Origin of the sequence: uncultured Brevundimonas sp. (assembly GCF_963975535.1) — a bacterium.
In the GTDB taxonomy this organism is placed as follows: Bacteria; Pseudomonadota; Alphaproteobacteria; order Caulobacterales; family Caulobacteraceae; genus Brevundimonas.
The window spans coordinates 1-112,700 of record NZ_CAXBHE010000008.1; the positions used below are offsets into that span (position 1 = coordinate 1).

Sequence of the window (112,700 nt, forward strand, 5' to 3'; positions counted from 1 at the left end):
ACCGCGAACTCGACCAGGGGCGAACCGACGGCCAGCTGGTGGCCGACCTCGCCATGGGCGGCGGTGACGGTGCCGGCGACCGGGCTGGTCAGCTCGACCGTGGCCTTGTCGGTCATGATGTCGGCGAGGATCTGGTCCTCGGCGACCGTGTCGCCGACCTTGACGTGCCAGGCGACCAGTTCGGCCTCGGCGGTGCCCTCACCCACGTCGGGCAGTTTGAAGACGAAACGACCCATCTCAGCGCGCCCCCGTGTTTTGGCCAGACATGACGGATTTCAAGGCATCGGACACCCGTTGCGGGCCGGGGAAATATTCCCATTCGAAGGCGTGCGGATAGGGGGTGTCCCAGCCGGTGACCCGGGTGATCGGGGCCTCCAGATGATAGAAGCAGCGCTCCTGGACCAGGGCCGACAGCTCACCGCCGTAGCCCGAGGTCTTGGGGGCCTCGTGGACGATGACGCAGCGGCCGGTCTTCTTGACACTGGCCTCGATGGTCTCGATGTCCAGCGGCACCAGGGTGCGCAGGTCGATGACCTCGGCGTCGACCCCGGCGTGCTCGGCCCCGGCCAGGGAGACCCAGACCATGGTGCCGTAGCAGAGGATGGTGACGTCACTGCCCTCGCGCATGATGCGGGCCTTGCCGATCGGCTCGATGTATTTGCCGGTCGGGACCTGGGCCAGGTCCTGGGTCTTCCACGGGCTGACCGGCTTCTCGTGCCAGCCGTCGAAGGGGCCGTTGTACAGGCGTTTCGGCTCGAGGAAGATGACCGGGTCGTCGTCCTCGATGGCCGCGGTCAGCAGGCCCTTGGCGTCATAGGGGTTGGACGGAATGACCACCTTGAGCCCGGCGATATGGGTGAACAGGCTCTCGGGGCTCTGGCTGTGGGTCTGGCCGCCGAAAATGCCGCCGCCATAGGGCGAACGCACCACGATCGGGGCGGTGAACTGGCCGCCCGAGCGGTAGCGCAGCTTGGCCGCCTCGGAGACGATCTGGTCATAGGCCGGGTAGATGTAGTCGGCGAACTGGATCTCGACCACCGGGCGCAGCCCGTAGCTGCCCATGCCGATGGCGGCGGCGACGATGCCGCATTCGCTGATCGGGGCGTCGAAACTGCGGGTCAGGCCGTGCTTCTGCTGCAGCTGGTCGGTGACGCGGAAGACGCCGCCGAAATAGCCGGCGTCCTCGCCGAACGACAGGACGTTGGGGTCCTCGGCCATCTTGACGTGCAGGGCCGAGTTCAGCGCCTGGATCATGTTCATCGGCTGGACGCCCGAGGTCGGAGCCTCGGACTTCGGCGCGCGGTTCTGGTCGACCATGTCGGGCTCGACGGCGTCGGTGCGGTCGGATTCGGTGAAGGTTTGCTCGCTCATCAAAATTCACCGCTCATCCCGGCGAAGGCCGGGACCCAGTTCTGTGGGCGATCGGTCTGACCGAGACCGCACACACGCACATCCGATACACTGTGCCCCGCGAAAGCACTGGGTCCCGGCTTTCGCCGGGATGAGCGGAAAAGGGAAATCACGCTCATACCCCCACCTCGCGGCGTTGTTCGACCAGACGCCAGTCCTCGGTCGCATAGACCCCCTCGAACATCGTCTTCACCGACGGGCGCGACTGGCCCAGGGTGCCGATGGCCTCGGACTCCTTGCCGGCGGCGCGAACCTGTTCGACGGCCTCCTTCTCGGCCTCTTCCTGCTGCGCGTCGGACCATTCGCCGAGGGCGATCAGGTGTTGCTTCAGGCGCATGACCGGGTCGCCGAGCGGCCATTTGTCGTGCTCGTCGGCCGGGCGGTAGCGGCTGGGATCGTCCGAGGTCGAGTGCGGCGCACCGCGGTAGGTGAACAGCTCGATCACGGTCGCGCCCTGGTTGGTGCGGGCCCGTTCCTCGGCCCACAGGGTCGCAGCCCAGACGGCGAGGAAGTCGTTGCCGTCGACGCGCAGCGCCGGCAGGCCATAGCCGATGGCCTTTGAGGCGAAGGTCGTCTCCAGCCCGCCGGCGATGCCCATGAAGGAGCTGATGGCCCACTGGTTGTTGACGATGTTGAGAATGACCGGGGCGCGATAGACCGAGGCGAAGGTCAGGGCGTTGTGGAAGTCGCCCTCGGCCGTGGCCCCGTCGCCGATCCAGCTGATGGCGATCTTGTCATCACCCTTGTAGGCGCTGGCCATGGCCCAGCCCACGGCCTGGGGCACCTGGGTGCCCAGATTGCCGCTGATGGTGAAAAAGCCGTAGTCCCTGGCCGAATACATGATCGGCAGCTGGCGACCCTTGATCGGGTCCTCGGCGTTCGAATAGATCTGGTTCATCATCGTCGCCAGCGGATAGCCGCGCGCGATCAGCAGGCCCTGCTGGCGATAGGTGGGAAAGCCCATGTCCTCGCGCGACAGGATCATGCCCTGGGCGACGGCGATGGCCTCCTCGCCGGTGCATTTCATATAGAAGCTGGTCTTGCCCTGGCGATGGGCGCGATGCATCCGGTCGTCGAAGGCCCGGGTCAGGATCATCGCCTTGAGGCCCTTGCGCAGGGTCTCGGGGTCCAGCTTCGGGTTCCACGGCCCCACGGCCTGGCCGTCGTCGTCCAGCACCCGGATCAGGCGGAAGGCGTGATCGCGCATCTCATAGGGCGTGGTCGACACGTCAGGCCGGTCGACGGCCCCCGCCGGATCCAGCTTCAGATGCGAAAAATCGGTCGGGTCCCCCGGCCGGCCCGAAGGCTCCGGCACCCGAAGCGACAATGGTTGGCTGTTCCTGGTCATGCGTCCTGCCGTCTGTTGATCCGACCGCTTTTTCCTCGAAGGCGCCCATTAGCATGGGACGCCGCCGTTGGCTCGCTCAAATTCGACCTTGCACACGGCCGTTTTCGGGTATTTTATTGCGCCAGAACATCAATAGGAGAAACGCATTGGCGGACGAACTGGATCCCGTTGACGCCCGGATTCTCGACATCCTGCAACAGGACGCCGGACTCTCGGTCGCCGACGTCGCCGAACGGGTCGGGCTCTCGGCCTCGCCGTGCTGGCGCCGGATCAAGAGACTGGAGGACAGCGGCCTGATCCGCAAGCGGGTCACCCTCCTCAACGCCGCCATGCTGGGTCTCGATTTCGAGGTCTATGCCATCGTCAAGCTGAGCCTGCCGACACGTGAGAACCTGGACGTGTTCGAGGCCGCCGTGGCCAACTGGCCCGAGGTGGTCCAGTGCGCGACCATCACCGGACGGGAGGACTATGTGCTGCGGATCATCACCTCGGACATGCACGCGTTCGACAGCTTCCTGCGCAACAAGCTGCTGACCCTGGGCATCGTCTCGGACTGCGAAAGCCATATCGTCACCCGCGGCGTGAAGAATGTGACCGCCCTGCCGCTGGGCATCGTCACGCCGCATGTGACCTGAGGGTCGACCCGCGGCGGCGATCGTCGCGGGCACAGCAGGAGACCGCGTCATGATCCCGTCCCGCCTTCGCATCGGCCTCGTGGCCCTGGTCATCGCCGGCGGTCCCGCGCCGGTCGTGGCGCAGGCGGGGGATGCGGGACCGGTCGCGGAATTCCGCACCCTGCGATCGCAGGCGGTGGCCGCGGCCAATTCCGGTGACCTTGCCCTGGCCGCCGGCCGTCTGGCCGAGGCGGATACCCTGATTTCCAACCACCCCGGCCTGATGCTGCTGCGGGCCCGGGTCGCAGCGGCCGATGACCAGCCGGCCGTCGCCGTGGCCCAGCTGGCCCGCTATGCCGCCGCCGGCCTGACCCTCGACCTCGACAATGACGCGGCCCTGTCGGCCCTGGCCGGTACGCCCGGCTATACGGCGGTCGCGGACCGGATCGCGCTCAATCGCGCGGCGGTCGGGGCCGATCGCCTGACCCCGCTGGCGACCGTGCCGGGGCGCGGGCTGGTCGAGAGCCTGGTGCGCGACGAGACCCGCAATCGCTGGCTGGTCTCGCAGGTCGCCGGGCGCACGATCGTCGCGCTCGACGACCGGGGCACGGTCACACCGTTCCTGGTGCCGGACCCGCGCGTCAGCGGCGTCCTCGGCCTGGCCCTCGACGCTGCGGGCGATACGCTGTGGGCCACCACCGCCGCCCTGCCACCGGCCGGCCACGGTCAGCCCGGACCGCCGCCCGCGACCGCCCTGCTGCGGATCGACCTGGCCAGCGGGCGGATCACGGCCACCTACCCCGTCCCGGCCGACGGTCAGGAGCGGACCCTGGGCGACCTGGTGCGCGGGCCCGACGGCAGCCTGTATGTGGCCGACGCGACGGCGGGTACGATCTTCCGCCTGTTGCCGGGCGCGACGACGCTGGAACCGCTGGTCGGCGCGGGGACGTTCGGCTCGCCCCAGGGCCTGGTGGTCGCCCCGGACGGGACGGCCCTGATCGTGGCCGACTATTCGTCCGGTGTGTGGCGTGTCGACCTTGCCAGCGGCCGCGCCCGCCCCCTCGCCGCCCCCGCCGAGGCCAGCCTGATCGGGATCGACGGCCTGACGACGGACGGGCGGGTGCTGTATGCGATTCAGAACGGTACCGCGCCGCAGCGGATCCTGGAACTGACCCCCGACGCCGGGTGGACGGCCCTGACGGCGGTCACGACCCTGGCCGCCAACCTGCCGGCCCTGGATGAGCCCACCACGGGTCTGGTCCACCAGGGCAGACTCGTGTTCGTATCCCGGTCCCAGTGGAGTGATTTCACCGACGACGGCAGCCTGCGTGCAGGCCCGCCCGAACCGGCCGTGATCGTTCAGCTGCAACGCGACTGAGATGATGCCCTGCCCATGATCGAAATGGTAATTGACGCCCGCCGCAAGGACCTCGGTGGATTCGAGGTCGGACGCATCCTGCCCTTCCATGCCCGGCGCATGGTCGGACCCTTCATCTTCCTCGACCAGATGGGGCCGGCCGCGTTCGCGCCCGGGGCCGAGGCCGTCAATGTGCGGCCGCACCCGCACATCGGTCTGTCGACCCTGACCTATCTGTTCGAGGGCGAGATCATGCACCGGGACAATACCGGCGTGACCCAGGCCATCCGTCCCGGCGAGGTCAACTGGATGACCGCGGGCAAGGGTATCGTCCATTCCGAACGCACCGATCCGCTCAAACGGTCGAGCGGCGGTCCGATGCACGGCATGCAGGCGTGGATCGCCCTGCCCGACGAGGCCGAGGACTGCGATCCGGCCTTCTATCATCACGGCGAGGCCGACCAGCCGACCTATGAGAATGACGGCCTGTTCGCGCGGCTGGTGGCCGGTGAGGCCTATGGCACACGGGCGACGGTCAAGACCTCCTCGCCGCTGTTCTATGTCCACTGGGAACTGCAGACGGGGGTTCGCACCGCGCCGCCGCCCGGACGCGGCACCGGGGGCATGAGCGAGCGCGCCCTCTATGTCGCCAGGGGCATGATCGAGGTCGGTGACCAGACCTTCCATCGCGGCCAGATGATCGTGCTGGAGCCGCAGGCCGAACCGACCATCAAGGCCCTGGTGCCCTCGACCGTCATGGTGATGGGCGGCGAGCCGGTCGGTGAGCGGCTGATCTGGTGGAATTTCGTCGCCTCGTCCCAGGCCCGCATCGATGCGGCCAGGGCCGACTGGCAGGCGGGCCGGATGAAACTGCCCCGGGACGACGACGCGGAGTATATCCCGCTGCCGGCGGACGCCGCGGTTACCCCCCGGTCGGAACCGGTCCAACCCCCGCCGACCCACCCGGTCTGATCGCGCGGCCCTAATCCGGTGCCGGGCTCACCGGCCCGTCGCCAGGCTCCAGACAGGAGATGTGGCTGACGCCGCTGGAACGCAGGGCTTCGTCATTGCTGCGTCCCGGCAAACCCAGGACCATGACGTTACGGCTGTATTTGCGTGCCGCCCGGATCAGACTGCCCAGACCCGACACGCCGGTTCCGGATCTCGGTACATTGATCGTCAGACCGCTGAACGCATGCTCCCGCATGGCCTGGCCCAGCAGGGCGGGGTTGCTGAGCCGCAACATCAGGCTGCGGAAAAACGGACGCACCATCGCGACGGTCTCGCTCAGCCGGCCCGAGGGCACGCCGGCATCCAGCCCCTCGACCTCGAGGATGACCACCTGACGCATCAGGTCGGCGACCGGGGTGCAGCGATCGAGAACGGCGATCCGGGGCCGGGCCGCCGACAGGGTGGAGAAGGACAGCGGCACCACCAGGGCGAAGATTCCACCCTCGCGTCGGTACTCCTCGAGCAGGGGCAGCAGAAAATCCAGGGTGGCGCGGTCGATCATTTCCAGTTCGGCCTGGTTGTCGACCGGGTCCGTCTGTCGCAGGTCGCGGGCAATCCTGAAGGCGCTGATGGTGCCCTGATCCAGCCGCCAGACCGGAACCACCTCCAGCTCGATATCGATCAGCCTCCCGGTTCGGCTCGCCACCTGGGCCGTATGACGCCGCCCGGCCAGCGGCGGTTTCCAGGCGCTGGGGTCGAGGGGGCGGGCGACCCGGCCGCCCGCGGCGGCGGCGGCGGTCTGCACGGGGCGCGGAGCGAACGGATCGATCCGCTCGCAGACCAGGTTCTGGCCGGACAGGGACGCGACCCGGGTCAGGACCACGTCCTCGTCAGCGCTGCGTCCGAGGAAGAAGGTCAGCAGGTCGCGCAGGACCTCGGAACACAGCACCTGCGCCTGATAGGCGTCGACCGATACGATCGCCGTCAGGAAGGTCGTCTCGTCGATGCGCAGGAAGACGTCCGGCGGGGGCAGACGGCGCGCCAGGGCCCGCTCGGCCGCATCCCATACCTGATCCCGCTTTCCGGCCCAGCGCGGACCGAGCGAGTTGCGGATGGGCTCCACCGAGAGAGCAAAGACCCGCCCCTGCTCAGGTAGCCCGGCCTCGACGACCCGGTCGAGCTGGTCCTGTCGCTTGTGGCCAAGGGCAGTCAGGGACACGAGGGTCGACACGCGGGGCATTCCCCAAAATTTGCACCCGTCCGAGTCTAGGCTTCAAGCCTTGCTCAAGACTTACTGCCACGCTGGGCGGATACAGCGTCGAGGAATGACAGCAGGGCCGCATTGACCGCGTCCGGTCGCTCCTGCTGGATCCAGTGGCCCGCGCCCGGGATGACGGTGCGGTCGCGCAGGTCGGTCAGCCAGTCGGCCATGCCCGCCTCATGCGCCCCGGAATAGTGGCGCACCGGGTCCCGCTCACCGACGATGAACAGGGCCGGCGGATGGATCATCCGGCCCTGCAGGAAGGCGGTCAGCGACCAGTTCAAATCCATGGCCCGGTACCAGTTGACCGGCCCCTCGAAACCGCCGGCGGTGAAGGCCGCGACATAGTCGGCGAAATGCTCCGGGCTCATCCACGGCGGCAGGGTGGCGCGGTCGGGCACCTGCTCCAGCATCGACACCCCCGGCGGCAGGAAGCCGGTCGACTGGTCGGCGTCCGACGTGGCCCCGTCATAGGACCAGAACATCTTGCGCAGGGCCGTGGCCGGGTCGGCGTCGAATGCCAGATGGGCATCGGGGGCCTGCAGCCGGTTGATGTAGAGGTCGCCCAGACCGGCGCGTTTGGACAGCACCGCCATGGCCGGGGTCGGGGGGCCACCGGGGCGGCGCGGCTGGAACGGCACCGACAGACCGGCCACCGCCCTGAACAGGTCGGGGCGCAACAGGGCACAGTGCCAGGCGATCGGCGCACCCCAGTCATGACCGACGACGACACACTCCGTCGCGCCCAGGGCCCGCACCAGATCGACCATGTCCCCGACCAGATGCAGGGCCGTATAGTTGTCGGCCCCCGCCGGTTTGTCGGTGCCGCCGTAGCCGCGCATGTCGGGGGCCACCGCGTGATAGCCGGCCGCCGCCAGGGCCTCGACCTGGGCCCGCCAGCTGATCCCCAGTTCCGGGAAGCCGTGGATCAGCAGCACCAGCGGGCCGGTCCCGGCCTCGAGGATCTGCTGGGTCAGGCCGTCGGTTTTCAACGGTCGCGTCTGCATGGAGTCTCCGGGGGAGTAGCGCCGGGCGCGGCATTGTGATTTGTGCCGATCATGACCCGCCTGACATCCCTGCCCGACGGTACGGCCGTTCCCATCCTTGGCCAAGGCACATGGGAGATCGGCGACCATCCCGAAACCCGCGAGGCCGAGATGCGCGCCCTGTCGCGCGGCATCGACCTGGGCCTGACCCTGGTCGACACGGCCGAGATCTACGGCAACGGACAATCCGAGAAACTGGTCGGCGAGGTCATCGCCGGACGCCGTGACGAGGTGTTTCTGGTCTCCAAGGTCAAGCCGGACAACGCCAGCGAAATGAAGATGATGCTGGCCTGCGAGAAGTCGCTGGAACGGCTGGGGACCGACCGGCTGGACCTGTATCTGCTGCACTGGGAGGGTCGCCATCCGCTGGAGGAGACCATCGCCGCCTTCGAGGAACTGGTCGACGAGGGCCTGATCCTGCGCTGGGGCGTCAGCAACATCGACCTGAAGACCCTGCGCAAGATGATGCGGATGGAGGGCGGCGACCAGTGCGCGGCCAACCAGGTGCTGTATCACCCCGGCTCGCGCGGCATCGAGTTCGACCTGCTGCCCTGGTCGCGGGCCCGCGACATGCCGGTGATGGCCTATTCCCCGCTGGGGCGCGGCAGGCTGCTGGACGCGCCGGTGCTGAAACAGATTGCCGACCGCCACGACGCCACCCCGGCCCAGATCGCCCTGGCCCTGGTGCTGCGTCAGGAGGGGGTCATCGCCATCCCCAAGGCCTCAACGATCGAGCACGTCGAGCTGAATGCCGCGGCGCTGGAGATCCGGCTGGACGACGAGGACATCGCCGCCCTGGACCGCGCCTTCCCGCCACCGACCTCGGAACAGCCGCTGGATGTGATCTAGGGCGAACAGCGGGACCGTGCGGCCCCGGTATTGAGGGCGCGGGCCGGCAAGCGGACGCGCGGGATGTTCGCGGAGGAGGAGAAGCGGTTACCTGGCCAAGCGTCAGGTTTTCTGCCGCCTTTATCTCCATGAAGACCGCCGCATGACAAAAGCTTAAGTTGTGCTGGCTGTTATGACGCCCCTATGCTGGCGTTAATGCGGAGCGTTCCTTATCGGACATTCCTCGCCTCGAGGTTCCCAATGAGATTGATCGCCGCCACAGCCGCCCTGCTGGCTTTGACGTTTGCGGCCCCTGCGCTGGCGCAGAGCGTCATGCAACGGATCCAGTTCGCCGACCCCGCCGGGAAAACCATAAGCGCCGCCGTGTGGACCCCGGAAACGCCGTCCACGGAGCCGCGCGCGCTCGTCGTCATGTCACACGGGAATGGTGGGGCATTTGGCGGGCACCAGGACACAGCCGAAGCCCTCGCCGAAGCCGGGTTTGTCGTCGCGGCCCTGACCCATCCCGGCGACAACTATCTCGACATGAGCCGTTCGTTGCAGCTGACCGATCGCCCGCCTCACGTCAGCGCGCTGATCACCTACATGACGGACCAATGGCGCGGTGCCGCAGGTGTCGACAAGACCCGGATCGGCGCTTTTGGATTTTCGGCGGGCGGGTTCACCGTCCTTACCCTGGCCGGCGGTGAGTCCGATGCCGGAGCGATTCTCGACCACTGCGCGGCGCATGCGGCGTTTTTCGTCTGCACCCTGTTCACACCGCAGACGTTGGACGTTTCTGACTGGCGGCCCCGTGGGGTCGACAACCGGATCAAGGCGATTGTGGCCGCCGCCCCGGGGTTTGGTTTCTCGTTCTCGGACGTGAGCCTGCAAGGCGTGCGTGTGCCCGTCCAGCTTTGGCAGGCCGGTGAGGACCAGATCCTGCCTGCGCCTTTCCACGTGGAGACGCTCCGCGACCGACTGCCGGGTGAGGTCGAGTATCATCTCGTCCCCGGAGCCCTTCACCATGACTTCCTCGCGCCGTGTGCGCCGGACATGAGTGCGGCCATGCCGGAACTCTGTCGCTCGAATCCCGGATTCGACCGGGCTGCATTCAAGGCCGAGTTCAATCAGGGCGTGGTGCGGTTCTTTTCACGGGAACTGCCGGTGCCCTGAGGGCCGAACGGTCCTCCGGCCTGATGGTCGATCATGGGGATCGGGCCGCCGGTCCAGGGCGCGAAGCCCCGGGCCAGGATGGCCCCGACATCGGCCTCGCGCGGGTCGGCGATGACGCCCTCGTCCCGGCACCGCGCGACCTCGACCGCCTGACGACACAGCAGGCGCGATTATCGGACTCCGACTCCAAAGCGGGCGTTCGCGCCCTGTCATGGGCCGGTTCCCTGCTGCTGGAACATGACCCGGGGGAGGCGCCGACTCCACAATCGCCCGACCGCGTGTCACGTTTCGAACGCCGGCAAGCCAGGGCGCGCCGAAATGGCCCATGACGTTCGGCGCGAACGAGATGCGGAGCAGCCAGATGAACGCGCCAGCGTGGACCCAGGGACCGCCCGAGACCATCCTTCTGGCCACGGACCTGAGCAGCCGGTGCGACCGGGCCCTGGACCGGGCCGCCGATCTGGCCAAGCGGTGGCGCGCACGGCTGGTGGTCCTCACTGTTCTTGAGCCCGATGCGGAGGGGCCAGGCTCCGGTGGCGGCCGGGACCTGCCCAGCTGGCGGCAGCCACCCGATCGGGAGGCGGTCGCCGCCGCCCAGTTGCGCCGTGATCTGGGGAAGAGCCTGAAGGCCGCAGAGGTCCGCGTTGTCGAAGGGGCACCGGCCGCCGCCATAGACGCTGTCGCCCGCGAGGTCGGAGCAGGCCTGATCGTCACCGGCATTGCGCGGGACGAAACCCTCGGCCGCTATCTTCTCGGTTCCACGGTGGAACGGCTGGCGCACCAGACTCCGGTCCCCCTCCTGGTCGTCAAGAACCGCCTCCGGCCCTATGACGAAATCCTCGTTGCGACCGACTTTTCGGCGTCCTCACAACATGCCCTCACGGCGGCCGCCCGCTTTTTCCCGCGCACGCCGCTGACCCTGCTTCACGCCTGGGAAGTCCCGTTCGCGGGCTTCCTCGACAAGCCCGACTTTCGACGTCAGTGGTCCGCGATGGAAAAACGGGGCTACGAGGCCTTCGTGTCCCAATCCCGCCTCTCTGAAGACCAGCGTCGTGATCTGCAGGTCCTGATGGAGCATGGATCGGTCGACACGATCGTCCCCGACTACATGCGGGCCAGGAACGTGGATCTCGTCGTGGTCGGCACGCATGGCCGGAGCGGCGTTTTCGACGTGCGTCTCGGCGGGACGGCCCGGCGCATTCTGAACATCGCGCCAGGCGACGTCCTGTTGATCCGGGAACCGCAATCGGTTCGGCCGTCCGGAAGCGAGCCGCGGGACGCCTCGGCGGCGATCGACTGAGGCCCCTCTACGGACGCGTCGGCCCCGCCTCGCCTCCCCGCCGCGCTGCGACGGGGAGGACGGATCGGATCAGGCGGCTTTTTTGGCCCCGGCGAACTTGCCGTAGAAGGTCTCGCCCTTGGCGGCCATGTCGCGCAGCAGCTGGGGGACCTTGAAGCGGTCGCCGTAGCGGGCGGCATAGTCGTCGGCCTGGGCGACGAATTCCTTCAGCCCGGTCTGGTCGATCATGGTGATCGGGCCGCCGGTCCAGGGCGCGAAGCCCCAGGCCAGGATGGCCCCGACATCGGCCTCGCGCGGGTCGTCGATGACGCCCTCTTCCCAGCAACGCGCGACCTCGACGGCCTGACGATACAGCAGGCGCTGCTTCTGGTCGGCGACCAGTTCCGGCGTCGAGTCATCGATGGTGACCGGGGCCAGCTCGGCCAGACCGGGCCAGATGACCTTGGGTTTTTGATCGTAGTCGTAGAAGCCCTTGCCGTTCTTGCGGCCGTAGCGGCCCAGCTCCTCGACCATCTTCTGGACGATGTGCGAGCCCGGCAACGGCTGGTATTTTTCGCCCAGATCCTCGGCCGTCTGTTTGGCGATCTTGACCGACAGGTCCAGCGCCACGTCGTCGTGCATTTCCAGCGGGCCGCGCGGCATGCCGGTCATGCGACCGATGTTGTCGATCAGGGCCGGGGCATAGCCCTCTTCCAGCATGGCCATACCCTCGGCGACATAGGTGCCGAAGCAGCGCGAGGTGTAGAAGCCGCGGCCGTCGTTGACGACGATCGGGGTCTTGCGGATCTTCATGACGTAATCGAGCGACTTGGCGATCGCCGCCTCGCCGGTCTTTTCGCCGAGAATGATCTCGACCAGCATCATCTTGTCGACGGGCGAGAAGAAGTGGATGCCGATGAAGTCCTCGGGACGGACAGACGCTTCTGCAAGGCCGGTGATCGGCAGGGTCGAGGTGTTGGAGCCGAACACCGCCCCCGGGGCCAGCTGGGCCTCAGCGCGTTTGGTCACATCGGCCTTGATCTCGCGGTTCTCGAACACCGCCTCGATGACCAGATCGGAGCCCTTGATCAGGTCATAGTCGGTGGTGGCGGTAACCGATCCCAGCAGGGCGTCGAACTTGTCCTGGGTGATCTGGCCGCGCGACAGCCGCTTCTTCAGCAGACCCTCGACATGGGCCTTGCCCTTGTCGGCGTCTTCCTGGCTGCGGTCGATCAGGATGGTTTCGATCCCGGCCAGGGCCTGCACATAGGCGATGCCCGCGCCCATCATCCCGGCCCCGATGACGGTGACCTTCTTGGGATCGGACCTGGGCTGGCCGGCCGGGCGCACGGCCCCCTTGTCCAGTTCCTGTTTCGACAGGAACAGGCTGCGGATCATGGCCTGGGCCTGGGGCGTCATCAGGGTCTTGATGAAATAGCGGGTCTCGATGCGCAGGGCCGCGTCCATCGGCACCTGGATGCCCTCATAGACGGCCTTCATCAGGTTGGTGGCCGCCGGATAGTTGCCCCAGGTCTGCTTGCGGATCATCGCATTGCCGACGATGAAATTCTGCACCCCGACCGGATGGTAGGGACCACCGCCCGGCAGTTTGAAGCTCTTGTCGTCCCACGGCTGCACGGCCTTGCCGCCACCCTTGATCCAGGCGCGCGCGGCCTCGACCTCGGTGCCCTTGGCCACGACCTCATGGATGATGCCCGCGCCTCTGGCGTCGTTGGGACGGAAGGACTTGCCCTCGGTCATGGCCATCATCGCCGCCTGCACGCCGATCAGGCGCGGCAGACGCTGGGTGCCGCCGCCGCCGGGGAACAGGCCGACCTTGATCTCGGGCAGGCCGAGCTGGATCTTGTTGTCGTCACCGGCGACCCGGTAGTGGCAGGCCAGGGTCAGTTCCAGACCGCCACCGAGCGCCAGGCCGGTGATGGCCGCGGCGACCGGCTTGCCGCAGGTTTCCAGCGCGCGCAGGGCCCCGTTTAATTTCCAACCAGCCTCGTAGGCTTCCTGCAGCGAACCGCCAGCCAGCATGCCGCCGGCCATGTCGCCGAGATCGGCCCCGGCGCAGAAGCCGGTGGTCTTGCCCGAGGTCAGCACCGCGCCCTTGATGGCGTCGTCGGTCCTGACCCGTTCGACCCACTCGGGGATCTCGGCCATGACCTTGCTGGTCAGGGTGTTCATCGACCGTCCGGGAACGTCGAAGGTGATCAGGGCGATGCCGTCGGCGTCGACGTCGATCTTGAAATTTTCCATGGTCTCTCTTCCTTATTCCTCCCCCATCGGGGGAGGGGGACCGCGAAGCGGTGGAGGGGGCTCCACCGCAGACGCTGGCATTTGGGGCCAGCCCCCTCAGTCAGCTTCGCTGACAGCTCTCCCTGTGGGGGAGCAGTGACTCAGACCCGTTCGATGACGGTGGCGACACCCATGCCGCCGCCGATGCACAGGGTGATGAGGGCGGTCGACTTGCCCGAGCGTTCCAGCTCGTCCAGCACGGTGCCGGTGATCATGGCCCCGGTGGCCCCCAGCGGGTGACCCATGGCGATGGCGCCGCCGCAGACGTTCATCTTGTCGTGGTCGACGTCGAGCGCCTGCATGAAGCGCAGCACCACGGCGGCGAAGGCCTCGTTCAGCTCATAGAGGTCGATGTCGGTCGACTGCATGCCGAGCTTGGCGAGCAGCTTTTTGGCCACGAACTCGGGGCCGGTCAGCATGATCGACGGTTCCGAGCCGATCGAGGCGGCACCGAGGATGCGGGCGCGCGGCTTGAGGCCTGCGCCCTGGCCGGCTTCCTTCGTGCCGATCAGCACCCCGGCTGACCCGTCGACGATGCCCGAGCTGTTGCCCGGCGTGTGCACGTGGTTGACGCGGGCCACCTCGGGGTAGCGCTGGTTGATCACGGAATCGAAGGCCATCTCGCCCATCATGGCGAACGACGGCTTCAGCGCGCCGAGGGTCTGCATGTCGGTGCCGGGACGGATGGTCTCGTCGCGATCCAGCTGGACCAGGCCGAGCTGGTTCCTGACCGGGATGACCGAATTCTTGAACCGGCCCTCTTCCCAGCTGCGGGCCGAACGCTTGTGGCTCTCGACCGAATAGGCGTCGACGTCGTCGCGGCTGAAGCCCCATTTCGAGGCGATCATGTCGGCCGACACGCCCTGCGGCACGAAATAGGTCGGGAAGGCGCTGGTCGGATCGACCGGCCAGGCCCCGCCGTCGCTGCCCATGGGCACGCGACTCATGGCCTCGATGCCACCGCCGACGGCAAAGTCAGCCTCGCCGGACTTCACCTTGGCCGCGGCCATGTTCACGGCCTCGAGGCCCGAGGCGCAGAAGCGATTGACCTGGACGCCCGAGGTGGTCTCGGCCCAGCCGGCGGTCAGCACGGCGGTGCGGGCGATGTCGGCCCCCTGCTCACCCACCGGGGAGACACAGCCGAGAATCACGTCATCGACCTTCGACGTGTCCAGTTCGTTGCGGTCGCGCAGGGCTTCCAGCACCTGGGTGGCCAGCGACAGGGCGGTGATCTCGTGCAGCGAGCCGTCCTTCTTGCCCTTGCCGCGCGGGGTGCGCACCGCATCGTAGATATAGGCTTCGGCCATGGGGCGTCTCTCTTGTCTGGGGTCCCCGGCCCGGCTCTCGATGCCGGGCGACGAACGGGACGAACGGTTTGGAGCGTGCCCGTCAAGAACCCTACGTTTACGTCAACGTCAAGTATTTTGTCCCCGACGCCGGACGGAGCCGGGGTCTGGCGAGAACGACTCTCAGCTAGCGTGGCCGTAGGAACGGTCATGCGGGTCCGCGTCTTATCGGGTCAGTACCCCCAACACGGACGAGGCCATGACCCAGACATATGAAGAGATGGACGCGATTGCGATGCTGAAGGCCGACCACCGCAAGGTGGAAGACCTGTTCGAACAGTTCGAAAAGGCGTCCGGCAAGGCGAAGAAGCAGTCGCTGGCCGAGACCATCTGTCTCGAGCTGAAGGTGCATACGGCGATCGAGGAAGAGGTCTTCTACCCGGCCTGCCGCGGCCAGATCGCGGATGACCTGGTCGACGAGGCCATTGTCGAGCACGACGCGGCCAAGGTGCTGATCAACGAGATCGAGGCCGGCGGCCCCGACGAGCAGTTCTACGACGCCAAGGTCAAGGTGCTGTCGGAGATGATCGAACACCACGTCGAGGAGGAGGAGAAGCGGGTCGAGGGCATGTTCAGCCAGGCCCGGTCCGCCGGCCTCGACATGGACGCCCTCGCCGACGCGATGCGGGCCCGCAAGAAGACGGCAACCACAGAGTTTGAGTCAGGCAAGCGCGCCGAGACCACCACCTTCGAGGGCGATGCCGGCGTCGCCGCCTGATCGCCCCCGATCTGCCGGACGTCAGCTACCGGGGCGGACGGCCAGCCTGACCAGCTTGCCGTCCGCCTCGTCGGTGATGGCCCAGACCGCGCCGTCGGGCCCGACGGCGACGTCGCGGACCCGTTCACCGAGGTCGGTCAGCAGCCGCTCCTCGCCGACCACCCGGTCGTCGCGGATCACCAGCCGGGCGATGTGTTTCTCTTTCAGCCCGGCGACCAGCAGGTTGCCGCGCCAGCCGGGGAACATCGGGCCGTCATAGAAGGTCATGCCGCCCGGGGCGATGACCGGGTCCCAGTAGTAGACCGGCTGTTCGGTGCCCGGGCGCGCCGTCTGCCCGGCCCCGATCGGCGTGCCCCGGTATTCGATGCCATAGGCGGCGTCGGGCCAGCCGTAGTTGGCCCCGGCCCGCTCCCGGTTGAGTTCATCGCCGCCGCGCGCGCCGTGCTCGACCGTCCAGACGGCTCCGGTACCGGGCTGCACGGCCACGCCCTGGGCGTTGCGGTGGCCCAGCGACCAGATTTCCGGCAGGGCCCCGGCCTGGCCGACATAAGGATTGTCGGCGGGTACCGAGCCGTCGGCATGGATGCGGAGGGTCTTGCCCATGTGCGAACCCAGGTCCTGGGCCTGGGGCCGCATCGGCGCGTCGGAGCGCTCGCCGACGGTGATGAACAGGGTGCCGTCCGGGGCGAAGGCCAGGGATGAGCCGAAATGCTTGTCGCCGTCATAGGCCGGCAGGGCCCGGAAGATGACCTGGACGCCCTCGACCCGCGACCCGTCGGCCGACAGCCGGCCACGCGCCACGCTGGTGGCGTTGCCGCCGTCGACCCCGGACCCCGGGCGGGCCTCGGCATAGCTCCAGTAGATCATCCGGTCGGTGGCGAAGCTCGGCCCGGTCACCACGTCCAGCAGACCGCCCTGGCCGCGCGCGGCGACCGCCGGCAGGCCCGCGACCGGCGCGCTGACGGTGCCGTCGGCGCTGATGACGCGCAGTCGTCCCGGCCGCTCGGTCACCAGCCAGCGCCCGTCCGGCATCAGGGCCAGGCCCCAGGGGTGATCGAGCCCGGACGCGATCACGGCATGGGTCATCGCCAGGTCGGTGCGCACGCCCGGGGCCCGGGTCTGGCCGGCGAAGGCCGGCTGCTGGTCCGGCGCATTGGCCGGACGGCTCTCGACCGGCGCGCCGGCCCCGGACAGGGCCCCGTCCTGGGCCCCGTCCTGGGCACTGCAGGCCGCGGCCATGGCGAGGGCGGAGACGGTGACGACAAGACCGATCAGGCGCATGATTTCCACTCTCTTCAGCGGGGCCGGACACCCCGAAACCGCCATGATACCGCGACCATGACCGCCCGTCACGGCAGGACGTCGACCTGTCCGCTCGCCGATAGGCAAGCGACGACTTGAACCCGCGCCCGCGCCTCTATATAGGCACGCCTCTCCCGCCCCGGCCCCGGCCGGTCCGGGGGGCGAGGCATAGTGGCTGGGTAGCTCAGCTGGTTAGAGCGGTGGATTCATAACCCACAGGTCGGCGGTTCAAGTCCGCCTCCAGCCACCATTTCCTCGCACACCCGGAACCGGACGGCGCAACCGTCACCGTTGAGCCGCGTTTACGGTCAAGGTTCAACCTGCTCCGGGAGCATTCCATGACCATTCGCATCACCACCCTCGCCGCCACCGCCGCCCTGGCGCTGGGCCTCGCCGCCTGCACCCCGGCCGAGCAGAACCAGGCCGAGGCCGATACCGAGGCTGCCGCCGACAACACCGCTGACGCCGCCGCGGCTGCCGGCGATCAGATCCAGGAAGGGGCCGCCGCCGCCGGGGAGATCATCGAGGGCGGGGCCATGAAGGCCGCCCAGGCCGTCGAGGCCGGCGCGGGCAAGATGGCCGACAAGCTCGAGGCCAACCAGGCCGAAGCCGCCGCCCAGGGTCGCCCCGGGGCCGCCACCCCCACGCCGCAGCCGTAAACCACCCGCGTCGGCCGGGTCGGGCGTTCAGCCCGGCTCGGCCAGCAGGGCATCGACCAGCGCCCGCGCCTCGGCACTGCTCCAGTCGGCCTCGCCGGCAAAGGCGGCACGGATACGGCCCCTGCGGTCCAGCAGGATGGTCTGGGGCATCTTGCCCTTGCCCGGAAACACGAACGGCAGGCGGAATTCCGGGTCGTTGTAGAACGGCAGCGGTTCATGCACGTCGATGAAGCTGGTGGCGTCGGCGATCGAGTCGGGCCCGGTGTCGACATTGACCGGCAGCACCACCAGATCGCGCCCGGCATAGAGCTCGGCCAGCCGGGCCAGGGTCGGCATCTCGGTCCGGCACGGGGCGCACCACATGGCCCACAGATTGACCACCACCACCTTGCCGCGGAATTCCGCGAATCCAACGGCACCGCCGTCGCGGGCCTTGAAGCCGTGATCCGGGGCCATGACCAGCACGCCCGGGGTCTCCAGCCGGGCCAGCGGCCCCCGGGCGAAACGGGCCAGATCGCTCTTCGGGGCCTCAACCGCGACCGGGCCTTTGAAGACAGCGGTCCTGTTGGCGTATAGCAGGGCTCCACCGCCGATCCCGAGGATCAGCACCGCCGCCGCCGCCAACGTCCATCCCGCCTTCTTCGAGCCGCTCATGTCCACCTCGTCCGACGCCCCGACCCCTGCGGACCGTGCCCAGGGACAGACCCTATGGGGCGGGCGCTTCAACGCCAAGCCCGCGGCGATCATGCAGGCCATCAATGTCTCGATCGGCGTCGACCAGCGCCTGTGGCAGCAGGACCTGGCCGGCTCACGCGCCCATTGCCGCATGCTGGAGAAACAGGGGATCATCGCGCCCGCCGACGCCGCCGCCATCCTGTCCGGCCTCGACACCATCGCGGGCGAGATCCGCGACGGCAGCTTCCCGTTCCGCGACGCCTATGAGGACATTCACATGAATGTCGAGGCGCGGCTGGCCGAGCTGATCGGCGAGCCGTCCGGGCGTCTGCACACGGCCCGCTCGCGCAACGACCAGGTGGCCACCGACTTCCGTCTGTGGGTGCGCGACGCCTGCGACCGCACCGTCGACCAGTTGCAGGGCCTGCAGCGGGTGCTGCTGGCCCGGGCAGACCAGCATGCCGCCGACCTGATGCCGGGCTTCACCCATCTGCAGACGGCGCAGCCGGTGACCTTCGGCCACCATCTGATGGCCTATGTCGAGATGTTCGGCCGCGACGCCTCGCGCTTCGCCGACGCCCGCAAACGCATGAACGAGAATCCGCTGGGGGCCGCCGCCCTGGCCGGATCGCCCTTCCCCGTGGACCGCCACATGACCGCCGCCGAACTGGGCTTCGACCGGCCGATGGGCAACAGCCTCGACGCGGTTTCCGATCGGGATTTCGCGCTGGAAAGCCTGGCCGCCGCCACCATCTGCGCCGGCCACCTGTCGCGCCTGGCCGAGGAGATCGTCATCTGGATGACGCCGATGTTCGGTTTCGCCACCCTGCCCGACGACCTGACCACCGGCTCGTCGATCATGCCGCAGAAGCGCAATCCCGACGCCGCCGAACTGGTCCGGGCCAAGACCGGCCGCATCCTCGGCTCGTTCGTCGCCCTCAGCACGGTGATGAAGGGGCTGCCGCTGGCCTATTCCAAGGACATGCAGGAGGACAAGCCGCCGGTTTTCGAGGCCTTTGACGCCCTCGACCTGGCCGTGGCGGCGATGACAGCCATGATCGGCGTGATCCAGCCCCACACCGAAAACATGCGCGCCGCCGCCGGGGCCGGCTTCTCGACCGCCACCGACCTGGCCGACTGGCTGGTGCGCGAACTCAACCTGCCGTTCCGCAAGGCCCACCATGTGACCGGGGCGGCGGTGAAGCGGGCCGAGGCCCTGGGCGTGGATTTGTCGCAACTGCCGCTGGCCGAACTGCAATCGCTTGAAGCGGGCGTGACAGAAGCGGTTTACAAGGTGCTCACCCCTGAGGCTTCCTGTGCCAGCCGCCAGAGTTTCGGGGGCACAGCGCCGGAACAGGTCCGTGCGCGCATCGCCGAATGGAAGACGCGCCTGTCATGACCAGACTGCTCCTGTCGGGCGCGATCGCCCTCATCGTCGTTTCCGCCGCCGGGTGCGGCCGCATGGCCGACCTCGAGGCCCCGCCGGCCCGCAAGACCGAACGGGCCCTGCCCGACGCCCGCGGTCCGACCCCGACCGAGCCGGCCACGGTCTACCGCCCGCCCAGCCAGCTGCCGATCGACGGCGGCACCACCGGCAATCCCTATGACGGACCCCGCTAGGCCTTGCATCATTTCGACCTGAAGGCCGGGAGCCTGCACGCCGAGGGCGTGTCGCTCGAAAGCGTGGCCGAGGCGGTCGGCACCCCCGTCTACGTCTATTCCAGCGCCACCCTGCGGCGGCACTACGGCCTGCTGCGGGATGCCGCCAACGCCTGGCCCGACGCCCTGGGCGAGGCCCTGATCGCCTATGCGGTCAAGGCCAACAGCAATCTGTCGGTGCTGGCCACCCTGGCCCGGCTGGGCTGCGGGGCCGACACCGTGTCCGAGGGCGAGATCCGCCGCGCCCTGGCCGCCGGCATCCCGCCCGAACGGATCATCGTCTCGGGCGTGGGCAAGACCGACGCCGAACTGGCCTTCGCCATCGACAGCGGCGTGCGCCAGATCAATATTGAGTCCGCGGTCGAGCTGGACCGGCTGATCGCCGTGGCCGCGGCCCGGTCCGCCACTCCGGCCATCGCCATCCGCGTCAATCCCCGCATCGGTGCCGGCGGTCACGCCAAGATCACCACCGGCGGCGATACGGACAAGTTTGGCGTGCCGGTCGCCGAGGCCCTGGACCTCTACGCCCGCGCCGCCGCCTCGCCCCATGTGACCCCGGTCGGCCTGGCCTGTCACATCGGCAGCCAGATCACCGACCTGGCCCCGCTGGAGGCCGCCTTCCGGGTGCTGCGCGACATGACCCTGAGCCTGCGCGGCCAGGGGCTGACGGTCAGCCGTCTCGATCTGGGCGGTGGTCTGGGCGTGCCCTATGTCGGTGGCCAGAGCGATCCGCCGTCCCCGGCCGCCTATATGGCCATGGCCGCCCGCGTGCTGGACGGCCTCGGCGTCGAGGCGGCGTTCGAGCCCGGCCGTCTGCTGGCCGCCAATGCCGGGATCCTGCTCAGCCGCGTCATCCAGATCAACCAGCGCACCGACGGCCGCCGCTTCCTGGTGCTGGATGCGGCCATGAACGACCTGATGCGCCCGGCCCTGTACGACGCCTGGCACGAGGTGGTGCCGGTGCGGCCGCGTCCGGGCGACGCCCGCCCGCACGACATCGTCGGCCCGGTCTGCGAGACGGGTGACACCTTCGCCCGCGACCGCCCCCTGCCGCCGCTCGAGGCGGGCGATCTGGTCGCCTTCATGGGGGCCGGGGCCTATGGCGCGGTGATGGCCAGCGAATACAACAGCCGGCCGCTGGTGCCCGAGGTGCTGGTCGACGACAGTCGCTGGGCCGTGGTGCGCGAACGCCCGTCCTACGAACAGATGCTGGACCGCGAGCCGAAGGCCGACTGGCTCCAGTAGCCCTGGGCGTCAGTAGCCCTGGGCTCGGGCCAACCGGTCAGCATGAAAGCCGGCGTCGCCCAGCAGTTCGTTCAGCACCCGCACCCGTTTCATGAACAGGCCGACGTCGTATTCGTCGGTCATGCCGACGCCGCCGTGCATCTGCACCGCCTCCTGCACCGCCAGTTCGGCGACGCGCCCGGCCTTGGCCTTGGCCACCGAGACGGCCAGACCGGCGTCCTCACGCCCGGCGTCGAGACGCTGCAGCGCCCCCATCACCGCGGCCCGCGCCAGTTCGATCTCGGTGAACAGATGCGCCGCCCGGTGCTGCAGGGCCTGGAACTCGCCGATCGCCTTGCCGAACTGTTTGCGGGTTTTCAGATAGGCCAGCGTGGTCTGGAAGGCCTGGTCCCCGGCCCCGGTCAGGGCGGCCGCGGCGCAGGCCCGGCCCAGGTTCATCGCCCCCTCCAGCAGGGCCTCGCCACCGTCCACGGCCCCGATCACCGCATCGGCGTCGACCATGACATCGGTCAACGTCACCCGCGCCGCATTGTGGGCGTCGACCATGACGGTGCGTTCGATCGCGACGCCCGCCGTCTTCGGATCGACCAGGAACAGGGTCAGGCCGTTTTCGGTCAGGGCCGCCACGATCAGGGCGTCGGCGACATGGCCGTCCAGCACAAAACCCTTGGCCCCGTTCAGTTTGAAGCCATTGCCCGAACGCTGGGCCGTCGTCGTCCATTTCGACGGGGCGTGTTTGCCGCCCTCGTCGATCGCCAGCGCCAGCATGGCCTCGCCCGCGGCGATGCGCGGCAGCCAGGCGGCCTGCTGCTCGGCCGAGCCGCCGTCGATCAGCACCTTCGCCGACAGCACGCCCGAGCCCATGAACGGCGACGGCGTCAGGGTCCGGCCCAGCGCCTCGGCCACCACCCCCGCCTCGACCGCGCCGAGGCCCGAGCCGCCGTGTGCCTCGGGGATGATCACCCCGGCAAAGCCCATCTCGCCAAAGGCCCGCCACAGGTCGCGCGAAACGCCGTCGGCATCCCGGGAGTCGCGCAGCTTGCGCAGGTGGGCGATCGGCGCGTGTTCACTGAGGAAGCCGTCGGCGGCGTCCTTCAGCAGGGTCTGCTCTTCGGTCAGGATCAGGGGCATTTCATCTCCTCCGGTGTCGGGGGCCCGCCCCTCCACCACTTCGTGGTCCCCCTCCCCACTGGCGTGGGGAGGAGACGTTGCTCGGTCCGTCTCCTCCCTGTCGCGACGCGATGGGGAGGTGGCGCGGCGCGCTTGCGCCGTGACGGAGGGGCCTACGCCCCCGGCAGCTGCAGCAGATGCTTGGCGATGATGTTCAGCTGCACCTCGCTGGTGCCGCCCTCGATGGAGTTGGCCTTGGTGCGCAGCCAGTCGCGCGCGGCCTTGCCGTCCTTCGAGCGCTCGCCCTCCCATTCCAGGGCGTCGGAGCCGCCGGCGGCCATGGCCAGTTCGTGGCGGCGCTTGTTCAGCTCGGAGCCGTAGTATTTCAGCATCGAGGCGATGGCCGGGCTGACCTGTCGGGCCTTCACCTGGTCCCCGACCCGCTCCATCGACAGGTGGAAGGCCGCCAGGTCGACCTCCAGCTCGGCGATGCGCGCCCGCAGCATGGGATCGTCCAGCCGGCCCTCGTCATCGGCCCCGATCGCGTCCGCGGCCACCTGGCCCATCGGCCGGCCGCCGCCGATCGCGCCCATGGCCCCGATCATGGTGCGCTCGTGCGCCAGCAGATATTTGGCCACGTCCCAGCCGCGGTTCAGCGTGCCGACGAGGTTCTCCTTCTCGACCCGCACGTCGTCGAGGAAGGTCTCGCAGAAGGGCGACTTGCCGCTGATCAGGGTGATGGGTTTGGTCGAGACGCCCGGGGTGGCCATGTCGAACAGGACAAAGGAAATGCCGAGGTGTTTGGGGGCCTCGGGATCGGTACGCACCAGACAGAAGATCCAGTCGGCCTTGTCGGCATAGGAGGTCCAGACCTTCTGGCCGTTGACGATCCAGTGGTCCCCGTGATCGACCGCGCGGGCCTGCAGCCCGGCCAGGTCAGAGCCTGCGCCCGGCTCGGAATAGCCCTGGCACCAACGGATCTCGCCGCGCACGATTTCGGGCAGGAAGCGCTTCTTCTGGGCCTCGGTGCCGAACTGCAGCAGGGCCGGACCCAGCATCCAGACGCCGAAACTGGTCAGGGCCATCTGGGCGTCGATGCGGCGCAGCTCCGAGGCCAGCACCTTGGCCTGTTCGCGCGACAGGCCGCCGCCGCCGTATTCGGACGGCCATTCCGGCGCGGTCCAGCCGCGCGCACCCATCCGCTCCATCCAGAGCTTGTGGGCCGGGGTGCGGAACACCGGGTTGCGGCCGCCCCAGACCCGGTCCTCGTCGCTCTCGACCGGCCCGCGACACTCGGCCGGGCAGTTGGCCTCCAGCCAGGCGCGTGTCTCGGCGCGGAAGGTTTCAAGATCGGTCATGGGCGCTCTCCTGTCCGTCCGGGACGATAGCAGCGATTCACAGGTGACGCTGCGTCAGCGTCTCCTCCCCGTGGCGAAGCCGTGGGGAGGGGGACCGCGAAGCGGTGGAGGGGCTGTTGAAGCCGCTCGATCGCGTGTGAAGCGGCATCCCCTCCGTCACGGCGCAAGCGCGCCGCGCCACCTCCCCATCGCTTCGCGACAGGGAGGAGACTCACTGTCCGCCGGGCAGGAAGGGCGAGAAGGTGATGACGGTGAAGGTGTCGCGGATATGCGGCCGGGTCTGAACGACCCTGGTGACGAAGGTGCCGATGTCCTCGTCCTTGTGCAGGTTGAACTTGGCCAGCAGGTCGTACTGGCCCGAGGTCGAATAGCATTCCGAGACCTTGTCGACATTGTCGACGATGTCGGCCGCCACGTCGTTGGCGTGACCCAGCTCGCATTTGATGAAGACGAAGATGGCGGTCATCATGGCGGGGGGCTCCGGAGCGGCAGGAAGTAGGGCTTAGGTCTTAGGGCTTAGTCCGCTCTCCGGCCAGAGGCCAAGCTCATCCCTGCTTCCTAAGCCCTAAGCCCTAACCCCTACGCCCTTCACACCAGCCCTGAAGCCCCACGATGTCCCTCGAAGCCGAATACAATAACCGCGCCCTCGTGCCCGACCATCCGGCGGTGATGCAGGGCTGGCGCGACGCCGCCGAGGCCGCGCGCGCCGCCACGCCGCCGCTGGCGATCGCCTATGGTCCCGGCCCGCGCGAGGTGATGGACCTGTTCGAGGCCGGGCCGGATGCGCCCGTCGCCGTGTTTCTGCATGGTGGCTACTGGCAGGCCCTGGACAAGGACTGGTTCAGCGGGATCGCCCCGGCGTTCCTGGCCCACGGCGTCAGCCTGGCCATTCCGTCCTACGACCTGTGCCCGGAGGTGCGGCTGGGCCGGATCCTGCGTCAGGTCCGCGCGGCGGTCGAGGCCATGCGCGCCCGCAGCGGCACCCGCCCGGTCGTCTTCGGCCATTCCGCCGGGGGGCATATGGCCGCCTGTATGCTGAGCGAGGGTCGGGCCGCCGCCGCCGTCGCCATCTCGGGCGTGTTCGACCTGGCCCCGCTGATTTCGACCTCGCTGAACGATGCCCTGGCCCTGGACGCGGCCGAGGCCGCGGCCCTGTCGCCGATCCACTGGCCGGTACCCGACGGCTCGACCCCCGGCGGGACGGTGCTGGACTGCGTCGTGGGCGGCGACGAGAGCGCCGAATTCCTGCGCCAGTCGAGGATGATGGCCGAGTTGTGGGGCGGCCGGGGCGTCGAGACCCGCTATGACGCCCTGCCCGGCCGCAATCATTTCACCGTGCTGGACCCGCTGTTCGATGCGGACAGCGCGCTGGTGCGGCGGATCGTGGCGCTGGTGAAACAATAAGTTCCGCCCGACCCGGCGAATAGCGGGTTCGGGCGCTTTCGTTATCCGGGCGGGTTGGGATAGTCATGGTGCGCGGTCGATCCGACCGGTCGTCCACCAAACCGGGTCCCGGACTTCGCCGGGATGAACGGAAAAGAAGCCCCATGCGCCACGATCGCCTCACCGTCCTGACTGCCCTCGAAAGCCAGGGCGTGGTTCCGGTCTTCTATCATCCGGACCCGGAGGTCTGCCTCAACGTCATCCGCGCCTGCGCCCGTGGCGGGGCACCGGCCGTGGAGTTCACCAACCGCGGCGACTTCGCCCACGGCCTGTTCACCGGTCTGGCACAGGAATTCGCCCGCACCGATCCGGACATCATCCTCGGCGTCGGCTCGATCGTCGACGCCCCGACCGCCGCCCTGTTCATCGCCTCCGGCGCACGGTTCATCGTCAGTCCGGTCCTCAGTGCCGAGATGGCGCGGCTGTGCAACCGCCGCATGATTGCCTATTCGCCCGGCTGCGGTTCGGTGACCGAGATCTCGACCGCCCAGGAACTGGGCTGCGACATCGTCAAACTGTTTCCCGGCGCGTCGGTCGGCGGCCCGGACTTCGTCAAGGCGGTGCTGGGCCCGATGCCCTGGTCCAGGATCATGCCGACCGGCGGGGTCGACCCCGACGCGGCCTCGATCGCCAAATGGTTCGGCAGCGGCATCGTCGCCGCCGGCATGGGCTCGAAACTGATCACCGACGCCGCCATCCAGGCGCAGGACTGGGCCGGGATCGAGGCCCAGGTGCGCCAGACGGTCGACGCCATCGCCGCGTTCCGGGCGGGATAATCCTCCCCCACCGGGGGAGGGGGACCGCGCCTTCGGTGCCGGGAGGAGGCTGGAGCGGGCTCTACAGCCCCAGGGTCGGGCTGTTCAGATCGACCTCGGCCGCCGGAATCACCACCAGGTCCGGATGGGCCGCGCGCAGGGCGTCGATGAACTGCGCCGAATCCCCGACCACCACCACATAGGCCCGGGCCGGATCGACCCGCGTCGCCGCCGCCGCCAGACTGGCCGGGGTGGTGGCGCGGATCCGCTCGGGATAGGCGACGATCTCGGTCAGGGGCAGGCCGTACTGGACCGCCTCGGCCAGCACCCCGCCGAGGCCGGCGGTGGTCTCGAGCGCCCGTGAATGCCCGCCGGTGATGAAGGTCTCGCGATCGGTCACGGCGGTGTCGCTGACCGGCTCGGCGGTCAGCCGGGTCATCTGGGCCAGCACCAGGTCGACGACCTCGGCCGCGCTCTCGTTCTTGGTCTGGGTCGAGGCGGTCAGCAGGCCGCCGTCGACGCGCGCGCCCAGTGACGAATAGGCCCCGTAGCTGAGGCCGCGCTTGGCCCGCACCTCCTGGAACAGATAGCCGCTCTGGCCGCTGCCCATCACCGCATTGGCGACAGCCAGCGGATACCAGTCATCGCTGGCGCGCAGCGGCGCGCGCACGGCCGCCGTCACCGCCGCCTGGCCCGCGCCCGGCATGTCGACCACCACCACGCGCGGCGGCCGCACCGGCCCGGCCCGGTCGACGATCACCGGCACCGGCGCGGCCGGACGGTCCCAGCCGCCCAGCGCCTGCTCGGCGAAGGCGAAGCCCTGGTCGGCGCTCATGGCCCCGGTGACGATCAGGGTCGCATTGTCGGGTCGCCAGAAGGCCTGGTGATAGCCGACGATCTGGTCGCGGGTGATCCGGGCCAGACTCTCGACCGTGCCGTCGCCGGGCACGCCATAGGCCGCGTCACCATAGGCGATCCGGTCCAGCACCGCCGCGGCCAGCGGCCCGGGCTGGCGCATCGCCACCCGCTGGCCGTTGATGGCGCGGGTGCGGGTGCGCTGCAGTTCCTCGGCGGCGAAGGCCGGGCGCTGCACCACATCGGCCAGAACCGCCCCGACCTGCTGCGCCGAGGCGACCGGGGTCGAGACGAACAGGGTCGTGGAATCCGCCCCCGCCCCGCCGCCGATGTCGGCCCCCAGGGCCTCGAGCAGCCGGGCCTGTTCCGGGGCCGAACGCCCGCCCGCCCCCTGGCTGGACAGGGCCGCCGTCAGCTGGGCCAGGCCGGCGCTGCCGGCCGGATCGGCCGCCGCCCCGCCACCGATCACCAGCCGGGCGTTCATGATCGGCAGGTCGGTCGATTTCGCCACAATGACGCGCAGGCCGTTGGCCAGCACCCGTTCGGCGATCACCGGCGGCGTCACCGCCCGCGGCTCGGACGGGGCCGGCGGGGCCATGCGCTGGTCCTCGGGCAACAGGGCATTGGCGGTGCGGATCGCCGGCGGCACGGTCAGGAACACCGGCATCGGGGCCGGATTGCGCCAGCTGTCCTCGGCCACGCCCTCGGGCCGCTGGCTCTCGTCCAGATAGCGGGCCGTGACCCGGGCCTGATCGACCAGATATTTGCGCGCCACCCGCTGCACATCGGCGGCGGTCACGGCCTGGACGGCCCGCAGGTGCGCGTCGGGGGCGGCGGGATCATGTTCGGCGACCAGGGCCCGGCCGAGGATGAAGGCCCGGCCCGCGGCCGTCTCGCGCTGGCGCAGGTCCGAGGCGAGGATTTCGGTGCGGGCCTCGGCCAGTTCGGCCGCGGTGACCGGCGCGGTGCGGATCCGGTCCAGCTCGGCGTCGAGCGCCGCCTCGACCGCGGCGATGTCCTGGCCCTGGGCCACGGTGGCGGTGACGGTGATCGAGCCGTCCTCCTCCATCGAACTGACGCCGAAGCCGGCATTGACCGCCAGCTGGCTGCGATAGACCAGGGCCTGGTACAGGCGCGAACTGTCGCCGCGCGACAGGATGGCCTGCAGCACGTCGAGGGCGGCATTGTCCGGATCGGCGGCATGGGTGCCCGGATACATCAGGGCCACCGCCGGCAGCGGCACATTGGGGGCATAGGCGACGACCTGGCGCGGCGCGGTGCGCGGCGGCGACACCGGCCGCTCCAGACGCGGCACCGGCCGGTCCGGATTGTCGATCCCGGCAAAATACCGGTCGACCCAGACATCCAGCTGGGCCGGATCAAAGGCCCCCGAGACGATCATCGTCGCCGTGGCCGGCCGGTAATAGGCCTCATGAAAGGCGCGGGCGTCGTCCAGCGTCGCCGTGTCCAGCTCCTCCAGCGAGCCGATCACGCTGCGGCGATAGATCGACTGGTCGAAGGCATTGTCGCCGATCACGAACCGCCCCAGCCGGCCGTAGGGCGGGGCCAGTACCCGCTGGCGCAGCTCTTCCTGAACGATCGAACGCTCGGCCTCGAAGGTCGCCTGGTCGACCACCGGCCGCGCCATCCGCTCGGCATGGGTCCACAGGATGGTCTCCAGATACTGGGGCGGCACCGTCTCGTAATAGTTGGTGAAATCCTGGCTGGTCGAGGCGTTGCGCGAGCCGCCGACGTTCTCGACGATGGTCGAGATCTGGCCGTAGGGCAGGTTGACGGTCTTGCGGCTGAGGATGTGTTCGAACAGGTGGGCGAAGCCGCTGCGGCCCTGCGGATCGTCCTTGCCGCCGACGTCGTACCACAGGGTCACCGTCACCGTGCCGGCCGTCGCGTCGGGCATGGCATAGACGTCCAGCCCGTTGGCCAGTTCGCGGTGGCTATAGACCAGCGGCGGCACCGCGATCGGGGCGACGGCGGGCGCGGCGAGCTGGGCCTGGGCCAGGGCCGGGGCGGCCAGCGTCAGGACGGACAGGGAGACCCCCAGCAGGGCGGCGCGGGTCAGGCGGAAACGGGTCATCGGCGGCGGCTCCGGAACAACGGGAGCCAGACCCTAGCAGCCCCCCTTCCGGGCGATAGTTACGACGCCGTAATGTCGGTCAGGCCCCGCCGTTACGCCTTGTCGCGCACCCGCATGGCCCCGCCGGCCCCCGCCTGGACCTCGAACCGGCCGGTGGCGCGGATCAGGTCCGACAGCTTGGCATAGCCATAGGTGCGCTGGTCGAAATCGGGGTGGGCATTCCTCAGCCGGTTGCCGATGCCGCCGAACGGCACCCAGCCGTCGCCGTCCTCGTCCATGTCGGCGATGACCGCCGCGATCATGCGCGTCGCCTCGGTCGGCTTGCGCTTGCCCGCCGTCGGGGCCGCCGCCGTCGCGCCCTTGCCGCCCGAGGCCGCCGCCGTCTCGCTGACCGGGGCGCTCAGGTTCTCGGTATAGATGAAGCGGGTGCAGGCCTGGCGGAAGCTCTCGGGCGTCTTCTGTTCGCCGAAGCCGTAGACATCGACCCCCTCCTCGCGGATGCGCGACGCCAGCCGGGTGAAGTCGGCGTCGGATGACACCAGGCAGAAGCCGTCGAACCGGCCCGAATGCAGCAGGTCCATCGCATCGATGACCAGGGCGATGTCGCCTGAATTCTTGCCCTTGGTATTGGCGAAATTCTGCTGCGGCTGGATGGCATAGCGGGCCAACACCTTGGTCCAGCCCTGGATCTGGGCGCTGGCGAAATCGCCATAGATGCGCCGGGCCGAGGCCTCGCCCAGGGTGGCGATCTCGGCGAACAGCGACTCGGCGATCCGGGCCGAGGCGTTCTCGGCGTCGATCAGCACGGCCAGACGCGGGGCGCGCGGATTGAGAAAGGCGGCATCGGCAGGCATGGGCGGGCTTTCCGTCTGTTGGATGCGCCAGACTCGGCCTGCCCGGCCGCCGGGTCAATCCTCCGTGTCGCGCCCGCCCGCGTCGCCGGGCGCGAACCCGCCGTCGCCGGCCGCCGCCGCCCGCTCCCCGGCCGCCATATCCGCGTTCATGGCCAGGATCCGCTGCAGCAGGTCCGCGCGCAGCTGGTCCTCCTCGGCCGCGTCCAGCCGCGGCTCGCCCTCACGATCGCCGTCCGCCGCCGCCGTGCGCCGTTCGGCCAGCCGCGTATAGACCTCGGCCAGACCGGCCAGGGTGCGGGCCTCGGTCCACAGCTGCCCCCGCATGGCCCGGCCCGAGGCCAGCACCGCCGCCCGCGCCAGTTCGCCGGGATCCCCGGCCGCCGCATCCTCGCCCGGGTCGGTCGCGAACAGCCGCGCCGCCTTCGCCTCCGGGGTATTGGCCCGCGCCTTCGCCAGCTCGGCCTCGCGCAGCACGGCCTGGGTGATGGCCTGACTGTCGCCCCAGTCCCGCTTGGTCGAGTCGTGCATGGTGATCCGCTTGCGCACCGCGTGCTGCGACACCCGCCATTTCAGCGCCAGCTCGCGCGCCGTCGCCCCCTCGCGATACTCCTTCAGGATCAGTTCCCACGTCGCCGTCGACAGGCGGTAGTGGGCGGGGCGGTCGGACGGGGGCGGCACCAGATCGGTCATCACATCCGACAGTCTAACCCGGCCCCGGACCGTGCGCGGTCAATCGCCGGAACCGCCCCGAAAACCCCGGTCACAGCAGGACTCGGGGGGCGACACACAATGCCCCCGCCGCCGCCCGTGCCGGTTGCGGGCCCCGGCCGCTCAGTCGAAGATTTCGGGCAGCTGTCCGGCCCTGAAGAGGAGGGCCGGCGTCTCGTCATAGTCGCCCGGTTCGGTATCGGCCGAGACCGAAAACGCCACCACCCCCAGCCGCAGCGGCGCCAGCCGCCCGGCCTTGCGCCGGGCCTCCTCCGCGTCCCGGCACCCCACCTGCGGCCCGGCCGTCAACGCCCCGCCGCGCCCGGCCACCCAGGTCTGCAGGATATAGACGGTTTCACTGGCCATGGGCGGGAGTGGGGGCGGGGTCAAGGGGAAGCTTGGAGCCCTTGGTGCGGCCTGTTAAATTCCACGAGTGAAACCGCTCAATGCTCGAACGACGGCCGCTATGTCCAAGGTTAGACAGTCGCGAACCGCTCCTGAAGAACAAGTCGCCGCCACTCTTCGGCAAATGGGCGTTTCCTATCGCCGGAACGTGAAATCTCTGCCGGGGAAACCGGACTTTGCGAATCAATCCAAACGATGGACCATTCAGGTCCACGGTTGCTTCTGGCATCAACACGACTGTAAACGCGGAACAGTGCCGAGCCATAACCAAGAGGATTGGGTCGCGAAATTCGCTCGCAACAAAGCGCGAGATATAGCCGTAGAGGCGTCGTTACGTGGTCTCGGTCTGCGGGTCCTGACGTTGTGGGAGTGCGAGACCAACAATTCCGATCAGCTCCGACAAAGATTGAGTACCTACTTGTGGTAGGTTACCCTTGCTTCACCCACAATCTGTAGGCTGTAGCCGATTGACAGCCCCACAATGTTCGCGTTTTGTTTGCTGACCATTCCTTCTCGAGGCGATCCATGACTCTGCGCCTAATTGATCTGTTCAGCGGCGCAGGTGGCATGAGCCTAGGGTTCTGCGACAAGCAATTTTGCGGTGGATTCACGACGGTCTTGGCGCTCGATAACGACGCCGCCGCGGTCAAAACTCACGAACTAAATTTTCCCGGCCGCGCCGTTCAAGCGAACATCGAGGAATGGCTGCTGAACAACGAGGTCCCACAGGCGGATGTCGTGATCGGCGGGCCACCCTGCCAGGGGTTCAGTCTCCTGAACAAGAAGCGCGACGGAGACGCACGACGTGCGCTGTGGGAGCCCTTCATCGAAATCGCCGAGCGCTCAGGCGCGCGCGTTTTTGTCATGGAAAACGTCGCGGAGCTCTACCGGTCACCGGAACGGCAGTTGATCGAAGCCAAGGCTGCTCAACACGGATTTCAAACCCAAGCCGCGATCCTGAACGCAGCAGACTACGGCGCGCCGCAGACCCGAAAGCGCACAATCATCCTGGGCTGGCGCGAAGCGAACAACCTCCCGAGCTTCCCCCCGCTGGCGTCTCACGCGGATCCGAAATTGAAGGTCAATCTGCCCCGCTGGCGGACGGTGCGCGACGTGATCGGCGACCTGCCCGCCAAGACCGTGGGTATCGAGATCGGCTCGCGGCCGACTCTGAATCTTCACTTCGGACGGACGCCGACGGCGAAAAGCCTCGAGCGCTACGCGGCTGTGCCCCCGGGCGGCAACCGTTTCGACCTCCTAACCAACCGACCCGACATCACACCCGACTGCTGGGTCCGCAAGACCAGTGGCGGCACCGACTTGTTCGGCCGTCTATGGTGGGACCGGCCGTCAGTCACAATTCGGACGGAGTTCTACAAGCCGGAGAAGGGCCGCTATCTGCACCCCGAGGCGAACCGTCCGATCAGCCATCGAGAAGCAGCGAGGCTTATGGGTTTCCCGGATGACTTCAGGTTCTACGGAACAAAGATCGAGGTCGCGCGCCAGATCGGCAATGCTGTCCCACCGAACTTGGCGGGGGCGCTCGCACGGGTTGTCAGAACAATTCTGAAACCCCAGGCATTGGCAGCCTAGATTGCGAGATCAAAAGGTAAGTCAGCAATATCTCTAAGTCTCCGCCCCTCGATTAACGTTTCCAGCAGCTCAAGCCCGGCCGCCGCACTCTTGACCGATGAACCGGACGCGAAAGCTGAGTATCGCCGTGTCGCTTCGTGCAACTCAGGCAAGGCGATGTGATAGACGCAATCTATATCGCCAGTCCCGAGCGCCAGTGAAGATATCCTACCAGCGGTAGGTTCCGCCGTTACCAGCGCGATGTGAGGAAGCTTTCCCTTGCGGTTCCTGATGAGATTAAGGGCCTCGCTCCTCGCGTTCTGGGCGCGATCGGAGCGGAGTGTGAACTTACAAGACACACTGGCGTGCAAGGTCGGGCGGACCTGGTTTTCTGCGAATAAAGGAGTGTAACGGGCGGTGTAGGCTGTCGACTTCACTCCGGAAAGACCAGCGTCCTTGATGCTGGTCGGTTCGCGATAAATCACTACGTCTGGTTGGATAATGTAATCCATGCCAAACGCGATCTTGATCTCTCGCCTTTCGCTGGCTAGTCGCACAATTTCGGCTAGGTGCTCATATTGGTCGAAATCACTGACGCGACGTTTTCTTCCAACAACAAAGTTGCCGCAGCGAACCAGAGCTAGTTTCGGAAAAACAGCTTCTACATAGTCGCCGACGCCTTGCTCGAACAAACTACCCGCCGCTTGTCCCGCTAGTTTTGGACGAGGATCGAGTGGAGCTATTTGCTCCAACATAGTTTTGGCGATCCAGACGCTCGCGACGCTATCCTTATCAGCGATGCTTGGCACGCCTGTTGGCGATACGCTCAGAACGCCTTGGGCAATGAGCCTTTCGAGTAGGCGTTGTCGCTCGTTGATTTCCATATCCACCTAACATTGCGGGAGGTCACAAGATCGAGCAACTTGAAATCGCGACAGTAGTCAATCGTCATCCATCTTCAGCGCCGCGATGAAGGCTTCCTGCGGGATCTCGACCTTGCCGAACTGGCGCATCCGCTTCTTGCCGGCCTTCTGCTTCCCCAGCAGCTTCTTCTTGCGGGTGGCGTCGCAACCGTAGCATTTCGAGGTCACGTCCTTGCGCAGGGTGGGGCCTGACCTAGCCCAGAAATACCGCATCCAGCGCCAGATGCAGCGCGATCGCCAGCGCGACGCCCAGCGCCAGCCGCTCTCGGTTGTCGGTCCGCCCCTGAACCGCGAACAACAAGGCGGTCAGCCCGCCATGCACGATCACGCCGAAGCCGAACTCCGCGGCGATATAGGCCGCATCGGCCGCGACGAACCACGGGGCGGTTATTCCGGAGTCGGCCAGCGCCACGCGGGCCTTGTCTATCCCCAGCCAATTGGTGGTCTCCAGCAGGCCGAACAGGGTCCCGACCGCGATCACGACATGTCGCCGCCTGAGGTGCCGCGGGCGGCGCGTGACCATCCACCAGCGCACCCATTCCTCGGGCAGCACGACCAGGGCCAGGGTCAGCGGCATCCAGCCGATCGCCACCCCCAGCAGCGTCAACGGAAAGACCACGGCGACCGTGATCGCCAGACTCTTCAGCAGATAGCGGGCGGGGATACCGGCCTTCCGCCAGTACAGGGCCGAGGCCGCGTACAGGATCAGGACAACGGTCGCGTACAGCGCAAGGTCGTGCGGCAAACCGGTCGGTCAGCGCTCGGCGGAGCTGAACATCTGTTCCACCGACCCGCCGTTCTCCTGAAGCACGGCCTCGACCCGTTTTCGGCTCTGATAATAGAACAGGGCCGGCGTCCGGCGGTCTTCGGCCACCAGCGTGGCCGCCGCTTCGTCGGACAGGGTGCTCGAACCGGCCACGTGGTCACAGTAACCCTCAACGACCCACCGGGGATATGATCTGTCAGCCAGAATGCCAAATTTTGCCCTTATCAGCGCGTGCGTGCGTTCATGGGCAATGACTGCCGAAAGATCCCGCTCACCTGCCGGGCCCGCCCATACCTTGTCACGGGCCAGATTGGACCGGTTGACGACAATGGCCCGGCTGAGCGGCCGCGTCTGGGCAAAGGCCTTCAGGGTCTGGAACGACAGCACGTGCCACCGCCAGCCGCCGTCGGTCAGAAATACTGGATGTGTGAGCACGCCCGGCTCGAAAAGCGCACTTCGGCTCACCAGGGCGTCGGCGCTGTCGATGACGGCCGCGGCAGCATCGGGGATGGGGACGTCCGAGTAAACGGTCGTCTGTCCGATCATCCGAACGTACGGAAACAGCAGCAACTGCGGGTTAAAAAGGCTCGATATGAAAATGGCCGCGATGAGCAAACCTATCAGCCTCAGGGCAATAATCAGCGTTCTGGGCATGCATAATCTCTCCATGATGCGCCCAGCTTGGCTTGGCTTCCCTTCGCCAGTCGCCTGGCGCGCCGGATGTCGCTTCAAACGATTTGAAACCGAGGTTTATGAGGAACGGATCGAATCCAGATTGACACCGCCCAATGCCGGGCACAAACCTCAAGTTGTCTCTACGAGCCACATCGACCCGCGAGCAGCCAGCCTAGCTCCCTGACGGTTCAGCCGGGACAACACAACACGTTGATTGCGTTTGGGAATGACGCGATCATATGCCGGTCCATCACTCACGCAGGCAGTAGGTTTGACAAAATGATCAAGACAGCACATCGCAACCCATGGACGAACCCCGGCCTCATTGGTCTAGTGACGGCGACAATAGTGATTCTGGGTGCAACCGCCTACTGGGCGTTAACTCTGCACAGCGACAGCAGATACCTGGCGCTGGTGACCGGAGCCTGGACCACAACCATTGCATTCTGGGTCATTTTCATTTCTCGACGGCTCTTAGGCCGCAAGGGATAGATTGTTCGATGGAAACGGACCCCTGACGGGCTAGCCCAAGAACACAACCATTACCTCCAACCCCTTGGAACTCCCGGCGCGAAGCGCCGAGAGTTCTGTTACCCGATGCTTTGATATATCAGTTTGCGGCGGTAGCACCGGCCACGACGACCACGACAGCGATAACGCCGATGGTGACGACGGGGGCGGCGACAAGGGCAACGACCAGCAAACCAGCGGCGACGCTTTGAGCGAAGCTCTCCGCGTCCGCGTCGCCACCACTGACATAGTCCACTTCTTCAAAGCTCAATTCACGCACGTCCATCGCTAAAGCCGTCATGGCTTCCTCCATCATCTATTGGTTGAAGTGTGCGATCCGGATCGCATCCCGAAGGTTGCAGAGAACCCTCGCTCCCGCAAGTTGTATAATTCGATCGCTCCCGTCGAAATAACGGTTGGTTCACTCTCCCAGCGGACGAGTGTTCGAAGGCTTTTGATCTTGCTCAGCAAAAACCCCGGCTCGGATGAGCCGGGGCTTCTTCAGTGGGAACGATTTCAAAACGTGGGTGGCGGCGGACGATCGGCGACAGTCCCGGCCCGGACCGCTGCTCTCTAATTCGGTATCGTCGGCTCATTGTCACCGCCGTAAGGACCCGTGCCCGTCGGGAACGGCTGTCCGTTCGCCGGCCAGCCGAGGTCCGGAACGGGCAGGTCAATGCCGCCGCCGGCGACGGAGGAGACCTCATCCCACGACAATTCATGCACGTCCAAAGCTAAAGCCGTCATGGCTTACTCCATCATTTACAGTTGAAATGCGTGATCCGGACCGCAACTTCAGGATTGTCTCGCTGAGGACATCCTGTCAACCTGTAGATTGAACTATCTTCCCTTTTTACGAGACTCTCCTCTTTGTCCGACCTGTTCCGTAAGGAAGCCATCATCCATGCCACCCGCCGACTCGCCGGCGAGGTCATTCTGGCCACTTCCATCTCCTCCCGTGTGCTCGCCGGCCTGATGGTTGCGGTGGTTCTGGGGGGCGCGACCTTCGCCTCCACCGCCTCCTATGCGCGCAAGGAGACCGTCGCGGGCTGGCTGACGCCGAGGGCGGGCATGATCCGACTGACGGCGCGCCAGGGCGGCGTGGTCACCGCCATCCATGTTCGCGAAGGCGATGTCGTCGATGTCGGTCAGCCGGTCGCCACCCTGACCCTGTCCTCGGCGCTGGAGGCCGGCGACAGCTTCGTGGCCCTGTCGGAAAGTCTGGCGGCCCAGGGCACGGCGGCACGGGCCCGGGCCGCCGCGAACCAGGCCAGTCTGCGGGCTGAACAGCGCCAGATGGTTGAACGCCGCGCCGCCCTGCAGCGGGAACTGGCCGAGACCCGACACCGCATCGACCTGCAGGCTCAACGACTGGCACTGGCCCGCGCCGAGGTGACGCGCGCCGAGACGATCGCCGCCCAGGGCTTTCTGCCGCGGCGGGAGCTGGAGGCCCGACGCTCGGCGGCGCTGGCGGTCGAACAGCAGGCGTCAGAGCTGTCGGCCCAGGCCCTGACCTATCAGCGCGAGATTGGTGAAGTCAGCGCCCGCCTCGCCGCCATCCCCATCGACCTGCGCGCCGCCAGCGCCGAGGCTGCGTCAGTCCGGGCGGGTCTGGACCAGCAGGCGACCCAGACCGAGGCCCAGGCGACCTATATCGTGGTCGCCACCGTGGCGGGCCGGATCGCCGCCCTGCCCGTCGACACCGGCCAGACCGTCGCGCCGGGCGCGGCTGTGGCCGTCCTGACCGCCGGCGACTCGCCGCTTGAAGCCGAACTCTATGCCCCGTCCCGCGCCGCCGGGTTCGTGCGCGAAGGTCAGGAGGTCCGGCTGATGTACCAGGCCTTTCCGCACCAGAAATTCGGCACCGGCGAAGGCACTGTGACGTCGGTGTCCCGGACGGTTCTGGCCCCGGCCGAGGTCGCCATTCCCGGTCTGCAGGTTCAGGAGCCGGTGTTTCGGGTCCGGGTCCGGATGAAGCAGGACAGCGTGTCCGCCTATGGTCAGACCGTGCCGCTCCAGCCCGGAATGCTGCTGACGGCCGATGTGGTCATCGATCGCCGCAGCCTGCTCGAATGGCTGCTGGATCCCCTGTACGCCGCCGGACGCCGTTGATGAATTCGCTTGCTGACCTGAATTTCTCGCGACGCCGTCGACTGCCGGTCATCCAGGGGGCCGAGGCGGCCGAATGCGGCCTGGTGTGCATGGCCATGATCGCCCGCTACCACAGCCATGACGTCGATCTGAACGGCCTGCGTCAACGTTTCTCCCTGTCGATGTCGGGCGCCACCCTGCGCAGTATCATGGGGCTGGCCGACGGTCTGGGTTTCGCGCCGCGCGCCCTGCGGGTGGAGTTGTCCGCGCTCGACAAGGTTCTACTGCCGGCCATCCTGCACTGGGACCTGAATCATTTCGTGGTGCTGAAGTCGGTCAGCAACGGCAAGGCCGTGATCCACGATCCGGCGGCCGGGGCCCGCACCTACTCGCTGGACGACCTGTCCAAACATTTCACCGGGGTGGCGCTGGAGCTGACACCGTCGGACACCTTCGAAAAGGTCACCGCCCGCGCGCCGATCAAACTGACCAGCCTGTGGTCACGCATGGTCGGATTCTGGCCGGCCTTCTTCCAGATCCTGGGCCTGTCGGTCGCGCTGCAGATCGCCGCCTTCGCCATGCCGTTCCAGATGCAGCTGGTGGTGGACGAGGGCATCTTCCGCGCCGACCGCGACCTGCTGACGGTGCTGGCCATCGGCTTCGGGGCGCTGGTGATCATCCAGGCGACGATCGAGGCCCTACGCGCCTGGGCGCTCCAGGTCTTCGGCCAGATGCTCAGCTTCCAGATGGTCGGCAATCTGGTGCGGCATCTGATGCGGCTTCCGACCGACTGGTTCGAGAAGCGCCACGTCGGCGACATCCTGTCCCGCATCGGCTCGGCCACGGCCATCCAGGATGTGCTGACGCGCGGGGTCATCGCCGCCATCATCGACGGCCTGATGGCCGTGGTCGCGATCATCATCATGCTGCTGTATTCGCCGACCCTGACCGCGGTTGTGGTCGGGGCGGTGGCCATCAATCTGGCACTGGCCTTTTCCGTGTTCCCGGCCCTGAAGGCCCGGACCGAGGAACAGATCATCGAGACCGCGCGCGAACAGTCGCACATCATGGAGACGGTCCGGGCCGCGACCACGATCAAGGTGATGGGACGCGAGGCCGAGCGCGAAAGTTCCTGGCGCAACCTCTACGCCAACGCCATCAATGCGGCGGTCTCGGTTAGCAAATTCCAGATCTCCCTCAGCTTTACCCAGGGGCTGATCACCGGCCTGCAGACGGTGCTGGTAATCTATCTCGGTGCACGCACAATCGTCGCCGGCGACGGCTTCTCGGTCGGCATGCTGTTCGCCTTCCTGTCGTTCCGGCAGACCTTCACCGACCGGGCCAACGCCCTGATCAACCAGGCCATCCAGTTCAAATTCCTGACCCTGCATCTCGACCGTCTGGCCGACATCGTTACCGCCGAGGTCGAGACCTCATCGGCCGCCGCCCCGCCGCGGCTCGAGGTTCGCGGCAGTATGGACCTGAGCGATATCGGCTTCCGCTACGGGGCCGCCGATCGCCCCATTCTTGACGGCCTGAACCTGACCGTCGAACCGGGCGAGTTCCTGGCCATCACCGGAGCCTCGGGGGGTGGCAAGACCACCCTGCTGAAACTGATGCTGGGCCTGCGCCATCCGACGGAGGGGGCGATCACCCTCGACGGCCAGACCGCGACGCCCGACCTGTGGCGCGCCTGGCGGGAACAAGTCGGGGTTGTTGCCCAGGACGACCGGCTGCTGTCCGGCACCATCGCCGACAACATCGCCTTCTTCGACCCGGACCTCGACATGACCCGCGTGCAGCAGGCCGCCTATGCCGCCCAGGTGCATGACGATATCGCCCGGATGCCGATGCAGTATCTGTCACTGGTCGGCGACATGGGCTCGACCCTGTCGGGCGGCCAGAAACAGCGCGTCCTGCTGGCCCGCGCCCTGTACCGTCAGCCGCGCATCCTGATCCTCGATGAAGGCACGGCCAATCTGGACGTCCAGACCGAGGAGGTGATCGCCGACCTGATCGCCCAACTGCCGATCACCCGCATCGTGGTGGCACACCGGCCGGCGCTGTTGCAGCGGGCCGACCGGGTGCTGGTAGTGGAGGGAGGGATGCTCTCACCGGCGAAGGTCTAGCGCGGCGGAGGGGGTCAGCGTGGCCTCGTCCCCTCAATCATCATCCATCTTCAGCGCCGCAATGAACGCTTCCTGCGGGATCTCGACCTTGCCGAACTGGCGCATGCGCTTCTTGCCGGCCTTCTGCTTCTCGAGCAGCTTCTTCTTGCGGGTGGCGTCGCCGCCGTAGCATTTCGAGGTCACGTCCTTGCGCAGGGCGCGCACGGTTTCGCGGGCGATGATCTTGCCGCCGATGGCGGCCTGGATCGGGATCACGAACAGATGGGGCGGGATCAGCTCCTTCATCTTCTCGACCATGGAGCGGCCGCGCATCTCGGCCCGGCCGCGATGCACCAGCATCGACAGGGCGTCGACCGGCTCGCTGTTGACCAGGATGTTCATCTTGACGAGGTCGCCCTCGCGATAGTCGCTCAGCTCATAGTCGAAGCTGGCATAGCCCTTGGAGATGGATTTCAGCCGGTCATAGAAGTCGAACACCACCTCGTTCAGCGGCAGCTCATAGATGACCAGGGCGCGGGCCCCGACATAGGACAGTTCGACCTGCTGGCCGCGCCGGTCCTGGCACAGCTTGATCACCCCGCCCAGATAGTCGTCGGGGGTCAGGATGGTGGCCTTGATCCACGGCTCGCTGATGGTCTCGATCTGCATCACATCGGGCAGGTCGGCCGGGTTGTGCAGCTCGATCTCGGAGCCGTCGCGCAGGCCTATTTTATAGACCACCGAGGGGGCGGTCGCGATCAGGTCGAGGTTGAACTCGCGGCTGAGCCGTTCCTGGATGATCTCCAGATGCAGCAGGCCGAGGAAGCCGCAGCGGAAGCCGAAGCCGAGGGCGGCGCTGGATTCCATCTCGAAGGTGAAGCTGGCGTCGTTCAGGCGCAGCCGGCCGATGGCGGCGCGCAGGTCCTCGAAATCGGCGGCATCGACCGGGAACAGGCCGCAGAACACCACCGACTGCACATCCTTGAAGCCCTTGAGCGGTTCGGCCGTGGGCTTCTTCTCGTCGGTGATGGTGTCGCCGACGGCGGCGTCGGCCACCTCCTTGATCTGGCCGGTGAAGAAGCCGATCTCGCCGGGGCCGAGGCTTTCGACCGGGGTGTTCTTGGGCAGGAAGACGCCGACGCGGTCGATCAGATGGGTCGAGCCGTGCTGCATCATCTTGATGCGCTGGCCGGCCCTGAGCGTGCCGTCGAAGATGCGGACCAGCACCACGACGCCCAGATAGGGGTCGTACCAGGCGTCGACCAGCAGGGCCTTCAGCGGTGCACTGGGATCCCCCTTCGGGGCCGGCAGCCGGGTGACGATCGCCTCCAGCACCTCCTCGATGCCGATGCCCGACTTGGCGGAGCACAGCACCGCGTCCGAGGCGTCGAGACCGATCACATCCTCGATCTGCTGGCGCACCCGCTCGGGCTCGGCCGCGGGCAGGTCGATCTTGTTCAGGACCGGGACGATCTCGTGGTTGTTGTCGATGGCCTGGTAGACATTGGCCAGGGTCTGGGCCTCGACCCCCTGGGACGCATCGACCACCAGCAGCGAGCCCTCGCAGGCGGCCAGCGAGCGGCTGACCTCATAGGCGAAATCGACGTGCCCGGGCGTGTCCATCAGGTTCAGGACGTAATCCAGCCCGTCCTTCGCCGTGTAGTTCAGCCGCACCGTCTGCGCCTTGATGGTGATGCCCCGCTCTTTTTCGATATCCATCGAATCAAGAACCTGTGCGCTCATTTCCCGCGCGGTCAGCCCGCCGGTGAATTGAATCAACCGGTCAGAAAGCGTGGATTTTCCGTGGTCTATGTGGGCGACCACGGAGAAGTTGCGAATTCGGTCAATCGGGGGAGTCGGCATGGTCGCGCCGGTAGCACGGCGGGCCGGAAAGGCCAATCCGGGCCATGGCGTGCGAACCCGGCCCGGCCACGGCGACCCTCCATATTACTTCGGCGTAAGAGAGGGCCTGAACGTTTGAGACGCCGGGCCGGACAGGCTATGAGCAGCCTTTATATCCGCCTCCCGTGACCGGAGGCACGACCGGCTCGCCAACGCTCGACGGCGGGTCCCGACAGGGAATATTCAAACTTGGCCAACTCCATTACGGCACTGCGCGTGGCACTGATCGTCGCGACGGCTCTCAGCCTCGCCGCCTGCGGTGGCGAGAAAACAGCCGATGCCGAAGCCAAGGCAGGCGAAGGCGGCAGCAGCCAGACGGTCACCGTGGCCACCGCCGTGCTCGAAAGCCTGCCGCGCACCGTCTCCGCCTCCGGCACCATTTCGGCCTGGGAAGAGGTGCCGGTCGGGGCCGAGACCGGCGGACTGACCGCCACCGGGGTGTACGTCGACGAAGGCAGCTATGTCCGTCAGGGCCAGCCGCTGGTGCAGATGAACGACGCCCTGCTGCGCGCCCAGTTGCGCCAGCAGCAGGCCTCGCTGGAAACGGCGCGGGCCAACGCCGCGCGCGACCAGGCGGCCCTGGGCCGGGCGCAGGAACTGAAGGAAAAGGGCTTCCTCAGCCAGGCCTCGCTGGACACGGCGCTGGCCAACCAGCGCGCCTCCGCCGCGAATATGTCCGCCGCCGAGGCCGCGCTGTCGGAAATCCGCACGCGTCTGTCACAGGCCACGATCAAGGCCCCCGTCTCCGGCCTTGTCATCAGCCGCAACGTCACGCGAGGCCAGATCATCTCGCCCGGGAGTGAACTGTTCCGCATCGTGCGTGACGGCCGCCTGGAACTGGACGCCCAGGTGCCGGAGACCGAGCTCGGCCTGGTCCGTGCCGGCCAGGGTGCCGTGGTCTCGTCGGATCAGGTCGGCGAAACCACCGGCCGAGTCCGTATCGTCACCCCCGAGGTCGACCCCCAGACGCGGCTGGGTATCGCCCGCATCACCCTGACCGGCGGTGGCTTCCGGCCCGGCATGTTCGGCCGCGCCCGGATCGATGTCGGAACCCAGCCCGCGGTGACGCTGCCGACGGCAGCGGTTCTGTATCGGGAGAACCGGGCCGGCGTCTTCATCCTCGACGGTGAGGGCCGCGCGCGCTTTCGGCCCGTGGCCATTGTGAGCCGCAGCAGCGAGCGGACCGCCGTCACGGGCATCGAGGCCGGTGCGCGCATCATTGTCTCCGGTGCCGGCTTCCTGGGTGAGGGTGATCGTGTGCGGGTGGCCCCGGCTGCCGTCGCGGCTACACCCGCCGTCAAGGCCAGCTGAGCATGAACAACATCTCCGCCTGGTCTATCCGGAACCCGATCCCGGTCATCCTGCTGTTTCTGGTCCTGACCATCGCGGGCGTGGTCGGGTTCAGCACCATGGGGATCAACAACAATCCGGACGTGGAGGCCCCGATCATCTATGTGTCGGCCGGCCGTCCGGGGGCCGCCCCGAGCGAGCTCGAAACCCAGGTCACCCGTCTGATCGAGGACGCCGTCGTCGGCCTCGGCGGCGTCAAGACGATCAATTCGACCGTGGGCGACGGCTATTCGACCACGATTATCGAGTTCGAGCTGAGCACCGACGTCGAGCGCGCGACCAACGACGTGCGCAACGCCATGGCGCGGCTGCGCTCGTCCCTGCCGCAGGACATGCAGGAGCCGTCGGTCCAGCGCATCGACATCACCGGCGACAGCCTGATCACCTATGTGGTGCAGTCACCGTCGCTGAGTCCTGAGCAGCTGAGCTGGTTTGTCGACAACGACGTCAGCCGGGCGCTTCTGGCCGTTCCGGGGGTCGGCGAGGTCAACCGCCGGGGCGGCGTCGACCGCGAGATCCGGGTCGAGATCGATCCCGATCGTCTGGCCGCGCGCGGCATCACCGCGGCCCAGGTCAGCCAGTCGCTGGTGTCGGCCAACAGCGACCTGCCCGGCGGCCGGGTGACCGTCGCCGGTTCGGAGCGCGCGATCCGCATCCCGGGCGCGGCGAATTCGCTCGAGGAATTGCGCGACACCCGCATTCCGCTGGCGGGCGGCAACAGCGTGCGTCTGGGCGACATCGGCAAGGTGGAGGATTCCTGGTCGGAGCCCCGCTCGATCGCGCGCCACGATGGACAGCAGGTCGTCACCTTCAACATGCTGCGGTCGCGCGGGGCCAGCGAGGTCAAGGTCGCCGAACGGGTGCGGGAGGTCGTGGCCGAGCTCGACGAGGCCCATCCGGAGGTGTCGATCCAGCAGATCACCGCCAACGTCGAATACATCGAGGAAAGCTATCTCGCCTCGGTCGAGGCCCTGCTGATCGGGGCGGCCCTGGCGGTGCTGGTGGTGTTCCTGTTCCTGCGAGACCTGCGGGCGACGGCCATTGCCGCCGTGGCCCTGCCGCTGTCGCTGATTCCGGCCTTTGCGGTTCTGGCGGCGACGGGCCAGACGCTGAACGGCGTCACCCTGCTGGCGCTGTCGCTGGTCATCGGCATTCTGGTCGATGACGCCATCGTCGAGATCGAGAACATCGTCCGGCACATGCGCGACGGCAAGTCGCCCTATGACGCCGCGATCGAGGCGGCCGACGAGATCGGCCTGGCCGTGGTCGCCACCACCGCCACCATTATCGCCGTGTTCGCCCCGGTCGGCTTCATGCCCGGCATCATCGGCCAGTTCTTCATCGCCTTTGCCCTGGCGGCGTGCGTGGCGGTGTTCTTCTCGCTGGTGGTGGCCCGGATGCTGACGCCGCTGATGGGAGCCTATCTGCTGCGGCATTCCAGCAAACACCATGACGCTGACCCCTTCTGGATGGCCCCCTATCTGCGGGCGCTGCGGATCTCGCTGGGACACCGCTGGAAGGTGTTCGGGGCCGGCATTGTCATCTTCGCCGGCTCGATCTTCCTGGGCATGCAGGTGCCGGCGGAGCCGTTCCCGGCCGGCGACCAGGGCCGCGCCTCGTTCAGCGTCGAACTGCCTCCGGGCGCGACGCTGCAGGAGACCGACGCGGTCGTCGAACGGGTCACGGAGGCCCTGGCCGAGCGGCCCGAGGTCGAGTCCGTCTACAGTTCGATCAGCGTGGCCAGCGCCACGGTCATCGCCGACATGGTCGACAAGGGCGATCGCCGGTTGAACCAGCAGGAATTCGTCCGCCTGATGGTCGACCAGTTCCGTGACGTCCCCGGCGCGCGGATCGGTGCCGGCGGCGGCGGCGGCGGCGGGGGACCGGGCGACGGGACCCGCTTCAGCCTGTCACTGCTGAGCGACAACGGTCCGGCGCTGGAGGCCGCGACGCGCGCGGTCGAGGCCGAGATGCGCAACGTCCCCGGCCTGGCCAATGTGGTCAATACGGCCTCGATCGCCCGGCCGGAGATCCTGGTCACACCCAAGGCCGACCAGGCGGCCCTGATGGGCGTCTCGACCGGGGCCATCTCCCAGACCGTGCGCGTGGCGACCCTCGGCGACGTCGAGCAGAACCTGCCCAAATACAACCTCGGCGACCGGCAGATCCCGATCCGGCTGATGCTCAGCGAGGCGGCGCGCCAGGACCTGTCGGTGATCGAGACCCTGCGGGTGCCGACCTCCAGCGGCGCCGCCGTACCGCTGGGCGCGGTGGCCGACATCACCTTCGGGGCGGGGCCGTCCGAGATCAGCCGCCGCAACCGGTCGCGCGTCGGCACCATCACCGCCGAACTGGACGGCATCACCGTCGGCGAGGCCGCCCAGCGCGTACGGGCCCTGGAGTCGGTCAAGACTCTGCCCCCCGGCGTGCGCGAGGTGCCGTCCGGTGACGCTGAATTCCTGGCCGAGATGATCTCCGGCTTCGCCATCGCCTTCGGGTCAGGCCTGCTGCTGATGTATGCGGTGCTGGTGCTGCTGTTCCGCAGCTTTGCCTATCCGGTGACCATCATGGCCGCCCTGCCGCTGGCCATCGGCGGGGCCTTCATCGGCCTGTTGCTGGTCGGATCCGCCTTCTCGATCTCGTCGCTGATCGGGATCCTGATGTTGATGGGCATCGCCGCCAAGAACTCGATCCTGCTGGTCGACTACGTGATCATGGCCCGCAAGGGCGGCATGACCCGCTATGAGGCGCTGCTCGACGCGGCCCACAAACGGGCCCGGCCGATCATCATGACCACCGTGGCCATGGGCGCGGGCATGATGCCGATCGCCGTCGGCCTGGGGGCGGACGTCGCCTTCCGCCAGCCGATGGCCATTGCCGTGATCGGCGGGCTGATCACCTCGACCTTCCTGTCGCTGCTCTACATCCCGGCCATCTTCACCATCGTGGACGATATCGCGGCCTTCTTCGTCCGGCGCATGCACAAGATGTTCGAGGGCCAGCGCGACACGCCGGAAGGCACCAGACTGCCGGCCGAGTAGGCCGGGGCCCGACGGCCCCGTTCACCGGCCGGCGGCCTTGAGCCGTTGAGGGCAGCGCCGGGGACGCCCCGGTGCAATCCCCCTTGCGACCACGCGACGGCGGCGTCACGTGCCCGGCGTCCAGCGACCGCAAGCCCCCTCCGGCGTCGGCTTGAGCGCCGCCGGCGGAAGATCCGTCGCGCCTGGCGTTCGATCTGTGAGGGTGGGCACCCGGCCCGGGTCACGGCAGACGACCACAGCCCGGAGACCCGGCACATGGCCGCGATCTGGGGGGTGGACAGCGGACATGAAAAAGCCGGCCGGGGTTGCCCCCGGCCGGCTCTGTCATCTGCCTTGCGGCGTCGGGTCTAGAACTTGGCGCGCAGGGTCACGCCGTAGGTACGCGGCTGTCCCAGGAAGGCGTCGTAGGTCTGGGTGTCCAGCGCCGGGTTGTAGAAGGTGCCGTTGGGCTGGACCGTCTTCTGGAATGCCGAGCCTTGCAGCGGAGCATTGTAGGCGACCTGAACGTATTCCTCGTCGGTCAGGTTCTGGCCCCAGATCTCGATGGTCCAGCGCTCGTCATCGGTGCCCAGCATGATCCGGCCGTTGAGGAGCGTCAGCGCGTCCTGCTGCTTGTACGGCAGCAGGTCGGAACCGGTGTTGTACTCCGTCGAGTATTTGGCGGCCAGGCTCATGCCGATGCGCAGGCCGTTACCGATCGAGCGATCGAAGTTGACCGAGCCGGTGGTCGACCATTCGGGAGCGAACGAAGCGCGCGAACCCGGCAGCAGCGACAGTTGCGGGAAATTGCCCGGCGACGTCATGTCGGCGGCGGTGAAGTTGCCGTATTTCGCGTCCGTATAGGTGACGCCGCCCTGGAAGCTCAGGCCCTCGATCGGGGTGAACCACAGGAAGTCGGCGTCGACGCCGCGCGTGGTCAGCTCGGGGATCGACTCCACCACGAAGGCGGTGCCGAGGAAGGTGTTGAGCTGGAAGTCGGTGAACGTCTGATCGAAATAGGTCGCGTTCAGCAGGACCGACCGGTTGAACAGGGTGGTCTTGATGCCAGCTTCATAGCTGTCGACCACTTCGGACGGGAACAGCAGCGAGGTCGACGGCGTGATGCCGTTCTGAACCCGGTCGAGGTTGTAGCCGAAGCTCTTGTAGCCGCGGGCGTACGAGCCATAGACCATGACCTCGTCACTCATCCGGTACGACGCCTTGATCGTGCCGCTCAGCTCGCCGTCGTCGAAGTCTTCGGCGACGTTGCGATTGTTGAAGGCGCTGTTGGCCCACGGCAGGCAGATGGTGCCGATGATGGTCGAGGCGTTGGCACCGAGGACTCCGCCGATGGCACCGGCATTGGCCAGGGTGGCGTTGCAGGTATTGCTGTTGCCGTTGATGTTGCGTTGCTGCCCGGTGACGCTCTTGTCATCCTGGGTGTAGCGCAGGCCCAGGGTGATATCGAACGCGTCGGTGACGTGCCAGCTGTTGTTGGTGAAGATGGCGTACGACGTCGACTCCTGGACATAGGCATCGCGATAGCCCTGGCCGACGATAAAGCCGATGCCGCCGCCGCTGACAGCGCCGCCGGTGGTCAGGCAGGCACCCAGACCGCCCGCGGTTTGCGCGACGCGGGTGTAGCAGCCGACGGTACCCGGGCTAACCGGGAACGGTGCGCCACCGCCGGCGAGACCGGCGCTGAGCAGGAAGGACATGAAGGGCGTGTAGTCCGAACCGAAATACCAGCTGTCAGCCCGATTGATGTCTTCCTTGGTGGCGAACAGGCCGATCAGCCAGTCGAGCTTGTCCGTCGCGCCGGCGAGGCGGAACTCCTGGGTCAGGTTCTCGACCCCGTAGCCATACTCGCCGTCGTTGTTGCGATAGACGATGTCCGCACCGGTGTAGTCGGTGTCCATGCCGAGCGACGACGACCAGTCACGGGCCGAGGTCACCGAGGTCAGGGTCGCGCCGCCGAAGGCTTCAAGGTCGACGTTGATCTCGAGCGAAACGCCCTGGTCCTCGATATTCTGACCGGTGTCGCGGTTGGCGTAGGCCGTGCGCGAGAACGGCAGGGGGCCGAAACCGGCTGCCGGCGGAGCCTGGCCGGTGCCGACGGAGAGACCGTCGATGAAGGGATAGGTCGGGCCGGTCCGGAGCTGCACACCGACGCAGCAATATTCGGTGCGCTCGGAATAGTCGGCAATCAGGCGCATCGAGACCGAGTCGGTCGGCAGCCACAGCAGCTGGCCACGGATGGTCGAGAAATTCTGGTTGGCGTCGTCGGTCCGCGTGCGCTGACCGTCGCCGGTGTTGACGTTATAGAAGCCGTCCCGCTGGCGGTGGGCGACATAGAGGCGCGCAGCCAGGGTGTCGGTCAGCGGGCCGGTCAGCGAAGCCGACATGCCGATCTGGTCGAAGTTTCCGGACGTCAGTTCGGCGTTGAAGCCCGGGGTAAACGACGGGGCCTCGGTCAGGATGTTGATGACGCCGGCCGAGGTGTTCTTGCCGAACAGCGTGCCCTGCGGTCCCTTCAGGACCTCGATGCGGGACATCTCGCCCAGATCGCCGAAGCCGACCGAGTTGCGCGAACGGTACACGCCGTCGATCACGACGCCGACCGAGCTTTCCAGACCGGGGTTGTCACCGACGGTGCCGACGCCGCGGATACGGACCGTGGTCGAGGCTTCCGACTGGGTCGAGGTCACGGTCATGCCCGGCGTCAGGATCTGCAGATCCTTGATGTCGCGGACACCGGCGTTTTGCAGCGTCTCCTGCGACAGGGTCGTGACCACGATCGGCACGTCCTGGAGGTTCTGCTCGCGCTTCTGGGCCGTGACGATGATGTCGTCGACGGTGGTCGGCCCGGACTGGGCCGATGCGACGCCGGCAAATCCGAAGGCGACGGCACCGACGACTGCGGCAGAGGCAGTGCTACGAAGAAGGTTATGAAGGCGCATCGACGGCTCCCGACTGTGAGGCCGGACCGGTTCACACGGTCTCGGCGTTTCCTGATCCCTGGACCACGCCCTTCTTGCGGGGCGCGGGTGTTCACCCAATTCGGTAGTCCAACCCCGGGGAAGCGACAAGGAGCGTCAGCGTTAAGGGCCTGATTTCAGTCACTCCGTCGCCCCAACTGTGACGTGAAAGCGACAAAAGGCCATGACGTAAGGTCAAGATTTGGTCGAAAACCGTATTCGCTCGAGCGCTCGGCTTGGACGATCCCCCGATCGCGACGCACGCCGGGCGATCGTCCAATATTCGATCGGCTAGACGGCGGTTTCCACAGCGGAAACTTCGCCCCGGCGTGCACGGCGGCGCGTCGCCACCCCCAGGACCAGGGCCGCCAGGATGCCGGACAGCGCCGATCCCCCCAGAACGCCCAGCTTCACCTCGACCTGGAGCGGCGAATCGATCGCGCCCGGGAAGGCCAGGATGCCGATGAACAGACTCATGGTGAACCCGACCCCGCAGAGCAGGCTGACGCCATACAGTTCCAGCCAGGTCGCATCGGTCGGTCGACGGCCGATCTTCAGCGCCGAGGCCAGCCAGGCGGCCCCGAAGACGCCGATCTGCTTGCCGACAAACAGGCCCAGGGCGATGCCGAGCACCAGCGGCGCAAAGGCCTGCTCCAGACTCAGACCCGAGAAACTGACCCCGGCCTTGGCGAAGGCGAACAGGGGCAGCACCAGGAAGGCGACATAGGGGTGGAGGTCGTTCATCGCCTCCTTCAACGGACTCTGATCGTCGGACGGCCGCTCCGTGACCGGCACGATCAGGGCGAACAGCACCGCGGTCAGGGAGGTGCTGAGGCCGGACAGCACGGTGAGATACCAGATCACCGCAAAGCCCAGCACCCAGAAGGCGGCGGCGACCTTCTTGCCCCGCACCACAACCGCGCCGACCGCCAGCAGGCCGGCGACAGCGAGAAGCGGCTGGTAGTCCACACCCTCGCTGAAGAGGATGGCGATCAGGCCGATGGCCCCGAGGTCATCGACGATGGCCAGGGTCAGCAGGAAGATGCGCAGGGACGGCGGCAATTTGCTGGCCACCAGGGCGAAGATGGCCAGGGCGAAGGCGATGTCCGTGGCCAGCGGGATGGGCCAGCCGCGCTCCGGCCCGCCCAGCATGCCCGAGATCATAAGATAGACCAGGGCCGGGGCGACCATGCCGCCCACGGCCGCCAGGATCGGCGTCGCCAGTTTCTTGGGATCGCTCAACTCACCGCGGACGATCTCGAATTTGATCTCGAGGCCGACGACCAGGAAGAAGATGGCCATCAGGCCTTCCTTGATCCAGCTGGAGATCGACTCCTCCAGCCGCAGCGGCCCGACCTGCAGGACGTGAACGCTTTTCAGCCAGCTGAAATACAGATCGGACCAGGGCGAATTCGCGACGATCAGCGCCGCCAGGGCGGACAGGCCGAGAAACACGCCCGCGGCGGATTCGGTCTTGAGAAAGTCCAGCGTGGCCTTGCGCGATACAAAAACGTCCGGAAGCGCCGCGGCGACGTCGGCCGTCAGGGCGGCGAGCTTGTTCTTGCGCGGCAAAGCAGGTCTCCAGGATCAAAAAGACTGTATGTGACGTCAGGTTATCGACTGCCGTCGGACCGGATTCACCGCCCTCGCAGCAGTGCCGGCCCGGCCCGGCCATCCGCCCGGCCGGAGGGCGGGAGGTCGACACAGGCCTGATCTCTGATTCAACCATAGCCGCCGCGATCAGGCGGCTCAACACCCCCGACCGAAAACCCGTGTTGCGCTTCGGCCCGGCAGGCCGCATCTGCCCCCCATGCCCGTGTCCAGACGCTATCGCCCCGAACCCCGCTTCCCTGACCTGGGCAGCGAATTCTGCGACCCGGTCGCGCCCGCCGCCTTTCCGCAGACGACCCTGCGCTATCGCAACGACCGGGCCGCGGCCGAGGTCGGGCTGGAGGGCCTGACCGACGCCGAATGGATTGCTCATTTCGGCCGGTTCGAGCCCCTGCCCGGTCAAGCCGCCCCCGTGGCCATGCGCTATCACGGCCATCAGTTCCGCAGCTACAACGCCGACCTGGGCGACGGCCGCGGCTTCCTGGCGGCGCAACTGCGGAGCGGGGACGGCCGCCTGCTGGACCTGGGCACCAAGGGCTCGGGTACCACGCCCTGGTCGCGTGGCGGCGACGGCCGGCTGACACTGAAGGGCGGGGTGCGCGAAATCCTGGCCGCGACCCTGCTGGAAACCCTGGGCGTCCCGACCAGCCGGGCCTTCAGCCTGATCGAGACCGGCGAGGCGCTGCAGCGCGGCGACGAACCCTCCCCCACGCGCTCGGCCGTGCTGGTACGCCTGGGCCACAGCCATGTGCGCTTCGGCACCTTCCAGCGCGCGGCCTGGCATGAGCGGCCGGACCTGATCGCCACCCTGGTCGAGCATGTCCGCGGCCTCTACCACCCCGGGGTCGCGGCGGGGGATGTGCCCGGCCTGCTGCGCGCGGTGGTCGAGGCCTCGGCCCGGCTGAGCGCGCGCTGGATCGCCGCCGGCTTCGTCCATGGCGTGCTCAACACCGACAATCTCAATGTCACCGGCGAGAGCTTCGACTACGGGCCGTGGCGCTTCCTGCCCCATTACGAGCCCGGCTTTACCGCCGCCTATTTCGACCAGTTCGGCCTCTACGCCTTCGCCCGCCAGCCCGAGGCCGTGTTCTGGAACCTGACCCAGCTGGCCGGCTGCCTGAAACTGGTCGCCGAGGCCGAGCCCCTGACCGAGGCCCTGAACGGGTTCGGGCCCGCCTATATCCGCGAGCTGCGCACCGCCTTCCTGATGCGGCTGGGCGTGCACAGCGCCGGTGAGGCGGCGGACCAGACCCTGCTCGACACGACCCTGGCCTTCCTGCGGGAATCCGGGGCAGCCCTGCGATGGGAGCCGCTGTTCTTCGACTGGTTCGGCGGCTTTGCCTCGTCGGCACGGGCCCTGGCCGGACCCCGGGCAGGCCTCTATCGCGGCGAGACGTTTGAAGCCTTCCGTGCCGCCCTGTTCGATCATGAGAGCGACCGGCCCGAGCGGCTGGAACACCCGGTTTTCGCCGCCGCCGACCCCGAGGAACTGCTGATCGATGAGGTCGAGGCCGTGTGGGCCGCGATTGCCGCGCGCGACGACTGGGATCCGTTCGCAGCCAAGCTGGCCCGTCTGGAGGCGTCGCGCGGTGCCTATGCCCTGTCACGTTAAGCGTGGCCCTTAACGGGATCGAGATGTCGCAGGCCTATGCATACGGTGACGCCTCCGCCCCGTAGCTCGGGTCAGAGGCATCACAGAACGTTACGGCGACGGCCACCCCCTTGCGGTTCCGAACCGGCGATCTGATGTAGCGTCTGTTACAGTTCGCTTCCCCCTTCCGCCAGATCACCCCATCACCACCATGACCACACAGACCCTGACCCCCCGCCGCCGCGCCATGGCGGATTATCTGAACCTGACGCTGTGGACGCTGCAGGGCTGGCTGGCGATGTTCTTCGCCGGGGCCGGCTATGCCAAGCTGACCGAGCCGATGGCCAATCTGGTCGAACTGATGCGCTGGCCCGCGCGCGTCAGCGAGAATCTGGTGCGGGGCCTGGGCCTGGCCGAACTCGTGCTGGCCGCCCTGATGCTGGTCCCGCTGTTGTCGTGGCGGGTGGGCCGCCCCCTGCTGGTGACGGCCGCCGCCGGCCTGCTGGTGCTGGAAGTCGTCATGCTGACGATCCACGCCGCGAGCCTGGACGTCGGCCCCGCGGTGACCAATCTGATCCTGATCTCCCTCACGGTGCCGGTGCTGTGGTTTCGGGCGCGCGAGGTTCGCTAGACGGCGGCGCGGGTGAGCCGCCCCGGCGCGCCCCTTCCTCGCCTCAGGCCGGCGGCTGTTCGACCGGCCGGACCAGCGAGACATCATAGCCCAATACCCGCGTCCGGTTCAGGATGGTCTCGCGAACCTGGGCGGACGGTTGGGGCGTGCGGCTGAGAAGCCAGAGGTAGCGGCCGGACGGCTCACCGACGATGGACCATGAATAGTCCTCAGCCCGGTCCAGAACCCAGTAGTTCCCGAGGAAGAAGGGGCCGAAGAAGGAGACCCTGAGCTTGGCGCCGCCGCTGTCGGCGACGACCCGGGCCCGGCCCTCGACGATCGTCTCCTCCCCCGCGACATCGCCCTGACGGCAAGAATTTCGCACGCCGATGAGGCCGTCGTCGCGCACGGTGTAGAGGGCGGTCACGCCCTCGCAATCTCGTTCGAAGCCGTTCTCGTAGCGACCGATCTCGTACCAGAGTCCGGCGTAGCGGTTCAGATCAACGGTCCGGGCGGGCTGGGGCACGGCCGGATTGCCGACCGGGCCGCGCTCAAGCGTCGCGCAGGCCGCAAGGGCGAGGGCCGCACCGGAGAGCACGACGAGGGGCAGGCGGCGATGGCGGGTCATGGGCGGCGAACGGACAGGGCGGGACGAAGTTCCGGGCCCGACATCGTGAGCGTGGCCCGAGCCCGGAGGGCCGGCTTGCACTTAGTTCAAGCTTCACGGCTAGTGGTGCGTTCGGGCGAGGTCGCGCCCCGGGGAACGCAAGACATGCAGATCGCCACTGCCCAGTCCGATATGGCGCGCGCCCACGTCCACGGGGCACCGGGGGTGTTCGTATCGGGCGTGGTGTGGCTGATCGCGGGAGGACTGTGGGACCGGCAGGGCGTTGTGAGCGGATTCTACGCACTCTTCGTCGGCGGGATCCTGATCTTCCCGGTCTCGCTGCTGATTTCGCGCGCCGTGTTCCGGGCCCCGCGGGCGGTGCCGGGCAATCCGCTGGAACGGCTGGCGCTGGAGAGCACCTTCATCCTCTTTTCCGGTATCCTGCTGGCCTATTGCTTCCTGCGCACGGCGCCGGAACTCGCGTTCCCGGCGATGGCCGTGTCCATCGGTGTTCGGTATCTGGTCTTCCGCACGGTCTACGGCAGTTCGGTCTACTGGGTTCTGGGTGGCGCGCTGGCTGTCATCGGCACCCTGACGGCGCTGGCGATGATCACCCTGCCCGTCAACCTGGCCCTGATCGTCGGCGCGATCGAGATCGTTATGTCCGGCGCGATCCTGCTACTCGGAAAGTCGCGCCGCCAGACAGGCACCAGCCAGGTGGCATCCTAGCGGTCGGACCCGGACGCCGGGCCTGCGGACGCCGCGCGGCAGCGATCTGAACAGACCTTCACCGCCTCCCAGTCGCGCGCCCATTTCCGGCGCCATGAGAACGGTCGGCCGCAGACGACGCAGGTCTTCTGCGGCAGGTCGCGCTTGTCGGGGGCGCTGCCCAGATTGACGTGTTTGCGCGCCATGCCCAGCTAAAGGCTTCCCTTTACGTGCACGTCAAGTTATGACTTGGCCATGGCGACCGCAGACGATCACCGCACCTATTCGATCCGGCAGCTCTGCCGCGAGTTCGGCGCGACGGCCCGGGCCCTGCGATTCTACGAGGACAAGGGCCTCCTGACCCCGGCCCGCAAGGGTCAGACCCGGGTCTATGACGCCCGTGACCGGGCCCGGCTGAAGCTGATCCTGCGCGGCCGCCGCATCGGCTTCTCCCTGCTCGAGATCCAGGAGATGCTGGACCTCTATGATCACGACGATCACAACGCCCACCAGATGGCCGTGGCCCTGCGCCGCCACCGGGCCCAGATCGCCGCGCTGAAACAGCAGCGCGAGGACCTCGACGCCGCCATCGAGACAGCCGAGGAAGCCTGCGCCGTGATGGAACGCAAGCTGGGCGAACATCGCCCCGACCTGCTGCCCGGTGCCGACGAATACGCCAATCTGCTCAAGGCCCGGCTCAACCCTGAACACGGCCCCGGCCACTCCCTCCTTCAGCCCTTCAAAGCGAGAGCGTAATCCCATGGCCTACAAGGCGCCCGTCCGCGACCTGACCTTCATCCTGAACGATGTTCTGGAGATTGACCGCTACGCCAACCACCCCGGTTTCGCCGACGTCTCATCCGACCTGGTCGGCCAGATTCTCGAGGAGGGCGCGAAATTCGCCGAGGAAGTCATCGCCCCGCTGAACCGGGTCGGCGACCTGGAAGGCTGCAAGTGGGACAACGGCAAGGTCACCGGTCCGACCGGCTGGAAGGAAGGCTATCAGCAGATGGTCGCCGCCGGCTGGCCGGCCCTGTCGGCCCTGCCCGAGCACGGCGGCCAGGGCATGCCCGCGGTCGTGGCCATGGCCTTCGGCACGATGACCGCGGCCGCCAGCCCGGCCTTTTCCATGTATCCGGGCCTGACCGCCGGGGCCTACTGGGGGCTGAACGCCAATGGCTCGGATGAGCTGAAGGCCCGTTACCTGCCGAAGATGGCGACGGGCGAATGGGGCGGCACCATGAATCTGACCGAGCCGCAGTGCGGCACGGACCTGGGCCTGATCCGCACCAAGGCGGTGCCGAACGACGACGGCAGCTACAACATCACCGGCCAGAAGATCTGGATCAGCTCGGGCGAGCACGATTTCACCGACAACATCATCCATCTGGTGCTGGCCCGCATCGAGGGGGCCCCGGCCGGGATCAAGGGCATCAGCCTGTTCGTCGTGCCCAAGGTGTTCGTCAACGACGACGGCAGCCTGGGCGAGCGCAATGTCGGCGCGGCCTGCGGCGGCCTCGAGCACAAGATGGGCATCCACGGCAATGCCACCTGTGTGATGGACTACGACAATGCCAAGGGCTGGCTGGTCGGGACCGAGAACAAGGGCATGGCGGCCATGTTCGTGATGATGAACGAGGCCCGTCTCGGCACCGGCCTGCAGGGCCTGTCGATCGGCACCGCCGCCTATCAGGCCGCCGTCGAATTCGCCCGCGACCGCCTGCAGGGCCGCTCGCTGACCGGACCGAAGAGCCCGGAATTGCCGGCGGACTCGATCATGGTCCACCCGGACGTCCGGCGCATGCTTCTGGAAGCCCGGGCCTTCGTCGAAGGCGGCCAGGCCTTCACCCTGTGGACCGCGCTGCAGGCCGATCTGCAGCATTCCGACGATGAGGCCGAGGCCCAGAAGGCCAGCGACTACATGGGCCTGGTCACGCCGGTGCTGAAAGCCTACCTGACCGACAAGGGCTTCCACGTCGCCTCACTGGGCATGCAGGTGCACGGCGGCAGCGGCTACACCGAGCATTTCCCGGCCAGCCAGTATCTGCGCGATGCGCGGATCACCATGATCTACGAGGGCGCCAACGGCATCCAGGCCCTGGACCTGGTCGGTCGCAAGCTGCCGTCCAAGGGCGGCCGGGCGATCATGAGCTGGTTCGCCGACATCGACGCCTTCGTCAGCGAGAATGACGGCGACACGCCCATCAAGCCCTTCATCACCGGCCTGGCCGATGCGAAGAAGAAGCTGCAGGACGGCACCATGTGGCTGATGCAGAACGGCATGGCCAATCCCGACAACGCCGGGGCCGCCTCGACCGACTATCTGCACCTCTTCGGCCTGACGGCGCTGGCCTATATGTGGGCCCAGATGGCCAAGGCCGCCCAGGCGAAGATCGCCGCCGGCGACACCGACCCCTTCTATGTCACCAAGCTGCAGACCGGCCGCTATTTCGTCGAACGCATCCTGCCCGACGCCGAGGCCCATCTGGTCAAGATGAAGACCGGGGCCGAGGTGCTGATGGACATGCCCGCCGAGGCGTTTTGATTTAATAGGTCTCCTCCCTGTCGCGTAGCGATGGGGAGGTGGCGCGGCGCGTCTTCGCGCCGTGACGGAGGGGCTGCCGGCCTCGGACTCGGTCTGATTTGGCGGCCTGTTGAAACTGTGCGGTGGACATAGCCCCTCCACCGCTTCGCGGTCCCCCTCCCCACGGAGTGGGGAGGAGACAAGATCATGAACGTCCTTCAAACCCCCGAACCCGATTTCATGCAGGACGAGGACATCACCCTCTTCGGCGACAGCGTCGGCAAATGGATCGACGAGCATGCGCCGCCCGAGGCGGTCCAGGACTGGATCGCCAACTCCAGCGTGCCGCGCGACCTGTGGACCCGGTCCGGCGAGGCCGGTCTGCTGGGCCTGTCGATGCCCGAGGAAGACGGCGGCATGGGTGGCGACTACCGGCACGAGGTGGTGTTGATGCGCCAGCTGGGCTGGAAGGGCGCGGACCATTTCGGCATCTCGCTGCACAACGCGATCGTCATGCCCTACATCTGGCACTACGGCACCGCCGAGCAGAAGGCGCGCTGGCTGCCGAAACTGGCCTCGGGCGAGCTGGTCGGGGCCATCGCCATGACCGAGCCGGGCGCGGGCAGCGACCTGCAGGGCGTCAAGACGACGGCGCTCAAGAGCGGCAACCAGTATGTGGTCAACGGCTCCAAGACCTTCATCACCAACGGCCAGCTGGCCAATTTCGTCATCGTCGTGGCCAAGACCGACCCGAGCCTGGGGGCCAAGGGCACCAGTCTGATCGTGGTCGAGACCGACGGGGCCGAGGGCTTCGAGCGCGGCCGCAACCTGCACAAGATCGGCATGGAGGGGAACGACACCTCCGAGCTGTTCTTCAACGAGGTCAAGGTCCCCGGCGAGAATGTCATCGGCGGCACCGAGGGCCAGGGCTTCGTCCAGCTGATGCAGCAACTGCCGCAGGAACGGCTCAACATCGCCGTCCAGGGCGTCGCCGCGGCCGAGCGCGGCCTGCAGGAGACGCTGGCCTATGTGAAGGAGCGCAAGGCGTTCGGGAAACGGGTCATCGACTTCCAGAACACCCAGTTCAAACTGGCCGAGGTGAAGACGAAACTGACCGTGGCCAAGGTGTTCGTCGACCACTGTATCGGCCTGCACCTGAAGGGGCAGCTGGACGCGGTCACCGCCTCGATGGCCAAATACTGGGTCAGCGACATCCAGGGCGAGGTGATCGACGAAATGCTGCAGCTGCACGGCGGCTACGGCTATATGAACGAATATCCGATCGCCCAGCTGTACAAGGACGCCCGCGTCCAGCGCATCTACGGCGGCACCAACGAGATCATGAAGCTGCTGATCGCCCGGTCGCTTTAGGAAAACGCCCGTGCGCAAGACCGCCAAGCAACGCCTGGCCGAACGGGAGGCCCGGGCCCGGTCCGAGCTGATGGACAGTCTGTTCGATCCCTGGATCGGCGGGGCGGACCATGCCGCCACCCGAGCCCGCCTCGGTGCCGTCGATCCGCTGGACGCGGCCCAGGTCAACAGGGCGATGCAGGCGGATATCGTTCCGGCGCTGGGCGAGATGACACGCGAAACCCAGGCCCGCATTCGCGCCGCCCTGACCGTCCTGGCCCAGAGTGACGGCGAGGAGTTCCGCGCCTACTGGCTGGAGCTGCGCGCGCCGTTCGGCACCACCGGGGCCGACGCCGACGCCATCTTCCCCGTGCTGGCAAAATCGCTGGGCGTGCGACTCCCCGAGACGTCGACCGACGGCTAGGGTCGCGCCATGATCCGACTCTTCGTGCCCCAGCCGCTCACCCACGATGCGGCCATCATGCCCACACTCGACCAGTCACGTTACCTGTCCCAGGTCATGCGGCTGAAGATCGGCGACAGCCTGCTGGTGTTCAACGGCGTCGACGGGGAATGGCGCTGCGTCATCGCCGAGGTGCTGAAAAAGGGTGTGGTGCTGCGGGCCGAGGACGCGGTGCGGCCGCAGGCCACGGGTCCGGATGTGGAACTGCTGATCAGCGTGGTCAAGAAGAGCGCGCTGGAGTTCGCGGTCGAGAAGGCCACGGAACTGGGCGTGCGACGGGTCCGGTTGGTGATCACCCACCGGACCCAGACCCAGCACGTGCGGATGGACCGTCTCGACGCCATTGCCATCGAGGCGGCGGAACAGACGGGGCGGCTGGACGTGCCGCTGGTCGACGCCCCGGTCAAGCTGGGCGCGCTGCTGGACGACTGGCCGCCGGACCGGCGGCTGATGTTCTGCGACGAGTCCGGCGGTGCACCGGTGATGGCGGCGCTGAATCCTCCCCCTTTGGGGGAGGGGGACCGCGAAGCGGTGGAGGGGGTCGATCCGTCCGCCGGTGCCGGGAGCGTGCCGCCTCCACCACCCTTCGGATGGTCCCCCTCTCCCGATGGGGGAGGAATGTCGCAGCCCTGGGCCGTGCTGATCGGCCCCGAGGGCGGCTTCGCCCCCGAGGAGCGTGAACGCCTGCTGGGCCTGCCCTTCACCACCGCCGTCTCGCTGGGACCGCGCATCCTGCGCGCCGACACCGCCGCCATCGCCGCCCTGACCCTGTGGCAGGCCGCCGTCGGCGACTGGGATCGCTGAACCGCTCGACAGGGACGCCCCTTGAGCCGCGCGACCGCGACTCCCATCTAGCCACAACAGGCCGTACGCTCCCTGCGACGGACAAGGGATGCACCATGGTCGATCAGGAACCGCTTTCGCTCGCACAGCTGACGGCCGTCATGTCCGACGGGGCCAAGCCCCGGCCCCAGTGGCGCATCGGCACCGAGCACGAGAAATTCGGCTTCGATCGCACCACCCTGCGCCGTCCGGCCTATGAGGGCGACAATGGCATCCGCGCCATGCTGACCGGCCTGCAGCGCTTCGGCTGGACCCCCGTTGAAGAGGCGGGTCACGTGATCGCGCTGGAACGGAAGAACAACGAGGGCTTCTCGGCCTCGATCAGCCTCGAGCCGGGCGGCCAGTTTGAACTGTCGGGCGCGCCGCTGAAGGACATCCACGACATCTGCAACGAGACCGGCCAGCATCTGATGGAGGTGAAGATGGTCGCCGACGAGATCGGCCTCGGCTTCCTGGGGGCCGGGTTCGACCCGCTGTGGGCCCGCGAGGACATCCCGATCATGCCCAAGGGCCGCTACGAGATCATGCGCGCCTATATGCCGAAGAAGGGCGGGCTGGGCCTCGACATGATGCTGCGCACCTGCACCATCCAGGCCAATCTGGACTTCGACTCCGAGGCCGACATGGTGGCCAAATTCCGGACCAGTCTGGCACTGCAGCCGATCGCCACCGCCCTGTTCGCCTGTTCGCCCTTTACCGAGGGCAAGCCCAACGGCTTCCTGTCGGCCCGCGCCAATGTCTGGACCGACACCGATCCGGACCGCACCGGCATGCTGGACTTCGTCTTCGCCGAGGGCTTCGGCTACGAGACCTATGCCAACTATGCCCTCGACACACCGATGTATTTCGCCAAGCGCGGCGAACGCTACATCGACGCCTCGGGCCAGTCGTTCCGCGACTTTCTCAAAGGCGAGCTGCCGGCCCTGCCCGGTGAGCGGCCGACACTCAAGGACTGGGGTGATCACCTGACCACCCTGTTCCCCGAGGTGCGGCTGAAATCCTATCTGGAGATGCGCGGCGCCGACGGCGGCCCGTGGAGCCGGATCTGCGGCCTGCCCGCCCTGTGGGCCGGCATCCTGTATGACGCCCCGTCGCTCGCCGCCGCCTGGGACCTGTGCAAGGACTGGGACATCGCCGACCACGAACGCCTGCGCCGCGACGTCACCCGGCTGGGCCTGAAGGCCGAGGTCGCCGGCCGTTCGGTGCGCGACATCGCCGTCGACATGGTGGCCATCGCCCGCCAGGGCCTGAAGAACCGGGCCCGCTTCAGCGGCGGCATGGTCGACGAGCGCGGCTATCTGTCCGAGCTGGAGGACATCGCCGACAGCGGCATCACCCCGGCCGACCGTTTGCTGTCGCTGTATCACGGCGAATGGGAAGGCGACGTCACGCGCATGTACCGCGACTTCGCCTACTGAATTCGGACGGTCCCGGGCCTGTCCCGGGAACGCCTGGCCAGCTTGAGCATTGGCTTTGCATGACCCATGAAACGCCCCCGCCCGATCACCCGACGGAACGGCCCGCCGATCACGACGCCCGCCTGTCGGACGGCCCCGCCATTCCGGCAAAGGACGCCAAACAGGGCCGCAGCGGCCTTCGGATCCTCTGGGTTCTGCTGATCTCCCTGGTCCTGATCGTGGCGATCTTCGGCGTCATCTACGCCGCCCAGGCACCCGGGCTGAGCCAGACCGAGGCCCAGACCGAGGCCCTGCCGATGCCGACCGAGTTGCAGCCGCAGGCAGAGACTCCGCGATAAGCGGCCGATGGGCAGATGAAAGTCGCGACGGACGCGGATAGGATCACCCCCGACGCTCCACCGGAGTTCTTCCATGACGGGCAGGATCCACATCGGCACCGGCGGCTGGACCTATGAGCCGTGGCGCGGGGTCTTCTATCCGCCCGGCCTGGTGCAGAAGCGCGAGCTGGAATTCGCCTCACGGGCCCTGACCTCGATCGAGATCAACGGCACCTACTATTCGACCTTCAAGCCCGACAGCTGGATCAAGTGGCGCGACGAGACGCCGGACGGGTTCGTGTTCGCGGTCAAGGCCAGTCGCTACTGCACCAATCGCAAGGTGTTGGCCGGGATGGGCGAGTCGATGGGACGGTTCCTCGACCAGGGGCTGACGGCGCTGGGCGACAAGCTGGGGCCGGTCAATTGGCAATTCATGGGCACGAAACGGTTCGAGCCCGAGGATTTCGAGGCCTTCCTGAAGCTGCTGCCGCAGGAGAAGGACGGGGTGCGGCTTCGGCATGCGCTGGAGGTGCGGCACCCCAGCTTCGACACGCAACAGTTCTATGATCTGGCCGCGAAATACGGCGCGGCCATCGTCTATGCCGTCGACGATGAATCGCCGGACTGGCCGCGTATCGACCAGCCGACCGCCGACTTTACCTATGCCCGGCTGATGTCCAGCCGCGAGGATGAGCCGACCGGCCTGACGACCGGCGAGCTGGATGCCGTCGCCGCCCAGACCCGCGCCTGGGCTGAACGCGGCGCGGTGTTCGCCTATTTCATCTCGGGGGCGAAGGTGCGCAATCCGGCCGCGGCCCAGGCGCTGATCGCGGCACTGGGCTGAGGCGGCGCGCGCCGTCCGGTTCTGACGCAGGGCCGTGCCATAAGGGGTTTGCGGCCGGGTCCGGACCGGCCCTGTGGGGCCCAGGGCGGACTCAGTGGACTCAGTGGACCGTGTTTTTCAGGGGCCGGCTCGCCTTGCGACAACCGGCCCAAGACCACATCTAAAGGCCCCCGCCGCCAGACCGGAAGCCCTCTTCATGCCCATCGCCACCCGCGCCTTCGCCGCGACCGCCGCCCATACGCCGCTGTCGCCCTACAGTTTCGAGCGGCGCGATCCCGGCCCGGACGATGTGGCCATCGACATCCAGTTCTGCGGCGTCTGCCATTCGGACCTGCACGTCGCCAACAACGACCTGGGCAATACCCGCTATCCGATCGTGCCCGGCCACGAGATCGCCGGCGTCGTTGCGGCGGTCGGCGCGGACGTGACCCGTTTCAAGGTCGGCGACCGGGTCGGCGTCGGCTGTATGGTCGACAGCTGCCGCACCTGCGCCGCCTGCCAGGAGGGTGAGGAACAGTATTGTGTGCCGGGCATGACCCAGACCTATGGCTCGCCCGATCCCAAGGGGGCCGCCGTCGGCCAGGCCGTGACCCAGGGCGGCTATGCCGACCACATCACGGTCGACCAGAACTATGTGCTGTCGATCCCGGATTCGATCCCGCTGGACGCCGCCGCCCCGCTGCTGTGCGCCGGCATCACCACCTATTCGCCGCTGAAGGAATGGAAGGTCGGCCCCGGCTCGAAGGTCGCCGTGATCGGCCTGGGCGGGCTCGGCCATATGGCCGTCAAACAGGCCGCGGCCATGGGGGCCGAGGTCACCGTGCTGTCGACCTCGGACCGCAAGAAGGCCGACGCCGAGCGGATGGGGGCCAAACATTTCCTGATCAATTCCGACACGGCGGCCATGGCGGCGGCGGGCGAGAAATTCGACCTGATCATCAACACCGTCTCGGCCACGCACGAGATCGCCAGCCACGTCAATCTGCTGGCCCGCGACGGCACCATGGTCATGCTGGGCCTGTCGACCGAGGGCATGCCGGTCTACGCCCTGCCCCTGCTGTGGCGTCGCCGCCGCATCGCCGGCTCGCTGATCGGCGGCATCCGCGAAACCCAGGAGATGCTCGACTTTTGCGCCGAGCACGGCATTGCCTGCGAGATCGAGGTCATCGCCCCCGAGCAGATCAATGACGCCTACACCCGGATGGAGAAGTCCGACGTCCGCTATCGCTTCGTCCTCGACATGGCCCGGCTCTAGACACGGACAGCGGGTGCGTTCCGGACACGACCGGAACGTACCTCGCCGGGGTTCTCGCGCCCCCGGCAAACCGCTAGGGTGACGCGGAACAAGGCCCCGCGTCAGACGGGGCCGTCAGGGACAAGGAAACGCACATGGCTCGAGTGGCTTTCGTCACGGGTGGAACCCGCGGCATCGGCAAGGCGATCGTTCAGCGCCTCAAGGAAGACGGCATGTCCGTCGCCGCCGGCTATTCTGGCAATGTCGAGGCGGCCGAGGCCACGGCCAGGGAATTGGGCGTGACCATCGTCAAGGGCAACGTCGGCTCGTTCGACGACTGTGCCCGGGCGGTGAAGGAGATCGAGGACCAGCTGGGCCCCATCGATGTGCTGGTCAACAACGCCGGCATCACCCGCGACGGCTTCTTCCACAAGATGAGTGCCGACCAGTGGTCCGACGTGATCCGCGTCAATATGGACAGCGTGTTCAACATGACCCGCCAGGTCATCAACGGCATGCGCGACCGGGGCTTCGGTCGCATCGTCAACATCTCGTCGATCAACGGCCAGAAGGGCCAGATCGGCCAGACCAACTATTCAGCCGCCAAGGCCGGGATGATCGGCTTCACCAAGGCCCTGGCCCTGGAGAACGCGCGCAAGGGTGTGACGGTGAACTGTATCGCACCCGGCTATATCGATACCGAAATGGTCGGGGCCATGGACGAGAAGGTCCTCGCGTCCATCATCGCCCAGATCCCCGTGGGTCGTCTGGGCAAGGGCGAGGAGATCGCCGACATGGTGTCCTGGCTGTCCGGCGAGCGTGCCGGATATGTCACAGGCTGCACCCTCTCGTTGAACGGCGGTCAATACCTGGTCGGTTGAAGCCGGTCCTGCCTAAAATCCGCCGAGGTGAGGCTCCACGCTCCGCCGCATGATACTCACGGTCCGGGTCAGAACGGCGACAACGCCGATCGCGGCCACGCTGGCGCTCGCCATCGTGGCCGCGGGACTGACGACGGCCACGGCCGCCCGGGCGCAGATCCGGGGCAATGCCCAGGCCGAACAGAGTCAGTCCCTGCGCAATCAGGAACGGCCCGACAGCCTGCCGGTCGCCGGACGCTATGTCGCCGACAGTGGCGAGGCTTTCGTCCTCGGCGGATCGGGTCGGCAGGCCCTGCTGCGTTTCGAACGCCGCGACGAGACCTGGGTGCTGCGCCCGACCCCGGCACCGCGCGGCGACATCATCTATCGCAATGACGCCGGCGAGCAGGTGCTGCGCGTGACGCCCGACGGCGGCATGACCGTCTTTACCCCGGTCGCCCGCGGGGGGTCGCCGGTCTCGTTCGCCGGACCGGGGCCGGCCCTGTCGCCACCGTCGCTGGGACCGTCCGAGCTGTTCAATCTGATGGCGCGTCGCAGCGGCATGATCACCCAGGCCCTGGGGCGTCTGGTCGAGATCAATCTCGACACCGGCGAGGACTCCGAATCCCTGGCCGTCGACGCCCTGATCATCTCCACCGATGCGGTCATGCGGATCGCGCGCTCACCATCGGCGCGGCCCAGCCTCAGTCGGCTGCGCCGCATCACGATCATCGAAGGCGATCGCGCCGCGGTCACCTATCTGGGCAGCGAGCTGCGGGTTGTCGTGGCCCCCAGCCAGGGGCTGGCTGGCCGGCCGTCGTCGGCCCGCATCATCCGCGCCTTCCTGCCGCAGGACTGAGTCCTAGCCGCGAAACGCGTCCTTGGCGGCGCGGCGCGCCGCGAAGTCGGTGACGTCCACAGCCCGCAGGAACGGGTTGAAGGCCCGCTCGGTCGCCACGGTCGTCGGCACCGTGGCCTCACCCCGCGTCCGGGCGGCGAAGACGGCCTCGGCATGGGCCTGCATCTCCGGACGGTCATCCAGCGACAGGGCGAACCGGGCGTTGGCGGCCGTGTATTCGTGGGCACACCAGATCCGGGTCTCGGCTGGCCACGACGCCACGGTCTGCAGGCTGTCCCACATCTGTTGGGGCGTGCCCTCGAACAGACGGCCGCATCCGAGGGCGAACAGCGTATCCCCGACGAAGGCCTCACTATCGGCGACCGAACGATAGACCACATGGCCCAGGGTATGACCCGGGGTGGCCGTAACCTGCAGTGGGGTTCGACCCAGAGTGACGGTGTCACCGCCGCTCACGACCCGGTCCAGCGGGGCGAGCCGCCCCACCTCGGCCGGACCGACGATGTCGCAGCCGGTCCGGGCCTTGAGCGCCGCATTGCCGCCGGTGTGGTCGGCGTGCCAGTGGGTGTTGAGGATCAGGTGCAGATCTCCCCATCCCAGCCGGTCCAGCTCGGACAGGATGGCGTCCGCGTCCGGTGTGTCGATCGTCGCCACCTGCCCGCTCGCGTCGTCACGAACCAGCAGGCCGTAGTTGTCGTTGAGGCAGGGAAACAGGTGCACGCTCAGGGTCATGCCCCCATTCTAGCAGCGACGGCTCGCCCAAGCCTACAGCAGCGGCTATGTTCGCCCGATGCGACACAGCATCGAAGAGCTTCGCGCCTTCTACGGTGAACCCTCGGGGGCGCTGGTGCGACGATTGCTGGCGCGACGGCTGGACGACGCCTGGGGCGAGGCCACCAACTGCGATGTCCTGGGCCTCGGCTATGCCACTCCCTGGCTGGACGCCTTCGTCGGCGCGCGCCGTGTCGTGGCGGCGATGCCGGGCGGGCAGGGCGTCGAACACTGGCCGGTCGTGGGCCGCAATCGCTCGCTGCTCGTCGACGACCGCCGCCTGCCATTCATGGCAGGCACCTTCGACCGCGTTCTGCTGATTCACGCCCTGGAAGAGGCCGACGACGCCCGCGCCCTGCTGGCCGAAGCCGTCCGGGCCATGGCGCCGGCCGGCCGGATCATCCTGACTGCGGCGGCGCGCGGCGGGCTGTGGTCCCGCGCCGAGACGACCCCGTTCGGTCACGGCCGCCCCTTTACACGCGGCCAGCTGGAGCGGCTGGTCCGCGAGGTCGGACTGGAGCCGACCGCCTGGTCCCAGGCCCTGTACATGCCGCCCTGGACCCCGCTGCTGCCGCTCGCCGACGGCTTCGAACAGGTCGGTCGCCACCTGTTTCCGGGAGCTGCGGGCGTGATCATGCTGGAGGCGACGCGACAGGCCTATGCCCGCCTCCGGGTCAATGGCGCAGCCCAGAGCGTCCGCGGCCGGGCCCCGAGTCTCGCCCCGCAACCGGCCACCCAAATGCCGGGTCCCGCACGGAACGATCTGGAAGCTTCGACCAAACGACCCTAAAGGGCGCTGATGCACCGATTGATCCTGATGCGCCACGCCAGCGCCGAACGCGTCCCCGGCCCCGGGCGCGACCGCGACCGCCCTCTGTCGGTCGCCGGGCGTCTCGACGCCGCGCGCATGGGCCGGGCCCTGGCCGCCCGGGGCCTGCGGCCCGACCGGGCCCTGGTGTCCTCGGCCACCCGGACCAGCGAGACCTGGGACCTGCTGCACGATGCGCTGGGCGACGTGGAGGTCCGTCATGAAGCCGCGCTCTACAATGCCGAATCCGATGTGCTGCGGCGGTTCGTCGAGGCCTCGGAGGACGAGGTCGGCTGTCTGATGGTGGTGGCCCACAATCCGGGCATCCACCTGCTGGCGGTCGAGTATCTGATCGAGAGCGCGGCCTCACCGTCCGTTCTCGACCGGCTGAGCGGCGGTTTCGAGCCGGGCTCGGTGGCGATCTTCACCGTGGATCCGGCCGGCCGATGCACCTGGGAGGGACTGCTGGAACCCGGAAATGTCGGAGACCCGGGATGACCGTTCCGCCCACAACGGCCTTCAAGCTGATCGATGCCGGCGAATGGACGACGGCGCTGGATGCGGGTCGTTACGACGGATCCGCTGTCGACCGGACAGACGGCTACATCCACATGTCGACCGCTACCCAGCTGGCCGAAACCGCCCGACGCCACTATGCGGGGCGCAGCGGACTGGTGTTGCTGTCGGTGCAGACCGCCCCCCTGGGCGACTCCCTGTTGTGGGAACCCTCACGGGGCGGCGACCTGTTTCCGCATCTGTACGGTCCCCTGCCGGTCACGGCGGTCGGCACCGTTCGCGCCCTGCTGGTGACCGAGGACGGCCAGATGCGCTTCGACGACGGCGGAACCGCTCCGTGAGCGGTTTCGACCCCGGCACCTGGCTGCTGCGCCGGCTGGACCCGGAAATCGCCCACGGACTGGCGATCAAGGCCCTGGCCTGGGCCCCCCTGCCCGCGCCGCCGGCCGACGACCCGATCCTCGCAACCACGGTTGCCGGTCTGAAGCTCGGCAATCCGGTCGGCCTTGCCGCCGGACTCGACAAGAACGGTGAGGCCCTGCGCGGTCTCGCGCGGCTGGGCTTCGGCTTCGTCGAATGTGGCTCGGTGACGCCGCGCCCCCAGGACGGCAACCCCAGGCCCCGGCTGTTCCGCCTGGCGGATGACCGGGCCGTGATCAACCGGATGGGTTTCAACAACGCCGGGCTGGACGCCTTCGCCGGTCGACTGGCGCACCGACCTGCGCACGCCATTGTCGGGGCCAACCTGGGGGCCAACAAGGACACCGGGGACAAGGCCGCCGACTATGTCGCCGGCCTGCGCCGTCTGGCCGGGCTGGCCGACTATTTCACCATCAACATCTCGTCGCCGAACACGCCCGGCCTTCGCGCCCTGCAGGGTCGGGCCGCGCTGGACGACCTGTTGGGCCGGATCGCCGAAGCCCGGTCGCCGGGTGGCGTGCCCGTGTTCCTGAAGATCGCCCCGGACCTGACCGTCACCGAGATCGCCATGATCGTCGAGGCGACCCTGGCCCACGGCATCGACGGACTGATCGTGTCGAACACCACGCTCGACCGGCCGGACAGCCTGCGATCGCCCCAACGGGACGAGGCGGGCGGCCTGTCCGGAGCCCCGCTCCAGGTCCGGGCGAGGCTCGCCCTCAGGGCCGCCGCAGAAGCCGGGGCCGGTCGCCTGCCGTTGATTGCGGTCGGCGGCATCGATTCCGGGGCCGAGGCCTATGCGCGCATCCGGGCCGGGGCCGCGGCGGTTCAACTCTATTCCGCCCTGATCTACGAGGGGGCCGGATTGGTAGCCCGGATCAAGCGCGACCTGGCGGAACGGCTTCGGTCCGACGGGTTTTCCACAATCCAGCAGGCGATTCAGGCCGGCCCGTTGACGGAGCGTTAGGGCTAGCCGGGCATGGTCGTTTCTCGGGCAAACGCGCCCGCCTCGGGGAGCCGCATGCCAAAGGCCTACGCCGACATACCGTCTGACTGGACCGATGCCATCCGGCAGCGCCGCAAGGCGCTGCTGCAGCGTGTCGGCATGGGCGCGGCGGCCGCCCTGGTCTTCAGTCCGATGATCGGCTGGACTTACAGCCTCGTGTGGGTGGTCGGCTATTTCGCGATCCAGCTCCTCGACCTGTGGGTCTTCGAGCCCATCAACAGCGGCAAGACGACCCAGCTTCGCGGCGCACGCTTCCTGACCGGCGGCGCAGTGCTGTTCAGCAACAGCTTCTACTTCGGCAGCCTGTCGGTTCCGCTCTGGCTGATCGGTGGTGCGATGGGCGGCATCTGCGCCACCATCCTGCTGACGTCAGGCGCGATCTACAGCGTCATCAATTCCCCGCGGTCCAAGGTCGTTATGGGGCTGACCGTCTCTCCGCATGTATTCTATCTGGCAGCCACGCCCTTCTTCATGTCGGTGCTCGGGGCGTCGACCGCCTTCGTCACCGCCACGGCCGTCTCCGTTGTCGTTTTTGCCACCTACTGCATCTCGACCTGGTCGCGCCTGGACGCGGCCCGCGCGGCGGAAACGCAGGCGCGCATCGAGGCCGACGTCAAACGGATCGAGGCCGAACGCATCATGGAAAGCCGCAGCGCCTTCCTGGCCGCCGTCGGCCACGACCTGCGCACGCCGATCAGCGCCATCCTCACCGGCGCGGCACAACTGGAACGAAGTGCCGGAGACAACACCGGCCGGGCCCAGGCCCAGCTGATCACCGACGCGGGCGTGATGATGAAGGCCCTGCTGGACGACCTGCTCGATCACGCCAAGCTCGAGGCCGGACACATGACGGTCGAGGCCCGTGATTTCGACCTCAGGGCCCTGCTGTCCCAGACGGTGCGCCTGTGGTCGGGCCCGGCCCGGTCCAAGGGGCTCAGGCTGCGCGTCGAGGGGGCCGCCTCGATTCCGGCCATGGTGCGGGGCGACCCGATGCGTCTGCGTCAGGTGCTGAACAACCTGCTGTCCAATGCCCTGAAATTCACCGAGACCGGCTCTGTGACCCTGAAGCTTAGGGCCTGGAACGATGAACTGACCCGGCACGCCCTGCTGTTCGAGATCAGCGATACCGGCCCGGGTATGACTCCGGCCCAGATCAATCGCCTGTTCACGCCGTTCGATCAGACGGCCGAAGGCATCGGTGGCCGCTACGGCGGGTCCGGTCTCGGTCTGGCCATCAGTCGCCAGTTGACGGAATTGATGGGCGGACGGCTGACGGCGCGCAGCACCAGCGGCGCGGGTTCCAGCTTCACCCTGGCCCTGAGTCTGGCTGAAAGCCGGGCCGCCGCGGCCGCGCCGGTCGCGCTCGACCAGGAAAGCCGCGACGCTGTCCCCCAGGCCCTGACCCGGCGCGCCGCCGTGCCCGCCCCGCAGGCCGCCCCGCAGGCCGCCGCCCCGCGCGTCGATGCGGCACCGATCGAAAACAGCGACGATGACGGGGAAGAGGACGGCCGCCCGCTGCGGGTTCTGGTCGTCGACGACCACGACATCAACCGGCGCGCCATCCAGCTGATCCTGCAGCCGCTGGGTTGCGATATCGCCACCGCCGCCGACGGGCTCGCGGCCCTGAAGATCTGTGAAAACGCCAGCTTCGACCTGATCTTCATGGATGTGCGGATGCCCGAACTGGACGGACGCGAGACCACGCGGCGTCTGCGGGCCGGGGCCAGCCTGAATGCCGCCACCCCGGTCATCGCCGTCACCGCCGACACCTCGGCCGAAGACATCGCCGCCTGCATGGACGCCGGCATGACCTATTTCGTGCCGAAGCCGATCACGCCGGCGTTGCTGCTGGGGGCCGTCTCGCACACGCTGGCCGATGCCAGCGCGACGGACGACGATTCCGTCGCCGTCGCCTGAGTGCGGGCCGCCGAAGCGGCCCGGCTTACCTAGATCTGGGCCAGCAGATGCTCGGCCGACGACACCTTGAACTCACCGCCCTGCTCGATGTTCAGCTGATCGACAACACCGTCCTTGACCAGCATCGAATAGCGCTGCGAACGCTCGCCCATGCCGAAGCCCTTGGCGTCGAGCGCCAGGCCGACCTGACGGGTGAAGTCGCCGTTGCCGTCCGCCAGCATCACGATGTCGTCGGAACCGACGCCCTGACTGTCAGCCCAGGCCCCCATGACGAAGGCGTCATTGACCGAGAGACAGGCAACGGTATCGACACCCTTGTCGGCCAGGACCTGTCGCTTGTCCTTGAAGCCCGGAAGGTGCTGCGCCGAACAGGTCGGGGTGAAGGCCCCGGGCACGGCGAACAGGGCGACGGTCTTGCCCTTGAACAGCTCGTCCGTGCTGATCGAACGGGGCCCGTCGGGGGTCATGGTGTTCAGGGTCGCCGAGGGGATTCGGTCGCCGATCTGGATGGTCATCGCAGGTCTCCGGTGGTCGGGAAGGGGAAGGTGTCCCCGTCAGATAGATACCCGCCCCCCCATCTCCAAGGGGCGGAACCCGCAGATCGTGTGATCCGCAATTCCGCGCGCCCCGCCTTGCGCGGTGGCACGACGCTGCCGATGATAGTCGCATGACCGATTTCCCATCCCTCGTCGGACGGTTGCTGGTGGCCATGCCCGGCATCGGTGACCCGCGGTTCGAGCACGCCGTGATCCTGATCTGCGTGCATGAGCCGGACCATGCCATGGGATTGCGACTCGATCGGCCGGCTCCCGGGGTCGACCTCAAGGCGGTTCTGGCCCGGCTGGACACGCCGATTCCTTCCGTCGCCGCCGGACAGGCGGTGCTGATCGGCGGACCGGTCGAGCGCGAACGCGGCTTCGTGCTGCACACCGACGACTGGCTGGCCGAGGACGCCAGTCACGCGTTCGGCCAGGGCCTGGCGCTGACGGGCACGCGGGAGGCGCTGCTGGCCATGACCGATCCATTGGCCGGGCCGCGACGCTCGACCCTGCTGCTGGGCTATGCCGGCTGGGGCGAGGGTCAGTTGGAAGACGAAATCAGCGAAAATGTCTGGCTGACGGCCGATGCCGACGCCGACCTGATCTTCGACGACAGCCACGAGACCAAATGGAGCCGGGCCGTGGCCGGGCTGGGCGTGGATCCCGGTCAGTTGTCAGGTCAGTCCGGCCGGGCCTGAGGCCGCCCGCCGCGATCAGGCCGAGCGGGTCTTGAGCGGGGCGGTGCCGTCAGCCAGCGACTCGTTCAGATAGACCTCGGCCTCCTGGGCCGGCAGGGCGGGGGCATAGCCGAAGCCCTGGCCGTAGTGGCACTGGGCCTGCAGCAGCAGCCGCGCCAGGTCGGCATTCTCGACCCCCTCGGCGACGACCTCCAGCGACAGGTCGCGGCCCAGATTGACCACGGACTTGACGATCTTGGCCGAGCCTTCGTCCTTGTCCATCGTCAGAACGAAATAGCGATCGATCTTGAGCGTATCGAACGGCAGCTTGGCCAGCCAGGCCAGGGACGAGAAGCCGGTGCCGAAATCATCCAGGGCCAGCGAGGCCCCCGCGGCCTTGAGCCGGGTCAGCACCTCGGCCGCCTGCGCGGTGTCGCGCATGATGTCGCCTTCGGTGACCTCGAGCTTCAGCGCGCCGCGCGGCAGCCCGGTTTCCTTGATGATGCGGGCAACGTCGTCGACCAGATTGGCCCGCTCGATCTCGCCGACCGACAGATTGACGCTGCAGAACAGCTTCCCGGCTGTCGGATGGCGTTTCAGCCATTCCGCCAGCTGCCGGGCCGAGCGGGTCATCATCAGCAGGCCCAGGTCGTTCATCAGACCCATTTCCTCGGTCAGGCCGAGGAATTCGTCCGGCGGAACCAGGCCGCGCGTGGGATGACGCCAGCGGGCGAGCGCTTCAAAGCCGGCCACGGCGCCGGTGTTCAGATTGACGATCGGCTGGAAGAAGGGCTCGATTTCGCCACGCAGGAAGGCATTGCGCAGGTCGGCCTCAAGGCCGAGCCGCGACAGGCTGTCGCTTTCGAGGGCCCGGCCATAGGCCGCGGCCCCGCCACGCCCGGCGGTCTTGGCCTGCTCGACCGCCAGTTCCGCCCGCCGTAGCAGTTCGGCGACGTCGGGCGCATCGGGCCCGCCCTCGGCCGAGACCGCACCGATGGCCACGGTCGGATAGATGTCGAAACCGGCGATGCGCAACGGCTGTTCAACGGCCTGGCGCAGACGTTCGGACGGGTTGCCGGGTCCATGGGGGATCAGGACGGCAAACTCGTCCTCGCCGACCCGGGCCGGCAGGACGTCGTGCGAGAAGGCCGCCGACAGGCGCGACCCGAGGGCCGCCAGCACCATGTCGGCGCGCTCGTGGCCCAGGGCCTCATTGAGGCGACGCAGGCGATCGACGTCGGCGACGATCAGATCGTAGTCGCCCGGCTGGGTCAGCATCTCGGCCGCCCGGTTCAGGAAGGTCCGCCGGTCCAGCAGCCCGGTCAGGCCGTCCAGGTTCCCGCCCGCGAACTTGGTCTCCAGCGCCACCACGCCGGCGGCCCGGAGCCCGTCCTCGAGCCAGACGCCACGCCACAGGCAGGTCTCGGCGTCGCGCATGCGCAGGCGGATGGCGACTTCCGAGCCTTCGGCCTGGGGCTTGAGAATGCGTTCGGCCAGGGCCCGGTCCTGGGGGATGGCCACCGCCGTGAAGGCGGCCCCGGAACATTCGGGGGCCAGCGGCCCCAGTCCCAGCGACCGGGTCGCCCCGGTAAAGCGCATCTGGTCCTCGGCCGGCGTCCATATCCACAGCGCGGTATCGGCCGCGGCCAGGGCCTCGATGGCGGTCGTCGCGTCCCACGCCAGAGATCTGGGCCGAGTATTCAAAACGCTTGTCCGAACCCTGTCATGACGGCGTTTGGCCGTCGTTCTGATCCGCTGCGTCATTCACACAGCCGAACAGAAGATGATCTGCCCAGTGCCCGTTAATTTTGAGATAAGCCCGGGCCATTCCCTCGTGGACGAATCCCGCTTTTTCCAGCACCCGGCGCGAGGCGAGGTTGTCGGGCACACAGGCGGCCTCGATCCGGTGCAGGTTCAGCGCACCGAAGGCGAAGGCCACCAGCGCCCGCAGTGCCGCCGTGGCGTGGCCATGCCCGGCGAACGGCTCGCCAACCCAGTAGCCGACCGTGCCCATGTCCGCGACGCCGCGGCGGACGTTCGACAGGGTGACAGCCCCGACCAGGTCCCCGGTCCCCGCCGCAAAGATGAAGAACGGCCAGGCGTTGCCCAGTTCCATCTCGCGCGCATAGATGATCATGCGACGCCGATAGGCGGCCCGGCTCAGGTCATCCTCGGGCCACAGCGGTTCCCACGGCTGGAGATAGTCGCGCGAACGCGAACGCAGGCCCGACCAGGCCGGATAGTCGCCGGCGCGGGGAGCGCGCAGGACCACGCCGTCCCCCTCCAGCACCGTCCCGATCGGCTCGGGCATCCAGTCGAACAACGCCATGGTCCCAGACTAGTCCCGGACGGCTCAGCCGAACAGGGCGTCGCGGAACACAGCGCCGGCGCGCGCGGCCGCACGCGGGCCCAGCACGGCACTGGCCGTGCGTCCAGGGACCAGCAGGGCCCGGGCGACCGCCCGCACATCATCGGTCGTCCGGGCCAGCACCCGGTCAGCCATGGTCTGGGACGCAATGGGAGCCCCGAAAATCAGGGTCTGGGCGGCATGGCGTCCGGCACGGCCCGAGGGGCTTTCGTCGGCCATCCACAGCCCGGCGTTGAGCACAGCCTTGGCCCGGGCCAGTTCGGCCGGGGTCGGACCGTCATCGGCCAGGGCACGAATCTCCGCGGCGCAGACCCGGGCCAGCTCCTCGGCCCGGTCGGCGGCGGCGCCGGCATAGATGCCCAGCACCCCCTCGGCCTCATAGGGCTCGTGATAGGCGTCGATGGCATAGGCCAGCCCCCGCTCCTCGCGCGCGCTCTGGAACAGGCGCGACGCCATGCCCCCGCCGAGGATTTCTGCCATCAGCCGAACCGCGGAATAGGCCGGATCCCGCACCCCGGGAGCCGGCAGCTGGAACACCAGATTGGCCTGCTCGATGCGACGGGACAGTCTGGCCTCGCCGCCGATGAATTCGGCGGCCACCGGGGGCTCGGCGGCGGTCGCCACCGCCGCGCCGAAGGTGCGCTCGGCCAGGGCGATGAATTCAGCCTCATCCACCGCGCCCGAGACGGCGATTACCATCCGGTCCGGGGAATAGAGCCGCGTGCGCCAGGCCGCGATGCTGTCACGCGTGACCGGGGCCAGGCTGGCCACCGACCCCAGGATGGGCCGCCCGAGGGACTGACCGCTGAAGGCGCGGGTCTGGACCATCTCGAACACGTGGTCGTCGGGGGTGTCGAAGGCCTCGGCGATCTCCTGGGCGACGACGTCCTTCTCGCGCTCGATCTCGGCCGGATCCAGCGTCGGGCGGAACACCAGGTCGGCGACGACCTGCATGGCCAGCGGCAGCGACCCGTCCAGGGCCCGGACCTCGAAACTGGTGCGCTCATAGCCGGTCGCGGCATTGATGGAGCCGCCCTCGGCCTCGATCCGCTCGACGATCTCGCGCGCCGCCATGTCACCAGCCCCCTTGAACACCAGGTGTTCGAGAAGATGGGACCAGCCCGACTGGGCCTCGGTTTCCCAGCGCGCCCCGCCCCGCACCGCCACCGTCAGCGCCAGGGTGCGCAGGCCCGGCATCGGGTCACAGACCAGCCGGATACCGTTGGACAGGGTGTGCAGGGTTGCGGTCAGGACTTCAGCTTTCGACGGACCAGGGCGATGTAGAACCCGATCAGGACCAGGGCCAGGCCGAACCAGGTCAGGGCATAGCCGAGGTGATTGTTGGAGAAGGCGACCGGGGGCACCGACGGGCGCAGCGCGGGCCAGTCCGGATTGGTCGAGGTGACCGCATACAGGGTTTCGGGCCCGACCAGGCTGGTCACGCCCAGCACCCGGGCCATGGCGGCATTGTCCCGGGCGAAGAAATGTCGGCCCGCGGGCGGCAGGGCCATCAGCCCCGGCGATGTGGCGGTCCGGACCACGGCGACGAGTCGGACCACGGGGCCGTCGCGCGTCACGGGCGGGCGGGCCGACACGCTTTCGGCGACGAAGCCGCGGTCGATCAGCAACACGCCGGTCTCGGGCCGGCCAGGAGCCGCAGGCTCCGGACAGGCCGAGATCAGTCGCACCCCGGGCTCGCCGTCCAGGATCGACTGCAGTTCGACGAAGGGGGCTGTGGCCAGGCCCGGACAGTCGATGATGACCTGACGAAACTCCCGGTCGGGACCGGGTGGCAGGCTGGCCATCGGAACCGGGGCCATGAGCGCGGCCGCGTCAGCCCGGTCCATCAGCCCTGTCTTCCACTGCAGACGTTGAACCTGCCACACCCCGAGACCGACCAGCAGCGCCAGCAGCAGCGCCGAGACGACCGTCAGCCCCCAGGGAAACCGCGCCCGGGGCGATGCCTCAGAAGTCGTCATTATGGACCTGCGCGGCCTTGTTGCGCATCTGCAGGGCGATCATCACGCCCTTGGCCGGGCGCATAAGCCCCAGCGACAGCCCGGCTACCAGCGGCAGGGCGACCATCAGCATGGCCCAGATCGGCGGATTGTAGGCGACCTGCACGAACAGGGCACCGAACACCACGATGCCGCCGGCAATCTGCATCACGAAGATCGCCGCACCGTCGCCAGTGTTCATGCCGCTGAAATCAAAGGCGCAGACCGGGCAGCGGTCGGTCACTTGCAGAAACCCCGTGAACAGCCGCCCCTGTCCGCAGGCAGGGCAGCGACAGAGCAGTCCGGCGCGGACCGGATGGTTCCGCGCCACCCCGCGAGGTTCGAGACGCGGGCCTTGCGTCACCCGAAGGTGACGTAGACGAAGGCAAAGAGGAACAGCCAGACCACATCGACGAAATGCCAGTACCAGGCGGCGGCCTCGAAGCCGAAATGCTTCTCGGGGCTCATCTGGCCGGCCATCAGCCGCAGCAGGCAGACCAGCAGGAAGATGGTGCCGATCAGGACGTGGAAGCCGTGGAAGCCCGTCGCCATGAAGAAGATGGAGCCGTAGAGGCCGGAATTGGCGGCCTCGGCGTTGAAGAACAGGTTCTCATGCAGGATGTGCTGATACTCATAGATCTGCACCGCGGTGAACAGCACGCCGAGCACCACGGTGATGATCAGGCCGGTCTTGGCGGCCTGGCGATCACCGACCTGCAGCGCGTGGTGGGCCCAGGTCACCGTCGTGCCGCTGAGCAGCAGGATCACGGTGTTCAGCAGCGGCAGCTGCCAGGCGTCCAGGACCTCGATGCCCTTGGGCGGCCAGGTCGACCAGGCGGCAGCGGTGTCGGTCCAGCCGGCGATGGCCGGAATCTCGGTCCGCATTTCATTGAACACGGCCATGTCGAAGAACATCCAGAAGAAGGCCGCGAAGAACATCACCTCGGAGGCGATGAACAGCATCATGCCGTAGCGCAGGCCGATCTGGACGACCGGGGTATGGTCGCCGCCACGGCTTTCCTTGATCACATCCGCCCACCAGCCGAACATCGACAGCAGGACACCCGCGAAACCGGCGAAGAACAGGGCGGCCTTACCGGGCCCGAACAGGGCGGCCGTCACCGCGTCGGAATCGGCGGGCGCGAGCCCCTTCATCCAGACGACGGCCCCGATCATCATGATCGTGACCGCGATCGACGACACCAGCGGCCAAGGGCTGGGATTGACGAGGTGGTAGTCGTGGTGCGGAGCAGCGTGGGCGTCGGCCATCAGTGGGTCTCTTGAATCGTCGATAGTCGTTGTGTGGGCTATAGCGCCCGCTACCCGGCAGCGCCAGTGGCAGAAGCCAGGGCGGCCGTCTGCTCGCCCTTGGTCGGATAGAAGGTGTAGCTGAGCGTGATCTCGCGCACACCGTCGCTCTCACGGTCGGTGGCGATTTCGGGGGCCACGAAATACTGGACCGCAAATTTCTGCGTTTCGCCCGGCGCGATCGTCTGGCTGTCGAAACAGAAGCACTGCAGCTTCTGGAAATAGGGTCCGGCCCGTTCGGGCACGACGTTATAGGCCGCGGTGGCGTGGATCGGCTGGTCCGAGGTGTTGGTCACGTCGAAAAAGGCCATGCCGGTGTCACCGATCCGGACCCGCTGGGCGACCTGTTCGGCCCGAAACCGCATCGGCAGGTCGCGGACATTGGTGTCAAAGCGAATCAGCAGGGTTTCATCCAGCACCGTCGTCGGGGCCAGTTCGGCCCGGCTGACCGTGCCGTTGAAGCCGGTGACCTGGCAGAAGATCCGGTAAAGCGGCACCGCAGCAAAGGCCGCGCCGGTCATCAGCACCACGGTCGCCGCACAGGCGAGGGCGATGGCATGGGTCCGGTTCACGGGGTCGCCACCACTTCAGCCGCATTCATCGCGGCCCGGGCCTCGATATTGCGTTTCAGGTTCAGCACGGTGACCGTGAAGATCAGGACGATGAAAGCCACCAGGGCACCGGCGATGGCGACATTGCGCTTCTTGCGGGCGGCGAGTTGTTCAGGGCTCAGATGCATGGCTTAAAATCCCAGACCGGACAGCTTCTCGACCAGCAGGGCGGCGAACAGTGCCATCAGGTACAGGATCGAGAAGGCGAACAGATTACGGGCCGGTTTGGCCTCCGCGCGCACATCATACAATGCGGCCTCTCGCCCCACCGCCTCGGCCTTGTCCGGCTGGTCGCCCGCGCGCGAGCGCCACAGGCGGATCGCCAGGCCCAGGAAGCCGAGGCCGCCGACGCCGGACACCACCAGATACAACGTCCCGCCCAGCCCCAGCAGGCCGGGGGCGATGGCCACCGGCACGAACACCAGGCTGTAGATCAGGATCTGCAGGCGGGTGGATTTCGCGCCCCGCGCCACCGGCATCATCGGAATACCGGCCTTGGCGTAGTCGCCGGCCGAATACAGGGCCAGGGCCCAGCTGTGCGGCGGCGTCCACAGGAAGATGATCAGGAACAGCAGCCAGGCCTGCCACGGCACCTCGCCGGTGGCCGCGGCCCAGCCGATCACCGGGGGGAAGGCTCCGGCCGCACCGCCGATGACGATGTTCTGGGGCGTCCGGCGCTTGAGCAACAGGGTGTAGAAGCCGGCGTAGTAGACGATGGTCAGCAACAGCAGGCCACCGGCCAGCCAGTTGGTGGTCATGCCCAGCAGCATGACGGAGAAGATCGACAGGATGACGCCGAAGGTCAGGGCGTCGTTGCGGCTGACGCGTCCGGCCGCGACCGGACGGCCACGCGTGCGGCGCATCAGGGCATCGGTCTCGCCCTCGAGCGCCATGTTCAACGCCCCGGCCGCCCCGGCACCGACCGCGACGCACAGGATGGCGATCGCGGCCGAGACCGGGTCCAGCGCGCCCCCGGCGGCAACGAGACCGGTCACCGCCGTGAACACCACCAGCGACATCACGCGCGGCTTCAGCAGCTGGAAGAAATCCTCCGGCTGGGCGGTCGAGACGACGGGGCTGGGGCTGCGGGTGGTCATGATCAGGTCTTCAAAAGGCAAGGGCCGCTCTTCCGGTAGCGAAAGAGCGGCCCCTGGGTCCGGCATCCGGTCGGGATCAGTGCTCGTCCGACTTCACCACCGGCAGTTCGTTGAACTGGTGATGCGGCGGCGGCGAGGACAGGGTCCATTCCAGGGTGGTGGCCCCCTCGCCCCAGGGATTGGCGACGCCCGGACGACGACGGATCGCCGCCTCGGCCAGCATGATCAGGAAGACGCCGACGCCGGCGATGGTGATCAGATAGCCGACTGACGACACCTGGTTCCACAGGGTGAAGGCTTCCGGATAGTCGACATAGCGTCGCGGCATGCCCTGCAGGCCGAGGAAATGCTGCGGGAAGAACACCAGGTTCACGCCGATGAACATGATCCAGAAATGCGCGGCCCCGAGGAACTCGTTGTACTTCACGCCGAACATCTTCTCGAACCAGTAGTAGAAGCCCGCGAAGATGGCGAACACGGCCCCGAGCGACAGCACATAGTGGAAATGGGCCACGACGTAATAGGTGTCGTGCAGGCTGTAATCGATGCCGGCATTGGCCAGGACCACGCCGGTCACGCCGCCGATGGTGAACAGGAAGATGAAGCCGATCGCCCACAGCATGGGTGTCTTGAAGCTGATCGAGCCGCCCCACATGGTGGCGATCCAGCTGAATATCTTCACCCCGGTCGGCACCGCGATGATCATGGTGGCGGCGATGAAATAGGCGCGCAGGTTCACGCTCATGCCGACCGTGAACATGTGGTGGGCCCAGACGATGAAGCCGACGAAGCCGATGGCGACCATGGCGTAGGCCATGGCGAGATAGCCGAAGATCGGCTTCTTCGAGAAGGTCGAGACGATGTGACTGACGATGCCGAACCCTGGCAGGATCAGGATGTAGACCTCCGGGTGACCGAAGAACCAGAACAGGTGCTGGAACATCACCGGATCACCGCCACCGGCGGGGTCAAAGAAGCTGGTGCCGAAATTGCGGTCCGCCAGCAGCATGGTGATGGCCCCGGCCAGGACCGGCAGCGACAGCAGCAGCAGGAAGGCGGTGATCAGCACCGACCAGGCGAACAGCGGCATCCGGTGCAGGGTCATGCCCGGCGCGCGCATGTTGAATATGGTGGTGATGAAGTTGATGGCCCCGAGGATCGAGGACGCGCCCGCCACGTGCAGCGAGAAGATCGCCAGATCCATCGACGGCCCGGTGTGGCCACTGGTCGAGAGCGGCGGATAGATGGTCCAGCCGCCACCGAAGCCCTTGCCCGGTCCGCCGTCGACGAACATCGACAGGCACAGCAGGATCCAGGCCGCGACCAGCAGCCAGAACGAGACGTTGTTCATGCGCGGGAAGGCCATGTCCGGCGCACCGATCATGATGGGCACGAACCAGTTGCCGAAGCCGCCGATCATTGCCGGCATGACCATGAAGAAGATCATGATCAGGGCGTGGGCTGTAACGGTGACGTTATAGCCGTGCTTGGACTGCTCGACGAGGCCCAGCAGCCAGACGCCCGACCCCTCCTTGAAGATCTGGATACCCGGCTCGGCCAGTTCCCAGCGGATCAGGCCGGACAGGGCACCACCCACGATGCCCGCCATGATGGCGAACAACAGGTACAGGGTGCCGATGTCCTTGTGGTTGGTCGACAGGAACCAGCGGGTGAAGAAGCCCGGCTTGTGATCATGGTCGTCGTGACCGTGAGCGTCGGGGGTGATGGTTGCGGTGGCCATGGTCTTTGGGGCTCTCGCGTAGCGTTACTGGGCAGCCGGCGCGGCGACAGCCGGCTCAGCAGCGGAAGGGGTCGCCGGAGCGGCGGTCAGGGCGGGGGTCTCGGTCGTGGCGGCGGCTGCCACAGGCGGCGTCATGGAGCCCCCCTTGGAAGCGACCCAGGTCGCGAACTCGGCCTCGGTGACGACATTGATCTGGATCGGCATGAAGGCGTGATCGACGCCGCACAGCTCGGAGCACTGGCCATAGAAGCTGCCGGTCCGCTCGGCGCGGAACCAGGTTTCATTGACCCGACCCGGGACCGCGTCCGTCTTCAGACCGAAGGCCGGCAGGGCGAAGGCGTGGATCACATCGGAGGCGGTCACCAGAACCCGGACCGTCTTGCCGACCGGCACGACCATCGGCTCGTTGGCAGCCAGACGATACAGCTGCGGCGGCGACTCCTCCTCCGACATCATGGTCGAGATGAATTCGGCCACGCCCTGGTCGGGATATTCATAGGCCCAGTTCCACTGGTTGCCGGTGACCTTAACGGTCAGGTCCGGGTCCGGCATGTCCTCATAGGCGAACAACAGGCGGAACGAGAACAGCGAGATGACCACCAGGATGATCACCGGCAGCACGGTCCAGATCACCTCGATCAGGGTGTTGTGGCTCCAGCGCGCGGGCACCGGGTTTGACTTCCTGTTGTAGCGGATGACGATCCAGATGATCAGGCCCAGCACCAGCAGGCTGATGAAGGTGATCGCCGGCATCAGGACCACATTGTGAAACCAGATGGCTTCATGTTTCAGCGGCGACGCGGCCGGCTGCAGATCGATACCGCCCGGTGTGGGCTGGCCCATGCGATCCTGCGCCCAGGCCGGCGACGCGGCGAATACGGCCAGGGTCATGGAGGCGAATGCGCCTCCGACCAGAGTCATCAGCGACCCTCTGGCGCGCGTGCCCTTCCCCATTCGAGACTTCCTCATCAATTCGCTCTGCAGCAGACTCCTGCGAGTGAATCGCAGGTGAAGGCCGGGACGGATCGCCCACGACGGTTTCAAGGCCGGTCCATATCGGCTCACCTGCGACTTGCCAAGCGATTGACGCACCCATGACGCCGCACCGCCCCATTGATTGATCGATTAATTCGCTGTCATGTTTGGACAGCTACCTTGCGAGACACGATACCTTGCGATAGACAAAGCTCTTCGCAGGAGACACCGATGTGACTGAAACCATCGAGATACAGCTTAAAAAGGGAGTGCTCAGCCTGTGCGTGCTGGCCCTCCTCGCCCGGGCGGACAGCTACGCCTATGAGATCGCCAGCCGGCTCGCCGACGCCATCGATATGGGGGAAGGCACCATCTATCCGCTGATGCGCCGCATGCAGTCGGATGGACTGGTCGAGACCTATCTGGTCGAATCATCCAGCGGACCATCGCGGAAATACTACCGACTCACCGCCACCGGTACCGCCGCCCTGGCGACCCAGAGCGATGAATGGCGTGCCTTCGTCCGGGCTGTTGACGGCGTCCTCGCCGACTCGACGCCCGTCGCGACCGCCCCCACCCCCTCAGAGACCGGAGATGCCCAATGACCCGCGCCGATTTCATGGCCCGGCTGAAGAGCGGGCTGGTTGGCCTGCCGACCTCGACAGCCGCCGAAATACTCAGCGACTACGACACCCATTTCGACGACGGGGCCGCCGACGGTCGCAGCGAGGCCGAGGTCGCCGCGGCCCTGGGCCATCCCGAGCGGCTGGCCCGCGAACTGAAGGCCGAAGCCGGCATCCAGCGCTGGCAGCAGGAAAAGAACCCCTCGGCCGCGGCCGGGGCCGTATTCGCCGTGCTCGGCCTGGGCGCGCTGGACATCATCTTCCTGCTGCCGCTGCTGATGGGCGTGATCGGCACGTTGATCGGCTTCTTCATCGCCGTCATCGCCCTGTTCTTCGCCGGGGGCGTTATCATTGTCGCCGGTCCCTTCGCCGGCCTGCCCGGCGGGGGTCTGGCGGCCCTGCTGGCCGGGCTGGGCACGATGGCGGGGGCCACGGCCGCCGGGGCCATTCTGATGATCCTCACCATCTGGCTGGTCAACGGCCTGGTCTGGTTCGCCCGCCTCCACTACCGGCTGCTGAAGCCGGCGCTTGAATCCCACACCCCCCAGAACCCGGGAGAGCCGGCATGATCCGCACCCTTCTCATCATCGCCGGGGCCGCCCTGGTCCTGGCCATCGCCAGCCTGTCCGGTGCCGCCGGGCTTGTGGCCCGCGACCTTGACCGCAATGGCGGCAGCTGGGTCTTCCACGACGGCGACGACGTGATCCGGATCGAGAGCGTAGCGGGTGAACGCGGCCCGGACGTATCCCGGACCCTGGCCTGGACCGGCGGCGATCGCCTGTCCGTCAACCTGCCGGCCGACGTCACCTTCGTTCAGGGTCCCGAGTCCGGGGTGGTCATCACCGGCCCGCAGGCCATCGTCGACCGGGTCCAGATCAAGGACGGGCGCATCACTGCCGACGGTCCCGACGAGATCACCGTGCGCTGGTGGGCGGGCGGGTTCTCGGCCTGGAATGAGCGGGACAATCTGAAGATCGTCGTCACCGCCCCCTCGATCACCCGTTTCGACCTTTCGGGCTCGGGGTCCCTGACGCTCCAGGCCTATGACCAGCCATCCCTGTCGATCGACATCTCCGGCAGCGGCGATGTCACCGCCACCGGCAAGACCGCGTCCGTGGATCTCAACATCGCCGGCTCGGGCGAGGCCGACCTGGCGGATCTGACCACCACGGACGCCACCGTCGGAATCTCGGGGTCGGGCGAGGCCCGGGTCGCGCCGACCGGAACCGCGCGCCTGTCGATCGCCGGATCGGGGGACATCACCCTGACGACCCGTCCGGCCAAGCTGGAGAGCAATGTCTCCGGCTCGGGCGACATCCACCAGCGCTGAACCTGACCGGGCTCCCGGGCAAGAACAGCCAAGGCGGCGACCGGTCCCACGGTCGCCGCCTTTTTTGGCGTCACACGACCGGCGATTAGACGAGGGCGACCTCAGTCCCTACTTAGGGCTCATGACCGTATCCGTTTCCCCGATCCCCATCCTCCAGGCCGCCGACGTCGATCCCGATGAGGCCCTGTCCATCCTGCAGGGGGCCCTGCACGGGGCGGACGACGGCGAACTGTTCCTGGAGCGGTCCGAGACCGAATCGCTGGTGTTCGACGACGGTCGCCTCAAGGCTGCCGCCTATGACGCCAGCGAAGGCTTCGGCCTGCGCGTGGTGGCCGGCGAGACCGCCGGCTATGCCCACGCCAACGAAATCAGCGCTGCCGCCCTGCGCCGCGCCGCCGACAGCGCCGCCCTGGCCAAACAGGGTCACGCCGCCGTCGTGGCCGAGGGACCGCGCGCCACCAACCAGAAACTGTATGAGGCGATCGACCCGCTCGCCGCCCCGGTCTTCTCCGACAAGATCGCCCTGCTCGGCGAAATCGACGCCTGGGCCCGCGCCCGGGACCCGCGCGTGGTCCAGGTCTCGGCCTCGATCGTCGGCGAGCGACGCACCATCGAGATCCTGCGCGCTGACGCCCTGACCGTGCGCGACATCCGCCCGCTGGTCCGACTCAACGTCTCGATTACCGTCGAGAAGGACGGCCGCCGCGAGAGCGCCTCGTCCGGGGCCGGCGGCCGGGCCGGGTTCGAGACCTGGATCGCGCCCGAACGCTGGCAGGCCCAGGTCGACGAAGCCCTGCGCCAGGCCCTGGTCAATCTCGAGGCCGTCGACTGTCCGGCGGGCGAGATGGATGTGGTGCTTGGGGCCGGCTGGCCCGGCGTGCTGCTGCACGAGGCGGTCGGCCACGGCTTCGAGGGCGATTTCCACCGCAAGGGCTCGTCCGTGTTCAGCGGCAAGATGGGCCGGCGGGTCGCCGCCCCCGGCGTCACCGTGGTCGATGACGGTTCGATCGCCGGTCGTCGCGGGTCCCTGTCGGTCGACGACGAAGGCACCCCGACCTCGCGCACGGTGCTGATCGAGGACGGCATCATGGTCGGTCTGATGCACGACCGGCTCAGCGCCCGTCAGCTGGACCAGCGTGCCACCGGCAACGGCCGGCGCCAGTCCTTCGCCCACATGCCGATGCCGCGCATGACCAACACCTTCATGGAGGGCGGGTCTGCCGCACAGGCCGATATGATCGCCTCGACCAAACGGGGTCTCTATGCCGCCAATTTCGGGGGCGGCCAGGTCGACATCACCAATGGCAAATTCGTATTCCAGTGCACCGAGGCCTATCTGATCGAGGACGGACGGATCACCGCCCCGGTGCGCGGCGCGACCCTGATCGGCGACGGGGCCACGGCCCTGACCAATATCACCATGATCGGCGACGACTTTGCCTTCGACCCCGGCGTCGGCGTCTGCGGCAAGGGCGGCCAGGGCGTGCCGGTCGGCATCGGCCAGCCCAGCCTCAAGATCGGCGGCCTGACGGTCGGCGGCACGGCGGTCTAGAGCACGGCGTTCCGTCGAATAGCAGGCAAGTTAAAGCAACGCTGCGTAACGATAGAATATCGACGCCACGGAAATCATATTATGGCGAAACCTTGTTCAGTTTTGTTGTCCGGAAACATGACCGGTCTGTAATCATGTCGTCGATTTAATCCACCTTTCCGCCTTGTAACTGGAACTCCCTGCGGCGTGGCGTCACACCTGCCGTCGTTCGATGAGGGGAAATCCACGATGACCAAATCCTTGCTGCTGGCGACGACGGCGATCCTGTTCAGCGGGGGCGCAGCCCTGGCCCAGGCCCCCGCCGCCGGGCCCTCGCCGGTGGCAGCCGGCACCGCGACCGCGGACACGGCCGGTACGGGCGTTCTGGTCTTCACGCCCGACTTCTTCGCCGAGCAACAGCCCAACACCGCGCTGGACATGGTCAATCGGATCCCCGGTTTCTCGGTCGACGACGGCTCGGGCAGCCGCGGATTTGAGGGCGCGGTGGGCAATGTGCTGATCAACGGAGCCCGCCCGGCCTCGAAGAACGACACCGGCTCCAATGTCCTGTCCCGCACCACGGCCGGCCAGGTCGAACGCATTGAACTGATCCGGGGCGGGGCCCCGGGCATCGACATGCAGGGCTATTCGGTCGTCGCCAATGTGATCCTCAAGTCCGAAAGCTCGCGGCAACACATCCTGACGGCCTATGCCAGTCTGTATGACGGTGGCCAGGACCTGTTCGGAGCCAACTATCAATTCACCGCCCGCGACGGTGATCGCAGCTGGGGCCTGACCCTCAGCGACGGCATCTCGTCCAGCGACTCGAACGGGACCGGCCGGGCGATCCGTACAGACGCCAACGGCACGGTGCTCCGCGACGAGCGCATCTACAGCGACGGCTACGGCGGCGGCGACTCGATCCGCGGCAACTATTCCGGCCCCCTGGCCGGGGGCAAGATCGACCTGACGGCCCGCTACGGCATCAACGACTGGCACGGCGAGAACCTGCAGACCTCGGCCGTGGTCCGCCGCGAAAGCTTCGACAACAATGAAGGCGACAGCGGCGAGTTCGGCGTCGTCTACACCCGGCCGCTCGGCGATCGCTGGAAGCTTGAAAGCCGCTTCATCCATCAGTTCGAGAGCTTCAGCGGCACCTCGACCTATCGCCAGAGCCTGAACGGCGTCGACCGTCCCGAACAGATTTTCGGCTATGACGGCATGGCTTCGGAAACCATCCTGCGCGGCCTGCTCCGGTTCGAACGTTCACCCCGGCTGACCTACGAAACCGGCGGGGAACTGGCCTATAATATGCGCGAGACCGATCAGGCCTTCACCGTCGGCGGGGTCGACGTGCCCCTGCCCTCGGCCTCGGTCACGGTCGAGGAGACGCGCGGCGAGGCCTTCGGCAAGGCAACGTTCCGGCCCGACCCCCGATGGACGCTGGAAGCCGGCCTGCGCCTTGAGGGGTCGACCATCAGCCAGTCCGGTGACGCCGATCAGGAAAAGAGCTTCTTCTTCGCCAAGCCCCGCATCCTCGCCACCTGGACGCCGATGGAGAACAACCAGGTCCGCTTCCGCTTCGAGCGTGAGCTCGGCCAGCTGGACTTCAGTGATTTCGCGGCTTCGGCCGACCTGAGCGGCGGCAATGTCTTTGGCGGCAACGTCGATCTGGAGCCCGAACAACGCTGGATCAGCGAACTGACCTATGAACGCCGCTTCTGGGGCGAGGGTATTGTCAGCCTGGGCCTTCGCCATGACGAGATCATCGACGTGCTCGATGCCATTCCCCTGCCCGGCGGCCTCTCCGCCACCGGCAACATCGGCAACGGGACGCTGGACCAGCTGACGGTCTCGGCCACCATCCCCACCACGAAACTCGGCCTGCACGGCGGCCTGTTTACCGTCTCGAACGCCTGGAACCACACCGAGGTGACCGATCCGACCACCGGTGAATCCCGGCCGATCTCCCGCGTTCGTCCCAGCCAGGTCGTGATCGAATTCCGCCAGGACATCACCAGCCTGAAGGCCCAGTGGGGCTTCAACTTCCTGCCGGCGTTCGACCAGACGACCTACGGTCCCGATCAACGTCGGAGCTTCCAGCTGCGCGACTATTTCGAGGCCTGGGCCGAGTACAAGCCGACCGCGGACCTGTCGATCCGGGCCCAGGTCAATATCTGGAACGACTCGACATTCGAACAGATCGCCTATGCCGACCGCACCACCCGCGCGATCGCCTATGTCGAAAGCCGGCAGGTCGACCCGCGGACCTTCTTCCAGATCCGGGTCCGCAAGACCTTCTAGCCGGGCGTGACCGACCACGGAAAAGGGCGGCTCCCTGATCGGGGAGCCGCCCTTGCCTTGTCCGGCAGTCGCCGTCCCTTACGGGTTGGTGACGCTGCGGTCTTCCTGGCCGCGATCCGTCAGGACCGGTCCGGGATGGTTGTCGTCGTCACCGGTCGCGTGCGCCCAGCCCTTGATCAGGAAGCTGATCAGGATGAAGGCGATACCGATACCGACGCCCCATTTGCCGAGGGTGTCGAAGCCCTGCAGCGAGGTGGCCAGGGCACCCTGGGGATCCAGAACCTGACCGCCGACCGTTTCCGTACCCATCAGGCCGGCGATCTTGCCGCCGACGAACTGGGCGATGGAGCTGGCCAGGAACCAGACGGCCATCATGAAGCTGACGACCGACGGCATGGACAGTTTGGTGATCTCCGACAGGCCGACCGGCGACAGGAACAGCTCACCTGTCGTGTGCAGCATGTAGAGCAGCGCCAGGATCATCAACGGCATCTGGAAGGTCGGGCTGACCATGCCGGAGCCGGCAGCCCAGACCACGACGAGGAAGCCGAGACCGACCTGGACCAGACCCAGACCAAATTTCATGGTCGGGTTCGGGTCCATCTTCTTGCTGGCCAGCCAGGCCCATGCCGCCGCGAAGATCGGGGCGAAGATCAGGATGAAGCCGGCGTTGAACGACTGCACCTGGGCGGCCGTGATGGTGGCGTCGATCCAGAAGCCCGTGGGCGTGATGCCCGCGGCGGCCAGCTGGGCCGGCGTACCGATGGTGATGCCGAGGAACTGCATCGCTGTCGGGGTGATGGTCAGGTCAACGTTACGATCAGCGAACAGGTTCAGCGAGGTGCCGGCCTGTTCGAACAGGGTGAAGAAGACCACTGCGCCGAAGATCAGCACCAGGGCCAGCATCATGCGCTGACGCTGGACCCAGGTCTTGCAGACCGCGACGATGACCCAGAGGATCGCCAGCAGCGACAGAACGGTCGAGGCCAGCAGCACATTGCCGACCAGGGCGTTGCGCTGGACCATGAACCAGACCACGGCGACGCCGAGGATGGCGAGAAGGTAGATCAGCCATTCGCGGTTCAGCGGACCAAACAGCGGCCGCTTCAGCAGCTCGGGGTTCGGCGGTTCGCCATGCCCTTCCAGCAGCGGCTTGCCGAGCACAAACACGATCCAGCCTGCGGCCATACCGACACCGGCGAGGCCGAAGCCGGCCCACCAGCCGACGGTCTGACCCAGATAGCCACACAGCACCGCGGCCCAGAAGGCCCCGAGATTGATGCCGTAGTAGTAGAGGGTGAAACCCGAGTCGCGACGCGGGTCGCCATGCGGATACAGCTGGCCGACGATGCTGGAGATGTTCGGCTTGAGGAAGCCGACGCCCATGATGATCAGCGACAGGGCCAGATAGAAGATGTTGATTCCGCCCACGTCCCGGGTCTGGATCATCTGGTAGGAATCGGGAGCCAGGGTCGACGGCAGGGCCGATCCGTCCGGCAGGCCGGCAATGGCGATACCGCCGCCCTCGCCCGCGCCGAAGCTGTATTTTTCGCCGTCGACGACGATGGCGACGTCACGGTTGGCACCACGACCTTCGGCCGAGATCTCATAGGCCGTGCCGGCATAGGTCAGGGTCTCGGTGGCCGGACGGCCCTCGAAGGCCATCATGCCGTGACCGGCGACCAGCAGCAGGGCCCCGAAGGCGATGGCCTTGCGGGTGCCGATGTAGCGGTCGGCCAGGATGCCGCCGACCAGCGGCAGCAGATAGACGAGTGAGGTGTAGGAGCCATAGGTGGACCCCGCCATCGCATCATCGAACAGGAAATGCTGGGTCAGGAAGAAGATCAGGATGCCGCGCATCCCGTAGTAGGAGAACCGCTCCCACATCTCGGCGAAGAACAGAATAATCAGCCCTCGCGGGTGATTTTTGAGGATCTGCATCAGCACCGGTACGCCCGTAAGCAAGGTGATGATCAGACCCAGGATGATGACGATATTCATGCCTGCCCTTTAGGTTGGCGGACCCCCCAAGGGTCCGTATGTCTTGTGGAATGAGCCTACGAACCCCTCGCAACCCGCTCCGGACGAAGCGGCGATAGGACCACCGGGATCGATGCTTTACAAGTCGTAACCTTCCGTGAGGCCCGGGTACGCTTGATTCCGGCAGCCGGTGGCTCAGTGAAAGTCGCGCGACCCCGGCAACACCCGCACATCGCGGGGATGATGGCCCCGCCCCGGGGCCACCGGACCCGACGGTCCGTCGCCGGTCAGATGGCCCAGCATCGGGGTCCAGTCCTGCAGGTCCTCGACCACCAGATGTGTCACCCCGTCGGCCTGCTGCACCCGCCCCCGGGCCAGCACCATGCGCGCGCCCATGGCGACCGGCCGCAGGCGCTCGAACACATCGGCCCACAGCACCAGATTGGCCCCGCCGGTCTCGTCCTCCAGGGTCAGGAACACCACCCCCTTGGCCGTGCCGGGGCGCTGGCGCACCAGCACCACCCCGGCCACAGCGACCCGGCGACGGTCCGGCACCCGGGCCATCGCCGCCGCCGTCATCGCCCCGGCCGCCGTCAGGCGCTCGCGCAGAAAGGCGACCGGATGGCCCTTCAGCGACAGGCGCAGGGTCTGGTAGTCGCCGACCACCTCCTCGGACGCGCTGAGCCGGGGCAGGGCCTCGGGCGCGGCTCCGTCGCTCTCGGTCAGTCCCATGGCCTCGAACAGGGGAGCGGATGAGGCCGGGGGCGCGCCCCGGGCCGCCCACAGCCCCTGACGCCGCGACAGGTCCAGCGTGCCGTAAGCATCAGCTTCGGCCAGCCGGTCCAGCGCCGGCGGTGGCAGTCGCGTCCGGCGTCGCAGGTCCTCCAGATCGGTGAAGGGGCCGTCCTGCCGGGCCTCGACCAGGCGCCGGGCCCAGTCCTGACGAAAACCGCCGATGGTGCGCAGGCCCAGGCGCACGGCGTGGTGAGGACGGTCGGGGACGGGCTCGAGACCGGAATCCCAGCCGCTGGCGTTCACGTCCGGGTGCCGGACCTCGATGTCATGCTGACGCGCGTCGCGCACGATCTGGGCCGGGGCGTAGAAGCCCATCGGCTGGCTGTTCAGCAGGGCGGCGGCGAAGACATCGGGGTACCAGCATTTGACCCAGGCCGAGACATAGACGAGGTGGGCGAAGGAGGCGGCGTGGCTCTCGGGAAAGCCGTATTCGCCGAAACCCTTGATCTGGTTGAAACAGTTCCGGGCGAACTCCGGGTCGTAGCCGCGCCGCACCATGCCCTGGATCAGCTTGTCCTCATACGCGGGCATGGTGCCCAGATGACGGAAGGTGGCCATGGCCCGACGCAGGCCGTTGGCCTCGGCCCCGGTGAAGGCCGCCGCGACCATGGCGATGCTCATCGCCTGTTCCTGGAACAGGGGCACGCCCAGGGTCCGCCCCAGCACCGTTTCCAGTTCGTCAGGACGGCCGATGCCCGGGGCCGGCTGCGGGAAGTCGACCCGGAAGGCCGCCCCCTTCTCGCGCCGTTCGGCCCGGCGCTTCAGATAGGGATGGACCATCTTGCCCTGGATCGGGCCCGGCCGGACGATGGCCACCTGGACCACCAGATCATAGAAGGTCTCGGGTCGCAGCCGCGGCAGCATGGCCATCTGGGCCCGACTCTCGACCTGGAAGACGCCGACGGAGTCGGCCTTCTGCAGCATGGCATAGACCGCCGGGCATTCGTTCGGCACCGTGTGCAGGTCCAGATCCCGGCCATGGCTGTCGGCGATCATGCCGAAGGCCCGCTTCAACGCCGTCAACATGCCCAGCGCCAGCACATCGACCTTCATCAGCCCCAGATGATCGATGTCGTCCTTGTCCCATTCGATGAAGGTCCGCCGGTCCATCGCCGCATTGCCGATCGGCACGGTCTCGGTCAGCCGGCCGCGGGTCAGGACGAAGCCGCCGACGTGCTGGGACAGGTGACGGGGGAAGCGGATCAGTTCGGCGGTCAGGTCCAGCGCCAGTTTCAGCCGCGGATCATCGCGACCCAGCCCGGCCCGGTCGACATGTTCGTCCCGGACCTCGCTGCCGTGTGAACCCCAGACCGTGTCGGCCAGCCGGGCGGTGACGTCCTCGCTGAGGCCGAGCGCCTTGCCCACGTCGCGGATCGCAGAGCGCGGGCGGTAGTGGATGACCGTGGCGACGATGGCGGCGCGGTCGCGGCCATAGCGATCATAGATGTACTGGATCACCTCCTCACGGCGCTCATGCTCGAAATCGACGTCGATGTCGGGCGGTTCGCGCCGCTCGGCCGAGATGAAGCGTTCGATCAGCATGGCCTGCCGGGCCGGATCGACATTGGTGATGGCCAGGCAGTAGCAGATCACCGAATTGGCCGCCGAGCCCCGCCCCTGGCACAGGATCCGGCGCGGCTCGGCCCGGGCCCAGCGGACGATGTCATGCACGGTGAGGAAATAGGGCGCGTAGCCCAGCACCCGGACCAGCCGCAGTTCCTTGACGATGGTGGCGACCACATCGGCCGGCACGCCCTGCGGCCAGCGCTCGCGCGCCCCCCGGAAGGTCAGCCGGATCAGATAGCGATGCGGGGAATAGCCGGGGGCCACGGGCTCCTCGGGATATTCATAGCGCAACTCGCGCAGGGAGAAGCTGCAGGCCCGCACCACCTCAAGCGTGCGCTCCAGCGCCGCCTCATGGCCCCGGAACAGACGCGCCATTCCGGCCGGGGACTTCAGGTGGCGTTCGGCGCTGGCCTGCAGCCGTCGTCCGGCCCGGTCGATGGTCGCGCCCTCGCGGATACAGGTCAGGACGTCCTGCAGCGGGCGGCGGTCGGGGTGATGATAGAGCACGGCATTGGTGGCGATCAGCGGCGCGCCGGTCCGCTGCGCCATGGCCGCCAGACGGTTCAGCCGCGCCCGGTCGCGACCGTCCCACAGGGGCTGGGCCGCCAGATAGAGGGTATCGGGCCAGGCCCGTCGCCAACGGGCCAGCCGGGCCTCAAAGGTGGCGTCGGGTCGGTCCGGGGCCACCGCCAGGGCGATCATCCCCGCCCCCAGATCACAGGCCTGGTCGAAGGTCAGCCGCGTCTCGCCCTTGATGATCCGCGCGCCCTCCTCATCGTCAGGGGTCTGGGGGGACACGATCTCGCTCTTGCCCAGGGACAGCAGACGACACAGTCGCCCATAGGCGGCGCGGTCGCGCGGAAACACGATCAGTCCGGTGCCGTCGGTGAAGACCAGCCGGCAGCCGATCAGCAGACGCAGGTGCTGGGTCTCCGCCGCCATCAGGGCCCGCACCACCCCGGCCAGGGTGTTGACGTCGGCCACGCCGATCGCGGCCAGGCCCAGGACCTTCGCCTGCTCGACCAGTTCGGCCGGATGCGAGGCCCCTTCCAGGAAGCTGAAATTGGTCCGCACCCCGAGCTCGGCATAGTCGCCGCTCCAGCCGCCCGTGCCGACGCTTGCCGGCACCGTCACGGGAATACCCCGTGCATCCACCATGAGGGAGGGCGGTCATCGTCATGGCCGGCGTATTCACGGCCATACAGACCCTCGCGGAACAGCCAGTAGCGACGCCCGCCGTCGTCCTCGACGCAGTAGTAGTCGCGGGTGCGAACCTGACGCCCGTCGGGACGCGGCCGCCACCATTCGGGCGACAGACGTTCCGGTCCGTCGGCCCGCCTCACCCGCCGCGACACCCGCCGCCAGGTGAAGCGGGCCGGGGCCCCGTCCGGCAGTTCGGCCAGGGCCTCGATCGGCTCCGGCGGATCGAACATCAGGACCGGCCGCCGACGGGCATCACCGGGGTCGGGCACAGACGGGACGTGGCCCAGCGCCGGGCGCAGCCGCTCGGCCCGTTCCGGTATCCAGCTGTCGACCGGTTCGGGCCGGAGCACCCGGGCTTCGCCCAGCCGGGCCGACAGCCGGTCGATCAGCGGGGCCAGGGCGGCGGCGCGGTCGTCGGCGAGCGGCACCGTCATCTCCCCCTGCCGGTCCGCCATCGGCTCGGTCAGGTCGGCGCTCAGCATCAGGGCGTCGATGCCGAAGCCGGGATCAATCCGCTCCAGACCCCGTTCCCGGAACAGCCGCAGCCAGACGACGGGGTCGCGCCCGGGCCGGCCCATCCGCACCGACAGCCCGCTGACCGTGCCATCCGTGCGAAAGCCGCTCAGGGTCAGGGCGCGCGCGCCCTGGCCGTCCCGGTCCAGCGCCACCACCAGATCGGTCGCCAGACCCGGCAGTCGGGCGGCGACCCCGTCCATGTCGCTCAGCGGCTCGGCATGGGCTTCCCAGACCCGGTAGCGCGGCGCGGCGCGGACCGGCACCAGCGCCTCGGCCCCGAGGCCCAGGGCCTGATCCAGCCGCCGGACCAGATCGACCCCGTCGCCCTCGCGAAACCGCCGCGCCAGTCCCGCCCGCGGCATCGGATAGAGGTCGCCGATCCGCTTCAGCCCAAACCGGCGCGCCTCGGCCACAAGGCCGTCACCGATCCGCAGGGCGGCGACCGGCAGGGCGGCGAGACTGTCCCGCAGGCCATCCTCATCCACGGACAGGGTCCGGCGCGCGAGGTCGCCATGGCGGGCCAGGGCCCAGGCCGCGCCGATCGTCGGGGCCACGGCCACCCGTGCGGGGATCCCGGCCTCGGCCAGCCGCGTCCCGATCCGGTCCGGCAGGACGGCCGCCCCGCCGAACAGATGCGCGGCCCCGGTCATGTCGAGACAGAGCCCGTCCAGCCCGTCCCCCGACGCCGACACACTGACGGCCGGAGACCAGCGCTCGGCCCACAGGGCCAGGCCCTCCAGGGCGCTGCGGTCGGCCTCGAGATCGGCCGGACGACAGGCCAGGGCCGGAACCATGGCCAGGGCGTCGGCCTGGGTCTGGCCAGGACGCAGACCCATGGCCCGGGCGGCCGGATTCAGGGCGTGGATCACCGCCCCCCGCGCCGTCTTGCGGATCAGGGCCAGGGGCCCGCCCGGGGCCAGGGCCGGGTCAGGCGGCGAGAGTCGTCCGGCCGATCGCGTCCAGACCGTCACCGGCCAGTCGATCAGCCAGACGGAGACGATGCGTCTCATCAGCCTGCTCCAGCATCCACACACCCGGCCGCTCGCTGCGACTGCGCACCAGCTCGGCCCACAGGCGCCCCGCCCCCGGGGCCCGGACATCGGCCGGCTCTGTCGCGCTGGGCGCGGGCGTGATGCGCCAGCGCCGCCGCGCCGCACTGAGCCCCCCGCTGCGAAACCGCAGCATCATGCCGACCGCCCCGCCCTCGTGCGCGGCGAACCCCAGCCTGCGGGTCTGGGCCAGACTGGCCTCCTCGATTCCGCCCAGGGCCACCGTCACCGCCCCCGAACGCAGCGCCTGCTCCATCGCCCACAGCCCTTCGACCCCGGTCGACGTCGCCGCCAGGATCAGGTCGATGCCCGGTAGCCCCCGCCCATAGGGCCGGCCATGTTCCGCCAGCCAGGCCCGGGGAGCGGCGAGAAACACCACGGGACGCACCGCCTGCGGCGCGCGTGACAGGGCGAAGGCGAGGGCGGTCGCCAGGTCACCGGGTCCGGCCGCGCACACCTCTTCCAGCGCCGCCGGCTCGGCGGGATAGGGCGCGTTCGAGAGAGCGGGTGACGGGTCCATGAGCATCCAGAAACTGAACGTTCACTCTTTGTTCCGATCCCGTCCGGAGTCAAATGCGAAGTGGAAATCCGCATTCAGGCCTCGGGATGAAAGAAAAACCGGGTCAGCCCCCGGGGCGGGCTTTCAGCGCATCACGAATTTCGGTCAGCAAGGCCTCGGTCGCGGTCGGGGCCGCCGGAGCCGCCTCGGGCTCGTCCGCCTGCTTGCGCCGCAGACTGTTGATGCCCTTGACCATCAGGAAGATGACAAAGGCCACGATCACGAACTGGACCAGGGTATTGATGAAGGCCCCGTACCGGATCGCGACCTCCTCGATCGCCTCCGTCGCCGGGTTTTCCGCCGCCAGCACCCATTTCAGCCTGGAAAAATCGACCCCGCCCAGCAACAGGCCGATCGGCGGCATGATCACCTGCTCGACCAGGCTGGTGACGATCTTGCCGAACGCGGCCCCGATGATGACCCCGACCGCCAGATCGATGACGCTGCCCCTGACGGCAAATTCCTTGAACTCTTTCAGCATACCCACGCGGGCCTATCCCTGTATCAGGCGTCGCCCGACGCATTCAGGCGTTCACGCAGTTCCTTGCCGCTCTTGAAAAAGGGCACGGCCTTGGCCGGAACGTCGACGGCTTCGCCGGTGCGGGGATTGCGACCGGCCCGCGCGGGCCGACTGCGAACGGAAAAGGCCCCGAAGCCCCGGATCTCGACCCGTCCGCCCTCCCCCAGGGAATCGATCATCCGGCCGAGAACGATGTTCACGACCCGCTCGACCTCGGCGTGGGTCAGGTGGACATTCTCCGCCGCCAGTTTCTCGATCAGCTCGGATTTGATCATCATCAGCCCCCCCTGCCCAGTTCCGCCGGTTCGGAGCTGCTTCAGACGCAACTCGACCGCACGACCGGCCCACCCTAGCCTTCGCCCGTTGGGGGAAAAAGGGCTTCTGCGTAATTTGACGGCAATTAGGTGGTTAACCGCCAGCAACCACACACAAATCGTCAGTCCTGACCGCAGGTTGAGGCCTTCCACGCATGAAAAAGGCGGCCGGATCGCTCCGGCCGCCTCGTTTCATCTACCGGGGTGAAGGTCTATTCCTTCGTACCGGCCTTTTCGCGCAGGGCGGCACCCAGGATATCGCCCAGGGACGCGCCGGAATCCGACGAGCCGAACTGCTCGATCGCCGAGGCCTCGTCCTTCATTTCCAGCGCCTTGATCGACACCGAGACGCGGCGCGTGGCCTTGTCGATGCCGGTGATCATGGCGTCGACGCGGTCACCCACGGCATAGCGCTCGGGGCGCTGTTCGGCCCGGTCACGCGACAGGTCGGACTTGCGAACGAAGGCCGAAACCGGCGCATCGTCTTCACCGAATTTGACTTCGATGCCGCCGGTCTCGATCGAGGTGACGGTGACGGTGACCTGCTGGTTCTTCTTGTACGGGTCGCCTTCCATCGGATCGCCGCCGAGCTGCTTGATGCCCAGCGAGACGCGTTCCTTCTCGACGTCGACGTCAAGCACCTTGGCCTTGACGGTTTCGCCCTTGCGATAGCGCTGGATGGCTTCCTCGCCCGAGACGTTCCAGTCGAGGTCCGACAGGTGGACCATGCCGTCGATGTCGTTGTCGAGGCCGATGAACAGACCGAATTCGGTGGCGTTCTTGACCTCGCCCTCGACGGTCGAGCCGATCGGGTTGGCGGCCACGAAGGCATCCCACGGATTGTCCTGGGCCTGCTTCAGGCCCAGCGAGATGCGGCGCTTGGAGGCGTCGACATCCAGAACCACGACGTCGACTTCCTGCGAGGTCGAGACGATCTTGCCGGGGTGGACGTTCTTCTTGGTCCAGGACATTTCCGAGACGTGGACCAGGCCTTCAACGCCGGCTTCCAGCTCAACGAATGCGCCGTAGTCGGTGATGTTGGTGATGCGGCCCGTATATTTGGCACCGACCGGGTATTTGGCTTCAACACCGTCCCACGGATCGGACTGCAGCTGCTTCATGCCGAGGCTGATGCGCTGGGTGTCCGGATTGATCTTGACGATCTGGACCTTGACGGTGTCGCCGACGGCGAGGACCTGCGAGGGATGCGAGACGCGCTTCCACGACATGTCGGTGACGTGCAGCAGGCCGTCGATGCCGCCGAGGTCCACGAACGCGCCGTAGTCGGTGATGTTCTTGACCACGCCTTCGCGGACTTCACCCTCTTGCAGCTGGCCGACCAGCTCGGTGCGCTGTTCGGCGCGGGCCTCTTCCAGGATAGCGCGACGCGAGACGACGATGTTGCCGCGCGGACGGTCCATTTTCAGGATGGCGAAGGGCTGTTCCTTGCCCATCAGCGGGGCGACGTCGCGCACGGGGCGGATGTCGACCTGCGAACCCGGCAGGAAGGCGGACGCGCCGCCGAGGTCGACGGTGAAGCCACCCTTCACGCGGCCGACGATGGCACCCATGACCGGCTGGCCTTCGGCGAAGACCAGTTCCAGACGGGTCCAGGCTTCTTCGCGACGGGCCTTGTCGCGGCTGATGACAGCTTCACCGAGGGCGTTCTCGACGCGCTCCAGATAGACCTCGACGTTGTCGCCGACCTTGGGCAGGGCCGTGCCGTCGCCCTGGCCGAATTCGCGCATTGCGATGCGGCCTTCGGTCTTGAGGCCGACGTCGATGATGACGACGTCTTTTTCGATGCCGACGACGAGACCGTGGATGACCTGGCCTTCGCCAAGGTCGCGGCCCTGCAGTTGTTCGTCGAGCAGCGCGGCGAAGTCGTCACGCGAGGGGGTGAAGGATTGTGTATCGGTCATGGAGCTATGGGGTTTCTGAATGGGTTGTGGCGCGTGACCGGACGGCCCCGCGCGAGGTGAAGATAAAGGGGAATCCAGTCGTGACGACGCGAGACGGAAGTAGGCCAGAACGCCCGCGGAAGCCGAGAATGACGCGTTGGATTTGTCCGCAGCCCTTACAGGCCGTGTCGGACGCGCGCCGCCTCGACGATACGGCGGGCCGCATCGAAGGCCGTCTCTATATCCATATCGGTCGTATCCAGCAAGACGGCGTCGTCAGCCTGGACCATCGGGGCCGCGCCGCGACCGGCGTCGCGCTCGTCGCGACGGATGATGTCGGCCAGCATGTCCTGATAGGCGATGACCTCGCCGCGCCCGGTCAGCTGCTTCCAGCGGCGCAGGGCCCGCACCTCGGGGGTGGCGGTGATGAACAGCTTGGCGACGGCCTTCGGGGCAATGACGGTGCCGATATCGCGCCCGTCCAGCACGGCGCCGCCGGCCTGGCCGGCGAAGCTACGCTGGAACTCCAGCAAGGCCGCCCGCACGCCGGGATAGCCGGCGACGCGGCTGGCCGCCTCGCCCGCGCCGCGGCTGGTCAGGCGTTCGCTATCCCTGAGATCACGGACATCGAGCCCGCCGGCCACCATCCCGGCCAGGGTCGCGTCCTCCAGCGCGCCGCCCCGATCCAGCAGGCCCATGCCGACCGCGCGATACAGCAGGCCGGTATCGAGATGCGGCAGGCCGTAGGTCTGCGCCAGCCGGGCGGCGATCGTGCCCTTGCCCGAGGCGGCCGGGCCGTCGACGGCGATGATGAGGGGATGAGTCATTCAGTGGTGGCGATATCGGCCCCGAGGCCGCGCATCAACTCCACAAAGCCCGGAAAGCTGGTGGCGATCATGCCGGGCTCGTCGACGGTGACCGGTTCGGCCGCGGCCAGTCCCAGCACCAGATGGCTCATGGCGATGCGGTGATCCCCGTGGGTGGTGACGGTCGCGCCGCCCCGGACCGGGCCGCCGGTGACGGTGAAGCCCTCCGGCTCCTCCTCGACCGTGACGCCGCAGGCGGCCAGGCCGGCAGCCATCAGGGCGATGCGGTCGCTCTCCTTGACCCGCATCTCGCCGATGCCGCGCATGACGGTGCGGCCCTCGGCAAGGGCCGCGGTGGCGGCCAGTATCGGGTATTCGTCGATCATCGCGGCGGCGCGTTCGGGCGGCACGACCACGCCGGTCAGGGACGAGTGCCGGGCGGTGAGGTCGCCGACCGCCTCGCCGCCGGCCAGGCGGCGGTTCGAGATCGTCAGGTCCGCGCCCATTTCGATCCAGGTCTCGAACAGGCCGGTGCGCAACGGGTTCAGCATCACGCCTTCGACCGTGACGGTGGAGCCGGGCACCATCAGCCCCGCCGCCAGCGGGAAGGCGGCGGAAGACGGATCGCCCGGCACGTCGACGGCGGTGCCGGTCAGGGCCTGACCACCCTGAAGCCGGATCTGCCAGCCGGTCCCGGACGCCTCCACGGCAACCTCGGCCCCGAAGGCCCGCAACATTCGTTCGCTGTGATCGCGGCTCCTGACCGGCTCGATCACCGAGGTCACGCCGGTGGCGTTGACCCCCGCCAGCAGGATCGCCGACTTCACCTGGGCCGAGGCGACCGTTTGAATATGGTCGAGGGCGGCGAGGGTACCGCCGGTCTGGACGACCGGCAGCCGGTCGGCGTCGAAGCCTGCTCCCATGTCCCTGAGCGGGTCCATGACCCGCCCCATCGGCCGCTTCCGCAGGCTCGCGTCACCGTCAAAGGTCACGGTGATGGGATAGCCGGCGGCCGCGCCCATCAGCAGGCGCACGCCGGTGCCGGCGTTGCCGCAGTCGATCACCCCGGCCGGCTGACGGAACCCGCCCTGACCGGTGACACGCCAGCGCCCCGCGCCGAGCCGTTCGACGGTCGCACCGAAGGCTTCGACCGCCCGGGCGGTGGCGAGGATGTCGTCCCCCTCCAGCAAACCGTCGATCTCGGTCACGCCGGTGGCCATGGCCCCGATGATCAGGGCCCGGTGCGAGATCGACTTGTCGCCCGGCGCACGCACGACGCCCGCCAGCGGCGGGCTCGGGCGGGCGGTCAATTTCAAGGGTGTGGGCACCCGCAGCGCTCTCTGATGATGGACGGGCGACCAGGGCCGGGAGGCGGCGGCGCGAAGATGGCTTTTGACAGCGGGGCTGCGGAGTGGCAAGGGACGCGCCCGAATTCCAACCCCCTGCCAAAGGTATCATCCGTGGCCAATCCCGAACTGGGTGCCAAGCAGGTCTGCCCGAACTGCCAGGCCAAATTCTACGATCTCGCCCGTCGTCCGGCGCACTGCCCCAAATGCGCCCACGAGTTCGATCCCGAGGAGGCGCTGAAGCTGCGCAGCCGTCGCGGTCGCCCGGGCGGCTATCCGGCGGACGACGCCGAGACGGAAGAAGTGGTCACCAAGAAGCCCGCCTCAGACTCGGATGATGACGACGAGGACGATACCGTGGCGACGCCGGAAATCGACCAGGAAGGCCACGAGCCGATCGTGACCCCGGACGACGACGACGATTCGGCGACCGATGCCTCGGAAGAGGCCGGCATGAACACGACCGACGGCGACGATGACGACGTGCTCGACGACGACGATGACGACGACGATTCCGTCCCCTTCATCGAAGACGAAGATGACGACGCCTTCGAAGGCGCAGTCGCCAAACCGGTCAAGGACGAGGACTGATTTCAGGTCCCGCTCACCCCGTGCGGCAGGGGTTTGAACGGGGACGAAAATAAATGGCGGAACCGGGCTTGATCCCTGAAAGGCCCTGACATAGGTTCCGCCGCCTCGCCGCACCCCATCCCTTCGGGATCCGGCGTACCGACCGAAAGGTTCGGGGCTTTAGCTCAGCTGGTAGAGCGCTTGCATGGCATGCAAGAGGTCAGCGGTTCGACTCCGCTAAGCTCCACCATCGAAGGCCCTGCGGGACACCGCGGGGCCTTCGTCCTTTCCGGCACCGGTTGACCTGCCCCACACCCCACACCATCTAGGGTCCGCAGCCGGTGCCTCGCCGATTTCCGGGGGGCGCAGGGCTGAGGTCGCTTCTGCGAGGGCCTTGATATGACGACGCGCACCATTCTGTTCGACAGCCCCTTCCTGCTGGGCTTCGATCATACCCGGGCCCTGATCGACCGGGCCGCCCGGGCTGCGGCGGAAAGCTATCCGCCGTACAATGTCGAACAGCGGGACGAGGACTCCGTCCGGATCAGCCTGGCCGTCGCCGGTTTCGCGCCGGACGATCTGAGCATCACCCTCGAAGGCCGGCAGCTGACCATCACCGGCAAACGGGAAGACCCGGGCAAGGCCGAACCGGCCTTCCTGCATCGGGGTATCGCCGGGCGTGGCTTTGTTCGCAGCTTCGTCCTGGCGGACGGCCTTGAGGTCGAGGAAGCCCGGCTGGAGCATGGCCTGCTTCATGTCGATCTGCGACGCCCCGATGACGCCGTCATCGTGCAGCGCATCCCGATTACGGCGCGCTGAAGCCGCCGGACGGCGACAGCGACGGACCCACCGTCGAACCGCTCGGGTTCACGAGCGTTCAGAAGATTGTAAGGAGGCGCATCGATGACGCCGATACTCATGACCAAGGAAGACTTTGCCGGACTGGGCGCGCCTGACCTCGTCTATGTGCGCGAGATCAAGGCCGCCGACATCCTGGCCAACACGCCGATCACCGAGATCAAGGGTCTGGATATCCAGCCCGACCAGATCCTGTTCGCCGTGCATGGTGCCGACGGTGAACGTCTGGCTGTAATGATGGACCGCGAGACGGCCTTCGCCGCGGCCGTCGCCCATGAACTCGAGCCGGTTTCGGTCCACTGACCGCCGGTCGCGCGCCATTGCCCTGCAAACCGGCCTGAAGCAGCCGCTGATCGACAGGACCGCCCCGGCGGGACCCGGCTCCCGCAGGGGGCCGGGGTCGCGTCAGGCTGCCGTTGCCGGCGCGTCGCGGACGAACAGGGCGTGAATGGCGTCCGGCGTCCGGGCCTTGCGCAGGTGTTCGCGCAGTTCCGGCGATCGCAAGGCCCGCGAAACAGCCGCCAGGGCCCGCAGGTGCTCGGCCCCGTCGCGGGGGGGAGCAAACAGGGCAAACAGCAGGTCGACCGGACGATCATCCACCGCACCGAAGGCGACGGGCGTGTCCAGGCGGACAAAGACGGCCAGGACCCGATCCAGACCCTCGATCCGGGCATGTGGCACAGCCACGCCCGAGCCCAGCCCCGTCGACCCGAGCGCCTCACGCTCGAGCAGGGCCTCCATCACCCGCGTCTCGGGCAGACCGAGGGCCGCGGCGGCCGCCTCGGCCACCACGTGCAGGGCCTGTCGCTTCGACGACGCACCGCTGCGCAAGACGACACCGTCCCGGGCAAGCAACTCACCGATATCCATCGAAACCCCGACTCTTACGCAATCCATTTCCCCGGAGGGCGGGCGCCGTTTAGACGCTCTGCCCCCCAAGGGAAAGTACTATGATCCCTAACCGTTTACAGAACGGTGTCCATTGACCGCCCGCGTCCGCTCCGGATCGATCCAGCCGACATTGCCGTCCGGACGGCGATAGACCACCGACAGGCCGCCGTGCGCGGCGTTGCGGAACAGCACGACCGGATAGCCGGTCATGTCCAGTTCCAGAACGGCCCGACCCACCGTCAACGTGCGAATTTCGGCCTCGGTTTCGGCGATGACCATGCCCACAGGGGGCGGTTCATCCGCCTGGCTGGAGTCGCCGAACTCCTCATCCTCGACCGAGTCCGGATCGCGGAATACCGTCATGGACGCCACCTCGCGGGCCGCGTTTTCTGACTTCTCGGGCGACAGCCCCTTGGGGCCCGCATGATGGTTCTTCAGACGACGCTTGTATCGCCGCACCCGCTTCTCGAGCTTTTCGAGACTGTCCGTGAAAGCCGCCTGGGCGTCGCCGCCCTGGCCCGAGGTGATAATGACCTCCCCGGACGCGAGACGGACCCAGCAATCGACCTTGAAGCCGTAGCCGTCCTTGGACACCACAACCTCGGCCTTTGAGCCGCCGCGTTCGAAATATTTGCCAACTCCATCCTGGAGTTCGAGGGTGATGCGCGAGCCTAACGCTTCGCCGACATCTACGTGTTTGCCGCTAACCTGTACCTGCATGCCCCTACAACGCGGCGGTCCGCGATAGGTGTCAACGGCGATCACAATTTTGTGGTGACGGTGGCAATTCGCCGGCGGAATTCGACGACGCGAATTGGCGACCGGCCGGGGAATTCGACGACCGGCCGGTGCGACCGGGGCGAAGGTCGCGACGGCGGCGGTCAGCCGGTCCTGAGCATCCGCTTGCGCTCGACCGACGAGGGGATTCGCAGGGCCTCGCGGTATTTGGCGACGGTGCGCCGGGCGATGTCGATTCCGGCCTCGCTGAGAATCTCGACGATGCGATCATCGGACAGGATGTCGCCGTCCCGGCTCTCGGCGTCGATCATCGCCTTGATGCGGTGACGCACGGCCTCGGCCGAGTGCAGGGCCCCGCCGTCCGACGACTGGATGGCGGCGGTGAAGAAGAATTTCAGCTCGAACACGCCGCGGGGGGTCGAGACATATTTGTTCGAGGTGACCCGGCTGACCGTCGATTCGTGCATGCCGATCGCCTCGGCCACCGTCTTCAGGTTCAACGGGCGCAGGAATTCGACCCCGAAGGCCAGGAAGGCGTCCTGCTGGCGCACGATCTCGGACGAGACCTTGAGGATGGTCCGGGCCCGCTGGTCCAGCGACTTGACCAGCCAGCTGGCCTGGGCGGCGCAGTCGGCGACGAAGGCCTTCTCCGTGTCCGAGCGGGCACCGGCGGCGACCACCCCGTGGTAGCGCTTGTCCATCAGCAGACGCGGCAGGCTGTCGGCATTCAGTTCCACCCGCCAGCCACCGGCCGGATCGGGCCGGACATGGACATCGGGGATCACCGTCTGGGCCGGATCGCCGCCGAATCCGGCTCCGGGGCGCGGCGTCAGCGCCTTCAGCTCGGCGATCATCTCGGCCATGTCCTCGGCGTCGACGCCACAGGCCTTGCGCAGGGCCGACAGGTCGTGACGGGCCAGGAGCTGGAGGTTGTCGAGCAGGGCCCCCATCGCCGGATCAAAGCGGTTGCGCTCGACCAGCTGCAGCTTCAGACACTCCGGAACCGAGCGCGCCATCACCCCGGTCGGCTCGAAGCCCTGACACAGGACCAGCACGGTCTCGATACGCTCGGCACCGCAGCCCAGTCGTTCGGCGATCTCGTCCAGATCGGCGCGCAGATAGCCGCCCTCGTCGACCCCGTCGATCAGGGCCAGGGCGATCGCGTGATCGGTGGTGTCGAATCCGGCCGATGAGGCCTGGGCCTGCAAATGCTCCCACAGGGTCAGTTCCCGGCGGTCGGGACGTTCCCCGCCCTCGCCGTCGGCGATCGAGCCGCCCTTGCCGGCGCGGGACCAGTCGGACAGACCCGGCTGGGCGTCGTCGGCCATGCGGTCGGTGGCGCGCTCGCCCTGGGTGGCGTCGCCATAGACGTCGTCCTCGCGGGCATCCAGCGTGCGTTCGCCGTCCTGGGCGCGGCCGTCCTCGAAACTCAGCTCGGCCCCGTCCGCGACCACGGTCTCGGCCGGCGCGTCGGGCGCGTCGGCCTCGGCCTCCTCGCGCTGCAGCAGGGGATTGCGCTCGATCTCGGCCTCGACGAAGGCGTCGAGCTCCTGGTTCGACAGCTGCAGCAGCTTGATCGCCTGCTGCAGCTGGGGCGTGATGACCAGCCCCTGGCCCTGCCGTACCTCAAGCCTCTGACCGATCACTTCGGATAGCCCCCACAGCCGCGTTGCCGGGCGTGGCCCGAAACTTGCTGAGGGCAGAATGCCGGGAAGCGGTTAACGAGCGGCGAACGCGCGAGCGCTCAGCCGTACATATCGCCCAGATAGACGCGGCGAACCTCCGGATCGCGGATGATGTCCTGGGCCGCGCCCTTGAACAGCACCGCCCCGCCCGAGATGATCGTGGCGTGGTCGATGATCTCCAGCGTCTCGCGGACATTGTGGTCGGTGATCAGCACGCCGATGCCCTGGCCGGACAGATAGCGGATCACCTGGCGGATGTCGGCGATGGCGAGGGGATCGATGCCGGCGAAGGGTTCGTCCAGCAGCATGAAGGACGGTCGCCCGGCCAGGGCCCGGGCGATCTCGACCCGCCGCCGCTCACCGCCCGACAGACCGGCCGCCGGGGCGTGGCGCAGGTGGTCGATGCGCAGCTCTTCCAGCAGGCGTGAGGTTTCCGTGGCCACGGCCGCGGCCCCCGACTGGTGCAGTTCGGCGACCGCGCGGATATTCTGCTCGACGGTCATGCCGCGGAAGATCGAGGGCTCCTGGGCCAGATAGCCGAGCCCCATGCGGGCGCGCTGGTACATCGGCTGGGCCGTGATGTCCTCGCCGTCCAGCCAGATGGTGCCGGAGTCCGGCGGGATCAGGCCGGTGATCATGTAGAAACAGGTGGTCTTGCCGGCCCCGTTGGGTCCCAGCAGGCCGGCAACCTCGCCGCGCTGCAGCGTCAGGGAGACGTCGCGCACGACCTGGCGCGCGCCGAAGGAGCGGGCGATGTGCTCGACGCGAAGTCCGGTCGACCGTGCGGGCTCGACCGGTGTCCCCGCGGCCGGAGCCTCGTCCAGATTCAGGGCTGAGAGTTCCTTGCGCGCCACAGGTTCAGGTCCGGCCGGCCCGGGGGCTCAGTTCCGGGTCCCTTGCGGATAGAAGACCCCCTGGATGCGGCTGCCCGCGCCGCCGAACGCGCCTTCCATCCGGGCGGCACCGGTATCGACATTGTAGGTCAGCCGCCCGCCGGTCAGCACATTGCGTCCCTGGGTCAGGATCACATCGCCGGTCACGACGATGGTCGTGTCGGCGACCGTGTAAACGGCCCGGTCGCCGCGGATCGTTTCGGTCGGGGTGACATAATAGACGTTGCCCGAGGCGGTGACCTGGGTGATGGCCCCGCCGGCGCTGACGCCCTGGATCGCATCGGCGCGCAGGCGGTTGTCGCCCTGCAGCACCTCGGCCCGACCGCGCAGCGCGAAGCCGGACGGGGTCTGTTCGGCGCTGTCAGCCCCGACCATGATCGGCCGCTGGCTGGGCGTGGCCCGGGCCTGGGCCGTCGCTGCGCCCGACGGGGCCGCCAGAACGATGCCGAGCGCCGCGACGCCCGCGAGGATTGATCTGATCATGGTCTTCTCATCCACCCGACCGGGTGGTGTTGAAAACCCCCCGGATCTTGTTGTCGCCCGAGCCCTTGAACACGACCCGCTCGCCCTGGTCATAGATCGCATAGGACGAAGCCGAGATGGTTCCAAGGGGGCCGACCCCCTCAACCCCCTTCGAACCGGTCACTATGCCAGTCGCCGTATCGACCACGGCCTCCGGCGTGGTCAGGGTGAAACCCGAGCCGCCGTCGGTGATCTTCACGTTCGGGCCGATGGTCACGGTCCGGGCCACTTCGTTGTAGACGCCGCCGTCCGCCGTCATCTCGGTGACCTTGCGCCCCCCCAGGTTCAGCCGCATCACCGGGCCGATCAGACGGAAGAAGCCGGTCTGCGGATCGCGAACCGCACCTTCGGCCCCGATCATGAAGGATCGACCCTGGGCGTCCTGACCCCGGAACATCGGATTGTCGAGGCGCACCTCCTGCGTCTGGCTGGCCTTGCGCTCGACCCCGGACATCACACTGCGGAACACGGTCCAGGTCACCGTCCCGCCGGCCAGCACCAGGATCACGACCGGCAGCACCCGCCGCAACAGACGCACGCGCTTCGACCGCGCGCGCCAGTGCGCCCCCTCGGCGGCGACACGGGCCTCGTCGGTGCGAATTCTTGTCTCTGGCGGGTCGGGCCGGGTCATCTGCGGTCAGGCGTGGGCGAAGATGTCGACTTCGTCCCAGCCGGCGAGGTCAAGACGGGCCCGGACGGGCAGGAAGTCGAAACAGGCGCGGGCCAGCTCGGTCCGCCCCTCGCGCGCCAGCATCATGTCGAGCTTCGCCTTGATGGCGTGGAGATACAACACGTCGGAGGCCGCGTATTCCAGCTGGGCGGGGCTGAGCTCGGCCGCGCCCCAGTCCGAGCTCTGCTGGGCCTTGGACAGGTCGATACCGGCCAGTTCGCGCGCCACATCCTTGAGCCCGTGCCGGTCCGTATAGGTTCGCGCCAGCTTCGAGGCGATCTTGGTGCAGTAGACCGGACGGGTCTCGACCCCGAGGTGCAGTTGCACCATGCCGATGTCGAACCGGCCGAAATGGAAGATCTTCAGCACCGCCGGGTCGGCCATCAGCCGCTTCAGGTTCGGGCAGTCGTAGGCCGGCCGGTTCAGACGCACGACATGGGCGTCGCCGTCGCCGGACGACAGCTGGACCACGCACAGGGGGTCACGCCGCAGGCGCAGGCCCATGGTCTCGGAATCAATGGCGACCTCGGGTCCGAGATCGAGGGAATCGGGCAGATCGCCCTCGTGCAGATAGACGGTCATGAGGTCTGGGCTTTCATCACAACGATACTAGCGCATTTTCGGACAGAAATGCGCCAGTGCGCCCCTGACGCGATCTCCGGAACCATCCCGGCGACAGAGGGCGGGGCAGATAAACGAACGGCGCCGCATCACAGGGATGCAGCGCCGCCGAAAATATGGTGCCCAGGAGAGGACTCGAACCTCCACGACATTTCTATCACTGGCACCTGAAGCCAGCGCGTCTACCAATTCCGCCACCTGGGCCCAGACGTTTCCGTCTGGAAGGCGCGGACCCTTAAGGCAGCGCATCGGACGGGTCAACAACCCTTTTCCCGTCTTTGCGTTGCCGGGGCGAAAAGCATCGTCTATCCCGCCCGGGTCAGCCCGTGTTCCGGGCGGCGCAGACTTTCTTCTGGAGCACGTCATGAGTGAGTTCAGCCCGGGCCTGGTTACAGTTTTCGGCGGCTCCGGTTTCGTCGGGGCCCAGGTGGTTCGCGCCCTGGCCAAACGCGGCTGGCGCGTGCGGGTCGCGGTCCGTCGCCCGGGCCAGGCCTATGATCTCAAGCCACTGGGCGACGTCGGCCAGATCCAGCCGGTCCGCTGCGACATCACCCGCGAGGCCGACGTGGTCGAGGCCCTGCGCGGCGCGACGGCCGCCGTGAATCTGGTCGGCATCCTTTACGAAACCCCGTCGCGCAAATTCCAGACCCTGCATATCGACGGCGCGCGCCGGATCGCCGAGGCCTGCGCCGCGGCCGGCATCGACCGCCTGGTCCAGGTATCGGCCATCGGGGCCAATCCGGACAGCAACGCCGCCTATGCGCGCTCCAAGGCCGAGGCCGAGCTCGCCGTGCGCAACGTCAAGCCCGACGCCGTCATCGTCCGGCCGTCGATCGTCTTCGGGGCCGGCGACGACTTCCTGAACCGCTTCGCCGCCCTCGCCGCCATCGCGCCGGCCCTGCCGTTGATCGGCGGCGGCCAGACGCGCTTCCAGCCGGTCTATGTGGGCGACACGGCCGAGGCCATCGCCCGGGCGGTGGTCCGCGTCGATGCCGCCGGACGCACTTTCGAGCTGGGCGGACCGGCGGTCATGACTTTCGAGGCCGTACTGAAGCTGGTCTTGCGGGAAACGAACCGCAGCCGCCCGCTGATTCCGCTGCCCTTTTTCGTCGCGCGCATGATCGGCAACCTGGCCCAGCTGACCGCCCTCGTCGGCATCGCCCCGGTCCTGACCGCGGATCAGGTGGAAATGCTCAAGGTCGATACGGTCGTCAGTCCGGACGCCGAGGGGCTGGAAGCCCTCGATATCCAGCCGACGGGGGTCGAGGCCATCGCTCCGGCCTATCTGTGGCGCTATCGCCGCGGCGGCCAATTTGCCGAAAATCCGGCGATGCGGGACGCGGTCGCCGCGACCCGGTGACCGCCGGGGCCACCCCTGGACCGGGTCTGTTTCGGCGCGAATCGACCTGAGGCCGAAAACGGGCCCGGATTCAGTCCGGAACGCAGGCCGGGCCGGACGGTGTCCAGTCCCGCGGCTTTCGCCCTAGACCAGGCCGCCCCAGACCAGACCCAGCCCCACGACCCCGACCACGATCCGCCACCAGGCGAAGGGCGTGAAGCCGTGCCGGGCGACGAAATCGACCATCGCCTTGACCACGACCCAGCCGCTCACGAAGGACACGACAAAACCGATCGCGATGATGCCGCCGAAATCCCAGTCGATCGCCGCGCCGCTCTGGATGATGTCCCAGGTCGAGGCCGCGACCATGGTCGGAATGGCCAGGAAGAAGGAAAATTCAGCGGCAGCGCGCTTGTCGAGGCCCAGTGTCAGGCCGCCGGCAATGGTGGCTCCCGAGCGGGACACGCCCGGAATGACTGACAGACATTGAAACAGGCCGACGCCGAGGGAGCGTTTCCACGACAGGCTCATGGCATCGTCCGCGCTCGGGGTCGGCGCGAACCGTTCGAGGATTATCAGGCCGAACCCGCCCACGATCAGGGACACACAGATCACGGTCACGCTGTCGAACAGCACCAGTTTGATGAAGTCGTACAACAGCAGGCCGACCAGCACCGACGGCAGGAAGGCGATCAGCACGCTGAGGGCGAAATGGCGCGCTTTCGGATCGGTCGGCAGCCCGATCAGCACCTTCCACAGCCGGGCGAAATACAGGGCGACGACCGCCAGTATGGCCCCCATCTGGATCAGCACGATGAACGAGGTCCAGCGTGGATCCGTCAGGCCGAGCAGTTTCTGGGTGAGCAACAGGTGACCCGTCGAGGACACCGGAATGAATTCGGTCAGGCCCTCCACCAGGCCCAGAATGATTGCCGCCAGCCAGTCCGCCATGAACGCTCCGATCGAGTCTGGCGGAATCAATTCGCGCCGGGTTCGGGTCCCACATAGCGCAGCCGGGCCCGGATAGGCGAGCCGTTCGTCGCCTGGTCCAGGGCATGGCCCAGCAGGCCGGTCAGACGGCCCAGCATGAACAGGTCCGCCGCCCCCTGGCGCGGCAGTTCGAGACGTCGGGCGATTATGGCCAGGGCCATCGCAAAGGTCGCCTGGCCGCCACCGATGTCCTCGCCCGCCCGGAGCACGGCGAGAAGGTCGGCCGGCAGGTCCGCGGCGGACAGAAGCGCGGCCGCCCGCGTGGCGTCAGGGGTTGCCGCTGCGGCCGTGAAGCCCGGCAGGCTGCCGATGTCCTGAAGACGGCGTCGACTGGCCTCGACCGGGCCACGCCGCGCTTCAACCACCCAGGCGGAGGCGTCCGTCAAATCCTGCACGATCGTCGACCCGACCAGGGTGGTGATTCCGGCAAGGGCGGCACCGGCGAGCGGCGCCCCGCCCCCGACGGCGGCCCGCACCGCCAGAATCGCCGGATCCAGCTCATCGTCGGCCGCGAGCACCAGCGCGCGCCGGATCATGTGGGAATCGCGATCGATGGTCTTCCAGGCCCGCGCCAGCCGCTGGTGAAAATGCAGGCGGGGCCCCGGCCCCGAGGCGGCGTCGATGGTTTCGTTGAGAATACAGGCCGCCTGTTGCCCGAGCGTTTCCGCGTCGCAGGCCCGCGACGTGACGTCTTCTTCGGCCCGGCGGGACAGGATGGCGAAGGTCCGCGCCCGGATCGAGACGCCGATGACCCCGTCCAGCCGTGGCTTGATTCCGGTGAACAGCTGGGCGTCCCGCAGGCCCCACAGCCGGCCGGCGACTTCCTCGAGCGTGGCCTGCTGTGACAGCTGAACGGCATCGAGGCCGCGATAGAACAGCCGCCCGTCGGCCACGACGCTGAGCGAGGAGACGATGTCGGCCTCACCGCGCCCACCCGCGCGGTCCGGCGCGACGACCGGACGCAGCGCGGGAGCTTCGCCCCGGCGCAGCCGGTCGATGTCCTCGGCGTCATAAAGACTGCGCCGCGAATCCGCCGGGTCGGGCCGGGCGATGATCCGCCCGCGGCTGACGTAGGCGTAGAGGGTCTGGGTCTTGATCCCGAGACGATCCAGCGCCTCGTTGCGTCCGATCCAGCGTCGGGTGACGTCTTCGATTGCCTGCACGCCGCCCTCCACGTCCGGGTCTGATCTCAGTACCCGCCCATGATGCGGCCGTTTGGTGACGGTAAGCCTAACAAGGCGATAAAAGTCATCGGTCTGTCCGGTGCCCTGCCATTGGCAAGGCGGCGGCTATCGGCGACAAGGCGTCAATGACCTCTCCTGCCCCCTCGTCGACACCGACGCACACGGACGCCCAAACCGCCGCGCGCAATGTCACGCGCCTGTCGGTCGGGGTCGCGGTGGTTCTGATCGCCCTCAAGGCCTTTGCCCTTGGGGCGTCCGGCTCGGTATCGATCCTCGCCTCGCTGGCGGACTCGGCGCTCGATCTGGTGGCGTCCCTGGTGACCTTCGTCGCCGTGCGCTGGGCCGCCGCACCGGGCGGCGAGCAGCATCGCTTCGGACGCGGCAAGGGCGAGGCCCTGGCCGCCCTGGTCCAGGCCGGGCTCGTGTTCGCCTCGGCCACCTTCATCGGCTGGGAGGCGATCCAGCGGATCTTTGATCCCCGCCCGGTCACCGCCGGAGGCTGGGGCGTGACCGTCATCCTGATCTCGACCGTCCTGACCCTGGGTCTGGTGTGGATGCAGACCCGGGCCATCCGTCAAAGCGCGTCCATGGCCATCGCCGCCGACCGGGCCCACTACGCCGCCGACCTGGCCGCCAATGCGGTGGTTCTGATCGGTGTGATCTCGGGCGCGTTTCTCGCCGCCCCCGGCCTCGATGCGGCGGCCGGCCTGGTGGTCTCGGTCTGGTTGTTCTGGGGTGCGCTCGGCATGCTCAGAGGCGCGGCCGACCATCTGCTGGACCGGGCGGTGCCCGACAGCGACCGGATCGCGGTGACCACCGCCGTCCTGTCCGACCCCCGGATCCATGGTGTCCATCAGCTGCGGACCCGGATGGCCGGATCGGTGATGATGATCCAGATGCACGTCGACATGGACCCGGCCCTGACGCTCGAGGCGGCCCATGCGATCATTGTCGAGGCCGAGAACCGGCTGCTGGCAGCCTTCCCCATGGCGGACATCCTGATCCATCCCGACCCCCACGGCCGCGCCGAACCCGAGGGTGTCCCCACCGCCGGTCCAGCTGTGGATGAGGCCGGGGCCGAGGCCGAAGCCGCGCCGGAAGTCGAGCCGGCCCCGCGCGGGCCATGGTCCTGACACGCACAATGGCGGTGTCACTAACGGGCGATTAACGCCCTCGGGCGCATGGATTTCGCATGTCGGCCTGCGTCCTGTTTCATTTTCCCTTCGACCCCGGTTCGCGCACGGCGCGCCTTGCCCTGGGCGAGGCCCGGGTGGAGTGGACCGAGGTCCTGGTCCGCCCCTGGGAGCCGGGCTGCCCGCTCGGCGAGCTCAACCCGTCCGGCATGCCGCCGGTGGTCCAGACCAGCGAGGCCGGCAAGGCACTGACGCTGTGCGAACCGGCCGCGGTTCTGGGCTGGCTCGAAGACCGGTCCAAGACCCCCTTCCTGCTGCCGGCCGACCCCGGCGAACGGGCGGAGGCCCGCCGGCTGGTGACCTGGTTCGACCGCCGCTTCACCGACGAGGTCGACGCCGTCCTGCTGCACGAGCGGATGGAAAAGCCGCTGCTGCGGCTGGGGCCGCCCGAAGCCCGGGCCCTGCGCGAGGGTCGCGAGGCGTTGCGCGCTCACCTGACGATGCTGGAGGATCTTGCCGCCCAGCGCGACTGGCTGGCCGGTCGGCGCCTCAGCCAGGCCGACATCGTCGCCGCCGCCCATCTGTCGGTGCTCGACTATTTCGGCGAGATCGCCTGGAAATCCTGTCCGGCGCTGAAGACCTGGTACATGAAGCTGAAGTCGCGGCCCTGTTTCCGGCCCCTGCTGGCCGACCGGTTCCAGGGCCTGCAGCCGTCGGCCCATTATACCGACCTCGACTTCTAGGGCGCGGCGCGTCAAACGACGCCCATGGCGACCGACCTCCGTCAATCCATCCGCGACAGCGCCGCCACCCTGGGTTTCGACGCCTGCCGGTTCGCCTCGGCGGCCGAGCCGTGGAGCGCGGGCGAACGGCTGGCGCATTTCGTCGAGGCCGGGCGGCACGGCGAAATGGGCTGGATGGAGACGACGCTCGAGCGCCGCAGCCACCCCACCGCCATGTGGAGCGAGGCGCGCACGGCCATCGTCCTCGGCCTCAACTACGGCCCCGACCATGACC

Annotated in this window: 109 protein-coding genes and 3 tRNA genes (1 of these 112 running past the window's edge); 53 read left to right on the plus strand and 59 right to left on the minus strand. The window is 67.7% G+C overall.

Annotated features, from left to right (window positions below):
• From AACZ75_RS11695 to AACZ75_RS11705, 3 genes are all read right to left on the minus strand, one after another.
• The coding region (locus AACZ75_RS11695) for a biotin/lipoyl-containing protein (RefSeq protein WP_339873033.1) at nt 1-236 on the minus strand (236 nt) is incomplete at its 3' end.
• A gap of 1 nt (nt 237) precedes the next feature.
• The gene (locus tag AACZ75_RS11700; protein ID WP_339873034.1) at nt 238-1,371 is read right to left on the minus strand and encodes an alpha-ketoacid dehydrogenase subunit beta; all 1,134 of its coding nucleotides are present in this window, start codon (nt 1,369-1,371) and stop codon (nt 238-240) included.
• A gap of 154 nt (nt 1,372-1,525) precedes the next feature.
• Nucleotides 1,526-2,758 carry a 3-methyl-2-oxobutanoate dehydrogenase (2-methylpropanoyl-transferring) subunit alpha gene (locus tag AACZ75_RS11705; protein ID WP_339873035.1) on the minus strand — a complete coding sequence of 411 codons (1,233 nt, stop codon included), beginning with the start codon at nt 2,756-2,758 and terminating at the stop codon, nt 1,526-1,528.
• A gap of 146 nt (nt 2,759-2,904) precedes the next feature.
• Between AACZ75_RS11705 and AACZ75_RS11710 the strand changes: the two genes are divergently transcribed.
• Genes AACZ75_RS11710 through AACZ75_RS11720 form a run of 3 tightly spaced genes read left to right on the plus strand, consistent with a single transcriptional unit; the run spans nt 2,905 to nt 5,701 of the window.
• Nucleotides 2,905-3,393 (plus strand): Lrp/AsnC family transcriptional regulator, encoded by a 489-nt coding sequence (locus tag AACZ75_RS11710; RefSeq protein ID WP_339873036.1) that lies wholly within the window; start codon nt 2,905-2,907, stop codon nt 3,391-3,393.
• A gap of 49 nt (nt 3,394-3,442) precedes the next feature.
• A complete protein-coding gene (locus AACZ75_RS11715; RefSeq protein WP_339873037.1) occupies nt 3,443-4,750 on the plus strand; it encodes a hypothetical protein in 1,308 nt (435 codons plus the stop codon).
• Nucleotides 4,751-4,765: 15 nt separating this feature from the next.
• Nucleotides 4,766-5,701 carry a pirin family protein gene (locus tag AACZ75_RS11720; protein WP_339873038.1) on the plus strand — a complete coding sequence of 312 codons (936 nt, stop codon included), beginning with the start codon at nt 4,766-4,768 and terminating at the stop codon, nt 5,699-5,701.
• A 10-nt stretch (nt 5,702-5,711) separates the two neighbouring features.
• On the opposite strand, the gene AACZ75_RS11725 is transcribed toward AACZ75_RS11720, so the two are convergent.
• Nucleotides 5,712-6,911, minus strand: a complete 1,200-nt coding sequence (locus AACZ75_RS11725) for a hypothetical protein (protein WP_339873039.1) — start codon at nt 6,909-6,911, stop codon at nt 5,712-5,714.
• 53 nt (nt 6,912-6,964) lie between these two features.
• On the minus strand, nt 6,965-7,948 hold the full coding sequence (locus AACZ75_RS11730; RefSeq protein ID WP_339873040.1) for an alpha/beta hydrolase: 984 nt from the start codon (nt 7,946-7,948) through the stop codon (nt 6,965-6,967).
• A gap of 51 nt (nt 7,949-7,999) precedes the next feature.
• Between AACZ75_RS11730 and AACZ75_RS11735 the strand changes: the two genes are divergently transcribed.
• The 3 genes from AACZ75_RS11735 to AACZ75_RS11745 all read left to right on the plus strand — a co-directional run bounded on the left by AACZ75_RS11735 (nt 8,000) and on the right by AACZ75_RS11745 (nt 11,291).
• Nucleotides 8,000-8,836: an aldo/keto reductase gene (locus tag AACZ75_RS11735; protein WP_339873041.1), complete on the plus strand. Its 837-nt coding sequence runs from the start codon at nt 8,000-8,002 to the stop codon at nt 8,834-8,836.
• 240 nt (nt 8,837-9,076) lie between these two features.
• The gene (locus AACZ75_RS11740; RefSeq protein ID WP_339873042.1) at nt 9,077-9,991 is read left to right on the plus strand and encodes a dienelactone hydrolase; all 915 of its coding nucleotides are present in this window, start codon (nt 9,077-9,079) and stop codon (nt 9,989-9,991) included.
• A gap of 361 nt (nt 9,992-10,352) precedes the next feature.
• The gene (locus AACZ75_RS11745) at nt 10,353-11,291 is read left to right on the plus strand and encodes a universal stress protein (protein ID WP_339873043.1); all 939 of its coding nucleotides are present in this window, start codon (nt 10,353-10,355) and stop codon (nt 11,289-11,291) included.
• 69 nt (nt 11,292-11,360) lie between these two features.
• On the opposite strand, the gene AACZ75_RS11750 is transcribed toward AACZ75_RS11745, so the two are convergent.
• On the minus strand, nt 11,361-13,535 hold the full coding sequence (locus tag AACZ75_RS11750) for a 3-hydroxyacyl-CoA dehydrogenase NAD-binding domain-containing protein (protein WP_339873044.1): 2,175 nt from the start codon (nt 13,533-13,535) through the stop codon (nt 11,361-11,363).
• A 140-nt stretch (nt 13,536-13,675) separates the two neighbouring features.
• Nucleotides 13,676-14,881: an acetyl-CoA C-acetyltransferase gene (locus AACZ75_RS11755; RefSeq protein ID WP_339873045.1), complete on the minus strand. Its 1,206-nt coding sequence runs from the start codon at nt 14,879-14,881 to the stop codon at nt 13,676-13,678.
• Nucleotides 14,882-15,119: 238 nt separating this feature from the next.
• Between AACZ75_RS11755 and AACZ75_RS11760 the strand changes: the two genes are divergently transcribed.
• Nucleotides 15,120-15,638 carry a hemerythrin domain-containing protein gene (locus tag AACZ75_RS11760; RefSeq protein ID WP_339873046.1) on the plus strand — a complete coding sequence of 173 codons (519 nt, stop codon included), beginning with the start codon at nt 15,120-15,122 and terminating at the stop codon, nt 15,636-15,638.
• 21 nt (nt 15,639-15,659) lie between these two features.
• Here the strand turns inward: AACZ75_RS11760 and AACZ75_RS11765 are convergent, their stop codons facing one another.
• Nucleotides 15,660-16,919, minus strand: coding sequence for a PQQ-dependent sugar dehydrogenase (locus AACZ75_RS11765; RefSeq protein WP_339873047.1), 1,260 nt, complete (start codon nt 16,917-16,919; stop codon nt 15,660-15,662).
• Nucleotides 16,920-17,113: 194 nt separating this feature from the next.
• Here AACZ75_RS11765 and AACZ75_RS11770 point away from each other — a divergent pair.
• A tRNA-Met gene (locus AACZ75_RS11770) sits at nt 17,114-17,190 on the plus strand.
• Nucleotides 17,191-17,278: 88 nt separating this feature from the next.
• Nucleotides 17,279-17,599, plus strand: a complete 321-nt coding sequence (locus AACZ75_RS11775) for a hypothetical protein (RefSeq protein ID WP_339873048.1) — start codon at nt 17,279-17,281, stop codon at nt 17,597-17,599.
• A 27-nt stretch (nt 17,600-17,626) separates the two neighbouring features.
• On the opposite strand, the gene AACZ75_RS11780 is transcribed toward AACZ75_RS11775, so the two are convergent.
• Entirely contained in the window at nt 17,627-18,253 is a 627-nt protein-coding gene (locus tag AACZ75_RS11780; protein WP_339873049.1) for a TlpA disulfide reductase family protein, read from the minus strand.
• Between AACZ75_RS11780 and argH the strand changes: the two genes are divergently transcribed.
• From argH to lysA, 3 genes are read left to right on the plus strand one after another with little or no spacing between them, the layout of a single operon-like run.
• On the plus strand, nt 18,252-19,673 hold the full coding sequence (gene argH, locus AACZ75_RS11785) for an argininosuccinate lyase (protein WP_339873050.1): 1,422 nt from the start codon (nt 18,252-18,254) through the stop codon (nt 19,671-19,673). The genes AACZ75_RS11780 and argH overlap by 2 nt on opposite strands.
• Nucleotides 19,670-19,894, plus strand: a complete 225-nt coding sequence (locus AACZ75_RS11790; RefSeq protein WP_339873051.1) for a hypothetical protein — start codon at nt 19,670-19,672, stop codon at nt 19,892-19,894. Before argH ends, AACZ75_RS11790 begins: the two co-directional genes overlap by 4 nt.
• A 3-nt stretch (nt 19,895-19,897) precedes the next feature.
• Nucleotides 19,898-21,178 (plus strand): diaminopimelate decarboxylase, encoded by a 1,281-nt coding sequence (gene lysA, locus AACZ75_RS11795; RefSeq protein ID WP_339873052.1) that lies wholly within the window; start codon nt 19,898-19,900, stop codon nt 21,176-21,178.
• A gap of 9 nt (nt 21,179-21,187) precedes the next feature.
• Here the strand turns inward: lysA and AACZ75_RS11800 are convergent, their stop codons facing one another.
• The 3 genes from AACZ75_RS11800 to AACZ75_RS11810 all read right to left on the minus strand — a co-directional run bounded on the left by AACZ75_RS11800 (nt 21,188) and on the right by AACZ75_RS11810 (nt 24,115).
• Complete coding sequence (locus AACZ75_RS11800) at nt 21,188-22,309, minus strand: acyl-CoA dehydrogenase (RefSeq protein ID WP_339873053.1); 1,122 nt, start codon at nt 22,307-22,309, stop codon at nt 21,188-21,190.
• A gap of 152 nt (nt 22,310-22,461) precedes the next feature.
• Entirely contained in the window at nt 22,462-23,646 is a 1,185-nt protein-coding gene (locus AACZ75_RS11805) for an acyl-CoA dehydrogenase family protein (protein ID WP_339873054.1), read from the minus strand.
• A gap of 211 nt (nt 23,647-23,857) precedes the next feature.
• Complete coding sequence (locus AACZ75_RS11810; protein ID WP_339873055.1) at nt 23,858-24,115, minus strand: Lrp/AsnC ligand binding domain-containing protein; 258 nt, start codon at nt 24,113-24,115, stop codon at nt 23,858-23,860.
• A 143-nt stretch (nt 24,116-24,258) separates the two neighbouring features.
• Here AACZ75_RS11810 and AACZ75_RS11815 point away from each other — a divergent pair, with 143 nt between their 5' ends.
• Nucleotides 24,259-25,050, plus strand: a complete 792-nt coding sequence (locus tag AACZ75_RS11815; RefSeq protein WP_339873056.1) for an alpha/beta hydrolase — start codon at nt 24,259-24,261, stop codon at nt 25,048-25,050.
• 143 nt (nt 25,051-25,193) lie between these two features.
• The gene (locus AACZ75_RS11820) at nt 25,194-25,865 is read left to right on the plus strand and encodes a bifunctional 4-hydroxy-2-oxoglutarate aldolase/2-dehydro-3-deoxy-phosphogluconate aldolase (RefSeq protein ID WP_339873057.1); all 672 of its coding nucleotides are present in this window, start codon (nt 25,194-25,196) and stop codon (nt 25,863-25,865) included.
• Nucleotides 25,866-25,926: 61 nt separating this feature from the next.
• On the opposite strand, the gene AACZ75_RS11825 is transcribed toward AACZ75_RS11820, so the two are convergent.
• From AACZ75_RS11825 to AACZ75_RS11840, 4 genes are all read right to left on the minus strand, one after another.
• Nucleotides 25,927-28,794, minus strand: coding sequence for a pitrilysin family protein (locus tag AACZ75_RS11825; protein ID WP_339873058.1), 2,868 nt, complete (start codon nt 28,792-28,794; stop codon nt 25,927-25,929).
• A gap of 92 nt (nt 28,795-28,886) precedes the next feature.
• Nucleotides 28,887-29,648 (minus strand): NYN domain-containing protein, encoded by a 762-nt coding sequence (locus AACZ75_RS11830; RefSeq protein ID WP_339873059.1) that lies wholly within the window; start codon nt 29,646-29,648, stop codon nt 28,887-28,889.
• A gap of 54 nt (nt 29,649-29,702) precedes the next feature.
• The gene (locus tag AACZ75_RS11835; protein ID WP_339873060.1) at nt 29,703-30,338 is read right to left on the minus strand and encodes a hypothetical protein; all 636 of its coding nucleotides are present in this window, start codon (nt 30,336-30,338) and stop codon (nt 29,703-29,705) included.
• Between the two features lie 141 nt (nt 30,339-30,479).
• Nucleotides 30,480-30,722 carry a hypothetical protein gene (locus AACZ75_RS11840; RefSeq protein ID WP_339873061.1) on the minus strand — a complete coding sequence of 81 codons (243 nt, stop codon included), beginning with the start codon at nt 30,720-30,722 and terminating at the stop codon, nt 30,480-30,482.
• Between the two features lie 67 nt (nt 30,723-30,789).
• Here AACZ75_RS11840 and AACZ75_RS11845 point away from each other — a divergent pair, with 67 nt between their 5' ends.
• Entirely contained in the window at nt 30,790-31,188 is a 399-nt protein-coding gene (locus tag AACZ75_RS11845) for a very short patch repair endonuclease (protein WP_339873062.1), read from the plus strand.
• Nucleotides 31,189-31,286: 98 nt separating this feature from the next.
• Nucleotides 31,287-32,354, plus strand: a complete 1,068-nt coding sequence (locus AACZ75_RS11850; RefSeq protein WP_339873063.1) for a DNA cytosine methyltransferase — start codon at nt 31,287-31,289, stop codon at nt 32,352-32,354.
• Here the strand turns inward: AACZ75_RS11850 and AACZ75_RS11855 are convergent.
• The 6 genes from AACZ75_RS11855 to AACZ75_RS11880 form a co-directional block, all read right to left on the minus strand.
• Nucleotides 32,351-33,217, minus strand: a complete 867-nt coding sequence (locus AACZ75_RS11855; RefSeq protein WP_339873064.1) for an NgoMIV family type II restriction endonuclease — start codon at nt 33,215-33,217, stop codon at nt 32,351-32,353. The two genes, AACZ75_RS11850 and AACZ75_RS11855, sit on opposite strands and share 4 nt — an antisense overlap.
• 57 nt (nt 33,218-33,274) lie before the next feature.
• Nucleotides 33,275-33,469 (minus strand): hypothetical protein, encoded by a 195-nt coding sequence (locus tag AACZ75_RS11860; RefSeq protein ID WP_339873065.1) that lies wholly within the window; start codon nt 33,467-33,469, stop codon nt 33,275-33,277.
• Nucleotides 33,450-34,001: a hypothetical protein gene (locus tag AACZ75_RS11865; RefSeq protein WP_339873066.1), complete on the minus strand. Its 552-nt coding sequence runs from the start codon at nt 33,999-34,001 to the stop codon at nt 33,450-33,452. Before AACZ75_RS11865 ends, AACZ75_RS11860 begins: the two co-directional genes overlap by 20 nt.
• Nucleotides 34,002-34,010: 9 nt before the next feature.
• Nucleotides 34,011-34,676 (minus strand): hypothetical protein, encoded by a 666-nt coding sequence (locus tag AACZ75_RS11870; protein WP_339873067.1) that lies wholly within the window; start codon nt 34,674-34,676, stop codon nt 34,011-34,013.
• A gap of 631 nt (nt 34,677-35,307) precedes the next feature.
• Entirely contained in the window at nt 35,308-35,508 is a 201-nt protein-coding gene (locus tag AACZ75_RS11875) for a hypothetical protein (protein WP_339873068.1), read from the minus strand.
• Nucleotides 35,509-35,780: 272 nt separating this feature from the next.
• Nucleotides 35,781-35,954, minus strand: a complete 174-nt coding sequence (locus AACZ75_RS11880) for a hypothetical protein (protein ID WP_339873069.1) — start codon at nt 35,952-35,954, stop codon at nt 35,781-35,783.
• Between the two features lie 123 nt (nt 35,955-36,077).
• On the opposite strand from AACZ75_RS11880, the gene AACZ75_RS11885 reads away from it, so the two are divergent.
• Together AACZ75_RS11885 and AACZ75_RS11890 are read left to right on the plus strand one after the other, a co-directional pair.
• Complete coding sequence (locus tag AACZ75_RS11885) at nt 36,078-37,319, plus strand: HlyD family efflux transporter periplasmic adaptor subunit (RefSeq protein ID WP_339873070.1); 1,242 nt, start codon at nt 36,078-36,080, stop codon at nt 37,317-37,319.
• Nucleotides 37,280-39,427 carry a peptidase domain-containing ABC transporter gene (locus AACZ75_RS11890; protein ID WP_339873071.1) on the plus strand — a complete coding sequence of 716 codons (2,148 nt, stop codon included), beginning with the start codon at nt 37,280-37,282 and terminating at the stop codon, nt 39,425-39,427. Before AACZ75_RS11885 ends, AACZ75_RS11890 begins: the two co-directional genes overlap by 40 nt.
• A 33-nt stretch (nt 39,428-39,460) precedes the next feature.
• On the opposite strand, the gene lepA is transcribed toward AACZ75_RS11890, so the two are convergent.
• Nucleotides 39,461-41,269 (minus strand): translation elongation factor 4, encoded by a 1,809-nt coding sequence (lepA, locus tag AACZ75_RS11895; RefSeq protein WP_339873072.1) that lies wholly within the window; start codon nt 41,267-41,269, stop codon nt 39,461-39,463.
• Between the two features lie 228 nt (nt 41,270-41,497).
• Here lepA and AACZ75_RS11900 point away from each other — a divergent pair, with 228 nt between their 5' ends.
• Nucleotides 41,498-42,619: an efflux RND transporter periplasmic adaptor subunit gene (locus AACZ75_RS11900; RefSeq protein WP_339873073.1), complete on the plus strand. Its 1,122-nt coding sequence runs from the start codon at nt 41,498-41,500 to the stop codon at nt 42,617-42,619.
• Nucleotides 42,620-42,621: 2 nt separating this feature from the next.
• The gene (locus AACZ75_RS11905) at nt 42,622-45,699 is read left to right on the plus strand and encodes an efflux RND transporter permease subunit (protein ID WP_339873074.1); all 3,078 of its coding nucleotides are present in this window, start codon (nt 42,622-42,624) and stop codon (nt 45,697-45,699) included.
• 347 nt (nt 45,700-46,046) lie between these two features.
• Here the strand turns inward: AACZ75_RS11905 and AACZ75_RS11910 are convergent, their stop codons facing one another.
• Together AACZ75_RS11910 and nhaA are read right to left on the minus strand one after the other, a co-directional pair.
• On the minus strand, nt 46,047-48,638 hold the full coding sequence (locus tag AACZ75_RS11910; RefSeq protein WP_339873075.1) for a TonB-dependent receptor: 2,592 nt from the start codon (nt 48,636-48,638) through the stop codon (nt 46,047-46,049).
• 309 nt (nt 48,639-48,947) lie between these two features.
• On the minus strand, nt 48,948-50,228 hold the full coding sequence (gene nhaA, locus AACZ75_RS11915) for a Na+/H+ antiporter NhaA (protein ID WP_339873076.1): 1,281 nt from the start codon (nt 50,226-50,228) through the stop codon (nt 48,948-48,950).
• Between the two features lie 238 nt (nt 50,229-50,466).
• On the opposite strand from nhaA, the gene AACZ75_RS11920 reads away from it, so the two are divergent.
• A complete protein-coding gene (locus AACZ75_RS11920) occupies nt 50,467-51,879 on the plus strand; it encodes a YdiU family protein (protein WP_339873077.1) in 1,413 nt (470 codons plus the stop codon).
• A gap of 190 nt (nt 51,880-52,069) precedes the next feature.
• Entirely contained in the window at nt 52,070-52,489 is a 420-nt protein-coding gene (locus tag AACZ75_RS11925) for a DoxX family protein (protein ID WP_339873078.1), read from the plus strand.
• 43 nt (nt 52,490-52,532) lie between these two features.
• Here the strand turns inward: AACZ75_RS11925 and AACZ75_RS11930 are convergent, their stop codons facing one another.
• The gene (locus AACZ75_RS11930; protein WP_339873079.1) at nt 52,533-53,096 is read right to left on the minus strand and encodes a lipocalin family protein; all 564 of its coding nucleotides are present in this window, start codon (nt 53,094-53,096) and stop codon (nt 52,533-52,535) included.
• Nucleotides 53,097-53,240: 144 nt separating this feature from the next.
• Between AACZ75_RS11930 and AACZ75_RS11935 the strand changes: the two genes are divergently transcribed.
• Nucleotides 53,241-53,804: a hypothetical protein gene (locus AACZ75_RS11935; RefSeq protein ID WP_339873080.1), complete on the plus strand. Its 564-nt coding sequence runs from the start codon at nt 53,241-53,243 to the stop codon at nt 53,802-53,804.
• On the opposite strand, the gene AACZ75_RS11940 is transcribed toward AACZ75_RS11935, so the two are convergent.
• Entirely contained in the window at nt 53,801-53,989 is a 189-nt protein-coding gene (locus AACZ75_RS11940; protein ID WP_339873081.1) for a DUF2256 domain-containing protein, read from the minus strand. The two genes, AACZ75_RS11935 and AACZ75_RS11940, sit on opposite strands and share 4 nt — an antisense overlap.
• 49 nt (nt 53,990-54,038) lie before the next feature.
• On the opposite strand from AACZ75_RS11940, the gene AACZ75_RS11945 reads away from it, so the two are divergent.
• The 11 genes from AACZ75_RS11945 to AACZ75_RS11995 all read left to right on the plus strand — a co-directional run bounded on the left by AACZ75_RS11945 (nt 54,039) and on the right by AACZ75_RS11995 (nt 64,495).
• The gene (locus tag AACZ75_RS11945; RefSeq protein WP_339873082.1) at nt 54,039-54,539 is read left to right on the plus strand and encodes a MerR family DNA-binding transcriptional regulator; all 501 of its coding nucleotides are present in this window, start codon (nt 54,039-54,041) and stop codon (nt 54,537-54,539) included.
• A gap of 4 nt (nt 54,540-54,543) precedes the next feature.
• Nucleotides 54,544-56,328, plus strand: a complete 1,785-nt coding sequence (locus tag AACZ75_RS11950) for an acyl-CoA dehydrogenase C-terminal domain-containing protein (RefSeq protein ID WP_339873083.1) — start codon at nt 54,544-54,546, stop codon at nt 56,326-56,328.
• 186 nt (nt 56,329-56,514) lie between these two features.
• Entirely contained in the window at nt 56,515-57,678 is a 1,164-nt protein-coding gene (locus tag AACZ75_RS11955; protein ID WP_339873084.1) for an acyl-CoA dehydrogenase family protein, read from the plus strand.
• A gap of 10 nt (nt 57,679-57,688) precedes the next feature.
• Nucleotides 57,689-58,081 (plus strand): hypothetical protein, encoded by a 393-nt coding sequence (locus AACZ75_RS11960; protein ID WP_339873085.1) that lies wholly within the window; start codon nt 57,689-57,691, stop codon nt 58,079-58,081.
• A gap of 9 nt (nt 58,082-58,090) precedes the next feature.
• Nucleotides 58,091-58,924 (plus strand): 16S rRNA (uracil(1498)-N(3))-methyltransferase, encoded by an 834-nt coding sequence (locus tag AACZ75_RS11965; protein ID WP_339873086.1) that lies wholly within the window; start codon nt 58,091-58,093, stop codon nt 58,922-58,924.
• A gap of 95 nt (nt 58,925-59,019) precedes the next feature.
• A complete protein-coding gene (locus tag AACZ75_RS11970) occupies nt 59,020-60,381 on the plus strand; it encodes a glutamate--cysteine ligase (protein ID WP_339873087.1) in 1,362 nt (453 codons plus the stop codon).
• 59 nt (nt 60,382-60,440) lie between these two features.
• Nucleotides 60,441-60,719 (plus strand): hypothetical protein, encoded by a 279-nt coding sequence (locus AACZ75_RS11975; RefSeq protein WP_339873088.1) that lies wholly within the window; start codon nt 60,441-60,443, stop codon nt 60,717-60,719.
• A 73-nt stretch (nt 60,720-60,792) separates the two neighbouring features.
• The gene (locus AACZ75_RS11980; protein WP_339873089.1) at nt 60,793-61,542 is read left to right on the plus strand and encodes a DUF72 domain-containing protein; all 750 of its coding nucleotides are present in this window, start codon (nt 60,793-60,795) and stop codon (nt 61,540-61,542) included.
• A 196-nt stretch (nt 61,543-61,738) separates the two neighbouring features.
• A complete protein-coding gene (locus AACZ75_RS11985; protein ID WP_339873090.1) occupies nt 61,739-62,797 on the plus strand; it encodes an NAD(P)-dependent alcohol dehydrogenase in 1,059 nt (352 codons plus the stop codon).
• A 134-nt stretch (nt 62,798-62,931) separates the two neighbouring features.
• The gene (gene phbB, locus AACZ75_RS11990; RefSeq protein WP_339873091.1) at nt 62,932-63,657 is read left to right on the plus strand and encodes an acetoacetyl-CoA reductase; all 726 of its coding nucleotides are present in this window, start codon (nt 62,932-62,934) and stop codon (nt 63,655-63,657) included.
• A gap of 49 nt (nt 63,658-63,706) precedes the next feature.
• Complete coding sequence (locus AACZ75_RS11995) at nt 63,707-64,495, plus strand: DUF4908 domain-containing protein (protein WP_339873092.1); 789 nt, start codon at nt 63,707-63,709, stop codon at nt 64,493-64,495.
• Between the two features lie 3 nt (nt 64,496-64,498).
• Here the strand turns inward: AACZ75_RS11995 and gloB are convergent, their stop codons facing one another.
• Nucleotides 64,499-65,227, minus strand: a complete 729-nt coding sequence (gloB, locus tag AACZ75_RS12000) for a hydroxyacylglutathione hydrolase (RefSeq protein WP_339873093.1) — start codon at nt 65,225-65,227, stop codon at nt 64,499-64,501.
• 58 nt (nt 65,228-65,285) lie between these two features.
• Between gloB and AACZ75_RS12005 the strand changes: the two genes are divergently transcribed.
• Genes AACZ75_RS12005 through AACZ75_RS12025 form a run of 5 tightly spaced genes read left to right on the plus strand, consistent with a single transcriptional unit; the run spans nt 65,286 to nt 69,933 of the window.
• Nucleotides 65,286-66,056, plus strand: coding sequence for a methyltransferase domain-containing protein (locus AACZ75_RS12005; protein WP_339873094.1), 771 nt, complete (start codon nt 65,286-65,288; stop codon nt 66,054-66,056).
• A 9-nt stretch (nt 66,057-66,065) separates the two neighbouring features.
• Nucleotides 66,066-66,572: a histidine phosphatase family protein gene (locus tag AACZ75_RS12010; RefSeq protein ID WP_339873095.1), complete on the plus strand. Its 507-nt coding sequence runs from the start codon at nt 66,066-66,068 to the stop codon at nt 66,570-66,572.
• Entirely contained in the window at nt 66,569-66,931 is a 363-nt protein-coding gene (locus AACZ75_RS12015; RefSeq protein ID WP_339873096.1) for a DUF952 domain-containing protein, read from the plus strand. The genes AACZ75_RS12010 and AACZ75_RS12015 overlap by 4 nt, the downstream gene beginning before the upstream one ends.
• Nucleotides 66,928-67,977: a quinone-dependent dihydroorotate dehydrogenase gene (locus tag AACZ75_RS12020; RefSeq protein ID WP_339873097.1), complete on the plus strand. Its 1,050-nt coding sequence runs from the start codon at nt 66,928-66,930 to the stop codon at nt 67,975-67,977. The genes AACZ75_RS12015 and AACZ75_RS12020 overlap by 4 nt, the downstream gene beginning before the upstream one ends.
• A 54-nt stretch (nt 67,978-68,031) precedes the next feature.
• Nucleotides 68,032-69,933 (plus strand): ATP-binding protein, encoded by a 1,902-nt coding sequence (locus AACZ75_RS12025; RefSeq protein ID WP_339873098.1) that lies wholly within the window; start codon nt 68,032-68,034, stop codon nt 69,931-69,933.
• Between the two features lie 29 nt (nt 69,934-69,962).
• Here the strand turns inward: AACZ75_RS12025 and AACZ75_RS12030 are convergent, their stop codons facing one another.
• Nucleotides 69,963-70,448 carry a peroxiredoxin gene (locus AACZ75_RS12030; protein WP_339873099.1) on the minus strand — a complete coding sequence of 162 codons (486 nt, stop codon included), beginning with the start codon at nt 70,446-70,448 and terminating at the stop codon, nt 69,963-69,965.
• Nucleotides 70,449-70,600: 152 nt separating this feature from the next.
• Between AACZ75_RS12030 and AACZ75_RS12035 the strand changes: the two genes are divergently transcribed.
• A complete protein-coding gene (locus tag AACZ75_RS12035; RefSeq protein ID WP_339873100.1) occupies nt 70,601-71,170 on the plus strand; it encodes a YqgE/AlgH family protein in 570 nt (189 codons plus the stop codon).
• A 15-nt stretch (nt 71,171-71,185) separates the two neighbouring features.
• Here AACZ75_RS12035 and AACZ75_RS12040 read toward each other — a convergent pair whose 3' ends face one another.
• The 11 genes from AACZ75_RS12040 to coxB all read right to left on the minus strand — a co-directional run bounded on the left by AACZ75_RS12040 (nt 71,186) and on the right by coxB (nt 81,192).
• The gene (locus tag AACZ75_RS12040; RefSeq protein ID WP_339873101.1) at nt 71,186-72,853 is read right to left on the minus strand and encodes a bifunctional diguanylate cyclase/phosphodiesterase; all 1,668 of its coding nucleotides are present in this window, start codon (nt 72,851-72,853) and stop codon (nt 71,186-71,188) included.
• Nucleotides 72,854-72,872: 19 nt separating this feature from the next.
• Nucleotides 72,873-73,478, minus strand: a complete 606-nt coding sequence (locus AACZ75_RS12045) for a GNAT family protein (protein ID WP_339873102.1) — start codon at nt 73,476-73,478, stop codon at nt 72,873-72,875.
• A gap of 24 nt (nt 73,479-73,502) precedes the next feature.
• Nucleotides 73,503-74,714, minus strand: a complete 1,212-nt coding sequence (locus AACZ75_RS12050) for a pitrilysin family protein (protein WP_339873103.1) — start codon at nt 74,712-74,714, stop codon at nt 73,503-73,505.
• 50 nt (nt 74,715-74,764) lie between these two features.
• Nucleotides 74,765-75,496, minus strand: coding sequence for an SURF1 family protein (locus AACZ75_RS12055; protein WP_339873104.1), 732 nt, complete (start codon nt 75,494-75,496; stop codon nt 74,765-74,767).
• Nucleotides 75,483-75,845: a DUF983 domain-containing protein gene (locus AACZ75_RS12060; RefSeq protein ID WP_339873105.1), complete on the minus strand. Its 363-nt coding sequence runs from the start codon at nt 75,843-75,845 to the stop codon at nt 75,483-75,485. Before AACZ75_RS12060 ends, AACZ75_RS12055 begins: the two co-directional genes overlap by 14 nt.
• Before the next feature lie 29 nt (nt 75,846-75,874).
• Nucleotides 75,875-76,783 (minus strand): cytochrome c oxidase subunit 3, encoded by a 909-nt coding sequence (locus AACZ75_RS12065; protein WP_339873106.1) that lies wholly within the window; start codon nt 76,781-76,783, stop codon nt 75,875-75,877.
• Nucleotides 76,784-76,833: 50 nt separating this feature from the next.
• Nucleotides 76,834-77,394 carry a cytochrome c oxidase assembly protein gene (locus AACZ75_RS12070; protein WP_339873107.1) on the minus strand — a complete coding sequence of 187 codons (561 nt, stop codon included), beginning with the start codon at nt 77,392-77,394 and terminating at the stop codon, nt 76,834-76,836.
• On the minus strand, nt 77,391-77,561 hold the full coding sequence (locus tag AACZ75_RS12075; RefSeq protein ID WP_339873108.1) for a hypothetical protein: 171 nt from the start codon (nt 77,559-77,561) through the stop codon (nt 77,391-77,393). Before AACZ75_RS12075 ends, AACZ75_RS12070 begins: the two co-directional genes overlap by 4 nt.
• 3 nt (nt 77,562-77,564) lie before the next feature.
• A complete protein-coding gene (locus tag AACZ75_RS12080) occupies nt 77,565-78,530 on the minus strand; it encodes a heme o synthase (RefSeq protein ID WP_339873109.1) in 966 nt (321 codons plus the stop codon).
• 76 nt (nt 78,531-78,606) lie between these two features.
• Nucleotides 78,607-80,271, minus strand: coding sequence for a cytochrome c oxidase subunit I (gene ctaD, locus AACZ75_RS12085; protein ID WP_339873110.1), 1,665 nt, complete (start codon nt 80,269-80,271; stop codon nt 78,607-78,609).
• 24 nt (nt 80,272-80,295) lie between these two features.
• Nucleotides 80,296-81,192, minus strand: coding sequence for a cytochrome c oxidase subunit II (coxB, locus tag AACZ75_RS12090; protein WP_339873111.1), 897 nt, complete (start codon nt 81,190-81,192; stop codon nt 80,296-80,298).
• 287 nt (nt 81,193-81,479) lie between these two features.
• On the opposite strand from coxB, the gene AACZ75_RS12095 reads away from it, so the two are divergent.
• From AACZ75_RS12095 to AACZ75_RS12115, 5 genes are all read left to right on the plus strand, one after another.
• Complete coding sequence (locus tag AACZ75_RS12095; RefSeq protein WP_339873112.1) at nt 81,480-81,851, plus strand: PadR family transcriptional regulator; 372 nt, start codon at nt 81,480-81,482, stop codon at nt 81,849-81,851.
• Nucleotides 81,848-82,438 (plus strand): DUF1700 domain-containing protein, encoded by a 591-nt coding sequence (locus tag AACZ75_RS12100; protein ID WP_339873114.1) that lies wholly within the window; start codon nt 81,848-81,850, stop codon nt 82,436-82,438. Before AACZ75_RS12095 ends, AACZ75_RS12100 begins: the two co-directional genes overlap by 4 nt.
• Nucleotides 82,435-83,199 carry a DUF2807 domain-containing protein gene (locus tag AACZ75_RS12105; protein ID WP_339873116.1) on the plus strand — a complete coding sequence of 255 codons (765 nt, stop codon included), beginning with the start codon at nt 82,435-82,437 and terminating at the stop codon, nt 83,197-83,199. Before AACZ75_RS12100 ends, AACZ75_RS12105 begins: the two co-directional genes overlap by 4 nt.
• Nucleotides 83,200-83,320: 121 nt before the next feature.
• Entirely contained in the window at nt 83,321-84,751 is a 1,431-nt protein-coding gene (gene tldD, locus AACZ75_RS12110) for a metalloprotease TldD (RefSeq protein WP_339873118.1), read from the plus strand.
• 228 nt (nt 84,752-84,979) lie between these two features.
• Complete coding sequence (locus tag AACZ75_RS12115) at nt 84,980-87,034, plus strand: TonB-dependent receptor (RefSeq protein WP_339873119.1); 2,055 nt, start codon at nt 84,980-84,982, stop codon at nt 87,032-87,034.
• 78 nt (nt 87,035-87,112) lie between these two features.
• Here the strand turns inward: AACZ75_RS12115 and AACZ75_RS12120 are convergent, their stop codons facing one another.
• The 9 genes from AACZ75_RS12120 to aroA form a co-directional block, all read right to left on the minus strand.
• On the minus strand, nt 87,113-89,035 hold the full coding sequence (locus AACZ75_RS12120) for an oligopeptide:H+ symporter (RefSeq protein WP_339873121.1): 1,923 nt from the start codon (nt 89,033-89,035) through the stop codon (nt 87,113-87,115).
• Between the two features lie 174 nt (nt 89,036-89,209).
• Nucleotides 89,210-92,509, minus strand: coding sequence for an error-prone DNA polymerase (locus AACZ75_RS12125; RefSeq protein WP_339873123.1), 3,300 nt, complete (start codon nt 92,507-92,509; stop codon nt 89,210-89,212).
• On the minus strand, nt 92,506-94,104 hold the full coding sequence (locus AACZ75_RS12130) for a DNA polymerase Y family protein (RefSeq protein WP_339873124.1): 1,599 nt from the start codon (nt 94,102-94,104) through the stop codon (nt 92,506-92,508). Before AACZ75_RS12130 ends, AACZ75_RS12125 begins: the two co-directional genes overlap by 4 nt.
• Nucleotides 94,022-94,663, minus strand: coding sequence for a hypothetical protein (locus tag AACZ75_RS12135; RefSeq protein ID WP_339873126.1), 642 nt, complete (start codon nt 94,661-94,663; stop codon nt 94,022-94,024). The genes AACZ75_RS12130 and AACZ75_RS12135 overlap by 83 nt, the downstream gene beginning before the upstream one ends.
• Before the next feature lie 103 nt (nt 94,664-94,766).
• Nucleotides 94,767-95,189, minus strand: a complete 423-nt coding sequence (gene mscL, locus AACZ75_RS12140; RefSeq protein WP_339873127.1) for a large-conductance mechanosensitive channel protein MscL — start codon at nt 95,187-95,189, stop codon at nt 94,767-94,769.
• Between the two features lie 17 nt (nt 95,190-95,206).
• Nucleotides 95,207-95,497, minus strand: a complete 291-nt coding sequence (locus AACZ75_RS12145; RefSeq protein WP_339873191.1) for an integration host factor subunit beta — start codon at nt 95,495-95,497, stop codon at nt 95,207-95,209.
• A 251-nt stretch (nt 95,498-95,748) separates the two neighbouring features.
• Nucleotides 95,749-97,458, minus strand: coding sequence for a 30S ribosomal protein S1 (gene rpsA / locus AACZ75_RS12150; RefSeq protein WP_339873129.1), 1,710 nt, complete (start codon nt 97,456-97,458; stop codon nt 95,749-95,751).
• A gap of 155 nt (nt 97,459-97,613) precedes the next feature.
• On the minus strand, nt 97,614-98,264 hold the full coding sequence (gene cmk / locus AACZ75_RS12155) for a (d)CMP kinase (RefSeq protein WP_339873131.1): 651 nt from the start codon (nt 98,262-98,264) through the stop codon (nt 97,614-97,616).
• Nucleotides 98,261-99,559: a 3-phosphoshikimate 1-carboxyvinyltransferase gene (aroA, locus tag AACZ75_RS12160; RefSeq protein WP_339873192.1), complete on the minus strand. Its 1,299-nt coding sequence runs from the start codon at nt 99,557-99,559 to the stop codon at nt 98,261-98,263. The genes cmk and aroA overlap by 4 nt, the downstream gene beginning before the upstream one ends.
• Nucleotides 99,560-99,703: 144 nt before the next feature.
• On the opposite strand from aroA, the gene AACZ75_RS12165 reads away from it, so the two are divergent.
• The 4 genes from AACZ75_RS12165 (at nt 99,704) to AACZ75_RS12180 (ending at nt 101,320) form a co-directional block, all read left to right on the plus strand.
• The gene (locus AACZ75_RS12165) at nt 99,704-100,180 is read left to right on the plus strand and encodes a TIGR02300 family protein (protein ID WP_339873133.1); all 477 of its coding nucleotides are present in this window, start codon (nt 99,704-99,706) and stop codon (nt 100,178-100,180) included.
• A 153-nt stretch (nt 100,181-100,333) separates the two neighbouring features.
• Nucleotides 100,334-100,409, plus strand: a tRNA-Ala gene (locus AACZ75_RS12170).
• 149 nt (nt 100,410-100,558) lie between these two features.
• A complete protein-coding gene (locus tag AACZ75_RS12175; RefSeq protein ID WP_339873135.1) occupies nt 100,559-100,978 on the plus strand; it encodes an Hsp20 family protein in 420 nt (139 codons plus the stop codon).
• 84 nt (nt 100,979-101,062) lie between these two features.
• Complete coding sequence (locus tag AACZ75_RS12180) at nt 101,063-101,320, plus strand: DUF1150 domain-containing protein (protein ID WP_339873136.1); 258 nt, start codon at nt 101,063-101,065, stop codon at nt 101,318-101,320.
• A gap of 102 nt (nt 101,321-101,422) precedes the next feature.
• Here AACZ75_RS12180 and AACZ75_RS12185 read toward each other — a convergent pair whose 3' ends face one another.
• The 8 genes from AACZ75_RS12185 to AACZ75_RS12220 form a co-directional block, all read right to left on the minus strand.
• Nucleotides 101,423-101,887, minus strand: coding sequence for a PTS sugar transporter subunit IIA (locus AACZ75_RS12185; RefSeq protein ID WP_339873138.1), 465 nt, complete (start codon nt 101,885-101,887; stop codon nt 101,423-101,425).
• An 87-nt stretch (nt 101,888-101,974) separates the two neighbouring features.
• Entirely contained in the window at nt 101,975-102,628 is a 654-nt protein-coding gene (gene raiA / locus AACZ75_RS12190) for a ribosome-associated translation inhibitor RaiA (protein WP_339873140.1), read from the minus strand.
• Nucleotides 102,629-102,789: 161 nt separating this feature from the next.
• Nucleotides 102,790-104,292 carry an RNA polymerase factor sigma-54 gene (gene rpoN, locus AACZ75_RS12195; RefSeq protein ID WP_339873141.1) on the minus strand — a complete coding sequence of 501 codons (1,503 nt, stop codon included), beginning with the start codon at nt 104,290-104,292 and terminating at the stop codon, nt 102,790-102,792.
• Between the two features lie 98 nt (nt 104,293-104,390).
• Nucleotides 104,391-105,185, minus strand: coding sequence for an LPS export ABC transporter ATP-binding protein (lptB, locus tag AACZ75_RS12200; protein WP_339873143.1), 795 nt, complete (start codon nt 105,183-105,185; stop codon nt 104,391-104,393).
• 27 nt (nt 105,186-105,212) lie between these two features.
• Nucleotides 105,213-105,707, minus strand: a complete 495-nt coding sequence (locus tag AACZ75_RS12205; RefSeq protein WP_339873144.1) for an LptA/OstA family protein — start codon at nt 105,705-105,707, stop codon at nt 105,213-105,215.
• Nucleotides 105,708-105,714: 7 nt separating this feature from the next.
• On the minus strand, nt 105,715-106,377 hold the full coding sequence (lptC, locus tag AACZ75_RS12210; RefSeq protein ID WP_339873145.1) for an LPS export ABC transporter periplasmic protein LptC: 663 nt from the start codon (nt 106,375-106,377) through the stop codon (nt 105,715-105,717).
• 6 nt (nt 106,378-106,383) lie between these two features.
• Nucleotides 106,384-106,998 (minus strand): ribonuclease D, encoded by a 615-nt coding sequence (locus AACZ75_RS12215; RefSeq protein ID WP_339873146.1) that lies wholly within the window; start codon nt 106,996-106,998, stop codon nt 106,384-106,386.
• 156 nt (nt 106,999-107,154) lie between these two features.
• Nucleotides 107,155-107,241 (minus strand) — tRNA-Leu (locus AACZ75_RS12220).
• Nucleotides 107,242-107,401: 160 nt separating this feature from the next.
• On the opposite strand from AACZ75_RS12220, the gene AACZ75_RS12225 reads away from it, so the two are divergent.
• Entirely contained in the window at nt 107,402-108,397 is a 996-nt protein-coding gene (locus tag AACZ75_RS12225; RefSeq protein ID WP_339873147.1) for a complex I NDUFA9 subunit family protein, read from the plus strand.
• A gap of 123 nt (nt 108,398-108,520) precedes the next feature.
• On the opposite strand, the gene AACZ75_RS12230 is transcribed toward AACZ75_RS12225, so the two are convergent.
• A complete protein-coding gene (locus AACZ75_RS12230) occupies nt 108,521-109,327 on the minus strand; it encodes an undecaprenyl-diphosphate phosphatase (RefSeq protein ID WP_339873148.1) in 807 nt (268 codons plus the stop codon).
• A gap of 26 nt (nt 109,328-109,353) precedes the next feature.
• Nucleotides 109,354-110,529, minus strand: a complete 1,176-nt coding sequence (locus AACZ75_RS12235; RefSeq protein ID WP_339873150.1) for a citrate/2-methylcitrate synthase — start codon at nt 110,527-110,529, stop codon at nt 109,354-109,356.
• A gap of 146 nt (nt 110,530-110,675) precedes the next feature.
• Here AACZ75_RS12235 and AACZ75_RS12240 point away from each other — a divergent pair, with 146 nt between their 5' ends.
• The 3 genes in view from AACZ75_RS12240 to queG are tightly spaced (at most 59 nt apart) and all read left to right on the plus strand, a layout consistent with a single transcriptional unit that may run on beyond the window.
• Nucleotides 110,676-111,683 (plus strand): cation diffusion facilitator family transporter, encoded by a 1,008-nt coding sequence (locus tag AACZ75_RS12240; protein WP_339873152.1) that lies wholly within the window; start codon nt 110,676-110,678, stop codon nt 111,681-111,683.
• A 59-nt stretch (nt 111,684-111,742) separates the two neighbouring features.
• Nucleotides 111,743-112,426: a glutathione S-transferase family protein gene (locus AACZ75_RS12245; RefSeq protein ID WP_339873154.1), complete on the plus strand. Its 684-nt coding sequence runs from the start codon at nt 111,743-111,745 to the stop codon at nt 112,424-112,426.
• 24 nt (nt 112,427-112,450) lie between these two features.
• Nucleotides 112,451-112,700 carry the beginning of a tRNA epoxyqueuosine(34) reductase QueG gene (gene queG, locus AACZ75_RS12250; RefSeq protein ID WP_339873156.1) on the plus strand. It continues 875 nt past the right edge of the window, so only the first 250 of its 1,125 coding nucleotides appear in the window; the start codon lies at nt 112,451-112,453; its stop codon lies beyond the right edge, outside the window.

Bases quoted from the DNA above. Each gene is read 5' to 3' on its own strand.
- AACZ75_RS12205 (WP_339873144.1), bottom strand. From the start codon at position 105,707: ATGATCAGATCAATCCTCGCGGGCGTCGCGGCGCTCGGCATCGTTCTG.
- AACZ75_RS11750 (WP_339873044.1), bottom strand. From the start codon at position 13,535: ATGGAAAATTTCAAGATCGACGTCGACGCCGACGGCATCGCCCTGATC.
- coxB (WP_339873111.1), bottom strand. From the start codon at position 81,192: ATGACTCTGGTCGGAGGCGCATTCGCCTCCATGACCCTGGCCGTATTC.
- AACZ75_RS11880 (WP_339873069.1), bottom strand. From the start codon at position 35,954: ATGACGGCTTTAGCTTTGGACGTGCATGAATTGTCGTGGGATGAGGTC.
- AACZ75_RS12145 (WP_339873191.1), bottom strand. From the start codon at position 95,497: ATGATCAAATCCGAGCTGATCGAGAAACTGGCGGCGGAGAATGTCCAC.
- AACZ75_RS11800 (WP_339873053.1), bottom strand. From the start codon at position 22,309: ATGCCCCTGATCCTGACCGAAGAGCAGACCCTGCTGAAGGACGCCGCC.
- AACZ75_RS11955 (WP_339873084.1), top strand. From the start codon at position 56,515: ATGAACGTCCTTCAAACCCCCGAACCCGATTTCATGCAGGACGAGGAC.
- AACZ75_RS11945 (WP_339873082.1), top strand. From the start codon at position 54,039: ATGGCGACCGCAGACGATCACCGCACCTATTCGATCCGGCAGCTCTGC.
- AACZ75_RS11715 (WP_339873037.1), top strand. From the start codon at position 3,443: ATGATCCCGTCCCGCCTTCGCATCGGCCTCGTGGCCCTGGTCATCGCC.
- AACZ75_RS11830 (WP_339873059.1), bottom strand. From the start codon at position 29,648: ATGCCTGCCGATGCCGCCTTTCTCAATCCGCGCGCCCCGCGTCTGGCC.
- AACZ75_RS11705 (WP_339873035.1), bottom strand. From the start codon at position 2,758: ATGACCAGGAACAGCCAACCATTGTCGCTTCGGGTGCCGGAGCCTTCG.
- AACZ75_RS11735 (WP_339873041.1), top strand. From the start codon at position 8,000: ATGACCCGCCTGACATCCCTGCCCGACGGTACGGCCGTTCCCATCCTT.
- AACZ75_RS11965 (WP_339873086.1), top strand. From the start codon at position 58,091: ATGATCCGACTCTTCGTGCCCCAGCCGCTCACCCACGATGCGGCCATC.
- AACZ75_RS12130 (WP_339873124.1), bottom strand. From the start codon at position 94,104: ATGAGACGCATCGTCTCCGTCTGGCTGATCGACTGGCCGGTGACGGTC.
- AACZ75_RS12080 (WP_339873109.1), bottom strand. From the start codon at position 78,530: ATGACCACCCGCAGCCCCAGCCCCGTCGTCTCGACCGCCCAGCCGGAG.
- AACZ75_RS11905 (WP_339873074.1), top strand. From the start codon at position 42,622: ATGAACAACATCTCCGCCTGGTCTATCCGGAACCCGATCCCGGTCATC.
- AACZ75_RS11745 (WP_339873043.1), top strand. From the start codon at position 10,353: ATGAACGCGCCAGCGTGGACCCAGGGACCGCCCGAGACCATCCTTCTG.
- AACZ75_RS12180 (WP_339873136.1), top strand. From the start codon at position 101,063: ATGACGCCGATACTCATGACCAAGGAAGACTTTGCCGGACTGGGCGCG.
- AACZ75_RS11935 (WP_339873080.1), top strand. From the start codon at position 53,241: ATGCAGATCGCCACTGCCCAGTCCGATATGGCGCGCGCCCACGTCCAC.
- rpsA (WP_339873129.1), bottom strand. From the start codon at position 97,458: ATGACCGATACACAATCCTTCACCCCCTCGCGTGACGACTTCGCCGCG.
- AACZ75_RS12230 (WP_339873148.1), bottom strand. From the start codon at position 109,327: ATGGCGGACTGGCTGGCGGCAATCATTCTGGGCCTGGTGGAGGGCCTG.
- AACZ75_RS12065 (WP_339873106.1), bottom strand. From the start codon at position 76,783: ATGGCCGACGCCCACGCTGCTCCGCACCACGACTACCACCTCGTCAAT.
- AACZ75_RS11825 (WP_339873058.1), bottom strand. From the start codon at position 28,794: ATGACCCGTTTCCGCCTGACCCGCGCCGCCCTGCTGGGGGTCTCCCTG.
- raiA (WP_339873140.1), bottom strand. From the start codon at position 102,628: ATGCAGGTACAGGTTAGCGGCAAACACGTAGATGTCGGCGAAGCGTTA.
- AACZ75_RS12185 (WP_339873138.1), bottom strand. From the start codon at position 101,887: ATGGATATCGGTGAGTTGCTTGCCCGGGACGGTGTCGTCTTGCGCAGC.
- AACZ75_RS11755 (WP_339873045.1), bottom strand. From the start codon at position 14,881: ATGGCCGAAGCCTATATCTACGATGCGGTGCGCACCCCGCGCGGCAAG.
- AACZ75_RS11780 (WP_339873049.1), bottom strand. From the start codon at position 18,253: ATGAGCGGCTCGAAGAAGGCGGGATGGACGTTGGCGGCGGCGGCGGTG.
- AACZ75_RS11840 (WP_339873061.1), bottom strand. From the start codon at position 30,722: ATGGCCAGTGAAACCGTCTATATCCTGCAGACCTGGGTGGCCGGGCGC.
- lptC (WP_339873145.1), bottom strand. From the start codon at position 106,377: ATGACCCGGCCCGACCCGCCAGAGACAAGAATTCGCACCGACGAGGCC.
- cmk (WP_339873131.1), bottom strand. From the start codon at position 98,264: ATGACTCATCCCCTCATCATCGCCGTCGACGGCCCGGCCGCCTCGGGC.
- AACZ75_RS11925 (WP_339873078.1), top strand. From the start codon at position 52,070: ATGACCACACAGACCCTGACCCCCCGCCGCCGCGCCATGGCGGATTAT.
- phbB (WP_339873091.1), top strand. From the start codon at position 62,932: ATGGCTCGAGTGGCTTTCGTCACGGGTGGAACCCGCGGCATCGGCAAG.
- AACZ75_RS12045 (WP_339873102.1), bottom strand. From the start codon at position 73,478: ATGGCGTTGTTCGACTGGATGCCCGAGCCGATCGGGACGGTGCTGGAG.
- AACZ75_RS12175 (WP_339873135.1), top strand. From the start codon at position 100,559: ATGACGACGCGCACCATTCTGTTCGACAGCCCCTTCCTGCTGGGCTTC.
- AACZ75_RS12025 (WP_339873098.1), top strand. From the start codon at position 68,032: ATGCCAAAGGCCTACGCCGACATACCGTCTGACTGGACCGATGCCATC.
- AACZ75_RS11975 (WP_339873088.1), top strand. From the start codon at position 60,441: ATGACCCATGAAACGCCCCCGCCCGATCACCCGACGGAACGGCCCGCC.
- AACZ75_RS11950 (WP_339873083.1), top strand. From the start codon at position 54,544: ATGGCCTACAAGGCGCCCGTCCGCGACCTGACCTTCATCCTGAACGAT.
- AACZ75_RS11740 (WP_339873042.1), top strand. From the start codon at position 9,077: ATGAGATTGATCGCCGCCACAGCCGCCCTGCTGGCTTTGACGTTTGCG.
- AACZ75_RS11720 (WP_339873038.1), top strand. From the start codon at position 4,766: ATGATCGAAATGGTAATTGACGCCCGCCGCAAGGACCTCGGTGGATTC.
- AACZ75_RS12240 (WP_339873152.1), top strand. From the start codon at position 110,676: ATGACCTCTCCTGCCCCCTCGTCGACACCGACGCACACGGACGCCCAA.
- AACZ75_RS11730 (WP_339873040.1), bottom strand. From the start codon at position 7,948: ATGCAGACGCGACCGTTGAAAACCGACGGCCTGACCCAGCAGATCCTC.
- AACZ75_RS11765 (WP_339873047.1), bottom strand. From the start codon at position 16,919: ATGCGCCTGATCGGTCTTGTCGTCACCGTCTCCGCCCTCGCCATGGCC.
- AACZ75_RS12035 (WP_339873100.1), top strand. From the start codon at position 70,601: ATGACCGATTTCCCATCCCTCGTCGGACGGTTGCTGGTGGCCATGCCC.
- AACZ75_RS12050 (WP_339873103.1), bottom strand. From the start codon at position 74,714: ATGCCGGGCCTGCGCACCCTGGCGCTGACGGTGGCGGTGCGGGGCGGG.
- AACZ75_RS11875 (WP_339873068.1), bottom strand. From the start codon at position 35,508: ATGACGGCTTTAGCGATGGACGTGCGTGAATTGAGCTTTGAAGAAGTG.
- AACZ75_RS11775 (WP_339873048.1), top strand. From the start codon at position 17,279: ATGACCATTCGCATCACCACCCTCGCCGCCACCGCCGCCCTGGCGCTG.
- AACZ75_RS11790 (WP_339873051.1), top strand. From the start codon at position 19,670: ATGACCAGACTGCTCCTGTCGGGCGCGATCGCCCTCATCGTCGTTTCC.
- AACZ75_RS11940 (WP_339873081.1), bottom strand. From the start codon at position 53,989: ATGGCGCGCAAACACGTCAATCTGGGCAGCGCCCCCGACAAGCGCGAC.
- AACZ75_RS12055 (WP_339873104.1), bottom strand. From the start codon at position 75,496: ATGACGACTTCTGAGGCATCGCCCCGGGCGCGGTTTCCCTGGGGGCTG.
- AACZ75_RS12135 (WP_339873126.1), bottom strand. From the start codon at position 94,663: ATGGACCCGTCACCCGCTCTCTCGAACGCGCCCTATCCCGCCGAGCCG.
- AACZ75_RS12115 (WP_339873119.1), top strand. From the start codon at position 84,980: ATGACCAAATCCTTGCTGCTGGCGACGACGGCGATCCTGTTCAGCGGG.
- argH (WP_339873050.1), top strand. From the start codon at position 18,252: ATGTCCACCTCGTCCGACGCCCCGACCCCTGCGGACCGTGCCCAGGGA.
- AACZ75_RS11760 (WP_339873046.1), top strand. From the start codon at position 15,120: ATGACCCAGACATATGAAGAGATGGACGCGATTGCGATGCTGAAGGCC.
- gloB (WP_339873093.1), bottom strand. From the start codon at position 65,227: ATGACCCTGAGCGTGCACCTGTTTCCCTGCCTCAACGACAACTACGGC.
- AACZ75_RS12030 (WP_339873099.1), bottom strand. From the start codon at position 70,448: ATGACCATCCAGATCGGCGACCGAATCCCCTCGGCGACCCTGAACACC.
- AACZ75_RS12245 (WP_339873154.1), top strand. From the start codon at position 111,743: ATGTCGGCCTGCGTCCTGTTTCATTTTCCCTTCGACCCCGGTTCGCGC.
- AACZ75_RS12120 (WP_339873121.1), bottom strand. From the start codon at position 89,035: ATGAATATCGTCATCATCCTGGGTCTGATCATCACCTTGCTTACGGGC.
- AACZ75_RS11920 (WP_339873077.1), top strand. From the start codon at position 50,467: ATGCCCGTGTCCAGACGCTATCGCCCCGAACCCCGCTTCCCTGACCTG.
- AACZ75_RS12105 (WP_339873116.1), top strand. From the start codon at position 82,435: ATGATCCGCACCCTTCTCATCATCGCCGGGGCCGCCCTGGTCCTGGCC.
- AACZ75_RS11980 (WP_339873089.1), top strand. From the start codon at position 60,793: ATGACGGGCAGGATCCACATCGGCACCGGCGGCTGGACCTATGAGCCG.
- AACZ75_RS12005 (WP_339873094.1), top strand. From the start codon at position 65,286: ATGCGACACAGCATCGAAGAGCTTCGCGCCTTCTACGGTGAACCCTCG.
- AACZ75_RS12015 (WP_339873096.1), top strand. From the start codon at position 66,569: ATGACCGTTCCGCCCACAACGGCCTTCAAGCTGATCGATGCCGGCGAA.
- AACZ75_RS11870 (WP_339873067.1), bottom strand. From the start codon at position 34,676: ATGCCCAGAACGCTGATTATTGCCCTGAGGCTGATAGGTTTGCTCATC.
- AACZ75_RS11850 (WP_339873063.1), top strand. From the start codon at position 31,287: ATGACTCTGCGCCTAATTGATCTGTTCAGCGGCGCAGGTGGCATGAGC.
- AACZ75_RS11910 (WP_339873075.1), bottom strand. From the start codon at position 48,638: ATGCGCCTTCATAACCTTCTTCGTAGCACTGCCTCTGCCGCAGTCGTC.
- AACZ75_RS12100 (WP_339873114.1), top strand. From the start codon at position 81,848: ATGACCCGCGCCGATTTCATGGCCCGGCTGAAGAGCGGGCTGGTTGGC.
- lepA (WP_339873072.1), bottom strand. From the start codon at position 41,269: ATGCCGACTCCCCCGATTGACCGAATTCGCAACTTCTCCGTGGTCGCC.
- AACZ75_RS12010 (WP_339873095.1), top strand. From the start codon at position 66,066: ATGCACCGATTGATCCTGATGCGCCACGCCAGCGCCGAACGCGTCCCC.
- tldD (WP_339873118.1), top strand. From the start codon at position 83,321: ATGACCGTATCCGTTTCCCCGATCCCCATCCTCCAGGCCGCCGACGTC.
- AACZ75_RS11700 (WP_339873034.1), bottom strand. From the start codon at position 1,371: ATGAGCGAGCAAACCTTCACCGAATCCGACCGCACCGACGCCGTCGAG.
- AACZ75_RS11855 (WP_339873064.1), bottom strand. From the start codon at position 33,217: ATGGAAATCAACGAGCGACAACGCCTACTCGAAAGGCTCATTGCCCAA.
- AACZ75_RS12075 (WP_339873108.1), bottom strand. From the start codon at position 77,561: ATGCATCTGAGCCCTGAACAACTCGCCGCCCGCAAGAAGCGCAATGTC.
- AACZ75_RS11820 (WP_339873057.1), top strand. From the start codon at position 25,194: ATGCGCCACGATCGCCTCACCGTCCTGACTGCCCTCGAAAGCCAGGGC.
- ctaD (WP_339873110.1), bottom strand. From the start codon at position 80,271: ATGGCCACCGCAACCATCACCCCCGACGCTCACGGTCACGACGACCAT.
- AACZ75_RS11860 (WP_339873065.1), bottom strand. From the start codon at position 33,469: ATGCGGTATTTCTGGGCTAGGTCAGGCCCCACCCTGCGCAAGGACGTG.
- AACZ75_RS11970 (WP_339873087.1), top strand. From the start codon at position 59,020: ATGGTCGATCAGGAACCGCTTTCGCTCGCACAGCTGACGGCCGTCATG.
- AACZ75_RS11890 (WP_339873071.1), top strand. From the start codon at position 37,280: ATGGCTGCTGGATCCCCTGTACGCCGCCGGACGCCGTTGATGAATTCG.
- AACZ75_RS11810 (WP_339873055.1), bottom strand. From the start codon at position 24,115: ATGATGACCGCCATCTTCGTCTTCATCAAATGCGAGCTGGGTCACGCC.
- AACZ75_RS11985 (WP_339873090.1), top strand. From the start codon at position 61,739: ATGCCCATCGCCACCCGCGCCTTCGCCGCGACCGCCGCCCATACGCCG.
- AACZ75_RS11815 (WP_339873056.1), top strand. From the start codon at position 24,259: ATGTCCCTCGAAGCCGAATACAATAACCGCGCCCTCGTGCCCGACCAT.
- AACZ75_RS11835 (WP_339873060.1), bottom strand. From the start codon at position 30,338: ATGACCGATCTGGTGCCGCCCCCGTCCGACCGCCCCGCCCACTACCGC.
- AACZ75_RS11805 (WP_339873054.1), bottom strand. From the start codon at position 23,646: ATGACCGATCTTGAAACCTTCCGCGCCGAGACACGCGCCTGGCTGGAG.
- AACZ75_RS12225 (WP_339873147.1), top strand. From the start codon at position 107,402: ATGAGTGAGTTCAGCCCGGGCCTGGTTACAGTTTTCGGCGGCTCCGGT.
- AACZ75_RS12215 (WP_339873146.1), bottom strand. From the start codon at position 106,998: ATGACCGTCTATCTGCACGAGGGCGATCTGCCCGATTCCCTCGATCTC.
- AACZ75_RS11995 (WP_339873092.1), top strand. From the start codon at position 63,707: ATGATACTCACGGTCCGGGTCAGAACGGCGACAACGCCGATCGCGGCC.
- AACZ75_RS11930 (WP_339873079.1), bottom strand. From the start codon at position 53,096: ATGACCCGCCATCGCCGCCTGCCCCTCGTCGTGCTCTCCGGTGCGGCC.